Raw genomic sequence first — 111,959 nt, forward strand, 5'->3', positions numbered from 1 at the left:
GGCGTGCAGCGCCTTGGCGCCGTCGAGCAGGACACGGGCATGGGCCTCGAAGTGATCGAAGAACCCGTCTTCCTTGGGCATGATCGCCCGGAACCAGGACAGCATGGATTTGATCCGCGGTCGTTTCGTCGCGCGGAATTAATGACATTTCCGTGACGAAGGCGAGTCCGAAGTGCTGCCGATCCCCCGAGAAACGCGCCGAAGCGCGCCATGCGCGTCGTGAAGGGCACGCGCCCGCCCTGCGACGCTTGACCGCGGCGGAGCTTCGTGGTCGATCGCGGTCGCCCGCGACGGCGGGCGAAGGAGCGCGCGGATGACGGGTCCGAAGAGCATCAACGGTCTGGCCGGCTGGGCGATCCTGGCGGCGGCCTCGCTCGTCGTGGCGCTCGGCTTCGAGGAGGCGCGGCTGCCGGCCTCCTTCCTGATCGGACCGCTGATCGCCGCCATCGGCGTGCGCCTCGCCGGAATCGAGCTCGCCGTGCCGCGGCGGGTCTTCCTCGCCTCCCAGGCGGTGGTCGGCGCCATGCTCGGCACCGCGCTGACGCCGTCGATCGTCGCGACCTTCCGCCACGAATGGCCGATCCTGCTCGGCTCGGTCGGGGTGATCGTGGCGACGGCGACCCTTCTCGGCTGGGCGCTGTCGCGCTTCGGCATCGTGCCGGGGACGACCGGCGTCTGGGGCTCCTCGCCGGGTGCGGCCTCGGCCATGGTGGTGCAGGCCGCCCACTACGGCGCCGACGTCCAGCTCGTCGCCTTCATGCAATATGTCCGCGTGCTCTTCGTCGCCTCGACGGCGTCCGTGGCGGCGCGGCTGTTCATCGGCGTCGAGGCGATGCCCGCCCCGCCGGTGTTGTTTCCGCCGATCCATCCCGGCCCCTTCGCCCTGACGATCGCGCTGATCGTGGTCATGGGCGTGCTCGGCGTGCTGTCGCGGGTGCCTTCGGGGGCGATGATCGGACCGCTGGTCGTCGGCGCGGCGCTGCACGGCTCGGACACGTTCGCGATGGAACTGCCGACCTGGCTGCTGGTCGCCGCCTATACCGGCCTCGGCTGGACGATCGGCCTCGGCTTCACTCGCGCCTCGGTCGTCCATGCGGCGCGCGCGCTGCCGTGGATCGCCGCGTCGATCGTCGTGCTGATGGCGGTCTCGGCGGTGGTGGCGCTGGAGCTGCACGAGCGGCTCGGCATCGATCCCCTGACCGCGTGGCTCGCCACCTCGCCGGGCGGCATGGACACGATCGCCGTCATCGCCGCCTCGACGCCGGTCGACGTCTCCTTCGTGCTGGCGCTGCAGGCGGTGCGGTTCTTCGTCCTGGTGGCGATCGGGCCGGCCCTGTCGCGCATGGTCGCACGTACGCTCGAGCGGGGCTGAGGCGCGGCCTCGACCTTTCGTCCGTCGCGAACGGCTGATAGGGTCCGCCTTCCTTTTTCTCGGAGACGACGATGAGCGGACGCGTGCGCGACGAGGCGGCGATTTCGGCAGCGGTGACGGCCTTGCAGGCCCGGTTCGGCGAGCGGGTTTCGACCTCGGCGTCGATGCGCGAGCAACACGGTCACACGCTGACCTGGATCCCCAACCAGCCGCCGGACGCGGTGGTCTTCGCCCGTTCCGAGGCCGAGGTGGTCGAGATCGTGAAGATCTGTGCCGCCCATCGCTGCCCGATCGTGCCCTTCGGCGCCGGCACCTCGCTCGAGGGCCATCTCAACGCGGCCTACGGCGGCGTCTCGGTCGACGTCTCGGCGATGGACCGCATCGTCGCGGTCCACCCGGAAGATCTCGACGTGGTGGTCGAGCCCGGCATCCGCCGCAAGGCGCTGAACGAACAGCTGCGCGACACCGGCCTGTTCTTCCCGATCGACCCCGGCGCCGACGCGACGCTCGGCGGCATGGCGGCGACGCGGGCGTCCGGCACCAACGCGGTGCGCTACGGCACGATGAAGGACACGGTGATCGCCATGCGCGTCGTCACCGCTTCCGGCGAGGTGGTCGTCACCTCGCGCCGTGCCAAGAAGTCGGCGACGGGCTACGACCTCACCCGCCTCTTCGTCGGCTCGGAAGGCACGCTCGGCATCATCACCGAGCTGACGCTGCGCCTCTCCGGCATCCCGGAGGCGATCTCGGGCGGCATCTGCCCGTTCCCGAACGTCGCGGCGGCGGCGGACGCGGTGATCGCGACGATCCAGTCGGGCATCCCGGTCGCCCGCATCGAGATCCTCGACGAGGCGCAGGTGAAGGCCTGCAACGCCTATTCGAAGCTGACGCTGCCCGAGACGCCGCTGCTGCTGCTCGAGTTCCACGGCACCGAGGCGGGCGTCGCCGAACAGTCGACCCGCTTCGGCGAGATCGCCGCGGACCTCGGCGGCGGACCCTTCACCTGGGCGACGGTGGCGGAGGAGCGTACGAAGCTCTGGACCGCGCGCCACGACGCCTATTGGGCGGGCATGGCGATGCGTCCGGGATGCCAGACCTTCTCGACCGACGTCTGCGTGCCGATCTCGCGGCTGGCGGAGTGCATCGCCGAGACCAAGCGCGACATCGAGGCCTCCGGCCTCTTCGCGCCGATCGTCGGCCATGTCGGCGACGGCAACTTCCACGTCCTGCCGCTGTTCGACCCGAACGACGCCGCCGAGATCGGCACGGTCAAGGCCTTCGTCGGACGCCTCGTCGAGCGGGCACTGGCGATGGAGGGGACGGCGTCGGGCGAACACGGCGTCGGCACCGGCAAGATGAAGTATCTCGAGGCCGAGCACGGTCGTCCCGCCCTCGACGCCATGGCGGCGATCAAGCAGGCGCTCGACCCGCAGGGCATCATGAACCCCGGAAAGATCGTCACGATCTGACGCGGAACGGGCGGAGGGCGCGGTGAACTCGGCCTATATCGGCATCGGGGTCGCCATCATCCTGGCGCTGGTGGCGGCGCTGGTCGGGCCGCTCTTCGTCGACTGGAGCGCGCATCGGGCCGTCTTCGAGCGCGAGGCGAGCCGCATCGTCGGCGCCCCCGTCACCGTGCTCGGCGACGTCGACGCGCGTCTGCTGCCGAGCCCCCGCGTCCGTTTCGGCGACGTGGTGGTGGGCGACGTCGCCCGCCCGCTCGCCCGCGTCGGCCGTTTCGAACTCGATCTCGACGTCGCGGCGCTGACCCATGGCGACGTGCGCGTCGCCGAACTCGTCCTCGAACGCCCCGGGCTCGATCTGGCGATCGACGCGGACGGCCGCGTCATCGGCCTTCCCGCAGGCGGCGGCGATCTCGCCGGCATCGGCATCGAGACGGCGCGGATCGTCGACGGCACGCTACGCCTCGCCGACCGCCGTTCCGGCCGGCAGGAGAGCGTGGCGGCGATCGCCGGCCGCGGCCGGGTCGAGGGCAACGGCGGGCAGTGGCGGCTCGACGTCGAGGGTGATCACGGCGGCAGACATCTGCGTTTCGAAGTCGCGGCGCGTCCCGACGGGGCGACGACACGGCTGCGCGCGCTGCTCGCCTCGCCGGCGGACGGCGTGAGCGCTCTCCTCCAGGGCACGATCGAGGGGGGCGACCGGCCGACCTTCGCCGGTACCGTGTCGCTCGAGCGTCGCGACGGCAGTGTTCCGGTCGCGTCGGCGACCGGGCGGCTCGAGGCCGACGTCTCGGGGGCGCGGGTCGAGGATCTGGCGCTGACGCTCGGGGCGGCCGGCGACGAGACCAAGTTCACCGGGCGGTTGGCGGCGACCTTCGGCAAGAGCGCTGCCTTCGAGGCGGTGCTGGCGACGCCGCGGATCGATCTCGACCGTGGCGAGACGACGAGCGGCGCGCGGGCGCGCGTCGCGGCTCTCGCCGAACGGCTGGGCGGTTCGCAGGGTGCGGCCGTGCTGCCGGCGGGCCTGCGGCTGACGCTCGGGGTCGACGCGCTGACGCTCGGCGGGCGGGTGCTCTCCGACGTTTCCGTCGAGGCGCGCGGGCGGCCGGGCGGGGTGGCGATCGATCGGCTGGCGGCGCGCCTGCCCGGCGGCGGCAGGCTCGAGGTCTCGGGCCGGGTCGATCCGGCGGCGCCGAGCTTCGACGGCACCGGCACGCTCGCGGTCGCCGAGCCGGAAGACCTCGCCGCCTGGTGGGCGGGCGAGGCGGCGGGGACGCGGCGGATCGGGGCGATCGAGGTGTCCGGTCCCTTCCTGCTGTCGCGCGACGGTTTCTTCGGCCGCGATCTCGAGATCGCGGCGGGACCCGAGCGGGCGCGCGGGCGGGTCGAACGACGGGCGGACGGGCTGACGCGGCTGGGTCTCGTCGCCGAACGGCTCGACGGGCGTCGCCTCTTCGGCCTCGCGGCGGCGGCGACCGCGGCGACCGCGGCGGGCGGGGCGCCGAATGCCGAGCGGTCGATCGACGTCGATCTCGACGTCGCGTCGGTGACGCTCGGCGGAGCGACGGCCCGCGGGGTACGCGCCGGCCTGCGCATCGCGCCGGGCGAATGGGCGATCGACCGGCTGGCGGTCGCCGACCTTCTGGGGGCGAAGCTGGAAGCGGGTGGGCGGATCGCCGACCCCTTCGCCGCGCCGCGCGGGCGGATCGAGGCAAAACTCTCGGCGACCGACGCGGCCCGCACCGCGCGGGCACTCGCCGCCGCCTTCGCACCGGAGGCCGCCGATCCGTGGGAGGCGGCGGGTGCCGCCGCCGGGTCGTTCGATCTCAATCTCGTCGTCGAAGCCGCCGCCGCGGACGTCGGGAGCCGGGTGAAGGCGACGCTCGCGGGCCGTGCCGCCGGCGGGCGGCTCTCCGGCGACATCGACTTCGAAGGCCGCCCCGACGACGTCGCGAGCGGCCGCATCGACGGACGGCTGACGCTCGCCGACGCGCGTCTGGGCCGCGAGGCGACGAAGCGCTTCGGCCTCTCCGAGAGCGACGGCATCCGTCTTTCGGGAACGATCGCCGGGCGGCCGTCGGAGGGCCTGCGCTTCTCGCTCGACGCCGGCTTCGGCGATCGTCGGTTGACGCTCGAGGGGCACGACGGGCGCGATGCCTCGGGCGCACGCGAATGGGTGGCGACGGGGCGGCTCGCCTCGCCGGATCTCGCCGCACTCGGCGCGCTCGTCGGCCGACCGGGCCTCGCCTTCGAACGGCGGTTGCCCGTGGATGTCTCGGCCTCGATCCGTGGGCGCGGCGGGCAGTGGCGGGTGGAGCAGGCCGAGGGCACGGTCGTCGGCATCCGCGCCACGGCGCGCGGGCTCGTCGACACGACCGGCGTACGACCGAAGTTTTCCGGCGAGATCGGCATCGATCGCGGCAAAGCGGCGACGCTTCTCTTCGGGCTTTCCGGGCTTCCCTTCGATCTCGAGGCGACGACGCGGGCGGCGACGCTCGACGTCGGCGAGGCCTTCGCGCTGACCGCGCTCTCGGGCCGGGTGTCGAGCGCGGACGGGTCGGTGCGGCTCGCCGATCTCGCCGCGACCTACGGCGCTCTTGCGCTCTCCGGCGGCCTCGAGGCGCGGCGGGCGGGCGCCGGGTTGGCGCTGTCGGGGCGGATCGCGGGGGAGGGGGTGTCTCTCGTCGCGGGGCCGGCTCGGCCGGCGCTCGAGGGCCGGCTCTCGGGCGAGGTCGCCTTCGAGACCCATGGCGCGAGCGGACGCGACTTCGTGGCGCGGGCCGGCGGCAGCGGGCGGATGACGCTTTCGGCCGCTCGGCTCCTCGGCGTCGATCCGGCGGCGACGGCGCATCGGCCGGCGGGGCCGACGCTCGAGCCCGCCGAGGCGCTGGCGGCGATGAAGGGGCGGGCCACCGCCTTCGAGGCGACGGACGTGCCGCTTCTCCTAGACGGCGGACAGCTGCGTCTGCCGCGGGTCGATCTCGCGGCCGGGGCGGTCCGGATCGGCGCGCGCGCCGGGCTCGACGTGGCGACGGGGAAGCTCGACGGGTCGATCACGGTGGAGCCGGCGGGCGAGGCGGCGGTGCGGCTGGCGACGCCGATCTCACGGGCGGTGCCGGCGGTCGACGTGGTGCTCGGCGGGAGCGTCCTTTCGCCGCTGCTCTCCATCGACGAGGCGCCGCTCGCGGCGCATCTGCTGCTCGAGCGCACCGAACGCGAGATCGAGGCGAGCGACGTCGAACGTCAGGGACGGATCGAACGGCTGCGTGCGCGCGCGATTCTCGAGCGCATCGAGGCGCGTCGTCGGGCCCGCGAGGCGGCCGAGGCGGCGAAGATCGCGCCGCCTGCGGGGCTTCCCGAGGCGAAGGTACCGGTCAGGCCGGTGGTCGGTGCACCGTGACGTCGAAGGCGGTCGGCGACGCGTGACGTCGCCGCGCCCTCAGGCGGCGCGCTGCATCCAGTGGGCCAGCACGGCGACGCGAATGGCGGAGGCGAGGTTGCGGGTCGGGGTGCGCGTGCCGTCGATCTCGGCGACGAGCGCGGAGAGCGAGGAACCGCGCGCCGCGGCGATGGCTTCGAGTGCCGCCCAGAATTCGGGTTCCAGTGCGACCGAGGTGCGATGGCCGGCAATGGTCATGGAGCGTTTGTCCATGGCAGCCTCCTCGGGATCAGCCACGAGAGGCGTCGTCCTCCGATCGAGGCGGCGCAGGGAGCTCTTCGCGGCGGTGGGAGTCGAGGCGGCGCTGGTCGATCCGGTCGATCATCGTGACGGTCTCGCGTTCGGAGCGCGTCCGGCCGAACTTGGCACGGTTCTCCTCGGCGCGGCGTTTGTCTTCCGCGCGGGCGCGCTCCTTGCGAGCCTTCGAGAGCGACAGGATTTCGGTCATGACCGCCTCACGCTCTCGAGCTGATCACTTCTTGCGGAACTTGTCGAGTGAGACAACCGTCGCTCCGGTATCAGACGGAGGCGCGGCCGGCTCGGTGGCCGTCGCGGCGGGGGCGGCGGGCTTGTCCTCGACCTTGACGACGACCGGCTCGGGCGCCGGCGGGGTCGGGATGACCGAGGGCTCGACCGGCACCAGACGGGCGCCGTCGGCGGCCTCCTCGCCGGCTTCCGAGATCACCTCGAACTGCAGGCCGAACTCGACCGAGGGGTCGACGAAGCCCTTCACCGAGTTGAACGGCACGTGCAGCCGCTCCGGGATGCCGGAGAAGGACAGGCCGACCTCGAAATACTGGTCGTTGACCTCGAGGTCCCAATACTGGTGCTGGAGCACCACCGTCATCTCGGTCGGATAGCGCTGGCGCAGGCGGCCCGAGAGCCGCACGCCGGGGTGGCGCGTGTCGAAGGAGACGTAGAAGTGGTGGTCGCCCGGCAGGCCGGTCTTGGCGATCTCGCCCATCACCTTGCGGACGACACCGCGCAGGGCTTCCTGCACGAGAACGTCGTAACGGATGAGATCCTGGGTCATGGCGGTTCGCTTTCGGCTCTGCTCGTGCGGTGTCCGTCCTCTCTTCTAGCGCAAGACGCGCGGATTCGCCACGCGGGCGATCGGAGGGGGCGGGAAAGGGAAGTGAGGGCTTCTGTTGCCAGGTGCCCCCGAACCCCGCCTAGACGCTGCTACACGTCAGGACTTGTTGACCGGAGTCAGAGACCGCTCACGCGGCCACTGCAACCGGAGCATAGTTGTCGTTGGCAACTATAATTTTGACCCGATGACGGCGGTATCATGCCGAGCGAAAGACCGGATTTTAGACCCTCGTCGATCCTGGTTCGCCCCCGCCGGAGCCCACCGCGGCTGATCGCGATGGGCTCGGGTGGAGGCGCCGGGTACTGCCCCCGGGTCCGATAGGCTTATTGCGCCGTTCGTTTATCGCCATAGCCGCCTTGCGACGGCACGACGAATATAGGTGACGGCGGGCTCCGCGAAAAGACCCCGCCGTCGTTTCTCCCGAAGATCGGCTCACAGCGTCGGGCTCGCCCAGCGATCGGCGTGGTCGGCGCGGCGGGCGCGGGCCCGCGCGGCGAGGGCGCGGGTCGCCGCGCGCGGGTCGTCGTCGAGGCCGACGAGATCGTGCGGGGCGAGGCCGATGTCGGCGAGGTGGGGCGCGCTCAGGGTGCGCAGCACCGCGAGGTCGGCCGCGGCACGGCGGCGGCCGAGGAGGGCGGTGGCGATGCCGGCGAGGGCATCGGCGAGGCGGCGGCCGAGCGAGGGGGCCCAGTCGTCGCGACCGCGGGCGATTTCGAACGCGGCGTTGCGCATGGTCGTGTTCTCCCGTTCGCGAAGGCGGTCGCCTTCGACGTTGCAGTGGTCCCGTGGGTCGGGGATCGACCGCTCTCCGGCCGACGATGACAGGATGCGCGCGTCCAATTGATCAGACAAACGAAAAGGTCTAATCTCCCTCATCAGAGAGATTGAACATTCGAGGTGTCGTCATGGACATGCTGCGGGATGGCGCGGGAGCGAACGTGGGCGGTGCCGCCTTCGGCGGTTCGGCGATGCTGGAGATCGACCTCCTGAAGACCTTCGCGGCGATCGCCCGCACCGGCTCGTTCAGCCGGGCGGCGCAGGCGGTGCATCGCACGCCCTCGGCGGTCTCGATGCAGATGAAGCGGCTCGAGGAGATCGTCGGCCGGCCGCTCTTCGCCAAGGACGGACGCTCGGTGGTCTTCACCGAGGCCGGCGACGACCTGCTCGGCTATGCCCGCCGGATCCTGCGCCTCAACGAAGAGGCGCTGATGCGCTTCCGCTGCGCCGACACCGCCGGCATGGTGCGGCTGGGCACGCCCGACGACTATGCGACGCGCTTCCTGCCGCGCATTCTGGCTCGTTTCGCGGCGTCGCATCCGCTGGTGCAGGTCGACGTCGACTGCCGGCCGAGCACCGAACTCGCCGCCCGGCTCGACGCCGGCCTGGTCGACATCGCGCTGGTCTCGGCGGGGATGGGCTGCACCATTCCGTTCACCGGGACGATCGTCCATCGCGAGAAACTGGTCTGGGCGGGCGTGCGCCACGGCGAGGCGCATCAGCGCCGGCCGCTGCCGCTCGCCGTCTCCGGCACGACCTGTTGCTGGCGGATGCGGGCGACCGACGCGCTCGACCAGATGGGCGTGCCCTACCGGGTCGCCTATTCGAGCCAGCACTACGTCGGGCAGATGGCGGCGGTGCTCGCCGATCTCGCCGTGGCGCCGCTGCCGCGCAGCGTCATCGACGGCGAGTTGGTGCCGATCGACGAGCGCGACCTGCCGCCGATCGGGCACTACGAGGTGCAGATGATGCGCAGTCCGCGGGCGAACGGCGCCGCGGTCGATGCGCTCGCCGGTCACATCGTCCAGAGCTTCCACGAGGAAGAGATCGAGCGGCTGGCGGCCGAGTGAGGCCGCGCGGCGTTCGACCGAATTCTCAGGCGAGGATCTCGACCAGCGCGCCCTCGGGCGAGCGGGCGACAGCCTCGAAATAGCCGTCGCCGGTGGTGCGCGGCGGCGAGATCAGCGCGTTCTCGGAGGCGAGCCGTTCGGCGGCGCTGCGCACCGCGGCTTCCGAGCCGAGGGCGACGGCGACGTGGGCCCAGCCGACGCGTTCGCCGGGATCGGCCTTCTCGCCTTCGACCCAGGGGCCGGTCATCAGTTCGAGCGCCGCGCCGGAGGCGAAGCGGACGAAGCGCGAGCGGAAGCCCGGGCGGTTGCGGCTGACGTATTCCTCCCCGACGGTCGCGCCGAAGTGGCGGGACCAGAAGTCGGCCGAGGCGTCGAGATCGTGCGTCCAGAGGGCGACGTGGGCGATGCGCATGGCGGGCTCCCCGATTCGTTTCGTCCGCGCGCTCCATCGCCCGGCATCGCGGCACGAACGTGGCGAGACCGGACGGCTCGGAAAGTGGTGGATCGCTGGTATCATCGGCGAGTCGATCGCCCCACATGTGGTAGTCGTCGATCGGCCCCCCGAGGCGTCATACGGGATCCGGCGGATCGCTTCGCGATGCCGGATCCAATGCGCCGAAAATGCCCTTGTCCGGACAGGGCATTTTCGGCGAACGGAATACGGAGTTCGGATCGATCGTCCGAACTTCGTATCAGACCGGCGGCAGAGCGAGGATCGCGTCCGATGCAGCAATATCTCGACCTCATGCGGAAGATCCGCGACGAGGGCGCCACCAAGACCGATCGCACCGGCACCGGTACGCGCTCGATCTTCGGCCATCAGATGCGCTTCGATCTCGCGGCCGGCTTTCCGGCGCTGACCACCAAGAAGCTGCATCTGAAGTCGATCGTCCACGAGCTGCTGTGGTTCCTCAAGGGCGACACCAACATCGCCTACCTGAAGGAGAACGGCGTCTCCATCTGGGACGAATGGGCGGACGAGAAGGGCGATCTCGGCCCGGTCTACGGCCATCAGTGGCGCTCGTGGCCGAAGGCCGACGGCGGCACCATCGATCAGATCGCGCAGGTGCAGGAGATGATCCGGCGCTCGCCCGACAGCCGGCGGCTGATCGTCTCGGCCTGGAACCCGGCCGACGTCGAGCGCATGGCGCTGCCGCCGTGCCACTGCCTGTTCCAGTTCTATGTCGCCGACGGAAAGCTCTCCTGCCAGCTCTACCAGCGCTCGGCCGACGTCTTCCTCGGCGTGCCCTTCAACATCGCCTCCTATGCGCTCCTCACCATGATGATGGCGCAGGCGACGGGGCTGAAGGCGGGCGACTTCGTCCATTCCTTCGGCGACACGCACCTCTATCTGAACCACCTCGACCAGGTGGAGACGCAGCTCTCGCGCACGCCGCGGGCCTTGCCGACGATGAGGATCGACCCGAGCGTGAAGGACGTCTTCGATTTCCGTTTCGAGCATTTCGAACTCGTCGACTACGATCCCCATCCCCACATCAAGGCACCGGTGGCGGTATGACCGAGATCTCCATCCGTCCCGCCCGTCCGGGCGAAGCCGGCCTCGTCTTCTCCTTCGTGATGAAGCTCGCGGCCTACGAGAAGCTCGAGCACGCGGTGCGCGCCACCGAGGCGATGCTCGACGCGGCGCTCTTCGGCGAGAACCCGAAGGCCTTCTGCGACTTCGTCGAGGAGGACGGGGTGCCGGTCGGCATGGCGCTGTGGTTCTACAACTTCTCGACCTTCGAGGGCCGCCACGGGATCTATCTCGAGGACCTCTTCGTCGACGTCGACCGGCGCGGCAAGGGATACGGCAAGGCACTGCTGGTGCATCTCGCCAAGCGCTGCGTGACGGAAGGGCTCGGCCGCTTCGAATGGTGGGTGCTCGACTGGAACGCCCCGTCGATCGCCTTCTACGAGTCGCTCGGCGCGCGGCCGATGGAGGAATGGACGGTGATGCGGGTCGACGGCGAGGCGCTCGTCCGGCTGGCGGCGGTCGGGGAGGGGGCATGACCATCGAGATCGTGGCGATCGTCGCGGCGGGGGCGAACGGGGTGATCGGTCGCGACGGCGACCTGCCGTGGCGCATTCCCTCCGACCTGAAGCACTTCAAGGCACTGACGTTGGGCCGACCGATGATCATGGGCCGGCGCACCTGGGCCTCGATCGGCAAGGCGCTGCCGGGGCGCACGACCATCGTCGTCACCCGCGATTCCGATTTCCATGCCGAAGGCGCCGAGGTGACGGCGAGCCTCGAGGCGGCGATCGAACGGGGCCGCGCGATCGCGGAGCGCGACGGCGTCGACACGGTCGCGATCGTCGGCGGCGGCGAGATCTATGCCCAGGCGCTGCCTCTGTGCGACCGGGTCGAGCTGACGGAGGTGAAGCTCTCGCCCGATCCCGCCGGTGCCGTCGCCTTCCCCCGACTCGATCCGGCGGTGTGGGTCGAGACCGCCCGGGTCGCCGGCGAACGGGGGCCGCGCGACGAGGCGGATTTCGATTTTGTTTCCCTCACCCGTCGGAAGACGGTGGTTCCGGGCTGATCGCGGCCAAATCGTCGCTCTGCGACGGGGCCGCGCGTTGAAACCGCCCGGTGCGATACCTATACAACGGGAAGTGCCATGGCGCGGCGTGGACGGAGAGGCCCCGGGGGCTTTCCGTCCGCGCGCGCATCAGACGAGGAAACCAGATGCCTTGGAGCAACCAGAACGGCGGTGGCGGATGGAAGGGCGGCGGCAACGGCGGCCCTTGGGGTCAGCCGCCGCGCGGCCCCTCCGGCGGCGGCAACCAGCCGCCCGATCTCGAGGAACTGCTCCGGCGCAGTCAGGAACAACTCAAGAGCTGGCTGCCGGGTGGCGGCGGTGGTGACGGTTCCGGCTCGGGCTTCGGCGCCAAGGGCATTGCGCTCGGCGTCGCCGCCGCCGCGGCGCTGTGGCTGGCGACCGGCTTCTACCGGGTCGAGCCCGACGAACTCGGCGTCGAGCTGGTGCTCGGCCGGGTGATGTCGCAGACGACGCCGGGCCTCAACTACAATCTGCCCTATCCGATCGGCCAGGTGTTCACGCCGAAGGTCCTCGCGGTGCGCGAAGTCTCGGTCGGCATGCGCGAGAGCGAGTTCGCGCGCGGCTCCGCGGGTCGCGATCAGGCCGAAGAGAGCCTGATGCTGACCGGCGACGAGAACATGATCGACGTCGCCTTCCGCGTTCAGTGGAACGTCAAGGACGCCAGGGCCTATCTCTTCAACATCCAGAACCCGGAAGCGACCGTGAAGGCGGTGGCCGAGAGCGCCATGCGCGAAGTGGTCGGCCGCAACACGATCGAATACATCCTGACCGAGAACCAGCGCCGCATCGAGACCGACGTGCGCCAACTGATGCAGAAGACGCTCGACAGTTACAACGCCGGCGTCGAGATCCGTCTGGTCAACATGAACCGCGTCAACCCGCCGGCGCAGGTCATCGACGCCTTCCGCGACGTGCAGGCCGCCCGCATCGACGCCGAGCGCCTGCAGAACGAGGCGCAGGCCTACGCCAACCGGGTGGTGCCCGAAGCGCGCGGTCAGGCCGCCTCGGTCACGGCGCAGGCCAACGCCTACAAGCGCCGCATCGTCGAAGAGGCGCGCGGCCAGGCCGACCGCTTCAACTCGGTGCTGACGGAATACCGGCTCGCCCCGGACGTGACGCGCGAACGGCTCTATCTCGAGACGATGGAACGCGTCTACTCGGGCGTCGACAAGGTCCTCGTCGACCAGGGCAAGGGCGGGGAGGGGGCGATCCAGCCCTATCTGCCGCTCGACCAGCTCGGCCGTCGGCCGGCTGCCAAGACTCAGGCGGGAGGCCAGTGATGAAGAACGGATTCCTCGGCCTCGCCGGCATCGCGGTGGTGATCGTCATCGCCTTCGTCTCGGGCGTCGCCTTCGTCGTGACCCCCACCACCCAGGCGCTCGTGCTGCAGTTCGGTCAGGTCAAGCGGCCGATCGTCGAGCCGGGCCTCTATTTCAAGGTGCCCTTCGTCCAGAACGTCGAATATCTCGACAAGCGCATCCTCGACATCGACCTCGAGCCGCAGGAGCTCATCGCCTCCGACAAGAAGCGGCTCGTGGCGGACGCCTTCGCGCGCTATCGGATCGTCGATCCGGTGCAGTTCTACCAGTCGGTCCGCACCGTGGCGGGCGGCAACCAGCGTCTCAGCACCTTCGTGTCGTCGGCGGTGCGCGCCGTGCTCGCCGATGCGACCTTCTTCGACGTGGTCCGCGACGACCGCGCCGGCCTGATGGAGAAGATCCGCAAGCAGGTCGACGAGGAGGCCAAGGGCATCGGCGTGCAGGTGGTCGACGTCAAGCTGCGTCGCGCCGACCTGCCGCAGAAGAACTCGGAAGCCGTGTTCCAGCGGATGCAGACCGAGCGCCAGCGCGAGGCGACCGAGCTGCGCGCCAAGGGCGGCGAAGAGGCGAGCCGCATCCGTGCCAAGGCCGATGCCGAGAAGGAGATCGTGCTGGCGGAAGCCGCGCGCGATGCCGATCGGTCGCGCGGCGACGGCGATGCCGCCCGCATCAAGATCCTCGCCGAGGCCTACAACAAGGACGCGTCGTTCTTCGCCTTCTACCGCTCCATGCAGGCCTACGAAGCCTCGATGAAGGGCACCGACACCCGCGTCCTGGTGGCGCCGTCGTCGTCGGAGTTCTTCCGCTTCCTCGCCGACCCCAAGGGCGGCGCCGTGGCGGGAGCCAAGTGAGATGTCGCTCGCGCCGGGCGCGAGCGACTTCGTCACCGCGATCGGGCTCGTCCTCGTCATCGAGGGCGGGCTCTACGCGCTCGCGCCGGGCGCGATGAAGCGGATGTTCGAGGCGGCACGCGACTGGGACGAGGGCGCCTTCCGCAAGATCGGCCTCGGTGCCGCGGTCCTCGGGCTCGCCGTCGTCTGGATGGTCCGCGGCTGAGCGCGCGACGGCGCTTTCGCACCCCGACATTCTTCCGCCGTGATCGATTGCACGATCCTGGACGGCAATGAACCGAAGAACGGCCTGGTGCCGGACAAGGGAAGGACACTCTCCGCGATGATCATCCGCGCCTCCTCCGTGCTCTCTTCCACGACGACCCGTCTGGCGCTGGCTCTGGTGCTCGCCGGTGGGGTCGCCGTCTCGACCGCCGAGGCCCAGCAGGCCCAGCCGCAGGCGAACGGCCAGACGACGACGCGGCCGACCCGCACGGGTCCTGCCTCGGTCGCCGACCTCGCCGAACGGCTGCAGGATGCGGTGGTCAACATCTCGACCTCGCAGACGCTGCCGGCCGAGCGCAACATCCAGATGCCCAAGGCACCGGACGGCTCGCCGCTGCAGGAGTTCTTCGACGAGTTCTTCAAGAAGCAGCAGGGGCTCGGCGGCGGTCAGCCGCGCAAGGTCCAGTCGCTCGGCTCGGGCTTCGTGATCGACGCCTCCGGCCTCGTCGTCACCAACAACCACGTCATCGAAGGCGCCGACGAGGTGACGGTGATCCTCACCGACAACACCCGGCTCAAGGCCGAGGTGGTCGGTCGCGACAAGAAGACCGACGTGGCGCTGCTCAGGGTGAAGCCGGCGAAGCCGCTCAAGTTCGTCGAGTTCGGCGACAGCGATCAGGCCCGCGTCGGCGACTGGGTGATGGCGATCGGCAATCCACTGGGTCTCGGCGGCTCGGTGACGATCGGCATCGTCTCGGCGCGCAACCGAGACATCCACGCCGGCCCCTACGACAACTTCATCCAGACCGACGCGGCCATCAACAAGGGCAACTCGGGCGGCCCGCTGTTCGACATGGACGGCAAGGTCGTCGGCATCAACACGGCGATCGCCTCGCCCAACGGCGGCTCGATCGGCATCGGCTTCGCCCTGCCGTCGAAGACCGCGGTGGCGGTGGTCGAACAGCTGAAGCAGTTCGGCGAGACCCGCCGCGGCTGGCTCGGCGTGCGCATCCAGGCGGTCACCGACGACATCGCCGAGGGCCTCGGCCTGAAGGAGGCCAAGGGCGCGCTGGTCGCCGGCATCTCCGAGGGCGGCCCCTCCGCCAAGGCCGGCATCCAGGCGGGCGACGTCATCATCAGGTTCGACGGCAAGGACGTGCCCAACGTCCGCGAGCTGCCGCGCATGGTCGCCGACACGGCGATCGACAAGAAGGTGCCGGTGACGGTGCTGCGCAAGGGCAAGGAAGTGACCGTCGAGGTCCAGCTCGGTCGCCTCGAGGAGGGCGAGAAGAAGGAGGCCGACAAGACCGGCAAGGGCGGCTCGACCGTCGCCCCGACCGCCAAGTCGGTCGCCGGCATGACGCTCGGCGCGCTCGACGCCGAGGCCCGCGCCAAGTTCAAGATCAAGGATCAGGTGGCCAAGGGCGTCGTCGTCGCCGCGGTCGATCCGGGCTCCGTCGCGGCGGAGAAGAAGATCGAGCCGGGCAACGTCATCCTCGAAGTGGCGCAGGAGGAGGTCGCCTCCGCCGACGACGTCGCCAAGAAGATCGAGGCGGCCAAGAAGGACGGCCGCAAGCGCGTGCTGCTGCTGGTCCAGTCGGCCGAGGGCGAGATGCGCTTCGTGACGATCGACGCCAACTGAGGCGGACGAGGCGGCTTCGGCCCGCCTTGCCCCTGTTCGACTTCATCCTGAGGTGCCCGGCGAAAGCCGGGCCTCGAAGGGCGAAGTCGTCGACGGGAGATGCCACTCGGCCCTTCGCACTTCGAGGCCCGACCTGTGGTCGGGCACCTCAGTGTGAAGGTCCTCTGCGAGAGGTCCGACAGGTCGAGATTTCGTGCTTCCGACGGAAGGTGCGACCACGATCCCAGACTGCGGGCGGCGCCGGAGCGATCCGGCGCCGTTCGTCGTTTCAGCCGACGGCGTGGCGGAAGCGCTTGGCCACCGCACGGGCGGCGTCGCCCACCGCCTTGCGGCAGCGCGGCGCGTAGAGCACCACGGCGCCGAGCAGGCCGAGGATCGAGCCCAGGCAGATGTCGACGAAGCGGGCGGCCAGCAGCGCCGTCGGCATGCCGTGGCCGAGCGCGGTCGCGTCGGCGAGCAGGATGGTCAGCGGCGTGATGAAGACCGCGGCGAAGGCGTAGTGGCGCACGATCGCGGTCTCGATGACGAAGGCGAGCGTCATCATCGTCACGGCGATCGTCCACGGCCCGAGCGGCAGCGACAGGATCGCCACCGCGACGATCATGCCGAGCGCGGTGCCGAGGATGCGGTGGAGATGCCGCGTCCACACCGCGCGCAGCGAGGCGCCCTGGATGACGGCGAGGCAGCTGGTCGGCACCCAGTAGGCGCGGTCCATCTGCAGGATCTGGGCGACCGCCATGGCGACGCCGACGCTGGCGCCGATGATCAGCGGCTCGAGCACGACGTCGTCGAAGTCGTCGTTGGGCGCCGGGATCGGCTGGGCGGGCCGAAGGCGCAGCGCGAAGAGGCTGTAGAAGAAGGCGATGACGGCGGCGAGGATCGTGCCCATCGCCAAGAGGCCGACCATCAGCGGGATCTCGGGAACCGGCGTCGGCGCGTAGAGCGCGATCGATGCCGCCATGACGAAGAACAGCGGGCCGGGCGGCGCCACGCGGTAGAAGCGGCAGAGCATGGTCACCAGCGTCGTCAGCGCCGTCACCACCGGGATGGCGAGGGCGGGGACGTGGTGGCTCATGGCGCCGAGCGCGTAGCAGGCGGTCATGGTGAAGGCGAGCGCCATCAGCGCCGCCATGCGGTGGTGGAGCGCCGTCGCCGGCAGGTAGAGGAAGACCTGTCCGCCGAGTGCCGAGACGAGACCGTAGTCGAGATGCCCGAACCAAGCGCCGACGAAGAGCGGCAGGCCGGAGGAGAGCGCCGCGGCGAAGGGCATCTGCCAGGGGCGGTCGGAGGCCCGCACGGTGACGAGGAGCCGCCACTCCTCCTTCAGGAAGGCGGCGGCTCGTTCGAAGATCGGCATCGGCATTCCTCGGTGGCGCGGCCCGCCCTCAGCGGCTGACGAACTCGCTGCGGCGATAGCCCTGGATGTAGAGCAGCGCCGTCAGGTCGCCGTTGTCGATGCGGGCATGGGCCTCCGCCGCGACCTTGGGCTTGGCGTGGAAGGCGACGCCGAGACCGGCTTCGCGGATCATGGCGAGATCGTTGGCGCCGTCGCCGACGGCGAGCGTCAGCGCCTGCGGCACCTTCTTCGCCGCCGCGAGTTCGCGCAAGCTGGCGAGCTTCGCCTCCTGGCCGAGGATCGGCTCGCCGACTTCGCCGGTGAGCAGGCCGTCCTTCTCGATCAGCGTGTTGGAGCGGTGTTCGTGGAAGCCGATGGTCTGCGAGATCGGGCCGGTGAAGACGGTGAAGCCGCCGGAGACGAGGGCGGCATAGGCGCCGTTCGCCCGCATGGTGCGGACGAGCTCGATCGCACCGGGGGTGAGGCGGATGCGTTCGGCGATGACCTTGGAGACGACGTTGGCGGGCAGGCCCTTCAACAGCCCGACGCGTTCGCGCAGCGCGGACTCGAACTCGATCTCGCCGCGCATGGCGCGTTCGGTGATCGCGGCGATCTTCTCCTTCAGGCCGAGTTCGGCGGCGAGCTCGTCGATGCATTCCTGGCCGATCATGGTGGAATCCATGTCGGCGACGAGCAGGCCCTTGGCGCGGCCGTCGGCCTTCTGCACCACGACGTCGACGGGTGCGTCGAGGGCGATGCGCAGCTCCTCGGCGATCGCCTTCTCGTGGCCGGGGTCGGCGGCGAAGCGGATGTCGGCGGCGACCCCGGTCGCCAGCCAGTCGATCGTCGAGCCGGAGAGCCGGTCGCGCGCCGCCTCGGCGAGCTTGTCGGTCAGGGCCGGCGCGGTCGGAGACGAGATCAGGGTTGCAACATGGGTCATGACGGAGGACAAGCTCCCGATCGGGGACATCCGGAAGAGGTCGAGACGATGAGCGGATCGCCCGCGCGCGCGGTGCTTATCGCAGGACCGACGGCCAGCGGCAAGTCGGCGCTGGCGCTGCGTCTCGCCGAGCGGCTCGGCGGCGTGGTGATCAATGCCGACAGCATGCAGATCTACGACGGGCTGCGGATCCTGACGGCGCGGCCGACGGCCGAGGAAGAGGCGCGCGCGCCCCACCGGCTCTATGGCCACGTCGATCCCGCACGCCCCTTCTCGGTCGCCGACTGGCTCGCCGACGTGAAGATTCAACTGGAGGCACTTCGTCTTTACGAAGAGAGTCCGCCGGCGATCTTCGTCGGCGGCACCGGTCTCTATTTCGAGAGTCTCCTCAAGGGGCTGGCCCCGGTTCCTCCGGTTCATGCGGAGATTCGGGCGCACTGGCGGGCACGCGCCGAGGCGGTCGGAGCGGCCGAACTTCATCGTGAACTGCAGCTCCGAGACCCCGTGATGGCGGAGCGTCTCGGGCCGACCGACACGCAGCGGCTGACGCGGGCGCTGGAGGTGATCGAGGCGACCGGCCGTTCGCTCGCCGACTGGCAGAACGATCCCCATTCGCCGCCGCTGGTCGACGCCGGCGCGGCCGTCCGCATCGTGCTGGAGCCGGAGCGATCGGTGCTGCACGAGCGGATCGAACGGCGCTTCCACCTCATGGTCGAGGCGGGGGCGATCGCGGAGGCGCTCGCCTTCTCTGCCCGTGGGCTTTCCGCCGACATGCCGGCGACGCGGGCGATCGGGGTGGCGGCGATGGTGGCGGTCGGTCGCGGCGAGATCGCGCTCGAAGAGGGCATCCGCCAGGGCATCGTCGAGAGCCGGCAATATGCCAAGCGTCAGTCGACCTGGTTCCGCGGCCGCATGGGAGACTGGCTGCGCGGTGACGCCGACGCGCTCGAGGCGACGGCGGTCACGGCTCTCGGCTGAGGGGACGGGCGGCGCAGCGCCGTCACGACACCACGGCGCGCCTGAGCGAGACGGGGACGTGCAGCGCGGGCTCGGACGCGGTCGAGGGCAGATCGTGCGGCATGCAGCGGCGCAGGATCTCGTCGGCGAGCCGGGCGAAGTCGCCGACCGCCCGCGCCCTGGGGCGCCACGCGCGCAGCGGTCGGTCGAGACCGAAGGCCTCGGCGACGGCGACGTCGACGCGCACGCCGCCGGCGATCTGGCCGAGGCCGTGACGCCGCGCCAGCTGGGCGAGAACCGCCTTCTGCATCGACGAGCGGAGATCGACCCGACTGGGCACGATCAGGGCTTCGGCGATGCCGGCCCGGAACTCGGCGACGACGCCGTGATAGGCGCGCAGGAACTGGCCGACGCCGTCGAGGGAGAGATGGTCGAGGAGCGTCGGCACCAGCACCGTGTCGGCCGCCATCAGGCCGGCGATGATGATGCGCGGCGAGGACGGTGGCGTGTCGATCAGGATCAGGTCGTAGCCTCGGGCGACGGGTGCCAGCGCCTTGGCCAGCCGGCGCGGATCGGAGACGCGGACGTCGCCGTCGAACTGGCGGTCGGCGGGTGCCAGATCGATGCCGGTGTGGTCGGTGGCGACGATCGCCGCGGCGAGGACCGCCGAACCGGAACGCAGGACGTCGTGGGCGGTGGCCGTCCGGGGCGCCGCGACCCGGCCGAGGCCGAGGCCGGCATGGCCCTGGGCATCGAGATCGACGACGAGGACGCGGCGGCCGCGCGCGGCGAACTCGGCGGCGAGGTTGACGACGGTGGTCGACTTGGCGGTGCCGCCCTTCTTGTTGGCGACGACCAGGACACGCGCGCGGTCGGCGCGCTCGCACGCGTCCTCCACGGTCGTGAAGTCTCCTGCCGTCTCCTCGTACATCGCGGTCGAACTCTCCGGAAACGAATCGTCCGGCGGCCCGCAGACCACCGAAGATCCGTCGACGATAGCATCGAAACGTCGACATCGATGCGGCAATCGCTGCGACGAGACGCTGCATCCTTTGGAATCCATGGAGGAATTCCGGTACCGTAACGGCAGGTGGAGACGGTCCCCGATCGCGTGCCGGTGCGGCGCGTGGTCACGGTTTCGCGGCCGCCGCCGGACGTCCCTCTTGACCTGCCGAGCGGGCACGTCTAGGTTTCGCGAGACTTCATCCGAAAGGACTCGTGCCGCCATGTCGCGCACCAGCATTCTCGTACTCGTATCGCGCGCCGCTGCCGGAGCCTGACAGGCTTCGACAATCGACAGCGAGCGCGCGCACAGGCCCCCTACCGGGGCCTTTTTTATTGCCCGGAATCCCAACGACGTACCCCGACAACCCGAGAAGATCGCGCGTCGAGAGTGACGCCAGAAGCGGAGAAGACCGATGTCACGGCAGATGACCGGAGCGGAAATGGTGATCGCGGCCCTGCAGGATCAGGGTGTCGACGTGCTCTTCGGCTATCCGGGCGGATCGGTGCTGCCGATCTACGACGAGATCTTCAAGCAGGAGAAGATCCGCCACGTGCTCGTCCGCCACGAGCAGGGCGCGGTCCATGCCGCCGAGGGCTATGCGCGGTCGACCGGCAAGGTCGGCGCCGTCCTCGTCACCTCCGGTCCGGGTGCCACCAACGCCGTCACCGGCCTCGCCGATGCGCTGCTGGACAGCATTCCGCTGGTCTGCATCACCGGTCAGGTCCCGACCCATCTGATCGGCAACGACGCCTTCCAGGAGTGCGACACCGTCGGCATCACCCGTCCCTGCACCAAGCACAACTGGCTGGTGAAGCGGATCGAGGACCTGCCGCGCATCCTGCACGAGGCCTTCCACGTCGCGAAGTCGGGCCGTCCCGGCCCGGTCGTCGTCGACATCCCGAAGGACGTCCAGTTCGCCACCGGCACCTACGTCGGCCCGAAGAACATCGCCCACAAGACCTATCGTCCGAAGATCAAGGGCGACATGGGGGCGATCCGTCAGGCCGTCGAGATGATCGGCAAGGCCAAGCGCCCGGTGTTCTATTCCGGCGGCGGCGTCATCAACTCGGGGCCCGCGGCGACGCAGCTGCTGCGTGAGATCGTCCGTTCGACCGGCCATCCGATCACGTCGACGCTGATGGGTCTCGGCGCCTATCCGGCCGACGATCAGCAGTTCCTCGGCATGCTCGGCATGCACGGGACCTACGAGGCCAACATGGCGATGCACGAGGCGGACCTGATCGTCTGCGTCGGCGCCCGCTTCGACGACCGCATCACCGGCCGTCTCGACGCCTTCGCGCCGCTGGCCAAGAAGATCCACATCGACATCGATCCCTCGTCGATCAACAAGATCGTCAAGGTCGACTGCGCCATCGTCGGCGACGTCGCGCACGTGCTCGAGGACATGATCCGCGTGCTGCGCGAGACCCAGCCGGCGATGGACAAGCCGGCGCTGGAGAAGTGGTGGAAGCGGATCGAGACCTGGCGGGCGCGCAAGTGCCTCGCCTACAAGGCCTCGGACGAGATCATCAAGCCGCAGTACGCCATCCAGCGTCTCTACGAGCTGACCCGCGGCCACGACACCTACATCACGACCGAGGTCGGTCAGCACCAGATGTGGGCGGCGCAGTTCTTCAAGTTCGACGAGCCGAACCGCTGGATGACCTCGGGCGGCCTCGGCACCATGGGCTACGGCATCCCGGCGGCGGTCGGCGTGCAGATGGCCCACCCGAAGAGCCTCGTCATCGACATCGCCGGCGAGGCCTCGGTGATGATGACGATGCAGGAGATCTCGACGGCGGTTCAGTATCGCCTGCCGATCAAGATCTTCATCCTGAACAACCACTACATGGGCATGGTCCGGCAGTGGCAGGAGCTGCTGCACGGCGGTCGCTATTCGGAGAGCTATTCGGAGGCGCTGCCCGACTTCGTCAAGCTCGCCGAGGCGATGGGCGGCGTCGGCATCCGCTGCGAGAAGCCGGCGGACCTCGACGCGGCGATCAAGCAGATGATCGACACACCGAAGCCGGTGATCTTCGACTGCATCGTCGATCCGGCCGAGAACTGCTTCCCGATGATCCCGTCGGGCAAGGCCCACAACGAGATGCTCTTCGGCGAAGCGGTCGAGGACATCGGCAACGTCATCGACGAGAAGGGCAAGATGCTGGTGTGACGCGAGGATCGAGCCGGTCGCCTGCTGGCCGCCGGCTCTCTTCGTGCCTTTCGATCACGCATCCAACACGACGGGTCTCCCCATGAACACCTCGCACTATCCCTCGCAGCACATCTTCCAGTCGGCCGAGACGCACACGCTTTCGGTGATCGTCGACAACGAACCGGGCGTTCTCGCCCGCGTCGTCGGCCTCTTCTCCGGCCGCGGCTACAACATCGAGAGCCTGACGGTCTCGGAGACCGAACACGAGGCGCACCTTTCGCGCATCACCATCGTGACGACCGGCACGCCGATGGTCATCGAGCAGATCAAGAACCAGCTCGCCCGTCTGGTGCCGGTGCACCGGGTCGTCGACCTCACCGTCAACGGTCGGGTGCTCGCCCGCGAGCTGGCGCTGATCAAGGTGAAGGGCAAGGGCGAGGCCCGCGTCGAGGCGCTGCGCCTCGCCGATGCCTTCCGCGCCCGCGTCGTCGACGCCAACACCGAGAGCTTCGTCTTCGAGCTCACCGGCAAGGGCGACAAGATCGACGAGTTCGTCGGCCTGATGCGGCCGCTCGGTCTCGTGGAATATTCCCGCACCGGCGTGGCCGCGATCGCGCGCGGTCCCGACGCCATGTGACGATCGGCTCGCCCGCTCGAGGCGATGCGTCGCGCTCGGGAGGCGGCATGATCGATTGGATGATCCGAGGCCTCGGCCTCTTCTGGTTCGTCGGCGGCGCCGTGGCCATCCGGGCCGCCGCCGAGGACCGCTTCTTCGATGCGGCGGGCGCCGCCCTCGGCGAAGGCTGGGGGCGGCGTCGGCGTGTCCGGGCCGGCGTCCGGGCGCTCGGTGCGCTGCTGACGACGGCGAGCGGGGCGGCCCTGCTGCTGCTCGATCGCGCCGCGCCCTGGCTGATGATCGCCAATCTGGTCGTCCAGACGGCGTGGCACATGGCGGCGCCGCGGTTCTTTCCGATCGACGACGAGAGCCTCCCGGGCCGGACACGCGAACGCAACGCGCTCGTCGTCTGGGGAGCGGCGACGGTGCTCCTCGTCGCGATGGTCCTCGACGGCGTCGTCGTGCTCGCGGGCAATCCGGTGGCGGAGGCGGCGATCATGCTGGCCATCGTCGCGGGGATGGCGTGGCAGGGGCGGGAGATCCTCCACGGGGCGTCGGGCTGGCGCGCGGCGGAGCCCGCGGACTTCACGAGCGAGAGCGGGGAGGCCTTGCCGGACGAGCCGGTCGACGCGATCGACGCGGGCGACGGCATCGGGCCGCGGCGCTGGCTGATCGCGCCGACGATCGACGGGCTCTTCCTCGTCGACCTCGACGGCGAGGACAAATGGCTCGTCGACGCGGTCGATCTGCCGGCGGATCTGAAGGCGCGGTTCGCGGACTTCGCGGACGACGTCCGGGCCGCACTCCGGCCGCATGGTTCGATCGAGGGCCTATGGGTGCTGCCGCGGGCGACGATCGCCGACTTCGAGCGGCGGGCGAGGGAGCTCGCGACCGCGCTCGAGCCGCATGCGCTCGCGGGCGAGGCGATGTGGCGGCTGCCGCCGGCCGACGACGTCGCGGCGGAGGACCTCGAGCCGCCGCCCCATCCGGCACTCTGATCCGCGCCGACGGCCGTTCGGCCGCCGCGGTGTCGCCATCGTCTCGGGATTGTATCGCCGCGAGCCATGCCGAATCACGGCGCCGCCAACTGCCCGAGTGTTCCCCGTCCATGACCGAAGACCGTCCCGCCGCCGAGGGAGCGACGCCGTCGCCCCTCACCCGCGTCCTCGACTTCCTGCTGGAACACGAGTTCGCCGTCGCCTTCTGGCTGATGGCGGTGCTCGTCATGACGCCGGTCTTCATGGTCGACGTGCCGCCGCTCGCCGACTACGTCAACCACTTGGCGCGGATGCGGGTGATCGCGGTCGAGGGCGTCGATCCACATCTGACCGCCTTCTACGAGATCCAGTGGCAGCTCATCCCCAATCTGGCGATGGATCTGATCGTGCCGGTCTTGAACCGGGTGCTCGACATCTATCGTTCGGGGCAGGTCTTCACCGCGCTCACCATCCTCGCCATGGTGACCGGGCCGATGATCGTGCAGAAGGCGCTGTTCGGGCGGATGAACGCCTTCTCGCTGGTCGCCTTCGTGGTCGTCTACAACGGCCTCTTCCTCTTCGGCATGATGAACTTCCTGCTCGGCGTCGGTCTCGCCATGTGGGGCCTCGCCGCCTGGATCGCGCTCTCAGAGCGCCCGCTCGTGCTGCGCATGGCGGTGTCGGCGATCTTCTGCTTCGTGCTCTACGTCTGCCATCTCTACGCCGTCGGCCTCTACGGGCTGGCGATCGGCTCGTTCGAGCTGTGGGCCTGGGCGAAGCGCGGCTTCCGGCTCGATCGCGGCTTCGCGGGCTCGCTCGCGGTGCTGATCGTGCCGGTGCTGCCGGTGGTGCCGCTGCTGCTGGCCTCCTCGACCTGGGGGCTCGCCGGCGAATACGCCTGGGTGCCGCAGTCGAAGATGGACGGGCTGTCGCTGGTGTTCCGCACCTATTCCGACGTCCACGATCTGGCGCTGATGATGGCGGGCGGCGCGGCGCTCGGTTTCGCACTGCATCGCCGGCTCCTGTCGTTCCACGGCGCCATCGTGCCGCTGGTGGTGTTCGGCATGGCCGTCTTCCTCGCCATGCCCTACACGCTGTTCGGCTCGGAGATGGCCGACCAGCGCATGCCGATCGCCATGTTGTTCCTGGTGCTCGGCTTCGTCCGTTTCGATCCGGAAAACCGTTGGACCAAGGCGAGCTTCATGGCGCTGGTGGTCGGTTTCGCGGTGCTCCGGGTCACCGACGTCGCCGTCGAGTGGAGGAAGATCGACGCGATCTATGCCGACATGCGCAAGGCGCTCGCCACCGTGCCGCGCGGCGCCAAGATTCTGGTCGCCGTCGCCGACGAGCCCAAGGGACCGGAAACCGAGCAGGACGCGATCAGCCATGCGCCCTGCATCGCCATGATCGAGCGTTCGGCGCTGGTCTCCACCGCCTTCGCGGTCAAGGGCAAGCAGATCATGTCGGTGAGGCCGGCCTATCACGCCCAGGTCGACACCGAGGACGGCAACCCGCCGACCATCTCGCGTCTCGTCGCCTCGGCCTATGTCCACGACGACGCGCTGCCGCGCGACAATTTCTGGGACAAGTGGACGACCGAGGACGACTACGTCGTGGTGCTCCACACCTATCGCGACGACGACAATCCGGACGTCGACGACCTCGAACTGGTCCACGACGGCCACGGCTTCCAGCTCTATCGGGTGAAGAAGGAGGCTCAGCAGGGTCAGCGCACACCGATCGAACCGCGTCGTCCGCCGGCATGAGTCAGTCGACGAGCGTGGCCACCCAGCCGAGCAGGGCGGTCGACATGTCGAGCATCACCAGACGCAACACGGCGGCGACGAGCGCGCCGCGCTCGGTGGGGTCGGCGATGTCGGCCCCGGCCAGGTCGGCGGCCAGACGCGCGACGATCCAGCCGTAGCCCTGAACGTAGACCTGCGGGTAGATCTTCCGTTCGCGATGGACGATGCCGATGCGGGTGACACGGCGGACGTAGTCGTCGTCGACGCCTTCGGCGAAGAGGCGGCGCCAGTGCTCCTTCTGGGCGCGGCGCAGGCGCTCGACGTCGATGCCGGCGAGGCGCTCGGCGCTCGGCCCGGCGAGGAGGTGGACGTAGAAATCGTCGATCGACGCGTCGAGCAGGGCGGAGAGCCGATCGGAGTGGGCGCGCACGCGTGCGACGTCGGCATCGGTCAGTCCGACCGCGATCATGTTTCTGGCGACTTCGGTCTTCATCGGAACGCAGGCCTCGCTCTGTCACGGAAACTGCGGAGCGTTCATGTCTGCGACGGAGCCCGCCATGGCGAGGAGGGTTCGTCGGATTCTCGTGTATATCGAAGAAACACAATGAATGGTTGATTTGCTCTACGGAATGTACAGCTTTTCGCGATCCGTGGACGATGCGGCCGCCGGGCCGGTCTGCGGTCCACGACCGTCTTTCGTTTCATGCGATGCGCGCGCCCTTGACCCGGTCGGGCGGCGGCGGTAGGACAGCGATCGTGAGCCGTACCGTACAGTACGGTACGCTGCGCCGCGGCATGACGGCGGATCGCGCGGGCGGTTCGTGGGGTGCGCCGCGGCAGGGCACATCACCGGCCGATCGCGGCCCGGCACCAGGAGACGACAGGCGTGACGTCGCAATCCCACCCGGAAGAGTTCGCACCGACGGAGCGCCAGATCGGCGTTCTCGACGCGGTGCTGCGTCTTCTGGTGGACGAGGGCGACCGCGTCACCACGACCGCGGTGGCGCGGGCGGCGTCGTGCTCCAAGGAGACGCTCTACAAGTGGTTCGGCGACCGCGACGGTCTCCTCGCCGCCACCGTGCGCTGGCAGGCGGCGCGGGTGCGCGTCGGGCCGATCGACCGCTCGCGGCTCGATCGCGACAGCCTCGCCGAACGGCTCGAGGAGTTCGCGGTCAACTGGCTGACGGTGATCGGCTCCGACACCTCGGTCGCGCTCAACCGCGTGGCGATCGGCGCCGCCGCCAAGGCCTCGGCCAAGGGCGGGCGGGGCGGCCGGCCGCTCGATCCGGCGTCGCTCGGGGCGATCGTGCTGGAAAACGGCCGCTTCGCCATGGGGCGGCGGCTGAAGCCGGTGCTGGAGGCGGGCCGGGCCGCGGGGCTCCTCGCCTTCGACGACACGGAAGAGGCCTTCCGCACCTTCTTCGGGCTCGTCGCCCGCGACGTCCAGATCCGCCTGCTCCTCGGCGATCGGATCGATCTTTCGCCCGACACGATCCGGCGCGACGCCGGCCGTGCGGTCGCACAGTTCCTCGCCCTTCACGGGGCGGAACGGGCGGGGTCCACCGCCTGACTTCGAGACCGGCGGGTTCGCCCGCCATGAGCCAGCCCAGCAGGGAAGGAAAAGGGAAATGCGCGTCTATTACGACTCCGATGCCGACATCAATCTGATCAAGGGCAAGAAGGTCGCCATCGTCGGCTACGGCTCCCAGGGCCGCGCCCATGCGTTGAACCTCAAGGACTCCGGCGTCAAGGAGATCCGCATCGCGCTGAAGGCCGGTTCCACCACCGCCGCCAAGGTGCAGGCCGACGGCCTCCAGGTCCTGACCGTGGCGGAAGCCGCCGCCTGGGCCGACCTCATCATGATGGCGACCCCGGACGAGCTGCAGGCCGACATCTACAAGGACGAGATCGCCGGCAACATCCGCGACGGCGCCGCCATCGCCTTCGCCCACGGCCTCAACGTCCACTTCGGCCTGATCGAGCCGAAGAAGACCCTCGACGTCGTCATGATCGCGCCGAAGGGCCCGGGCCACACCGTGCGCGGCGAGTACCAGAAGGGCGGCGGCGTGCCGTGCCTGATCGCCGTCCATCAGGACGCCTCGGGCAACGCCCACGATCTGGCGCTGTCCTACGCCTGCGGCGTCGGCGGCGGCCGTTCGGGCGTCATCGAGACCAACTTCCGCGAAGAGTGCGAGACCGACCTGTTCGGCGAGCAGGTCGTGCTGTGCGGCGGCCTCGTCGAGCTGATCCGCGCCGGCTTCGAGACCCTCGTGGAGGCCGGTTATGCCCCCGAGATGGCCTATTTCGAGTGCCTTCACGAAGTGAAGCTGATCGTCGACCTCATCTACGAGGGCGGCATCGCCAACATGAACTACTCGATCTCGAACACCGCCGAGTGGGGCGAGTACGTCACCGGCCCGCGCATCATCACGTCCGAGACCAAGGCCGAGATGGCCCGCGTCCTCAAGGACATCCAGACCGGCAAGTTCACCTCGGAGTGGATGCAGGAGTATCGCGCCGGCCTCGCCCGCTTCAAGGGCATCCGCCGCGTCAACGACGAGCACCAGATCGAGGCGGTCGGCGGCAAGCTGCGCGCCATGATGCCGTGGATCGGCAAGAACAAGCTCGTCGACAAGGCGAAGAACTGAGCCTCCCCCTGCGAGAGACGAAGAGGAAAGGCCGGGCGAGAGCCCGGCCTTTTTCCGTTTCGGGGTGAGGCGTGCGTGTGGCCCGGGTGCTCTCGGCTCGTCGCGAAGGCCCTTCATCCTGAGGTGCGAGCGAAGCGAGCCTCGAAGGGCGAAGGGCCGAGTGGCACAGCCCGTCGTGGCTTCGCCCTTCGAGGCCCGGCCTTTGGCCGGGCACCTCAGGGTGAAGCCGAACAGTGAGGAAGACATGGGTGGCTCCGTTGTTCGGGATCATCTCACCCGTGGCGGAGATCGTCCCAGATGCGGTCGACGAGGCGGGCGGCGAGGTAGTCGACGCGGCCGCCGCGTTCCTCGTGGAAACGGTCGCCGGCGTCGACGTCGAGGACGCGCTCGACCTGGGTGCGGCGCAGCGGTCCCCGACCACCGGCGGCGGGGGCGAAGCGCCATTCGGCGACGGCGACGTCCTTCGCCGGCTCGGGGCGGAAGGGGCCGGAGACGACCGTCGCCGGGCGCTCGGCGAGATGGAGCGCGACGAGCGCGATCTCGAGGCGGGGGAGGGCGGGATTGCCGGCCTCGACCGCGCGGGCGAAGACGTCGTCGACGACCAGACGCGCGGTCGCGGCGAAGCGACGGCGGTCGGCCTCTTCGAAGGTGCCGGCGAGGCCGTCGGCGTCGATCGCCACCTCGCGGAAGCGATCGGCGATCATCGGCCGGAGGCCGCCGACCATGCAGCCGGCGAGCGGGAGGGTGAGGAGGCCGGCGAGGACGCCGCGGCGGTGCGTCACGGCTCGAATTCTCGGCGGGCCCAGCCGGCGGCGAGGCGGAGGAGGTCGGCGAGACGGCGATCCTCGTAGTCCGGCGCGTTCCACGGGCCGGAACTCGGTGGGCGCGAGACGTCGAAGCGGCGGGTCTCGCGCCGGCCGCCGACCGCGATCGAGATGCGGCCGACGAACTGGTCTTCGGACCCGCCGGGGAAGAGGCTGTTGCCCTGCGACGTGTCGGAGGTCAGCAGGATCTCGTCGATGAAGAGGACGAGGTCGGCGGCGGCCGGGTCGCGCGGCGCCATGCGGTCGGCGAAGGCGTCGGCGAGGGCGCGCTTCGTCATCGCCTCGACCTTGACCGCGTAGTTCGGCAGGCCGCGTCGGACGAGGCCGGAGACGTCGGCGCGCACCGAGCGCCAGCGCGTCGCGGTGATCGGGCCCCCCTGGGCGCGGGCGACGCCGGCGAAGGGCAGCGCGGCGGCGGCGAGGAGCAGGGCGCGGCGGGAAAGCGTCGTCATGGATCACTCCGAATGAACCGGCCGCCGTCGCGGCGACGGGCGGCCGGGCGTTCTCGTGGACGAGGTCAGGCGCCGAATTCGCGCCGCGCCCAGCCGACGAAGGCCTTGGCGACGGCGTCGATGCGGCGCTGGTCGGCGTCGGGCAGGTTGCGACCGCCGATGGCATCGGCCTTGGTGAGCGCCGAGACGCGGCGGCTGACCGAACCGTAGACGAGACGCCCCTCGATCCAGTCCTCGGCGTCGTCGGCGCCGAAGGTGCCGAAGGGGATCGTGCGCCAGCGACCGGCGAGATAGACCGGGAAGTTGCAGGCGTCGATCCGGATGGTCAGCACCGGCGCCTTGCGGTCGCGCGGATCGACGAGATCGGCGAAGGCGGGGCCGGCGGCGCGGCGCACCGCCTCGCCGACGCGGGCCGCCCAATGGGGCACGCCGGCGGCGGCCATCGGCGAGGTGTCGACCTTCACCGCGCGGAAGCGGCGGGTCGGCAGACGCGGCTCGGTGCCGAGCGCCTCGTCGACGGTCAGCCGTTCGGCGCAGCCGCCGAGCGGGGCGAGGGCGAGGGCCGCGATCAGGGCGCGGCGGGTGAGGGTCTTCGACGTGTCCGTCATCGTTTCGTCCTTCGTGTCATGACCGGTCTCGTCGCGACGCCTCCCCGCGTCGCGTCAGTCTTCGGCGCGCAGCATCTGGAAATGGTCGATCAGGCCCAGCGTCGAGCCGTCGCGACCGCCGGCAGGGATCTCGCCCTTCACCATCGGCAGCAGTTCGGTCGCCAGTTGCTTGCCGAGCTCGACGCCCCACTGGTCGAAGGAATTGACGTCGAAGATCACACCCTGGACGAAGACCTTGTGTTCGTAGAGCGCGAGCAGACGTCCGAGCGTGAAGGGATCGAGCCGGCGATAGAGCAGGGTGTTCGACGGCCGGTTGCCGGGGAACACCTTGTGCGGCGTCAGCGCGTCGATCTCGGCCTTGGAAAGGCCGGCGGCGGCGAGTTCGGCGCGCACCACGCGTTCCTTCTTGCCCTTCATCAGCGCTTCGGCCTGGGCGAGGCAGTTGGCGACGAGCTTGGCGTGATGGTCGCCCATCGCCTCGTTGGGCTCGGCCGCCAGCAGGAAGTCGACGGGAATGACGTCGGTGCCCTGGTGGATCAGCTGGAAGAAGGCGTGCTGGCCGTTGGTGCCGGGCTCGCCCCACACCACCGGGCCGGTCGGTCCTTCGACCGGGCGGCCGTCGCGGCGCGTCGTCTTGCCGTTCGATTCCATGTCCAACTGCTGGAGATGGGCGGCGAAGCGCGACAGGCGTTGATCGTAGGGGATGACGGCCTGGGTCGGCATGCCCATCAGCGAACGATACCAGACGCCGATCAGCGCCAGCAGGACCGGCAGGTTGCGGTCGAGCGGGGCCTCGAGGAAGTGGTCGTCCATCGCCGCGCCGCCGGCGAGGAAGGCGCGGAAGTTCTGCGGCCCCACGGCCAGCATCACCGGCAGGCCGATCGCCGACCACACCGAATAGCGGCCGCCGACCCAGTCCCAGAAGCCGAAGATGCGGTCCTCGGCGATGCCGAAGGCCTTGACCTTGGGGATGGCGGTGGAGATGGCGGCGAAATGGTCGCCGATCGCCTTCTCGCCGAGCGCCGCGACCAGCCAGTCGCGGGCGGATGCCGCGTTGGTCATGGTCTCGAGCGTGGTGAAGGTCTTCGAGGCGATCAGGAACAGCGTCGTCGCGGGGTCGAGGCCCTTCAGCGTGTCGTGCAGATGGGCGCCGTCGACGTTGGAGACGTAGTGGACGCGGGGGCCGTCGTGCCAGGGGGCGAGCGCCAGCGTCACCATCGCCGGGCCGAGGTCGGAGCCGCCGATGCCGAGATTGACGACGTCGGTGAAGGCCTTGCCGGTGGCGCCGCGGATGGTCCCGCCGCGCACCGCGTTCGAGAAGGCCGTCATGGCGACGAGCACGGCCTCGACGTCGGCGGTGACGTCGCGGCCGTCGACCGCGAAGGGACGGCGGCGATCGGGGTTGCGCAGCGCGACGTGGAGGACGGCGCGGCCCTCGGTGGCGTTGATCTTCTCGCCCGCGAACATCGCGGCGCGGCGTTCGACCAGCTTGGAGGCGCGGGCGAGCGCCAGCAGCAGCTGCATCGTCTCGTCGTTGACGCGATTCTTGGAATAGTCGAGCAGGAGATCGTCGTGGCGGGCCGAGAAACGGGCGAATCGGTCGGCGTCGGCGGCGAAGAGATCGACGATCCGGGCCGCGCGCATGGTATCGGCGTGGGCGCGGAGAGCCTGGAAGGCGACGTTGCGCTTTTCGGTCATGGGGGTGACCTCGTTCGAGGGCTCGCCGCAAGGGTGGGCGACGACGGGCGCCGGCGAGCGGACGCCCGTCCGGGACGTCAGAATGCCTTGAAGGTGATGACGGTCTTGGTGTCGACGATCCCCGGCACGGTCTGGACCTTCTGGTTGACGAAATGGCCGATGTCGGCCTCGTCCTCGACGTAGAACTTCGCGATCAGGTCGTGGTCGCCGGCGGTCGAATAGATCTCCGAGGCGATCTCGGCGTCGGCGATGGCGGTGGCCACCTCGTAGGATCGACCGAGCGCGCACTTGATGAGGACGAAGAAGGGTTTCATCTGTTTTTTCCGTTCCTTCGGATGTGGCGCCAGTCGACCAGATGCGGCCGGCGAGGGCAAGAGCGGAGCGCTGCGGATCGACGTCGCCGTGCCCTTCGTCCCCCGTCGCGGCCGGGAATGCCGTCGGCGCGATCATCGGTGGCGACATGGGCGAAGGCGTGGCGACGATGGTCGAACGGTAGTCGGCGCCGGGCTTTTTCACACCCCCTTGCCATCGCTCGATCGCCGGCTTAACTCTGCGCTACAAATCTCATCGGGGTGCCCGGCGCGTTCGGGCTGAGAGGCTCAGGCCAACCCATAGAACCTGATCCGGGTCGTGCCGGCGGAGGGACTTGAGATGTCGATGACGGATACCCATACCCTCTCGCCGGTCGGCAAGGCCAAGACGCTCGCTCCGCGGCGCGTCGCCGAGATTCTCGCGCGTCTGCGCGAGCGTCGGCCGCGAATCCACGTTCTCACCTCGCCGGTCGCCCAGACCTTCACCGCCAACATGCTGCTGGCGGTCGGGGCCGAGCCGTCGATGACCTTCTCGCCCGAGGAGGTGCCGGCCTTCGTCGCGGCCTCCGACGCGCTGCTGATCAATCTCGGCATGCTCGATCGGATGCGGCGCGACGCCTCGCTGACGGCGGTCGAGGTCGCCAAGGATTCGGGCGTGCCGTGGATGCTCGACCCGGTGAAGATCCAGATCTCGCCGTCGCGGCTCGAGTTCGCCCGTCGGCTGATCGAGCTCGAGCCCGATCTCGTCCACGTCAATCACGCCGAATTCGCCGGCCTCTCCGGCCTCGAGACCACCGACGAGAACGTCCGCGACTTCGCCGTCCACTTCGTCTCGACGCTGGCCGTCACCGGCGAGGTCGACATCGTCACCGACGGGACGCGGACGATCCGCGTCGCCAACGGCCATCCGCTGATGGACCGTGTCACCGCGATCGGCTGCGCCGGCTTCGCGGTGGCCACCGCCTTCCGGGCGGTCGAACCCGATCCGGTCGTCGCCGGGGCGGCGGCGCTGGTGGCCCTGGGCGTCGCCGGCGAGACGGCGGCCGCCGCGGCGCACGGGCCGGGCTCCTTCGCCGTCGAGATCCTCGACGCGCTGCACGGGCTCGACGAGGAAACCATCATCGCACGAGCCAAGATCCGATGACCGTCGACATCCGTTGTCATGCCATCCTCGACCCCGAACACGTGCGCGGGCGCGATCTCGCCGATCTGGCGCGCGCCGCGGCGGCGGGCGGGGCGACCATCGTCCAGCTGCGCGACAAGCACGGCACGACGCGGGAGATGGTGGCGCGCGCTCGCGCCGTCGTCGCCGCGCTCGAAGGCACCGGCGTGCCCCTCATCGTCAACGATCGCGTCGACGTGGCGCTGGCCGCGGGCGCGGCGGGCGTCCACGTCGGCCAGGACGACATGGCGGCGGAGGATGCGCGGCGGCTGCTCGGGCCTTCCGCGATCGTCGGCCTGACGGTCAAGAACGAGCGCCATGCCGAGACGGTGCCGGTCGCGGCGGTCGACTACGTCTGCATCGGCGGCGTCTTCGCCACCGTCTCCAAGCACAATCCGGATGCGCCGGTCGGGCTCGACGGGCTTTCGCATCTCGCTTCGATCGTGCGGCGGATGCGGCGCGATCTTCCGGTCGGGGCGATCGCCGGCATCCGGGTGGACAACGCCGGCGAGGTGATCGCGGCGGGCGCCGACGGCGTCGCGGTGATCTCGGAAATCTTCATGGCCGACGACCCGCAGGCGGCGACGGCACGACTGGCGGAGGAAGTGGCGGCGGCCCTGGCCGTGCGCCACCGGTGAAGGATGGAGACCGCGGCCGATGCCGCGGTGGGGAGGACGTGAATTGACGGCCAAGGCACTCACCATCGCCGGCTCGGATTCGGGCGGCGGTGCCGGCATCCAGGCGGACCTGAAGACCTTTTCGGCACTCGGCGTCTACGGCGCCAGCGTGATCACCGCGCTGACGGCGCAGAACACCCGCGGCGTCACCGGTGTGCACGACGTGCCGGTCGACTTCGTCACGGCGCAGATCGACGCGGTCTTCTCCGACATCGGCTTCGATGCGGTGAAGATCGGCATGCTGTCGCAAGGTGCGGTGATCCGTGCCGTGCGCGCCGGGCTCGACCGCTGGCGGGCGTCGAACGTGGTGCTCGATCCGGTGATGGTGGCGACCTCGGGCGATCTGTTGCTCGCCGAGGACGCGGTCTCGACGCTGCGCGAGGTGCTCCTGCCGCGCGCCACGGTGGTCACCCCCAATCTCGCCGAGGCCGCCGTGCTGACCGGCCGGCCGCGGGCGACGAGCCGCGACGAGATGGTCGAGCAGGGCCGGGTGCTGGTCGCCATGGGGGCGCAGGCCGTCCTGGTGAAGGGCGGCCATTTCGAGGGCGAGGCGGCCGACGACGTGCTGGTCGACGCGCGCGGCGAACAGTGGTTCTCGGCGCAGCGCCATCACACCCGCAACACCCACGGCACCGGCTGCACGCTCTCCTCGGCCATCGCCGCGGGGCTGGCGCTGGGGCTCGACCTCGGCCAGTCGGTGCGGGCGGCCAAGGCCTATCTCACGGCGGCGATCCGCACCTCGGATCGTCTCGGCGTCGGCCAGGGTCACGGCCCGGTCGACCATTTTCACGCCTGGTGGTCGGAGCGCGCCTGAGGCGGCCGACGAGACGGAGCCTTCGATGACCGGATCTTCTCCCACCCGCCGCGCGGCGCTCGGCGCGCTGGCGCTCTCCGCCGGTGCCGGCCTCGCCCGCCCGGCGATCGCCCGCGGCCTCGTCGAATGGCGGATGGTCACCTCCTGGCCGAAGAACCTGCCCGGGCCGGGCGTCTCGGCCGAACGGCTGGCGCGGTCGATCGAGCGGCTCTCCGACGGGCGGCTGACGGTCAAGGTGCTGGCGGCGGGTGAACTGGTTCCGGCACTCGAGGTCTTCGACGCGGTCGCCGGCGGCACCGCCGAGATCGGCCACACGGCGGCGATCTACTGGGCCGGCAAGATGCCGGCGGCGCCGATCTTCACCTCGCTGCCCTTCGGCCTGACGCCGCTCGAGCATCTCTCCTGGCTGGAGCAGGGCGGCGGGCAGGCGCTGTGGGACGAGCTCTACGCCCCCTTCGGGGTGAAGCCCTTCGTCGCCGGCAACACCGGCGTGTCGATGGCGGGCTGGTTCCGGCGCGAACTGGCGACGCCCGACGACGTGCGCGGTCTCAAGATCCGCATCGTCGGGCTCGGCGCCGAGATCTGGCGGCGGATGGGGGCGACGCCGGTGGCGCTGCCGCCGGGCGAGGTCTTCTCGGCTTTCCAGTCGGGCGTGGTCGACGCGGCCGAACTGCTGGCGCCGGCCTCCGACCTCGCCGTCGGCCTGCATCGGCTGACGCCGCACTACTACGGTCCGGGCTTCGACAAGCCGAACGGGGCGGGCGAGGCGATCGTCTCGATCCGGGCGCTCGAGGCGCTCGATCCCGATCTCCGGGCGATCGTCGCGGCGGCGGCGCGCGAGGAACACGCCGCCGCCCTCGCCCAGGCCGAATGGGCGAATGCCGTGGCGCTCGAGGCGATGATCGCGCAACACCGGGTCGCGGTGCGCTCGGTGCCGGAGGCGATCGTCTCGGCGGCGCGCGGCCACTCCGAGGCGATCGTCGCCGAGATCGGCGCCAAGGACGCGCTGTCGGGCCGGATCGTGGCGTCGTACGGCGCGGCCAAGGTGCGGGCGCGGCTGTGGGCGCGGGCCAACTGGGCCCCCTTCATCGAAGCGCGGGCCTGACGCGCCGATCCCGAATGCGACGGACCGTCATGAAACCGTGACGGGACTCTGGTTCTTCGAAGTCGAACGCGACGAAGACCGGAGCCGAGCCATGACGGCAGGGGCAGAACCACGGCGCTCGAAGGCGCTGTTTCTTTCGGACATCCATCTCGGTACCCGCGGGTGCCGGGCGGATCTGCTGCTCGACTTTCTCAAGCATCACGAAGCCGACACGATCTATCTGGTCGGCGACATCGTCGACGGCTGGCGCCTGAAGCGCGGCTGGTACTGGCCGCAGGCCCACAACGACGTCGTCCAGAAGCTGCTGCGCAAGGGCCGCAAGGGCGCCCGCATCGTCTATGTGCCGGGCAATCACGACGAGTTCCTGCGCGACTATCTCGGCGTCCACTTCGGCGTCGTCGAGGTGATGGACCACGCCATCCACGTCGGTGTCGACGGGCGGCGCCATCTCGTCATGCACGGCGACCAGTTCGACGTGGTGGTGCGCAACGCCAAGTGGCTCGCCCATCTCGGCGACGGCGCCTACACGCTGGCGCTCGGCATCAACACCGCGCTCGACGCCGTGCGGCGTCGCCTCGGTTTTCCCTACTGGTCGCTGTCGGCCTGGGCCAAGCTCAAGGTCAAGAACGCGGTCGACTTCATCGGCCGCTTCGAGGACACGCTGGCGGCGGAGGCCCGTCGGGTCGGCGCCGACGGCGTGGTCTGCGGCCACATCCATCATGCCACGATCGGCGAACGAGGCGGCGTCTCCTACATGAACACCGGTGACTGGGTGGAGAGCTGCACGGCGCTCCTCGAGAACGACGACGGCTCCTTCGAGATCGTCACCTGGCGCCAGCGCGGCACCGACATCGCCGACGACGCGTCGGACGAGGCCTCCGAGGAGGCACTCGAGGCGGCATGAGCAGAATTCTCGTGGTGACGGATGCCTGGCGTCCGCAGATCAACGGCGTGGTGCGCACGCTCGAACGGCTGGCCGACGAACTGGCGGCGCTCGGTCACGAGGTGGTCTTCCTGACGCCGCTCGACTGGCGCACGCTGCCGTGCCCGTCCTATCCCGAAATCCGGCTGTCGCTGACGACGCCCGGCGCGGTCCGGCGCAAGATCGCGGCGCTGGCGCCCGATCACGTCCACATCGCGACCGAGGGGCCGCTCGGCGTCCTGGCGCGGCGGGCGGTCAGGGCCGGGGCGGCGGACGGGTTCACCACGAGCTATCACACCCGCTTCCCCGAATACGTCGGTTCGCGCTGGCCCTTCGTGCCGATCGGACCGATCCGGCGCTGGCTGCGCCGGTTCCACGAGGCGGCGGACGCCTGCATGGTGGCGACCGAGAGCCTGAAGCGGGAGCTGACCGAGCAGGGCCACACCAATCTGGTGATCTGGTCGCGCGGCGTCGACACCGCGATCTATCATCCGCGCGACGACGTCGACGACGTCTATGCCGGACTGCCGCGGCCGATCTTCCTCAACGTCGGCCGCGTCGCGGTCGAGAAGAACCTCGAGGCCTTCCTGGCGCTCGACCTGCCGGGCACCAAGGTGGTGATCGGCGACGGTCCGGCGCTCGACGGGCTCAAGGCGAAGTTCCCGGCGGCCCGCTTCCTCGGCGCCAAGGTCGGCGAGGATCTGGCGCGCCACTATGCGGCGGCCGACGTCTTCGTCTTCCCCTCGCTCACCGACACGTTCGGCAACGTCGTGGTCGAGGCGCTCGCCTCCGGCCTGCCGGTCGCCGCCTATCCGGTGACCGGGCCGATCGACATCCTCGGCGGCACCACCGGCGGCGTCCTCCACGAGGACCTGCGCGAGGCGGCGCTCGCGGCGCTGACGATCGACCGGACCGAAGCCGTGGCGCTCGCCCGTCGCTTCGACTGGGCGACCTCGGCGCATCAGTTCGTCGAGGCGATCGAGGCCAAGGAACGACGCGCGCGCGAACTCGCGGCCGAGTGATCGGCCTCGTCTCGGGCAGGGCCGAACGAGTCGGGCGACCGAACGGAAAAACCATCGGCCGATCGCTCGGCCGATGGTTTCGTCTCTGGGAAGGTGCGATCAGCCGAAGGTGATCAGCCGGTGAGCGGTGGAGAACTCGGCGACCGGGTCGACCGACGGCACCACGGCGAGGGCGACCTCGGCTTCCTCGGCGGCCAGTTCGACGGCGCCGGTCTCGACCACCATCATCGTGTTGCCGACCGCGACCGTCGTCGTCTCGGCGAAGACCACGTCGTCGGCGAGTGCGATCTCGCCCATCGGGGCGGCCCGCTCGGCGCCGCGCGGCGTCGGGGCGAAGACGTTGGCGGCGACGCGTTCGACCGCGTCGGAGGCGAAGACGTCGGCTCCGGCGAAGACGTCGGCGCCGTCGGTGATCGCCTCGTCCGACGGTTCGTCCGCCGCGAGGTCGAACATGTCCGCCTCGATCGCATCGGCCGGCGCTTCGTCCTGCACCGTATCGCCCATCAACTCGTCGACACCGCCCTGATCGACGCCGCGGCCGTGGAGCTGCGGGCCGTTGAGGAGGTGAGCGTCGGGCCGCTCGTCCATCGGGTCGAAACCCTGCTCGGCGCGTGCGCCGTCCGTCACGACGTCGGCCATCGCCTCGCCGAGACCCCAGATGTCCATCATCGCGTTGATGCGGCTCTCGAGGTAGCGCAGCACGGTGACGACCTTGCGGGTCCGCTGGCCGGTGAGGTCCTGGAAGGAACAGGCGGTGTAGATGTCGGTGGCGTGGACGTCGAGCTTCTCGCAGAGCTCGTCGGCGGCGCCGGCCTCGCGCAGGGTCCAGGCGGCTTCCTGGATGCCCTCGGCGGCGAGGAGGATCTCGTTGGTGGCGGTTTCGGTCTGATCGACGATGGCGTCGAGCTCGTGGCTGGCGTCGGCGAAGCGGCCGCCGTGCTCGGTGTCGAGCTTCATCTGGGCGATTTCCTGCTTGGTGCGGGAAATCGCCTCGGCCATGTCGGCGAGGTCGAGACGGATACGGTCGATGTCGGGGGCGGCGCGTTCGCGACGGATCGTCTTCTCGATGCGATCGAGCGAGGCGAGGACGATCTCGGTGTCGCAGTTGCGATTGCGACGGGCATGTTCGGCGAGGAACCAGCGACCGCGCTGGGTTTCCATCACCGCGTCTTCGATCGCGTCGTAGTCTTCGATGGCGAGAGGAGTGACCGGCGCGGGCGTCGACATGGTGGCGTGCTCTCGGGGGCTTGCGCGTCGTCGAGGGGGCGATCCGCCGGGAGGGCAGACCGGGCGAGACCATCCCCCCGTCTTAGCTCGCGAATCTCTCGGGATCAGTTTATGGGTTCGTGAAAATCTGAGCAATCGTGATGAAATCGTCTTCCACTCCGTTCCTGATCTCGACGTTCTACGCGGCATCCTTCGTGCCCATCGGCGTGCATCTGCCGTTCTATCCCGTGTTGCTGGCAGCGCATGGGCAGGACGCGGCGGCGATCGCCGTGATCACGACGCTGCCGATCGTGCTGCGCGTCACCACCGCCTCGGCGCTCGGCGCCTTCGCCGACCGGCTCGGCGACCGCCGGCTGGCGCTGATCGCCTATTGCGCGGTGGCGCTGGCGGGGGCGTTGCTGGTCGGCGCGGTCGGCGGGTTCTGGGGCCTGCTGGTCGCGACCCTCGTCATGAGCGCCCCGTGGAACGGCATCCTGCCGGTTTCCGACGCGCTGGCGACCGGCGCGGTCCGGCGCGGCGAGGCGGTCTACGGGCGGATGCGGGTGTGGGGCTCGATCTCCTTCGTCGTCGTCAATCTGGCGGCCGGCTGGGTGGCGACGCGCCACGGCGCCCACGGCATCTGGGTCTTCCTCGTCGGCGGCATGGGTCTCCAGTTCGCCGCCGCCTTCTTCCTGCCGCGCGACCGGGCGGAGAAGGGCGAGGCGAGGCCGGCCGGGCCGAGCATGCTCGGCGCCATGCGGGAGCTCGCCGGCGACCGGGTGTTGATGGCGGTGCTGATCGGCGTCGCGCTGATGCAGGGCAGCCACGCCATGCTCTACGGCTTCTCGTCGATCCACTGGGCCTCGCTCGGCTTCTCCGGCGACGAGATCGGCGCGCTGTGGGCGCTCGGGGTGATCGGCGAGATCGCGCTCTTCGCCGCCTCGGGCAAGGTGCTCACCCATGTCTCGCCGCGTCTGCTGGTGGCGATCGGCGGCATCGGCGGAACGGTGCGCTGGACGCTCTTCCCGCTGCTCGACGGCACGTTCTGGCCGTGGATCTTCCTGCAGACGCTGCATGCGGCGAGCTTCGCCGCCGTCCACCTCGGCGTCATGACGGTGATCGCCCGCCGCGTCGAGGACGGTCGCGCCGCCACCGTGCAGGGCATGATGGTGTCGGGGAACGGGTTCACGATGGCGCTGGCGACACTGGCGAGCGGGCCGCTCTACCAGCATTTCGGCGGCGGCGGCTTCGCCGCCATGTCGGTGCTGGCCGCGGTCGGCGGCGTCGTGCTGGTCCGCGCGACGGGGGCGGCGCGGCGGGGCCAGCCCCACCGTGCGTGACGCGTCCGTCTCGGCCTCGCGGCGTGTCCGCGCCGGGCGTCAGCCCCAGAGCGCGGGGACGGGCGGGTAGACCAGCGAGCCTTCGTAGGTCAGGCCGCCGTCGCGGTCGCGGGCGAGCAGCAGAGGCCCGTCGAGATCGACGACGTCCGCCCCTTGCGCCAGCAGCACGGCCGGGGCCATCGCCAGCGACGAGCCGACCATGCAGCCGACCATCAGGCGGAACTTCCGCTCGCGCGCCGCCCGCACCAGCCGCAGCGCCTCGGTGAGGCCGCCGGTCTTGTCGAGCTTGACGTTGATCGCGGCGTAGCGCCTGGCCAGCGCGTCGAGGTCCTCGACGGTGTGGAGGCTCTCGTCGGCGCAGATCGGGATCGGGCTCGAAAGCCCTTCGAGCGCATCGTCGGCACCGGCCGGCAGCGGCTGTTCGATCAGCTCGACGCCGGCCTTCACCGCGGCTTCGAGATTGGCGAGAAGCGTCTCCTCGCGCCAGGCCTCGTTGGCGTCGACCACGAGGCGGGCCTTCGGCGCGCCCTCGCGGACGGCGGCGATGCGCTCGGGATCGCCCTCGCCGCCGAGCTTGACCTTGAGCAGGGGGCGGGCGGCGGCGGCCTGCGCGGCGGCGAGCATGCTCTCCGGCGTGCCGAGGCTCAGCGTGTAGCAGGTGACGAGCGGGCCGGGCTCGGGCAGCCCCGCCGCGACGCGGACGGGGATGCCGGAGCGCTTGGCCTCGTAATCCCACAGCGCGCAGTCGAGCGCGTTGCGGGCGGCACCGGCGGGGAGAGCCGCCTGCGCCTGTGCCCGGTCGAAACCGGGGGCCGCGACCGCGGCGGCGCATGTCTCCAGCTCGGCGACGACGCCCTCGACGGTCTCGTCGTAGCGGGCGTAGGGCACGCATTCGGCGCGGCCGGTCGCGGTGCCGTCGCTCACCGTGGCGGTGACGACGACGGCCTCGGTGCGGCTGCCGCGCGAGATGGTGAAGGCGCCGGCGATCGGGAAGCGTTCGACGGCGACCGTGAGAGCGAGCGCCATGGTCAGCCCGCGGGGAAGAGTTCGAGGAGGCGATCGACGATCGGGCCGACGCCGAAGCGCACCGGGTCGGAGGCCGGCAGCGCATGGAGCCGGGCGGCCGATTCGCAGACGCTGCGGGCGTCGGTGTCCGACAGGTGCTCGGTGTTGATGGCGATGCCGACCGGGCGGATGCCGGGGTTGGTCAGCTTGCCCATGGCGATGGTCGCCTCGATCACTTCCGAGATCGTCGGCAGGGCGTGCTCGACGCCGCGCATCTTCGAGCGGGTCGGCTCGTGGCAGATGACGAAGGCATCGGGCTGGGCGCCGTGCAGCAGGCCGAGCGACACGCCGGCGAAGCTCGGGTGGAAGAGCGAGCCCTGGCCCTCGACGACGTCCCAATGGGAGGGCGCCGCGGCCGGGGCGATCCACTCGACCGCGCCGGAGATGAAGTCGGCGACGACGGCGTCGATCGCGGCGCCGCGGCCGGAGATGAAGACGCCGGTCTGGCCGGTGGCGCGGAAGTCGGCATCGAGGCCGCGGGCGCGCATCTCGCGCTCGAGCGCGAGGGCGGTGTACTTCTTGCCGACCGAACAGTCGGTGCCGACGGTGAGGAGCCGCAGGCCGGGGCGCTTGGTGCCCTTGCCGGTGGCGAAGCGCTCGGAGGTGTGGCGGACGTCGTGCAGCTTGCGGCCGGTCTTCGCCGCGGCCTCGGCGATCGCCGGGATCGAGGCGAGGCGCACGTGCAGGCCGGTCGCGACGTCGAGGCCGGCCTCGAGGGCGGCGACGATGGTCGAGATCCAGTGCTCGGGCAGCACGCCGCCGGCGTTGACGACGCCGACCACCATGGTCTTCACGCCCGCCGCGACGGCCTGCGCCACGGTCATGTCGGGGATCTTGGCATCGGCGGCGCAGCCGGGCAGGCGCAACTGGCCGAGGCACCACTCGGGGCGCCAGTCGACGATGCCGAGCGCCGTCTTGGCGGCGAGCGCGTCGTGGACGTCACCGAGGAAGAGGAGATAGGGACGGGCGATTTCCATGGACGATCTCCTCGCGGTCGGCGTCGCATCCCGGTCACTCTACGGTGACAAATGCTTCGCCGTGCTTGCGGACCCCGGTGTCGGGGCGGCACACTTCGACGTCGATTCATAAGTGGCCTCGACGCCGCCCGACAAGTCTCCTCGACGGGGGCGGGCCATGCGTCAGACGCCGAGGAGAGGGCCGGTCGCCGACATGGGTCGCGATCCGCCGGGAGCGGGAATGAACGAGGCCTCGGCCGCCGAAAGCTGGACGGGAACGCCGCCGACGCTCGCCCTCGAGCCCGGTGCGGGGCGGCTCGTCGTGCGCCCGGCGGGCGACTGGACGATCCGTTCGGTCGGTGCGATCGAGGCGGACGTCGACGAAGCGGCGGCCCGCCTCGCGGCCGGGAGCGATGCGTTGCTGCTCGATCTCTCCGCCGTCGGACGGCTCGACACCGCCGGTGCGCTGTTCTTCCACCGCATCGCCGAGGCGGTGCCGGACGAGCGGCGGACGGTCGAGGGGCTCGATGCCACGCGGCGGGTGCTCTGCGACGAGGTGGCGCAGGCCGATCGCAAACCGCCGCCGCCGGCGCTCGGGCCGGGGCCGGTGATCTGCGCGCTGATCGATCTCGGTCGGCTCGGCTTCTCCTTCTGGCGCGAGCTGCGCGAGGGGCTGACGCTGCTCGGCGGCATCGCAACGGTGATCGGGAGGACCTTCGTCGAGCCGCGGCGGATGCGCTTCATCCCCTTCGTGCATCAGGTCCAGCGCACGACGATCGACGCGCTGCCGATCATCGCGCTGATGAGCTTCCTGATCGGCTGCATCATCGCCCAGCAGGGCGCCTTCTATTTTCGCCGCTTCGGCGCCGACATCTACGTCGTCGACATGGTCGGGGTGCTGACGCTGCGCGAGATCGCGGTGATCCTGACCGCGGTCATGGTGGCGGGCCGCTCCGGCTCGGCCTTCACCGCCGAACTCGGCTCGATGAAGATGCGCGAGGAGATCGACGCGCTGAAGGTCACCGGTCTCGATCCGGTCGAGGTCCTGGTGGTGCCGCGGGTGCTGGCGCTGATGCTGGCCCTGCCGATCCTGGTCTTCGTCGCCGATCTCGCGGCGATCTTCGGGGCGGCGATCGTCTGCAACGCCTATGCGGACATCCCGACCGCCACCTTCCTCAACCGGCTGCACGGCGCGGTCGGCTTCAAGACCTTCTTCGTCGGCGTCACCAAGGCGCCGTTCATGGCGATGATCATCGCCATGGTCAGCTGCCTCGAGGGGCTGCAGGTCGCCGGCAGCGCCGAATCGCTCGGCCGTCACACGACGATGGCGGTGGTGAAGTCGATCTTCATCGTCATTCTGGTCGATGGCATCTTCGCCATGTTCTACGCCGCGGTGGGGGTGTGACCATGGCAGGAACCGGGCGCGACCGACCGATCATCCGCTGCCGCGGCGTGACCGTGGGCTTCGGCGAGAAACTGATCCTCGAGAACCTCGATCTCGACGTGAAGGCGGGCGAGATCCTCGGTTTCGTCGGCGGGTCGGGCACCGGCAAGTCGGTGCTGATGCGCACCATTCTCGGCCTCAACCGGCGCCGTGCCGGCACGATCGAGGTGATGGGCCACGACCTCGACCGGGTCGAACCGTCGGTCAAGATGCAGGTCGAACGCTCCTGGGGCGTCCTCTTCCAGCACGGCGCGCTGTTCTCCTCGCTCAACGTGCTGCAGAACGTCCAGGTGCCGATGCGCGAGCACATGAAGCTGTCGCAGCGGACGATGGACGAGCTGGCGCGGCTGAAACTCGCGATGGTCGGCCTGCCGCCGGACGCGGCGGACAAACATCCGTCGGAATTGTCGGGCGGCATGATCAAGCGCGCGTCGCTCGCCCGCGCGCTGGCGCTCGATCCCGCGATCGTCTTCCTCGACGAGCCGACCTCGGGTCTCGACCCGATCGGCGCCGGCGATTTCGACGATCTGATCGCCAAACTGCGCGATACGCTGGGATTGACGGTCTTCATGGTGACCCACGACCTCGACAGTCTGCGGTCGGTGTGCGACCGAATAGCGGTGCTCGGGAATCGGCGCGTTCTCGTGGAGGGGCCGCTCTCGACGATGCTGGCCTTCGACCATCCGTGGGTGAAGGCCTATTTCCGCGGAGCGCGGGCGCGCGGGATCGTCGACGCGCAGGACGAGCGGGCGCACGGCACGGCCGGTGCGCGGGAAGAGTTGGCGCACGGCACGGCCGAAGCGCCGGGGAGAACCGAGTGAGATGGAGACCAGGGCCAATCTCGTCGCCGTCGGCCTCTTCGTGCTCGCGTTGATCGCGGCGGGCTTCGGCTCGGCCTTCTGGCTGCTCAAGGGCTCGGATTCGACCGGGCGGGCCGGGATCACCGTGGTCTTCCCCGGTTCGGTCTCCGGCCTCGTCACCGGCGCCAACGTCACCTTCAACGGCATCAAGGTCGGCGAAGTGTCGCGGCTCTCCTTCTCGCCCGACGATCCGGAGCGGGTGGTGGCGCGCGTCACCGTCGACACGACGACGCCGATCAAGGTCGACAGCCACGTCTCGCTCGGCTACCAGGGCCTGACGGGTGCCTCCTTCGTGCAGATCTGGGGCGGTTCGGCGGCGGCCAAGGCGCTGCTGGCGATGCCCGACAACGACCGGGTGATGCTGGCCGAGCGCTCCTCGGTGCAGGACATCATGGAAGGCGCCCAGCGCGTTCTGGCGCGCGTCGACAGCGCGGTCGGCACCATCGACCAGCTGGTCAAGGACAACGCCAAGTCGGTCGAGACGACCACCCGCAACATCGAGGCCTTCTCCAACGTGCTCGCCGAGAACAAGGACGGCGTCCGCGACTTCATGGCCTCGGTCGGCAAGGCGGCGGACGTTCTGACGAAGATCTCCGCCCGCGCCGAGACGCTGGTCGGCCATGTCGACGAACTCGTGGTGTCGGTCGACAGGAAGAAGGTCACATCGATCGTCGACCACGCCGACGCCACCATGGCGCGGCTCGACGAGGCCTCCAAGCGGGTCGACGGCATCCTCGCCAAGCTCGACGGGCTGGCGGGCTCCGACGAGGGCAAGGGGCTGGCGGTCAAGGCGACGGACTTCCTCACCGAGGCCAAGGACGCCGCCAAGGCGATCCGCGAGGCGGCGACCGCCTTCCAGGGCAAGGCCGGCGACATCGGCGCCGGCGTGCGCGACCTGCGCGATCTCGTCTCCGACGGCCGCCGCGCCATCGGCACGATCGACCGGGCGGTGGGCAATCTCGATCGCGATCCCAAGCGGTTGATCTTCGGCGGTCCGGGGGGCAACGTGCCGGAGTATTCGGGGAATCGTCGATGAGCGTCGTGTCGGGGAACGAGGGGGTGGTGAAGGTCGCGCGGGGGCTCCTCGGCGTGGCGCTGGCGTCCCTGCTGCTCGCCGGCTGCTCGGCGTTCGGCTCCTCGGCGCTCGACACCTACGATCTCACCGCGCCGACCGTCGCGGCCCGCGCCAAGGGCCGGACGCTGCAGGTGCTGGTGCCCGAGCCGGTGGTCGACCGCGCCTACGACACCGAAAGGCTGCTCGTCCGCTCGAGCCCGACCGAGATCGCCTATTTCTCCGGCATCCAGTGGTCCGACCGCCTGCCGCGGCTGGTCCAGTCGCGCCTCGTCCAGACGCTCGAGCGTTCGGGCCGCTTCCGCGCAGCAGGAAGACCGGGGCAGGGGCTCGCCATCGATCGCCAACTGGTCGTCGACATCCGCGCCTTCGACTATCGCCCGGCCGAGGGCAAGGTCGTGGTGGCGCTCGGGGTCAAGACGATGGACGACCGCAGCGGCCGGGTCCTCTCCACCGTCGAACACGCGGCCGAGGAGGCGACCGGCGACGGTGCCAAGGCGGTCACCGCGGCCTTCGACGCGGCGCTCGCCCGGGTCCTGACGGCGATCGTCACCGGCGTGGACGGTTGATGCGATCACGTCAATTCGATCGATCGTGATCGAGTAAATTGCAACGAATATGCGTCAATCTCCGTAGGACGTCGCGTGGGGGCGACATCCCGAGGAGAACGACATGCGCTTCCTGAAGCGACCGTGGGAACTGGGCGAGAACGACGTGACGCCGGAGACGCTCTTCGTCGAGCGGCGGAAACTGCTCGGCGGTGCGGCGGGCGCGCTGGCGGCGGGCCTCGTCGGGTTGCCGAAGACGGCGACGGCGGCCGTGTCGGCGATCGAGAAGCTGCTGCCGGCCAAGGCCAACGCCGACTTCCCGGCGACCGAGCAGATCACGCCGGAATTCGACGCGACCAACTACAACAACTTCTACGAGTTCGGCTTCGACAAGGCGATCCAGCCGGAAGCCTCGAAGCTCAAGGTGTCGCCCTGGGCGATCGTCGTCGACGGGTTGGTCGACAAGCCCTTCAAGATCGACATCGACGATCTCCTGAAGAAGGTGACGCTCGAGGAGCGGATCTATCGCCATCGCTGCGTCGAGACCTGGTCGGCGGTGGTGCCGTGGACCGGCTTCCCGCTCGCCGAGCTCGTCGCCATGGCCTCGCCCAGGGCGGAGGCGAAGTTCCTCCAGATGGAGAGCTTCTCGGCCCCCGACGTCGCCCGCCAGCAGCGCGCGGCGCGCTATCCCTGGCCCTATACCGAGGGCCTGTCGATCGCCGAGGCGAAGAACGACATGGCCTTCCTGGCGGTCGGCATGTACGGCAAGCCGATGCCCAACCAGAACGGCGCACCGATCCGGCTGGCGGTGCCGTGGAAGTACGGCTTCAAGTCGGTGAAGTCGATCGTCCGCTTCTCCTTCGTCGCCAAGCGGCCGCGCACCTTCTGGGAAGATCTCGGGCCGCAGGAATACGGCTTCTGGGCCAACATCAATCCCAAGGTCGCCCATCCGCGCTGGAGCCAGGCGACGGAACGCCGTCTCGGCACCAACGAGACGGTGCCGACGCTGCTCTACAACGGCTACGAGGCGCAGGTCGCCGAGCTCTATCGGGGCATGGAGAAGGAACGGATCTTCTACTGAAGCGAAGGGCCGCGGCGATGATCGCCGCGGCCCTCGCTCAGAACGTCCAGCGTTCCGCCTTGGAGATCAGGAAGTCGCGGAAGACCTTGACGCGGGCGGTGTTCCGCATCTCCTCCGGATAGACGAAGTAGCAGTCGAAGGCCGGGACGTCGGCTTCCGGGATCAGCTGCACCAGGTCCGAATTGGCGTCGATCAGATAGTCGGGCAGGAGCGCGATGCCGACGCCGCGCTGCACCGCGCGCTTGATCGCCAGCACCGAATTGATCTTCAGGCACGGCCGGCGCGGCGCGTTGAGTGGACGACCGGCGGTCTCCAGCCAGTTCATGTCGCGCAGGTACACCGGGGCGGACGAGCCGAAGGTGATGATGCGGTGGTTGTCGAGCTCCTCGATCGTCTCGGGGCTGCCGTGGCGCTTGAGATAGGCCGACGACGCGTAGAGATGATAGTGGATGGCGAAGAGCTTGCGCTGGATCAGGTCCGGCTGCACCGGCTGGCGCACGCGCAGCGCCACGTCGGCCTCGCGCATGGCGAGGTCGAGTTCCTGATCGTCGAGGATCAGCTCGAGTTCCACCTCCGGGTAGAGCTCGACGAACTCGTGGATGCGCGAGGTCAGCCACGAGGTGCCCAGCCCGACGGTCGTGGTGACGCGCAGCGTGCCGGTCGGCTTCTCGCGGGTCTCGACGAGGCGGGAGCGCGCCTGCTCGAGCTTCAGCATCACCTCGCGGGCGGTGCGGAAGAGCAGTTCGCCCTGTTCGGTCAGGATCAGACCACGGGCGTGGCGATGGAACAGCGGCACGCCGAGGTCGGTCTCGAGCGCCGAGACCTGACGGCTGACCGCCGACTGACTCATCTCGAGGAACTCGCCCGCATGGGTGAAGGAACCCGCGTCGGCGGCGGCGTGAAAGATCCTCAGCTTGTCCCAATCCACGGCACTTCCCCCCAATTCTCGTCCCGCCCGGTCGGGCGTCTTCGACGCCTCCTCAGGCGCCGTGACCGGACAGGTACTTCTCCGCCTCGAGAGCGGCCATGCAGCCCATGCCGGCGGCGGTGACCGCCTGGCGATAGACGTCGTCGCAGACGTCGCCGGCGGCGAAGACGCCGGGGATCGAGGTCCGCGACGTGCCCGGTTCCACCCAGAGATAGCCCGAGGGCTTCAGCTTCAGCTGCCCCTCGAAGAGTTCGACCGCCGGCTTGTGGCCGATCGCCACGAAGAAGCCGTCGCAAGCGACGTCGCGCTTCGCGCCGGTCTTCACGTCCTCGATGCGGACGCCGGTGACCGACGGCGGAATGCCGGGGGTGCCCAGAACCTCGTCGACCGCGGCGTTCCAGATCACCTCGATCTTGGGATGCGCGAAGAGGCGCTGCTGCAGCACCTTCTCGGCGCGGAACGAATCGCGGCGATGGATGATCGTCACCTTCGAGGCGTGGTTGGTGAGGTAGAGCGCCTCCTCGACGGCCGAATTGCCGCCGCCGACGACCACCACTTCCTTGCCGCGGTAGAAGAAGCCGTCGCAGGTGGCGCAGGCCGAGACGCCGAAGCCGCGGAACTTCTCCTCCGACGGGATGCCGAGCCACTTGGCCTGGGCGCCGGTGGCGATGATCAGCACGTCGCAGGTCCAGGCGGTACCGCTGTCGGTCTCGAGCCGGAAGGGGCGGGCGGAGAGGTCGGCCGCGGTCACCGTGTCGGTGACGAATTCGGTGCCGCAGTGCTCGGCCTGGAGCCGCATCTGCTCGACCAGCCAGGGGCCCTGGATCGGTTCGGCGAAGCCCGGATAGTTCTCGACGTCGGTGGTGACGGTCAGCTGGCCGCCGATCTGGATGCCGGCGATCAGCACCGGTTCCAGCATGGCGCGGGCGGCATAGATGGCAGCGGTATAACCGGCCGGGCCGGAACCGATCACGAGAACGCGAGCATGACGAGAGGACATCGAATCTCCACCGGGAGCGAAGAAGGCGGGCATCCCGTCACATATAGTCCGAAAGGATGAGAAACCCAAACCCCCGGACGAAAAAAGCTCTATGTTCCCCACCATTTGCGGTGCGCCCACATCCATTGGGCGGGGTATTCGCGAATCCAGCGCTCGTAGACGTCGTGGATCGCCTGAGTCGTCGCCTGGATGTCGGCCTTCTGGTCGTCGCTGCGCGTGACGTCGATCTCGACCGCGTCGATCTCGAAACGGGCGCCGTCGCGGCGGATGGTGCGGGCGACGACGATCGGCAGGCCGAGCTTGCGGGCGAGCATCGCCGGGAAGGGATTGGCGTGGGCGTCGCGGCCGAAGAAGGAGACGGTGATGCGGGTGTCGTCGCGCAGGTCGCCGAGGACGGCGAGGGTGGCGCCCGACTTGGCGGCGCTCATCATCTTCAGCGCGACGGTGCGATCGAGCGGCATCAGCCCGTTGCCGTAGAGGGCGCGGCGGCGTTCGACCAGCCAGCGCTCGACCGCCGGATTGCGCAACGGCTTGTAGACGGCGCGCAGGTCGACGCCGGCCCGGGCGAGCGGCACCGAGACGACCTCCCAGTTGCCGGTGTGCAGCGACACGAAGAAGGCGCCGTGGAGGGCCTTGTCGATGATGCCGTCGTGATCGGTCCAGGCGACCCGGTCGGGCTCGGCGAGGAGCTGCGGCAGCAGGATGGTCTCGGCGGCGGTGCGACCGAGGTTCTCCCACATGTCGCCGAGGACTTCGCGGCGCTTCTCGGCGCTCCATTCGGGGAAGGCCATCGCCAGATGGCGGTCGGCGCGGGCGTGGCGGGAATTGAGCGGCGCGAGGAGGCGCCAGGCGCGACCCATCAGCGCGGAGGCGCGGTCGACCCCGATCCGGGCGAGGGTCCAGGCGATCGCCACCAGCGCGCCGTGCTGCAGCGCGTGGGAGAGACGGCGGCGACCGTCGCGGTCGAAGAGGTCGGCGAAGACGTTCGTCGTCATGGCACTCGCGGGTGTCGGGCGCGGGCGCGCCGCGGATGGCGGAATACTCCAGGAACGACGCGCCGACAAGGCGAGGGGTCTTCCGGCTCTCGCGCGCCGTGGTGGACCTCGTGACCGGGCTCGTCTAGAGAGGGAGCGAAACGCGAGGGCGCGATGCCCCTTCCCGGAGAGGTCCGATGATCGTGGTGACGGGCGGAGCCGGAATGATCGGCTCCAATCTGGTGATGGCCTTGAACGCGGAAGGCCGCGACGACATCCTCGTCGTCGACGACCTGACCGACGGCACCAAGTTCGTCAATCTCGTCGAAGCCGACATCGCCGACTATCAGGACAAGGACACGTTCCTCGCCCGCATCCTCGCCGACGAGGAGATGGGGATCGAGGTGATCTTCCATCAGGGCGCCTGCTCGGCCACCACCGAGTGGAACGGCAAGTTCGTGATGGAGGTCAACTACGCCTATTCCCAGGCGCTGTTCCTCTACTGCCAGAAGCGGAAGATCCCCTTCCTCTACGCCTCCTCGGCCGCGACCTACGGCGGCGGATCGGTGTTCCGCGAGGAGCGCGAGTTCGAGGCGCCGCTCAACGTCTACGGCTGGTCGAAGAAGCTCTTCGACGACTGGGTCCGCCGGCGCTGGGATACGCTCACGGCCCCCGTCGTGGGCCTGCGCTACTTCAACGTCTACGGGCCGCGCGAGGGCCACAAGGGCGCGATGGCCTCGGTCGCCTTCCACCTCTTCAACCAGGTGAAGCGCGGCGAGAACCCCAAGCTCTTCGGCGCCTGGGAAGGCTACGGTCCGGGCGAGCAGAGCCGCGACTTCGTCCATGTCGAGGACGTGGCGGCCGTCAACCTTTGGGCCTGGCATGCCGGCGCCTCCGGCATCTTCAACTGCGGCACCGGCCGGTCGCAGCCCTTCCGCACGGTGGCCGAGGGCGTCATCGAGGGACTGGGGAAGGGCGCGATCGAATACATCGACTTCCCCGACCATCTGAAGGGGCGCTACCAGAGCTTCACGGAAGCCGACATCTCGAAGCTCAGAGGGGCCGGCTACAACGGCGCGTTCCGCGACGTGGAGACCGGCGTTCGGGAGTATGTTGCATGGCTCGCCGCCAGATCCTCGTGATCGGCCCGCGCTGGGTCGGCGACATGGTCATGGCTCAGTGCCTGTTCACGGCACTGAAGCGGCGTGATCCGGACTGCGACATCGACGTCGTGGCGCCGACCTGGGCGACGCCGCTGCTCGACCGGATGCCGGAGGTGCGCACCCGCATCGATGCGCCGTTTCGCCCCAAGGAGTTCGGCCTCGGCGTGCGCTGGCGGCTGGGGCGCAGCCTCTCGGGGCTCTACGACGAGGCCTATGTGCTGCCCGGCTCGTGGAAGTCGGCGCTGGTGCCGTTCTTCGCGCGCATCCGTTACCGGGTCGGCTATCGCAAGGAGATGCGCTTCGGCCTGCTCAACTGCATGCCGGACCTGCCCGAGGCGATCAAACGCAAGACGGCGGAGACCTATTTCCGCCTCTCCGGCGTCGACGGGCCGCGCCCGGTGCCGAAGCTGACGGTGGACGAGGCCAATCGAGACCGGCTCTTCGCCGAGTACGGGCTCGCGGCGGGGGGCTACGTCGCCTTCATGCCCGGCGCCGAATACGGGCCGGCCAAGCGCTGGCCGTCGCGCCACTATGCGGCGCTCGCCCGCGAGCGGATGGAGAAGGGCGACCGCGTCGTCCTGCTCGGCAGCCCGAAGGACGCCGAGGTCAGCGCCGAGATCGTCGGCCTCGCCCCCGGCGTGATCGACCTCACCGGCAAGACCCGGCTCGAGGACGCGATCGACCTCCTGTCGGCGGCGCGTTTCGCGGTCTGCAACGACAGTGGCCTGATGCATGTCGCCGCCGCGGTCGGGACGCCGGTCGTCGCGGTCTATGGTTCGACCTCGGCGGAGAACACGCCGCCCCTGTCGGAGCGCGCCGAGATCGTGTCGTTGAAGCTCCCCTGCTCGCCCTGCCACGAGAAGATCTGCCCGCTCGGCCATCTCGACTGTCTCGAAAAGCTCGAGCCGCCGGCGGTCGCGGCCGCGGCCGAACGGGTGTCGGGGGCGGGCGCATGAAGGTGCTGCTGGTCAAGACCTCGTCGATGGGCGACGTCATCCACACCTTCGCGGCGGTGACGGACGCGCTCGCGGCGCTGCCGGATCTGACGATCGACTGGCTGGTCGAAGAGGGCTTCGCCGACATCGCGCGGCTGCATCCGGGCGTGCGTCGGGTGGTGCCGGTGGCGGTCCGGCGCTGGCGCAAGGCGCTGCTCGCCGCGCAGACGCGGGCCGAGATCGGCGCGGTGAAGAACCTGCTGCGGCACGAGACCTACGACGTCGTCCTCGACGCGCAGGGGCTGGTGAAGAGCGCCTGGCTCGCCCGTTTCGCCCGGCGGCCGATCGAGGGTTTCGACGGCAGTTCGGCGCGCGAATGGCCGGCGAGCCTGGTCTATGCCCGCGCCCACCCGGTCGCCCGCGAGGCGCATGCGGTGGAGCGCACGCGGCGGCTCTTCGGCGCGGTGCTCGGCTATGAGCCCGACCTGACGCGTTTCGCCTCCGGCCTCGAGCGGGCGGGAGAGGGCAGTGCGGAAGTCTTCCTGCTGCACGGCACGACCTGGGCGACCAAGCGTTGGCCGACGGTGCATTGGATCGAGCTCGCCCGTCTCCTCGTCGCCCGCGGCCTGACGCCGGTCGTCACCCAGGCGGACGCGGCGGAGGAAGTTGTCGCGACCGCGATCGCGGCTGCGGTCCCGGGTGTCGTGCATCTGGCGAAGACCAAGCTCGGCGTGCTCGCCGAACGCATCGCCACGGCGCGGGCGGTGGTCGGCGTCGACACCGGGCTGACGCATCTCTCCGCCGCCTTCGGTGTGCCGACGGTGGCGCTGTTCTCCTCGACGGTGCCGGGGCTGACCGGTCCGGTCGGGCAGGCGGCGGACGTGGTCGCCAGCACAGCCGACTGCGCGCCCTGCCGGGCGCGCACCTGCCGCATCACGCCGGGCGCCGCGGTGCTGCCCTGCCACGACAGCATGCGGCCGGCCCGCGTCGTCGAAACGCTCGACCGGTTGATCGCCGCGAGAAAGGTCGCCCCATGAGCGCGCCGCCGCGGCTTTCCGCCATCCTCATCACCAAGAACGAGGCTTCGGATCTGTCCGATTGCCTCGCCTCGCTCGCCTTCTGCGACGAGATCGTGGTGGTCGACAGCGGTTCGACCGATGCGACGGTGGCGATCGCGAAGGCCGCCGGGGCGGTGGTGGTCGAGACCGCGGACTGGCCGGGCTTCGGGCCGCAGAAGCAGCGGGCGCTCGATCGGGCGACCGGCGACTTCGTCCTCTCCGTCGATGCCGACGAACGCATTCCGGCGGACCTCGCGCGCGAGATCCGCGCGGCGATCGGCAGCGGCAGCGTCCATGGCTGGCGGGTCAACCGCCGTTCGAGCTTCCTCGGGCGGTTCCTCGCCCACGGCGGCTGGTATCCCGACCGGATCCTGCGGCTCGCCCGGCGCGACGTCGCCCGCTTCACGCCCGACCGGGTGCACGAGCGGATGGAGGTCGCGGGCGCGGTCGGCGATCTTTCCGCCGACATGATCCACCATTCCTACCGCTCGATCGACGAGGTGCTCGACAAGGGCCGGCGCTATGCGCTGGCGTCCGCCGCCGAGCGGCGGGCGCGGGGGAAGACGGGCGGGCTCGCCTCGGCGATCGGCCGCGGACTATGGGCCTTCGTCCGGCACTATGTCCTGAAGCAGGGCTTCCGCGACGGGGCGCACGGCTTCGTCGCCGCGCTCGCCAAGGCGCAGGAGACCTTCTGGCGCTGGCTGGCGGTCGGCTGGGAACGCTGAGGCGATCTCGGGGTTCGAGTCGGCGACCGTGCGCGATGCTTCGAGACGCGCCTTCGGCGCTCCTCAGCATGAGGCGTATGTGTTCGTATCGAATATGAAAAACGCCTCATGCTGAGGAGCGGGTCGAAGACCCGCGTCTCGAAGCATCGCGCACCAGGCACGGCCCCACGCGCCCCGCCGCCTCACAGCAGCACGAGGGCCCAGACCGCGGCGGCGAGGACGAAGGACATCAGCACGGCGAGCGAGCCGAGGTCCTTGGCCATGCGGACGTTATGGTTCTCTTCCGCCGTGACGGCGTCGCAGGCGCGTTCGATCGCGGTGTTGGCGATCTCGACCACCAGGATCAGCACGAGGACGCCGACCAGCAGGGCGCGTTCGACGCGGCCGTGGCCGAGCCACAGGGCGAGCGGCGTCGCCGCGACGACGAGAGCCAGTTCCTGGACGAAGGCGGGTTCGGCGAGCGCCCAGCGCAGGCCGGCCATCGAGTTGCGGGCCGCCGCGAAGATGCGACTCGGGCCGAGACTGCGGTCGGGCTCGTGAAAGGCCATGAAGAAGCGTCCGGCGGGCAGGGAGGGCGCGGGCGGCAGGGCCGGGCGCGCGGGAAGCGCGCCCGAGAGACGGGATCAGGCGAAGCGGACGCCGATGATCTCGTAGGAGCGGGCGCCGCCGGGGGCCATGACCTCGACGGTGTCGCCGACGTCCTTGCCGATCAGCGCGCGGGCGATCGGCGAGGAGATCGAGATCTTGCCCTGCTTCACGTCGGCCTCCATGTCGCCGACGATCTGGTACTTCTTCTCTTCCTCGGTGTCCTCGTCGACGAGGGTGACCGTGGCGCCGAACTTGACCTTGGTGCCGGTGAGCTTGGCGACGTCGATGATCTCGGCGCGGCCGAGCTTGTCCTCGAGCTCCGCGATGCGGCCCTCGTTGAGGCTCTGCTGCTCCTTGGCGGAGTGATACTCGGCGTTCTCCGAAAGGTCGCCGTGGGCGCGCGCTTCCGAAATCGCCTGGATGATGCGCGGGCGCTCGACCTGCTGACGGTGCTTCAGCTCGGTCTCGAGAGCGGCATGGCCGCCCGCGGTCATCGGGATCTTCTCCATCGTCTCGGACTTCCTCGTTCGCGTTTCTCGGGCGTTCACGATACGGAGCAGCCGGCCTCGGGCTCGGGCGCTCACAAAAGAAAAGCGCGAGCCCCTCGCGGAGCCCGCAACTTCAAACGAAAACGCGGCACGATCATAACCGCGCGAACGTCTCGCTTCAAGCACCGCACCGGCGGCCGGCGGTCGGGTTCCCCGCGACTTTTCGGCTAGGCGCGGGCTTCGTGGTCGGACATCGGGCATTCAATGGAAACGCCCGCCGGGAGGTCCCGACGGGCGCATCGCGTGTCGGAAGGATCGGCCGATCAGGCGGGTTCCTTGAAGTAGTCCTGCAGCGGGCGGACCGTCAGCTCGCCGGCGGCATAGGCGACGATCGCCTCCGCCGCGGCCATGGCGCCGGCCAGCGTCGTGTAATAGGGCACCTTGTGCAGCAGCGCGGCGCGACGCAGCGAGCGGCTGTCGGCCAGCGCCTGGGCGCCCTCGGTGGTGTTGATCACCAGCTGCACGCCGCCGTTCTTGATGACGTCGACGATGTGCGGGCGACCTTCCAGCACCTTGTTGATCTTCGCCGCCGGCACGCCGTGGTCGTTGAGGTGACGCTGGGTGCCGGAGGTGGCGATGATCTTGAAGCCGGCGTCGACGAGGGCGCGCATCGAGGCGACGATGCGGTCCTTGTCGTCCTCGCGGACGGAGACGAAGACCGTGCCGGCGGTCGGCACGCGGGTGCCGGAGCCGAGCTGCGACTTGGCGAAGGCGGTGGCGAAGTCGGTGTCGAGGCCCATGACCTCGCCGGTCGACTTCATCTCCGGACCGAGCACCGTGTCGACGCCGGGGAAGCGGGCGAAGGGGAAGACCGCCTCCTTCACCGCGATGTGCTTCAGGTTCTTCTTCTTCAGGCCGAAGGAGGCGAGCGCCTCGCCGGCCATGACGCGGGAGGCGATCTTGGCGACCGGCTCGCCGATGGTCTTGGCGACGAAGGGCACCGTGCGGGAAGCGCGCGGGTTGACCTCGAGGATGTAGACCACGCCGTCCTTGACCGCGTACTGCACGTTCATCAGGCCGCCGACGTCGAGCGCGAGCGCGAGTTCGCGGGTCTGACGCTCGATCTCGGCGACCACGTCGGCCGGCAGCGTGTGGGTCGGGAGCGAGCAGGCACTATCGCCCGAATGGATGCCCGCCTCCTCGATGTGCTCCATGATGCCGGCGATGTAGACGTCCTTGCCGTCGGCGAGGGCGTCGACGTCGACCTCGATCGCACCCGACAGGTAGCGGTCGAAGAGCAGCGGCGACTTGCCGAGCACCATGTTGATCTGGCCGGTCTTGTCGTTGGGGTAGCGCGCCTTGACGTCGGCGGGGACCATGCCGGGGAGCGTGCCGTTGAGATAGGCGTCGAAGCCGACCTCGTCGCGGACGATCTCCATGGCGCGGCCGCCGAGCACGTAGGACGGGCGGACCACCAGCGGGAAGCCGAGCTTCTCGGCGACGAGACGCGACTGCTCGATCGAATAGGCGATGCCGTTCTCGGGCTGACGCAGGTCGAGCTTGTCGAGCAGGCGCTTGAAGCGGTCGCGGTCCTCGGCGAGGTCGATGGCGTCGGGCGAGGTGCCGAGGATCGGGATCCCGGCCTTCTCCAGCGCCTCGGCGAGCTTCAGCGGCGTCTGGCCGCCGAACTGGACGATGACGCCCTTCAGCGTGCCGTTCTGCTTCTCCGTCTCGAGGATCTCGAGCACGTCTTCCGAGGTCAGCGGCTCGAAATAGAGGCGGTCGGAGGTGTCGTAGTCGGTCGACACGGTCTCCGGGTTGCAGTTGACCATGATGGTCTCGTAGCCGGCGTCACGCAGCGCGAAGGAGGCGTGGCAGCAGCAGTAGTCGAACTCGATGCCCTGACCGATGCGGTTGGGGCCGCCGCCGAGGATGACGATCTTGGTCTTGTCGGACGGACGCGCCTCGTCGGCCGGGGTGCCCGCGAAGGGCATCTCGTAGGTCGAGTACATGTAGGCGGTCGGCGCGGCGAACTCGGCGGCGCAGGTGTCGATGCGCTTGAAGACCGGACGCACGCCGAGGCCGCGACGCAGCGCCTTCACTTCCGGCTCGGTCTTGCCGGCGAGCTCGGCGAGACGGGCGTCGGAGAAGCCCATGGCCTTGAGGCTGCGGAAGGCACCGGCGGTCTTGGGCAGGCCGTGGGCACGGACCTTCGCCTCGGTGTCGACGATGCCGCGGATCTGCTCGAGGAACCAGGGATCGATCTTGCACGAGGCGTGGATCTGCTCGTCGGAGACGCCGAGGCGCATGGCCTGGGCGACGTGGCGCAGACGGTCGGGCGTCGGCGTGCCGAGGGCGGCGCGCACGGCGTTCTTGTCGTCGCCCTGGCCGAGGCCGGGGATCTCGATCTCGTTGAGGCCCGAGAGGCCGGTCTCGAGACCGCGCAGCGCCTTCTGGAGAGACTCCTGGAAGGTGCGGCCGATCGCCATGACCTCGCCGACCGACTTCATCGCGGTGGTCAGCGTCGGCTCGGCGCCGGGGAACTTCTCGAAGGCGAAGCGCGGGATCTTCGTCACGACGTAGTCGATCGTCGGCTCGAAGGAGGCCGGGGTCGCGCCGCCGGTGATGTCGTTGGCCAGCTCGTCGAGCGTGTAGCCGACGGCGAGGCGGGCGGCGACCTTGGCGATCGGGAAGCCGGTGGCCTTGGAGGCCAGCGCCGAGGACCGCGACACGCGCGGGTTCATCTCGATGACGATCATGCGTCCGGTCTCGGGGTCGATGGCGAACTGCACGTTCGAACCGCCGGTCTCGACGCCGATCTCGCGGAGAACCGCGATCGAGGCGTCGCGCATGATCTGGTATTCCTTGTCGGTCAGCGTCAGCGCCGGGGCGATGGTGATCGAATCGCCGGTGTGGACGCCCATCGGATCGACGTTCTCGATCGAGCAGATGATGATGCAGTTGTCCGCGCGGTCGCGGACCACCTCCATCTCGTATTCCTTCCAGCCCAGCACCGATTCCTCGACCAGCACCTCGTTGGTCGGCGAGGCCTCGACGCCCGACATGACGCAGTCGTAGAGCTCTTCGAGCGTGTAGGCGATGCCGCCACCGGTGCCGCCCATGGTGAAGGACGGGCGGATGATCGCCGGCAGGCCGGTGACCTTGAAGGCCTCGAGCGCCTGAAGGCGGGCGGTCAGATTGTACTCCTCGCGACGCGCCTGCTCGCCGGCGGCCCACTGACCCTCGAAGGTCGCGAGCGCCTTGGCGCGGGCGTCCGGATCGGCGACCGCGGCGGCGGCCGAGCGGCCGGCCTCGTGTTCGGCGCGGAACTTCTGCTTCAGGGCGGAGGTGTTGACGAAGGCGGCGCGCGGCGTGTCGAGGCCGATCTTGGTCATCGCCTCGCGGAACAGCTCGCGGTCCTCGGCCTTGTCGATGGCCTCGGCCGTGGCGCCGATCATCTCGACGCCGTACTTCTCGAGCACGCCCATCTTGCGCAGGCTGAGCGCGCAGTTCAGCGCCGTCTGGCCGCCCATGGTCGGCAGCAGCGCGTCGGGGCGCTCCTTCTCGATGATCTTGGCCACCACTTCCGGGGTGATCGGCTCGACATAGGTCGCGTCCGCCAGCTCCGGGTCGGTCATGATCGTCGCCGGATTGGAGTTGACCAGGATGATCCGATAGCCCTCGCTCTTCAGCGCCTTGCAGGCTTGCGTGCCCGAATAGTCGAACTCGCAGGCCTGTCCGATGACGATCGGGCCGGCGCCGATGATGAGGATGCTCTTGATGTCGGTTCTCTTGGGCATGCGTGCTCGCGACCATGCCGACGCGATCGCAGCGGCTGCGGCTCGCGTCGGTTCGTTGTGACGGGTCAAGTCGGAAGTGCGTCCAGACCGGGCCGGTATATAGGGGAAAGCACGTCGCGAGGGAAGGGGCGAGGCGCGCGGATCGGGGTTCTCCCATGGAAACCCTGCCATTCGCCCCCGCGAACCGCCATGACGGCGCCTCCGAGGTATTCGGCTACGTTACGTCAGGACGATCCTTTGTCCGGTCGCTGGTTCTGTGGTGAATCTATTGACGCAATGCATATCGCCGGGCGCTCATTAATCGGCGATTTACCGACTTCGTTCATTTGTTTCTCGAGCGCTTTCGCTTCGGCGGACGCGCAACGACATCGACTGCACGGGACACGTGTCTAGGGGCCATCGCCGCGGGGCGGCGCGATCGCCGGACGACCGGTTCGTCACGACGACTGCATCGGAGAAACGCATGTCGAAGCTCCATTCCATTTCTTCCAAGATCTATTTTCTCGTCGCCCTGGCCATGGTGGCGATCGGTGGCATCGGTTACGCCGCCCACGCCAATCTCTCGGCCTCGCTCTACGGCCAGAAGGAACTCGAGCTCAGGCACGAGGTCGAGACGGTCGCGGCGATGATCAACGGCTTCCGGGCGCGCGCCGACAAGGGCGAGATGACGCAGGACGCCGCCCGCGCGGCCGCCCGAGAGGCGATCCGGCCGATCCGTTTCGGCGAGGACGCCAACTACTTCTTCCTTTACGAGCTCGACGGCACCAACATCCTGCTGCCCGGCAAGCCGGAACTCGAGGGCAAGAACCTCATCGGCATGAAGGATCCGAGCGGGCGGGCGATCATCGTCGGCCTGATCGAGACGGCCAAGCGGGGTGGCGGCGTCTTCGTCTACGACTGGGTGAAGCCCGGCGACAAGGAATCGACGCCCAAGTTCGCCTATTCGACCAAGATCGACGGCTGGAACTGGATGCTCGGCACCGGCTTCCACGTCGCCGACGTCGAGGCGAAGCTCGCCTCCGATTCGCGCATGCTGACGCTGGCGATCGTCGCCGGCATCGTCCTGATCGCGCTCACCGCCTTCGTGGTGACGCGGGGGGTGACGAAGCCGCTGGCGGCGCTGACCGACTCGATGAATCGTCTGACCGGCGGTGATGTCGACGCCGAGGTGGCGGGCGCGGAGCGGCGTGACGAGATCGGCCTGATCGCCCGGGCGGTCGTCGCCTTCCGCGATCTGCTCGAGCGGCGGCTCGCCGACGACGCGGCCACCGAGGCGCGGTCGCGGGCGGAGGCCGAGCGGATGCGTCGCGAGGCGCTGTCGGGCCTCGCGAACGATCTCGAAGGTACCGTCAAGCAGACCGCCGGCGGCATCGAGACGGCGGCGAACGGCTTCGAAGTGGCGGCCGGCGATCTGTCGCGGGTGTCGGATCTCACTCGTCGTCAGGCCGAGGCCAGCGCGTCCGCCGGCCGGGTGGCGCGCGACAACGTCCAGGCGGTGTCGAGCGCGGCGGAGGAACTCTCCGCCTCGATCGCCGAGATCGTGGCGCAGGTCGACCATGCGGCCGCGCTGTCGAGCGGTGCGGTGCGCCACACCGCGCATGCGACCGAGGTCATCCACGGGCTCGACTCGGCCTCCGCCGAGATCGGCCAGGTGGTGGCGCTGATCGAGGAGATCGCGTCGCAGACCAATCTCCTCGCCCTCAACGCGACCATCGAGGCGGCACGCGCCGGCGAGGCCGGCCGCGGCTTCGCCGTCGTCGCCTCCGAGGTCAAGGCGCTGGCGGGGCAGACCTCCGAGGCGACCGAGGAGATCTCGCGCCGCATCGGCGTCATCCAGCAGGCGACGCGCGAGGCGGTCGAGGCGACCGGGTCGGTCGGCGACAGCATCGGCCAGGTCAGCGTCATCTCGACCTCGATCGCCGGCACGCTGGAACAGCAGAACGCCGCCGTCTCCGAGATCACCCGCGCCATCTCCGGCACGCTCGCCGCCGTCGGCAATCTCGCCGAGGACATGGAGCGGCTGATGAGCGACGCGGCCACCGGCGACGGCAAGTCGCGCGAGGTGGCGGACGCGGCGCGGCGGATGCGCGGCGACACCGAGACCCTGCAGGGTCAGGTCGACCGCCTGATGCGCGAGCTGCGCGCCGCCTGAACGGCCGCGATCATCGCGAGACGACGTTTCACCCGAGGGGCCATCCGGCCCCTCGGGTTTTTTGTCCTTGCCCGAGACGACATGTCGCAACGTTTCCTGTCATGTCGCAATAAAAGACATCATTGCGTATGTCGAATTTCGCGACACATGCGTGGTGTCTGAAAATATGACTTTGGTATTGCATCTGGAATTTCGATAAAATCTGCGATGTCATCGAAAATTCATTTTCAAGCGATTTGAATTTAACGTCCGATTAGGGTGATGCCTGAGACTTTCGTCGTGCTCGAATACATCGAAGGAGATGGAGTGCGATGCGGATCGGACTGTCGGCCAAGCTCGTCGTCACGGCGTCGTTGACGGGCATCGTGGCGATCGCCGTGGCGGCCTTCGCCGTGGTGCGGATCGACGCGGAAGTGCTGCGCTCCCGCGAGATCGAGGCGGAGTGGGCGCGGGCGCTCGCCGCCGAGACCATCGGGCGCGAGATCGAGCACGTGGCGGCGATCGGGGCTTCGGCCTTCACCGCGAGCGAGCCGGCGGCGGGGCGTCGGGCGCTGGATGCGACGGGGGCGGCGGTCGACGCCCTGGCGCGTCGGCGCGGCGATCTCGTCGCGGCACTCGGCGGCGAGGCCGATCCGCGCATCCGCAAGGTGGCGATGCGTTTCGACGACTTCGTCGCCTTCCAGAAGGACACGGTCGACCTGGGGCGGACCCTGTCGCTGAAGGCGGCGGCACTGCAGGCGGCCGACCCGGCGACCCAGGCCAACCGCGAGGCGATCCTCGTCGAGATCGGCGACGTCGTCGGCCGCCTCGGCCGCGAGGCGCAGGTGCGGACGCAGGCGGCGGCGGTGGTGCGCGAGGAGACCCGCGAGATCCTGATCGTCGGCCCGGCGCTCGCCATCGCGCTCTCCTCGGCGATCTGCTGGTATCTGATCTTCGGCCAGGTCCGCCTGCCGCTCGAACGGCTGCGGCGGTCGATGGCGGCGATGGCCGGCGGCGATCTCGACGTGGCGTTGCCGGGGCTCGGCCGTCGCGACGAGATCGGCGAGATGGCGAGCGCGCTCGCCGGCTTCCGCGACGGGCTCAAGGCGGTCGAGGAGATGCGTGTGGTCGAGCGCGAACGTATCGACGGCGAGTTGGCGCGCCGCGCCGCCTTCGAACGCGAGACCGCGGCCTTCGAGGCCGGCGTGCGCGGCGTGGTCGAGGAGGTCTCGGCGGCGGCCGCGCGGCTCGAGGCGGTCGCCACCGAGATGGCGGCGGCGGCGGAGACGACGCGAGAGCGGTCGCACGACGTGTCGGCGGCGGCCGACGAGGCCTCGCGCGAGGTCACCAGCGTCGCCGCGACGACCGATCGGCTCGCCGTCTCGATCGCGACGATCGGCGAGCGGGCGGCGGACTCGGCGGCGATGGCGCGGCGGGCGGCCGATCAGGTCGAGCGTTCGGTCGAGGCGACGCGATCGCTCTCGACGGAGGCCGAGCGGATCGGCGAGATCGTCGACTTCATCGGAACCATCGCCAAGCAGACCAATCTCCTCGCTCTCAACGCGACGATCGAGGCGGCCCGCGCGGGGCAGGCCGGCGTCGGCTTCGCCGTGGTCGCCAACGAGGTCAAGCAGCTAGCCAACCAGACGGCCGACGCGACGGCGCGCATCGCCGCGCAGGTCGGCGCCATCCGGTCGTCGACCGAAGGATCGGCGGCGGCGGTGGGCGACGTGCTGGCGACGATACGCTCGCTCGACGGCGCGGCGGAGGGCATCGCCGGTGCGGTCGAGACCCAGGGCGGGGCGACCCGCGACATCGCGCAGGCGGTCTCGCGCGCCGCGGCGGGGGCACGGGCGGTCGGCGACGGCCTGACCGTGGTCGAGGCGGCGGGCGAACGCAGTGCCGCCGCGGTCGCCGACGTGCTCGATGCCTCGCGGGCGCTCGCCGGCAGCGCCGAGCGCATGTCGCTGGAGATCGGCGCCTTCCTCGGACGCGTGCGCCGCGCCTGAGCGCTTTCGCCGGGCGCGCGGCCTGCGATATAAGGAGGGGCGGCGCGTCGCACCCTGCGGCCCGCACCATCGGGAGACGGCGATGCGCTGGGACGGGCACCGCGAGAGTGGCAACATCGAGGATCGGCGCGACGACGGCGGTTTCGGCGGCGACGACACCGGGTCGGGCGGCGGCGGCTATTCCGGCGGCGGCTTCGGCGGTCTGCCGATCAACATCGGCGGCGGCGGCATCGGCACCATCGTGATCATGCTGATCGTCGCCTGGGTGCTCGGCATCAATCCGCTGACGCTGCTCTCGGGCATGCCGGTCGGGCCGGGGACGTCGTCCTCCCAGTCCTATCGGCCGGCGCCGCAGCCGCGTCAGCCGTCGACCGCGCGCAAGGACGAGCTCACCCGCTTCGTCGCCGTGGTGCTCGGCGACACCGAGGACCGCTGGAAGGAGATCCTGCCGGCGCAGGCGGGCGATCTCAACCCGCGCGCCGCCGGCATGCGCTACGAGGAGCCGAAGCTGGTGCTCTTCTCCGGCGCCACGCGCTCGCCCTGCGGCCAGGCGGACGCCTCGTCCGGGCCGTTCTATTGCCCGGCCGACCGCAAGGTCTACATCGACCTCGCCTTCTACGACGAGCTCAAGACGCGGTTCCGCGCGCCGGGCGACTTCGCCCAGGCCTATGTGATCGCCCACGAGATCGGCCACCACATCCAGAACCAGCTCGGCATCCTGCCGGCCTTCAACCAGGCCCGCGCCCGGATGAGCGAGCGCGAGCAGAACCGCGCCTCGGTGAAGGTCGAGCTGCAGGCCGACTGTTTCGCCGGCGTCTGGGCGCACTACGCCCAGAAGGAGCGCGACTTCATCGAGCCGGGCGACATCGACGAGGCGCTGAACGCCGCCAGCCGCATCGGCGACGATTCGATCCAGAAGACCATGACCGGCCGCGTCGTGCCCGACAGCTTCACCCACGGCTCCTCGGCCCAACGTCAGCGCTGGTTCAAGGCCGGTTTCGAGGGCGGTCGCCTCGGCGCCTGCGACACGTTCAAGGCGCCGAGCCTGTGAGAGCGGCGGGCGCCGGCTTCGGTCGCGCCGCGGCCATGCGGGCGCCGACGATGCAGCCGACGACGGCGACGGTGGCGGCGATCAGGCCGAGGCCGATGGTCTCGCCGAGCAGGAGCCCCGCCAGGATCAGTCCGAGGAAGGGCTGGAGCAGCTGGAGCTGCGACACCGCCGCGACGCCGCCGCGCTCGAGGCCGCGATACCAGAAGACGAAGCCGAGCCACTGGCTGATCGCCGCGGTATAGGCGAGGCCGCCGATCGACGAGGTCGGAACGAGGCTCCAGTCGGGCCACGCGCGCAGCGTGCCGACGAGCGCCCAGGGCAGGGCGAGGATCACCGCCCAGGAGATCACCCGCCAGCCGCCGAGCCGGGTCGAGAGGCGCGCGCCCTCGGCATAGCCGAGACCGGCCGAGACGACTGCCGCCATGATGAAGCCGTCGCCGCGCAGCGTGCCCGACAGCGAGCCGGAGAGCGCGTAGGTCGCGACCACGGCGCTGCCGGCGGCGGCGAAGAGCCAGAAGGTCGGACGAGGTGCCGTGGCGCCACGGGCGATGGCGAAGGCGGCGGTGAAGAGCGGCAGCAGGCCGATGAAGAGGGTGGCGCGGCCGGCGCCGATCTCGCGCAGTGCCAGCGCCGAGAACAGCGGGAAGCCGACCACCACCGTCGCCGCGACGATCGCCAGCGCCACGAACTCGCGCGGGCGCGGCAGCGGCTTCGGCGCGACGGCCAGCGCGATGCCGGCGAGGACCGCGGCGCCGGTGGCGCGGGCGTGGGTGGAGAACAGCGGATCGAGCCCGATCACCGCGAAACGGGTCGCCACCAGCGATCCGGAAAACATCGTCACGCCGATCAGTCCGTCGATCAGCCCGGCCCTGCGTCCGTCCATCATGCCTCTCCATGCCTGCCGCGCGCGCCCACGCGCGGTCGGTCTCAGAATGGCGTGACGGGCGCGAGTGATCGAGGTACGATCACGGTACGGTTTGCCAAACCGTACCGGTACATTCGGCAGGACGGTTCATGGACATGGACATCGGCATCGACAGGGACGCGCATCCGACGCTGGTGGCGGCCGTGGTGGCGGCGGTCGAACGGGCGATCGACGAGCGGCGGCTGACGCCCGGCGCGCGGTTGCCGTCGATCCGGCGCTTCGCGGAGGCGCAGGGCCTGTCGAAATCGACGGTGGTCGAGGCCTACGACCGGCTGGTGGCGGCGGGGCGCGCGGTGTCGCGGCCGGGCTCGGGCTTCACCGTGGCGGCGGCGTCGCGGGCGATGGTCGAGCCGGGGCCGATCGTCGATCGCGACATCGACCCGTCCTGGGTGATGCGGCAGTCGCTGGAACTCGACCCGTCGGTGCCGAAACCCGGCTGCGGCTGGCTGCCGAGCGAGTGGCTGGAGGAGGCGGGCATCCGCCGGGCGCTCCGGGCGGTGGCGCGCGATCCCGCCGCGCGGCTGGTCGACTACGGCCATCCGCTCGGCCATCCGGGCTTGCGCCGTCAGATCGCCATCCGCCTCGGCGAACGGGGAATCGCGGTCGAGCCGTCGCAGCTGCTGCTGACCGCTGGCGCCTCGGCGGCCGTCGATCTGGTGCTCCGGCGGCTCGTCGAGCCGGGCGACACGGTCTTCGTCGACGACCCCTGCTACTACAACTTCCGCGCCAAGCTGAAGCTGCATCGGGCGCGCGTCGTCGGCATTCCCTTCCATGCCGACGGACCGGATCTCGAGGCCTTCGCCCGCGCGGCGGCGGTCGAGCGGCCGAAGGTCTATCTGACCAACTCCGGCCCGCACAATCCGACCGGCGGGCGGATCGGCCCGGCGACGGCGCATCGGCTGTTGAACCTCGCGGCGACCCACGACTTCGCGGTGATCGAGGACGACGTCTTCTCCGATTTCGAGGGCCGGCCGTCGCCACGCATGGCGGCGCTCGACGGGTTGGAGCGGGTGGTCCACGTCGGCTCCTTCTCCAAGACGCTGTCGTCGGCGATCCGCATGGGCTGGATCGCGGCGCGGCCGGGGTTGATCGACGAGTTGACGGAGATGAAGCTCGCCACGTCCTTCACCAACGACGATCTGGCGGCGCAGGTGATCCACCGCCTCCTCGCCGACGGCAGCTATCGCCGCCATGTCGAGGGACTGCGCCGCCGCATCGCCGAGGCGCGCGGACGGGTGGTGCGGTCGCTCGAGCGGGTGGGGCTTCGCCCGCGTGGCGGGGCGGAGGAGGGGATCTTCGTCTGGGTCGAGTTGCCGGAGGGCGTCGAGGCGGCGGAGATCTCGAAACGGGCGGCGGCGGCCGGCATCGTCTTCGCGCCGGGCAACGTCTTCTCGCCGTCGCTCTCGGCCGGGCGCTTCCTGCGCTTCAACGTCGCCCAGTCGAGCGACCCGCGCATCTGGGCGTTTCTGCGCGGGGCGCTGGAGGGGGCTCCCTGATGCGAAACGGCCGGATCTCGGGGAGATCCGGCCGTCGAAAGTCGTCGTTGCGCGCCGTCTCGGCCCGTCAGACCCGCTCGGGCTGCTGGTTCTGGCCCTTCTTCGCCCGGATCAGGTTCATGAAGCGGGTGAAGAGATAGTGGCTGTCGCGCGGGCCGGGCGAGGCTTCCGGGTGGTACTGCACCGAGAAGATCGGCTTGCCCTCGACCGCGATGCCGCAGTTGGAACCGTCGAAGAGCGAGACGTGGGTCTCCTTCACACCGGCCGGCAGCGTGTCGCGATCGACCGCGAAGCCGTGGTTCATCGAGGTGATCTCGACCTTGTCGGTGGTGAAGTCCTTCACCGGGTGGTTGGCGCCGTGGTGGCCCTGATGCATCTTCATGGTCTCGGCGCCGAGCGCCAGGGCCAGCATCTGGTGGCCGAGGCAGATGCCGAAGGTCGGCACGCCCGCCTCGATCACCGCCTTGATGGTCGGCACGGCATATTTGCCGGTCTCGGCCGGGTCGCCCGGGCCGTTCGACAGGAAGACGCCGTCGGGCTTCAGCGCCAGGACCTCGTCGGCCGAGGCGGTCGCCGGCAGCACCGTCACCTTGGCACCGGCATCGGCGAGCAGACGCAGGATGTTGCGCTTGACGCCGAAGTCGAGGGCGACGACGTGGTGGAGCGGGGCGTCCTGCTTGCCGTGACCCTTGCCGAGCGACCAGGTGGTCTCGTCCCAGGTGAAGGCGTCCTTGGAGCCGACCATCGGCACGAGGTCCATGCCGAGCAGACCCGGCCAGGCGGCCGCTTCCTTCTTCAGCGCCTCGAGGTCGAAGACGCCGTCGGGGGCGTGGGCGATCACCGCGTTGGGCATGCCCTTCTCGCGGATGAGCGCGGTCAGCGCGCGGGTGTCGACGCCGGCGATGCCGACGATGCCGCGGGCCTTCAGCCAGGCGTCGAGATGCTTCTGCGACCGCCAGTTGGACGGCTCGGTGATCGAGGCCTTGAGGACGACGCCGCAGGCGCCACGCACCCGGTCCATCTCGACCGTCTCGATGTCCTCGCCGTTGACGCCGACGTTGCCGACGTGCGGGAAGGTGAAGGTGACGATCTGGCCGGCGTAGGAGGGGTCCGTCAGGATCTCCTGATAGCCGGTGATGGCGGTGTTGAAGCAGACCTCGCCGACCGCGTGGCCGACCGCGCCGAGGCCGACGCCTTCGATCACGGTCCCGTCGGCCAGCACCAGGAGTGCGGTCGGCTTGGCTTCCGCCCAGACGTCGTCGGTCATGTCGTTCGTCCCGAAATGGGGTCCGGTCGGAGGGCGAGCTTGCGCGGGCCGCAGGCTCGTCCGGGCGCGCGACGTCCGACCCCGCGAAGGTCGCCGCTCGCTCGTTCCGGCGGGATATAGGGGGAAGGCGGAAGCCGGTCAACCGAGAAGGGGCGCGGTGCAGCCGGTCGGGCGTCGCCGCTTCCGCCTCGCCGAGGGCGCGCCGTTCGCGAAGGGCGTGCCATCGTCGCGCGGAATGCGCTAGAGAGAGGCGACGACGCGCCCGCAGGCGCGGTTTCGATTTCGGTGAATGCAGGAGAAGACGATGCGCGAGGAGATCAACGCGGCGGTCAAGGCCGCCATGAAGGCCGGCGAGAAGGCGCGCCTGACCACCCTGCGCATGATGGGCGCCGCCATCAAGGACAAGGACATCGCGGTGCGCGCGGACGGCCGCGCCGACGGCATCACGGACGGCGAGATCGCCGAGCTCTTCGCCAAGCTGGTCAAGAGCCGCGAGGATTCGGCCAAGCTCTACGACGACGGCGGCCGGCCGGAACTCGCCGCCAAGGAGCGCGAGGAGATTGCCGTCATCCGCGAGTTCATGCCGCGTCAGATGGACGAGGCGGAGGCCAAGGCCGCGATCACCGCACTGGTCGCCGAGCTCGGCGCGGCCGGGCCGAAGGACATGGGCCGCGTCATGGCGGCGCTCAAGGAGCGGTTCTCCGGCAAGATGGACTTCTCCAAGGCCTCGGGTCTGGTGAAGGCGGCGCTCGTCGGCTGATCTGTCCCCCGTCGCGGGGCTGCCCCCGCGATCGTTCGACGCCGGCCGTCGTCCGCACGGCCGGCGATCCACGCCTCCATCCCCCCGCATCGACCGTTCACCGTCGGGTGCGTCGCGGCTTCGCGACGCTCGGCGAAGGCGCGTGCGCGCCGCCCTGTCCGCGGCGACGTTTCTCGTTGAAACAACTCCGCTTTCCCCACTCTGCGGCAGAGTGACACGCGCGGCACAAATGTCGCAGACATCTTTGATCTGGAGCAAGTCTTAGATCGCGTCCAAATGGCATCACGCGTCCAGATCGGACCGACGCGTCGGCTTCTCTGGACGGAGAGGGCAGGCACAAGAACGTCGGACGATCCCGGGAGGAGGGGCCGCCGGAGCTTTCCGGCCATCCGATGGAGTTCGTCTCATGACGCGCCCGATGTCTCTGATTCTCGCATCCCTCGCCGCTCTCGCGACGTCGACCGTCGTCGCGCGCGCCGAAGAACCGATCCAGCCGATCCCTCCGGCCAAGATCACCAATGCCGCTCTCGTCGAGCTCGGCAAGAAGCTCTATTTCGACCCCCGCCTGTCGAAGTCGGGCTTCATCTCCTGCAACTCGTGCCACAACCTGTCGATGGGCGGCACGGACAACCTGCCGACCTCGATCGGCGACCACTGGCAGCAGGGGCCGATCAACGCCCCGACGGTGCTCAATTCGAAGATGAACCTGGCGCAGTTCTGGGACGGCCGCGCCAAGGATCTCAAGGCGCAGGCCGGCGGGCCGATCGCCAACCCCGGCGAGATGGCCTTCACCCATGCACTGGCGATCGAGGTGCTGGAGTCGATCCCGGCCTACGGCGCCGAGTTCGAGAAGGCCTTCGGCAAGCCGGGCATCGACATCGACAGGGTGACGACCGCCATCGCCGCCTTCGAGGACACGCTGGTCACGCCGAACTCGCGGTTCGACAAGTGGCTCGGGGGCGACAAGACGGCGCTCTCCAAGCTGGAACTCGCCGGCTACGAGCTGTTCAAGGACAGTGGCTGCGTCGCCTGCCACAACGGCCCGGCGGTCGGTGGTGCCTCGTTCCAGAAGATGGGCGTGGTCGCGCCCTACCAGACCAAGAGCAAGGCCGAGGGCCTCTCCGCGGTCACCGGCAAGGATGCCGACCGCTTCAACTTCAAGGTCCCGACACTCCGGAACGTCGAGATGACCTATCCCTACTTCCACGACGGCGCCTATTGGACGCTGACCGAAGTCGTCGACCTGATGGGTCGCCTGCAGCTCGGCAAGACGTTCACGGCGGAAGAGAACGCCTCGATCGTCGCCTTCCTCAAGACGCTGACCGGCGATCAGCCGGACTTCAGACTGCCGGTCCTGCCGCCCTCGACCGACAAGACGCCTCACCCGAAGCCCTTCGGCTGAGGACGGAACGACAAGACCTCCACGGCCGAAGGGCCGCGGACGACAGTGGTCCCGGCGCGTGCGACGTGCCGGGATCCGAACGAGACGGCCGGCGCGCACGCCCCCCTCTTTCCGCGCGTCGGCCGGCTCCTTCCGCCGGACGGCGGGCTCTCGCTCGGACGGGGAGCGGGGTCGGCGCCGACGGGATCTTCCGGGCCGGTGTCGGACGGAAGAACGCGATGGGACGGGACTTCGACACTCGTTCTAAGGGGTTGAACGCATCTACCGGCGGGAACTTCGACGTGCCATCCTGAAATTCTTCACCGCCGCAATCGGGACTTCGAGATCATGGGACGTGCTTCCTTCCTTTCGCCGCTGCTGACCGAGATCATGCTTCCCGAGACGCAGCGCAACGGCGAAGTGGGCGACGAACTGCTCGCCGATCGGCTGCGCCACGCCGGCATCGCGCTGACGCTGCAGCGTCTCGTCATCGCGCGCGTGCTGCTCGCCCATCCGATCCACCTGACGGCGGATCAGGTCTGGGGCCGGGCCAAGGAACTGATGCCGGAGATCAGCCGGGCGACGGTCTACAACACGCTCGATCTCTTCGAGCGCTCGGGCCTGCTGCGCCGCCTGATCATCGACGCCGACAAGGTGGTCTTCGATTCGAACACCCAGCCGCACCACCATCTCTACGACAGCTCGACCGGCGAGGTGATCGACATCGCCCCCGGCGAGATCAAGGTGATCGGCATGCCGACCCTGCCGGCCGGCGTCGAGCTGGAAGACGTCGACGTGGTGGTGCGCGTGCGCCGACGGTGACGTCGACGAGGGCAGGGCGCCGAGCGCTCGCCTACCGCGTCACATCATTCCGCCGCGTCGGGCTTGCGCTTGGCGCGGCGTTTCTGCGTGTGCGCCATGTAGGAGCGCAGCACGGCGTTGATCCGCTTCTGATAGCCGGGGCCGGCCTCCTTGAAGAAGGCGAGCACGTCGTCGTCGAGGCGGATCGAGATCGGCGTCTTGGACGGTGGCACGACGAGGACGGCGTTGTCCCAGTCGGGGTCCATGATGTCGGCGTCGGGATCGGACGCGATGGCGCGTTCGAGATCCTCCTCGGTCATCGCATCGACGCGTGCCCAGTCGGTCTCGTCCTTCAATTCACCCGTCGCCAGTTTGCGGAGGATTTCCTCCGCCGTATAACGCACGATACGCTCTTCGCTCATCGTCCCTCGCGATCCTCGCCGAGATGATGCGGATCTTCTCGCCCCGCATCGTGTAGACCACCGTCACGAATTTCGAGCCCACGAGAGCCGTGGTCTTTCGCCTTTCTTCGGTCGGGTGTCGGCTGGGTACGTCGACGTTCGAACCGAGAAACGCCAGCATTGCACGGGTGAAGTCGATGCCGTGCTTGGCGATGTTGGATTTCCGCTTGCTCTCGTCCCATTCGAAGGAGAGGGGTGCCGTTTCTTCGGTCATGGCGGTTCTCAAGACGTGACGGCGACGATCGTACTACAACTTCTGCGGGTTTTGACGTGCAGAGTGTATGGATCACGCCTCTCGAGCGGCCATCGGCGGTCGAAGATGGGGAGTTCTCTCGGCTTGTATATACAAAAATATATATTTCGGCAAGGGGGAGGCGTACAGCGGGCATCGCTTCCCGCCGCTCCATCCCCTATACTCCCCCCATGAAATACCCGCCGCACGTCCTCGACGAGATCCGGGCGCGGCTTCCGGTTTCGGAAGTCGTGGGGAGGCGCGTGCGCCTGAAGAAGCAGGGGCGGGAATTCGCCGGTCTGTCGCCCTTCAATCCGGAGAAGACGCCGTCCTTCTTCGTCAATGATCAGAAGGGCTTCTACCACTGCTTCTCGTCCGGCAAGCACGGCGACGTGTTCCGTTTCCTGATGGAGACGGAGGGCCTGACCTTTCCCGAGGCGGTCGAGCGGCTGGCGGGGGAGGCAGGGGTCAGCCTGCCCAAGCCCGACGTGCGCGAGGAGCGGCGCGAGCGTCATCGCGCCAGCCTCGCCGACGTCTGCGAGATGGCGGCGCGCTTCTTCGAGGAGAACCTGCGGCTCGGTCCCGGCGCCAACGCGCGGGCCTATGTCGAGAAGCGGCGGCTCGAGGCGCGCACGGTGCGCGAGTTCCGCATCGGCCATGCGCCGGCCGAACGCGAGGCGCTGAAGCGGCATCTGCTGGCCAAGGGCGTCGACGAGCCGTCGATGGTCGACGCCGGCCTCCTCATCAAGCCGGACGACGGACGGCCGACCTACGACCGTTTCCGCAACCGGCTGATGATCCCGATCCAGGACGAACGCGGCCGGGTGGTCGCCTTCGGCGGCCGCGCGCTCACCAGCGAGGACAATCCGAAGTATCTCAACTCGCCGGAGACCGAACTCTTCCACAAGGGCTTCATGCTGTTCAACGGCCACCGCGCGCGGGCGGCGGCCTACGATCAGGGTTCGGTCATCGTGGTCGAGGGTTATCTCGACGCCATCGCGGTGTGGCAGGCCGGCATTCCGGCGGTGGTGGCGACGCTCGGCACCGCCTTCACCGAGGATCAGATCCAGCGCATGTGGCGGTTCGCCGCCGAGCCGCTCGTCTGTTTCGACGGCGACCGCGCCGGCATCAAGGCGGCGCATCGGGCGATCGACCGCATCCTGCCGCATCTGAAGTCGGGCTTCTCCTTCAACTTCGTCTTCCTGCCGGACGGCAAGGACCCCGACGAGCTCGTCCAGCTGGGCGGGGCGGAGGCCTTCCGCGCCGAGATGGCGCGCGCCGTGCCGCTCGCCGACGTGCTGTGGGACCGCGAGACGCAAGGCGCCGCCATCGACACGCCGGAGCGCAAGGCGGCGCTGGAGAAGCGGCTGGAAGACCTCGTCCACGAGATCAAGGACCCCCGCGTCCAGCGCGCCTATCAGCTGCGCTTCCGGCTGAAGCTCTCCAACCTCTTCTGGTCGAGCGAGCGCGGTGAGAGCCGGGGCGGCGGCGGCTGGCAGGGCAAGGGCGGCCGTGCGCCGCAGGCCCAGCAGACGATGCCGCCGATGACCGGCGGCGATCTCGTCGGCATCGAACGGGTGGTGCTCGGCCTCTGTGTCGCCTTCCCCGACCTCTTCGAGGTAGCAGCGGAGCGCGTGCTGGCGCTCGACTTCGGGCTCGAGCCGCACGAAGCCTTCAAGCGCGAGCTGCACCGGATGGCGACGGAGGTCTCGGAGCTCTCGGTCTCCTCCTTCTACGAGGGCATCGACCCGCGCTTCTTCTTCCTGCTCGAGGAGCTGCACGGCGCGGAAGTGGTCGACGCCGAGGGGCGGGTGATCGAGCCGAGCGGCGGACGGCTCCGGTCGCGCTTCAAGGTGCTCGCCCATCACCCGCCGGAGACCTGGGTCGAGGGCTGCCTCTGGCACTTCCTCGATCGGCTGGAGCTTCGGCAGATGGAACGCGACCTCGACCGCGAGGTGGCGATGATCGGCGTCGATGCCGACGAGACGGTGGAGGCGCGCATCCTCGGCATGTCGCGCGACATCGCCCGCCGCAAGGAGGAATACGCCCGCCGCGAGCAGGAGCTGGCGGAAGAGGCCAAGGAGATCCGCCGATCGCACGGCGAACTGGTGCCGGCCGGTGGCATCTCGGCCGGAGGTGCTCCGCGCGGACGGTGAGGGCGGGTCCGGGAAGGCCCTCGGTGGCGGTTTTCGGCGGAGCTCGCATGCGCACGATTCGCATCGATCGGCGAATCGTGCGACGAATCACCCTTGCACAAAGTGATTCGCCCGTTACATATCCCCGTGGATTTCTCTCGCATCGGCGCCGCAATGGATGTGCGCGGGCGGACGGGATCCGGAATTGCGGGCGTTTCCCGTGACTTGCCTCTCTTGCTGTCGGGTTCCGGCGGCCGGTGGGGCCGGGTGCGTCGGTCGAACAGTGTCAATCGGAGCTTAACCCGAGCACCGTAATCCAACCCTTCGGCGCGTCGAACGCGATCGCTCCCCTCCGGTGTCGTCGATGACGGGGCCGTCGAGGGCGGGGCATCCGTCGGCGGGCAACGGCAATTCCAGGAGACCATCGATGGCAACCAAGGCAGGCGAGACGGAAGAGACCGAGGTCCAGGCGCCCGAGACCCAGGACGGTCCGCTTCTCGATCTCTCGGATGCCGCCGTCAAACGGATGATCAAGCTCGCCAAGAAGCGCGGCTTCGTCACCTATGACGAGCTCAACGAGGTGCTGCCCTCCGAGCAGGTCGCCTCCGAGCAGATCGAAGACATTCTCGCGATGCTCAACGAGATGGGCATCAACGTCGTCGAGACCGAAGAGGCCGAGGCGGAAGAGGGCGAGGGCAAGGCCGAGGACGAGGAGGCCGAGGGCGGCGATCTCGTCGAATCGACCGGTGCCTCGGTGCCGGCGCGTGCCGCCGCGCGCGAGCCGGCCGACCGCACCGACGATCCGGTCCGCATGTATCTGCGCGAGATGGGCTCGGTCGAGCTGCTCTCCCGCGAGGGCGAAATCGCCATCGCCAAGCGCATCGAGGCCGGTCGCGAGGCGATGATCGCCGGCCTCTGCGAGAGCCCGCTGACGCTGCAGGCCGTCATCTTCTGGCGCGACGAGCTCAACGACGGCAAGATCCTGCTGCGCGACATCATCGACCTCGAGGCGACCTACGCCGGTCCCGACGGCAAGAACGCCGGCGGCCCGCCGATGGTGCCCGTCGACGGCGAAGAGGCCGAACCGGAAGAGGAGGCCGCCGCCGCCGAAGGCGAGCTGGCCGAGGATTCCGAAGACGACATGGAGGGCAACGTCTCCCTGTCGGCGATGGAAGCGGAACTGAAGCCGAAGGTGCTGGAGATCTTCGATCTCATCGCCGACGACTACAAGAAGCTCGCCCGTCTGCAGGAGCAGCTGGTCGAGGGCCGTCTCAAGAGCGAGACGCTGTCGCCCTCCCAGGAGCGCCGCTACAAGAAGCTCAAGGAAGACCTGATCCTCCAGGTCAAGAGCCTGTCGCTCAATCAGGCCCGCATCGACAGCCTGGTCGAGCAGCTCTACGACATCAACAAGAAGCTGATGGGCTTCGAGGGTCGTCTGCTGCGTCTCGCCGAGAGCTATCGCGTCGGTCGCGACGACTTCCTCAAGAACTATCAGGGTTCCGAGCTCGATCCGCATTGGCTGCGTCGCGTCGCCAATCTCGGCACCCGCGGCTGGCGCGAGTTCGTGAAGTCGGAAGGCGACACGATCAAGGAATTCCGCACCGCGATCCAGAACCTCGCCTCCGAGACCGGGCTCGAGATCGTCGAGTTCCGCCGCATCGTCCACATGGTGCAGAAGGGCGAGCGCGAGGCGCGGCAGGCGAAGAAGGAAATGGTCGAGGCGAACCTGCGTCTCGTCATCTCGATCGCCAAGAAGTACACCAACCGCGGCCTGCAGTTTCTGGATCTGATCCAGGAGGGCAACATCGGTCTGATGAAGGCGGTCGACAAGTTCGAGTACCGCCGCGGCTACAAGTTCTCGACCTATGCCACCTGGTGGATCCGGCAGGCGATCACCCGTTCGATCGCCGACCAGGCCCGCACCATCCGTATCCCGGTGCACATGATCGAGACGATCAACAAGATCGTCCGCACGAGCCGCCAGATGCTGCACGAGATCGGCCGCGAGCCGACCCCGGAGGAGCTGGCCGAGAAGCTCGCCATGCCGCTGGAGAAGGTGCGCAAGGTCCTCAAGATCGCCAAGGAGCCGATCTCGCTCGAGACCCCGATCGGTGACGAGGAGGATTCGCACCTCGGCGACTTCATCGAGGACAAGAACGCCATCCTGCCGATCGACGCGGCGATCCAGTCGAACCTGCGCGAGACGACGACCCGGGTTTTGGCCTCGCTCACCCCGCGCGAAGAGCGTGTGCTGCGCATGCGCTTCGGCATCGGCATGAACACCGATCACACGCTGGAAGAAGTCGGCCAGCAGTTCTCGGTGACGCGCGAACGCATCCGCCAGATCGAGGCGAAGGCGCTGAGGAAGCTCAAGCACCCGTCGCGGTCGCGGAAGCTGCGGTCGTTCCTCGACAACTGATCGAACCCGCGATCGGCCCCGGCAAGTCCGGGGCCGATCCGTTTCCGCCCGCGAACAGGCGGCGAGGTCTTTCCGATGTCCTTCCTCAAGCGTCTCTTCGGTCTCGGCGGCGGCGAGGCTTCGCCCAAGGGCGAAGCGGAAGCGCCGGCGGTCGAATGCGCCGGCCACGTCATCCGCGCCACGCCCTACAAGGACGGCGGTCAGTGGCAGCTCTGCGGCGTCGTGTCGAAGACGATCGACGGGGTGGCGAGGGAGCACCGCTTCGTCCGGGCCGATCGTTTCGTCGACCGCGACACGGCGATCGAGATGGCCTTCGTCAAGGGCCGCCTCCTCGTCGAACAGCTCGGCGATCGCCTCTACGACTGAGAAACGGGGCGGAAAACCGCCATTGTCGGACGGTCGTCCGAGAGACTTTCGCGCTGGCCATCGCGGCCGCGAAGGTTTAGAAGCCCAATCCCCGGAGACGCCTCGACGGCGTCGCGACCGACCGAAGGGCCTCTCCCATGCTTCTCACGATGATGCGCGCGAAACTCCACCGCGCCACGGTGACCCGCGCCGATCTCCATTACGAAGGCTCGATCTCGATCGATCGCGATCTGATGGATGCGGTCGGGTTCCTCGCCAACGAGCAGGTCGACGTGCTCGACATCGACAACGGCGCCCGCTTCACGACCTATGTCATCGAGGCGCCGCGCGGCTCCAAGGTGATCGGCGTCAACGGCGCGGCGGCGCGCCTCGTCCAGACCGGCGACAAGGTGATCGTGCTCTCCTACGCCCAGATGACGCGCGACGAGGCGGAGGCCCATGTCCCCACCGTCGCGCTGATGGACGAGGGCAACGTGATCAAGGGGTGAGGCCTCACACCAGCCCGGCGAGGCCGAGGGCGGCGACGCCCGCAAACAGCGTCCACTGCGGGAATTCGCCGAAGCCGAGGCGGTGGCGGACGACCATGACGATGTTCCAGGCGGCCGAGGCCAGGGCGATCGCCGTCGCCGCGACCGCGAGCTCCGGCCCGCGTCCGGTCACGGCCGGCCAGAGATAGAACGCCGCCAGTGCCACCAGCTCGATGGTGACGAGGTGCCAGCACAGGTGGGCGCCGTATTTGATCTGACGATCGTCGATCGCCAGCGCCATCAGCGGCCGATCGATGTCGCGCCCGCCGAAGACGACGTGCACGGCGGCGGTGAAGGCGGCCGCGAGGCCGGCGGCGATCCACCAGAGGTTCATGCGCTCTCCCCGTCTTCCATTCGAAGGTGTGGCCATCATGGCGAGGGCGAGGGGCCCGCGCGAGCCGGGTGCCTGAGGCCCGGTGTCGCAGCTCCGACGTTCGCCATGGTGACGGCGCGACGGTTTCGTCCCGGCGGCGACTTGCTCTAACCTGTCGGCGAGAGAGGAGCCCGTCGCGCATGACCGAAGAGACCGAGATCGAGAACCCCCGCGGCGAACTCACCGTCCGCGTCATCGCCATGCCGTCGGACACCAACGCCAACGGCGACATCTTCGGCGGCTGGGTGCTGTCGCAGATGGACGCCGCCGGCGGCATCCGCGGCGTCGAGCGGGCGCAGGGCCGCGTCGTCACCATCAAGGTCGACACGCTGACCTTCATCCGCCCCGTGAAGGTCGGCGACGTCCTCTGCGTCTACACCGACGTCGAGAGCATCGGCCGCACCTCGATGAAGATCCACATCGAGGCCTGGGCGCGCCGCTTCCTCACCGCCACCCGCGAGAAGGTGACGGACGCGACCTTCACCTTCGTGGCGGTCGACGACGACGGCCGGCCGCGGCCGATCCCGGTATCGTGATTTCGAAGGCGTCGTCGCGGCGTGGCAGTCTGCCGGCTCATCGACCGGAGACCTCGCCATGTTCGGATGGGAATTTCTCCTCACCACGCTGATCGTCGTCGCCTCGCCCGGCACCGGCGTCGTCTACACGCTCGCGGTGGCGCTGGGCGCGGGGCGGCGGGCGAGCATCGTCGCCGCCTTCGGCTGCACGCTCGGCATCGTGCCCCATCTCTTCGCCGCCCTCGTCGGGCTCGCGGCGCTGCTGCATGCGTCTGCCGTGGCCTTCGCCGCGGTGAAGTGGGCGGGCGTCGGCTATCTCCTCTACATGGCGTGGCGGACGGTGCGCGACGGCGGCATGCTGCGGGTCGAGGCCTCCGGCCCGGTGCGGTCGGACCGGGCGATCGTGCGCGACGGCATCGTGCTCAATCTCCTGAACCCCAAGCTCTCGATCTTCTTCGTCGCCTTCCTGCCGCAGTTCATGACGGCGGACGATCCGACGCCGATCCTCACCATGCTGGGGCTGGGCGGGGTCTTCATGGCGCTGACCTTCGCGGTCTTCGCCGTCTACGGCGTCTTCGCCGCGGCGATGCGCGACCGGGTCGTCTCCAAGCCGTCGGTGATGCGGGCGCTGCGCGGTTCCTTCGCCGCCGCCTTCGTCGGTCTCGGCGCCAAGCTCGCGCTGACCGAACGTTGAGAAAAGCGAAAAGGCCCCGGACGATGCCGAGGCCTTTCGATCTTCGTCGGTCGCGATCGCGTCAGTTGGCGGCGCGGTTGCGGTTCATGACGTAGGCGTCGCGCTCCTCGAGCGCGACCTTGACCTCGTCGCTCTGGGCGGCCGTCGCTTCGGCCGGCTTCGCGGCGTGGCGGTCCTTGCGGCCGGCGGGGACGGAGCCGGTGGTCTCCGGCTCCTCGGTGGCGGCGACGCGGGTCGAAGTGGTCGCCTCGCCGGCGGTGACGGTCTCGAGCGAGACGCGGGTCAGGCCGGCGCCGACGAAGCCGAGTTCGCCGGCGGCGGCCTGCGACAGGTCGATGATGCGACCGCGGATGAAGGGGCCGCGATCGTTGATGCGAACGACCACCGAGCGGCCGTTCTTCAGATTGGTGACGCGCATGTGGGAGCCCAGCGGAGCGGTCCGGTGGGCGGCCGTCATGGCATGCATGTTGAATCGCTCGCCCGAGGCGGTGGGGCCGCCGTGTTCGGAGCGACCGTAGAACGAGGCGACACCTTCGGCCGCACCGGCCGGCAGCGACGCCGCGAAGAAGAGAGCGCCGCCGAGGAACGCCGAACGCACGACTCCACGCTGCCGCGAAGCGGCATCGTCACGGGTGATGATCATTCCCATTTCTCCAAGTCACGGAGCGGACCGGGCGCTTCGCCTTCTCGTCCTGCTCGCGGCGACGGCGGGAACCGGGGACGCGCCCTGTCGTTCCATCAGACCGTCTGTCATGACCGGCACCGACCCTCATTCGTCGACGGGTGGTACATGCCGGCTCGCGGGACGCCGGACGACGTATCGGACGTCGGCCGGTGCCGTGATTCCCGGCGCGGCGCCTCTCGCTGCCGCGATCCGGGCGTTCCCCCGGCGTCTCGCACGGACGCCCTCGGGGGGAATTCCAATGTCTATTTCGTCTCGCGCGGTGCCAGTTCCCACGTGATGGTCACGGTCGCGGAGATCGACCGGCTGCCGGCCTCGACGGGCACGGCGCGGTCGGAAGCCATGGCGGCCTTGGCGAAGACGCGCGGCATCGGTCGGTCGGTCGACTGCTCGCCGATCGACAGGACGCGCACCAGGCGCTCGCCGGCGGCGCCGGCCAGAAGCTCGGCACGCGCCCGCGCGGCGGCCACGGCGGCGAGCCGGGCCTCGTCGCGACGCTTGTCGGCGTCGGAGACGTCGAAGGCGATGCCGGAGACGGAATTGGCGCCGCGAGCGACGAGGCGCTCGAGCAGCGGGCCGAGGTCGGCGAGGCGGCGGACCTTCAGCGAGAACTGGTTGGTGACGGTGTAGCCGGTGATGCGGGCGGAACCGGACGAGGCGGTCGACGACGCCCAGACGGGCTGCACGGAGAAGTCGACGGTGGCGACGTCGGCCTTGTCGAGACCGGCGGCGCGGGCCTCGGCGACGAGCGCACTCGCGGCCTCGTCGGCCTTCTTCATCGCCTCGGCGGTGGTGCGGCCTTCCGAGACGACGCCGACCGAGACGTCGGCGATGTCGGGCGTGGCGGAAACCTCGCCGGTGGCGGTGACGACGAGCGTGGGGACGACCGGTTCGGCGGCGATCGCGGGGCGAGCCAAGGCGAGCGCGGAGAGAAGTGCGATGGTGCCGGCCCGCATCCCGTGGACGCGTCCCGTCTTCATGCCCGTCTCGCGGCTGGATCGTTCGACCTTCGCGCTCTTCAAACCGTGCGACCTCTCGGTTCCGAAACAAAAGCCGCTCGCATGAATCCCTCCACGCAAACGGCCCGACGAGAGGAGATTGCTCAGAAAAAAATGTTCACAAAGTGGCAAACCGTCTTGCGCGGTCGGCGACGCCCTCCGCGAGGGGCGAGTCGCCGCCGTCTCGGTGCCATTCGGGGGCCATCGGCGCGACGACGCGCCACCGCCGGAGCGTGCGCCTCGGCGCCGATGCATCTTGTCAGTCCGCAGGCGATCTGCGAAGACGGCGGCACCCTCGAGGGCGACCGCGCGACGGTCGTCCGCGAGGCCGGCGACCCGGTCGTCGGGCCCGTAGCTCAACGGTCAGAGCTGGCCGCTCATAACGGCTAGGTTGGGGGTTCGAATCCCTCCGGGCCCACCATTTCCGCCGAGACCGCCACCGGCTCTCGCTCAGCCGCCGCTGCCCTCCGGGTCGGTCAGATCGATGATCCACTGATCGAGTGCGGGATGGGCCTTGGCCAGCGTGGCGAGTTCGCGCACCGTCGACTTGTCGACGGTGACGCGCAGCTTGCCCGATGCGGCGGCGTCCCGAAGGGCCTTCTCGACATCGGGATTACCGTGGACGTTGCGGAAGAAGGTCGAGAAGCGATCGAGCGTGACCTTCGGGTTCGGCGTTGTCTTCTTCGCCATGGGACGTGCTCCTTCAACGAACGAGCTGGAAACGGATCTCGCGGCCGAGATAGCTGGAGAGGCCGAAGCGTGCGGCGGCTTCGGCGTCGATCCTCGTCGGGCGGACCGGCGGAACGATCAGTGCCGAACGGTTCCAGGATTCGAAGACCAGTTGCTGCAGAACCGCCGGGTCGTCGGCCGCGGTCAGGTTGACGGTGAGCTTGTGGATGTCGGTCCGCGTGTTGGCGGCGGTCAGCTTGCCGGTCGTCAGCGTCACCGGCGCGGAGACCGGCGTGTAGGTGATCGAAGGCGCGGCGGTGAGGGCCACTTCGGTCGTGAACACCAGCCTCTCGGTCATGGTGGACGGCGTGCTCGACCGCTTGCGCACCGGCGCGTCGGTCAGGACGAGGTCGAAGAAGGCGCGCACCGTGCGGTCGAGACCGACGTTTCCGGCCATCGGATAGATCTTGTCGTCGATCGTCGTGTCGAGGCCGTCGCAATAACGCGGTTGCAGATCCCAGAGCTTCTCGAACGTGTCGGACGTATCGAACGTCCGAACGTTCTGCCGGCTGCGGTCGGCGTGGCCGCTCAGGCCCAGCACGCCGGTCGCGCTCGCCAGAGCGCGCGTCAGTCCGATCTCTGCCGAGAGATTGTTCGATTCCGTGATGTCGAATTCGAAGTTGTACGCGATGCCGGTCTTCATGGCCGTCTCGAAGACGGCCGAGAAGCTCGCCAGTCGTTTCTCGCGTTCGAGTTCGGCGCGAACCTCGGGAAGCGAGCGCGGATCTTCCTTCAATCGTCGACCGAAGTCGTGGAGCATCGCGACACCCTGAGCCGAGTTCGGATCGGCCGAGTGGCGGGCGAGCATCCAGTTCCCCAAGACCTCGGCGATCGCGTCGCGGGCCTCGCAACGCACGCGGCGGACGATGTTGTGGGTACTGACGCCGGTGAAGTCGATCGGGTCGGGATGTGTGGTGCAGCCGGACAGAACGATGACGGAAGCCGACGCGAGCAGGACGGACGATCTCATGGCTCTTCCCCCCGGAAAGTCTGGAATTCCCCCGGATCGGATTGAACCACCGACGCCCTCTGCGAGCAATGAAAAGGTTAAACAACCGTAGTTCTTCTCGTCATGCGGGAAGTGCTGCCTGCCGGACCGGCGATCGCGGAGGGGGGATGCGTCGACCGAGCGTCGACAGGCGTTCCCGATCCGGCGATGATCGCGCGATCGGCCCTCGGAGATTCCCCATGCCTGCGCTCGATCCCGCCTTCGCGTCCTTCCTCGTCGGCCTGCCCAAGGCCGAACTCCATGTCCACATCGAGGGGACGCTGGAACCCGAGACGATCTTCGCGCTCGCGGAACGCAACGGCGTCGCGCTCGCATACCCGAGCGTCGAGGCGCTCCGGGCGGCCTATGCGTTTCATGATCTCCAGTCGTTCCTCGACATCTACTATGCCGGGGCGAGCGTGCTTCTGACCGAGGACGACTTCCACGACATGGCGAAGGCCTATCTCGACCGGGCGCTCGCCGACGGGGTGGCGCGGGCCGAGATCTTCTTCGATCCGCAGACCCACACGGCGCGCGGCGTCGCCATGGGCACGGTGATCGCCGGGCTGACGCGGGCGCTCGAGGGCGCGCGGGCGAAGGGGCTCTCCTGCGATCTCATCCTCTGTTTTCTGCGACATCTCTCGGAGGAAGACGCGATCGCGACGCTCGAAGCGGCGTTGCCCTATCGCGAGGCCTTCATCGGCGTCGGGCTCGACAGTTCCGAGGTCGGCCATCCGCCGGAGAAGTTCGCCCGCGTCTTCGCCGAGGCGCGGCGGCAGGGGCTGCGCATCGTGGCGCATGCCGGCGAGGAGGGGCCGCCGGCCTACATCCGCTCGGCGCTCGACGTGCTCGGCGCGGAGCGGATCGACCACGGGGTGCGCTGCCTCGAAGACGCGGAACTCGTCGCGCGGCTCGCGGCGGAACGGGTGGCGCTGACCGTCTGTCCGTTCTCCAACGTGCGGCTGAAGGTCTGCGAGCGGCTCGAGGACCATCCGCTGCGGCGGATGCTCGAGGCGGGGCTCGCGGTCACCATCAACTCCGACGATCCGGCCTATTTCGGCGGCTACGTCGCGGCGAACTGGCTCGACACCTTCGCCGCTCTCGGCCTCGACCGCGCGGCGGCGATCACCATCGCCCGCAACGGCTTCGACGCCGCCTTCGTCGACGACGCGGAACGGGCGCGGCTGAACGGCCTGCTCGACGCCTACGTCGCGGCGGGGTGATCTCGCCCAGGTCGTAGGTCCCCTGGGCCCGTAGCGGAGGTCCTTCATCCTGAGGTGCCCGGCAGAGCCGGGCCTCGAAGGGCGAAGGGCCGAGAGGCACGGCCCGTCGTGGCTTCGTGTTTCGAGGCTCGGCTACGCCGAGCACCTCAACATGAAGCCGAACAGGGGAGGGGCGTTCGAGCGCTCCCTGTTCGACATGACGCTCGGCACCCGAGCGCGGCGGGGTGAGCCTCAGCGGCCGAGCACTTCGGTGCGGCCGAAGCGGCGGAGCGCGCGGCCGATGCGCATCTCCTCGTCCTGGAGGCGTTGGAGCGTCTCGGCGGTGAAGCGGATGTGTTCGGTGGCGTGATGTTCCGCCGCCGCGACGTCGCCGGCGATCACGGCCTCGCCGATCGCCAGATGCTGGGCGAGCAGCACGTCTCGGGCGCCGGGCGCGATGTAGAGCTTGCGGCGGCTGTAGAAGACGTCCGAGCGCAGCAGCTCGGAGAAGGCCCGCATGACGTGGAGCACCACGAGATTGTGCGAGGCCTCGTAGATCAGCATGTGCAGATCGGCGTCGCTCTCGGTCTCGGCCGAGGGGTCCTCGAGCTCGTGGTTTCGCTTCAGCGCCTCGAGACAGTCGCGGATCGCCTGACGGTCGAGCTCCGTCGCGCGCTCGGCGGCGTGGCGGGCGGCCGGACCCTCGACGATGGTGCGATACTCGAAATAGTCGGTGACGACGCGGGCGTTCGACTGCAACAGCGTGGCGAGCGGGCTGGTCAGCGGCGTCATGAACTGGGCGACGTGGGTGCCGGCGTGGCTGGTCACCAAGAGGCCGCGCGTCGCCAGGCGGTCGATCGCCTCGCGCAGCGACGGGCGCGACACCTCCAGCCGTTCGGCCAATTCGCGCTCCGGCGCCAGCCGTTCGCCGGGCCTGAGCGCACCCTCGAGAATCAACTGCTCGATGTGATCGGCGATCACGTCGGCAAGTTTCTGATTTCGCACAGGTTCCAAATTCGCCTCCCGACGCGGCCCGTTTCTTTCGATCGAACCGGTTCGACCCTACACGGGCGCTCGGTGCGATGCAGCCTTGCAAATCGTATGAAAAACCACTAAGGCGGCGTGGACAAGTTTTTTGTCCACAAATCGAAGTCGGTCAAACCGACCGTGGGGATCGGAGACCGACAGGGAGGGAAATCGCCATGGTGTGGAATCAGATCTATGACCCGCTCGGCAGCGCGGTGCTGTCGACGCTCGCCGCCGCCCTGCCGGTGGTGGTGATGTTGATCGGCCTCGGCCTCCTGCACATGAAGGCGCACACCGCCGCCATCGCCGGCCTCGTGGCGGCGCTCGGCGTGGCGGTCTTCGCCTTCGGCATGCCGGTGCAGAAGGCGAGCCTCGCCGCCGGCATGGGCGCGGCCTACGGCCTGCTGCCGATCGGCTGGATCGTGCTCAACATCATCTTCCTGCATCGCCTGACCGAGGAGAACGGTCTCTTCGCGGTGCTGCAGCGCTCGATCGCCGGCATCACCGACGACCGCCGGCTGCAGCTGCTCCTCATCGCCTTCTCCTTCGGCGCCTTCTTCGAGGGCGCGGCGGGCTTCGGCACGCCGGTGGCGGTGACCGGTGCCATCCTGATCGGCCTCGGCTTCTCGCCGCTCGCCGCCTCGGGTCTGGCGCTCATCGCCAACACCGCGCCGGTCGCCTACGGCGCGCTCGGCACGCCGGTGATCGCGCTCGCGGCCGTCACCGGGCTCGATCTGATGGACCTGTCGGGCATGATCGGTCGCCAGCTGCCGTTCTTCTCGATCATCGTGCCGTTCTGGCTGATCTGGGCCTTCGCCGGCTTCCGCGGCATGATCGCGATCTGGCCGGCCATTCTGGTCGCCGGCGCCACCTTCGCGGTGCCGCAGTATCTGATCTCGAACTTCCACGGCCCCTGGCTGGTCGACGTCGTCGCCGCCATCGTGTCGATGGTGTCGCTGATCCTCTTCCTCAAGGTCTGGTCGCCGGCGCAGATCTGGACCTCGACCAAGCTCCAGGGCCACGACGAGGACGCCTCCGTCGCCGCCGTCGCCAAGCCGCACGGCGCCATCGTCGGCATCGACTACGAGACGATCGACGCCGACACCGGCACGGTCTCGGCCAAGGAACTGGCGAGCCGCCCCGACCGCGCCCTGCTGGTCAGGGCGTGGCTGCCCTGGGCCATCCTGACGGTCTTCGTGTTCCTGTGGGGCATTCCGGCGGTCAAGGGTTGGCTCGACGGCCTGTCGGTCCTCAAGTTCCCGCTCGCCGGTCTCCACAACGAGATCGCCAAGGTGCCGCCGGTCGTCGCCAAGGTGTCGCTCGAGCCCGCCGTCTACACGCTCAACTGGCTGTCGGCCACCGGCTCGGGCATCCTCGCCGCGGCGGTCATCGGCGGCCTGCTGATGGGCTACGGTCCGCTGGCGCTGGTGAAGGCCTATGGCCGCACCATCTGGCGGGTGCGCTGGTCGCTCCTGACCATCGCCGTCATGCTGGCGCTCGGCACGCTCACCAAGTACTCCGGCATCGACGCGACGCTCGGTCTCGCCTTCGCGCACACCGGCTGGGCCTACCCGCTGTTCGGCACGCTGCTCGGCTGGCTCGGCGTGGCGCTGACCGGTTCGGACACGGCCTCCAACGTGCTGTTCGGCGGCCTGCAGAAGACGACCGCCACCCAGCTCGGCCTCAACCCGGTGCTGATGGCGGCGGCCAACTCGTCGGGCGGCGTCATGGGCAAGATGATCGACGCCCAGTCGATCGTCGTCGCCTCGACCGCGACCGGTTGGCAGAACGGCGAAGGCCCGATCCTGCGCTACGTCTTCTTCCACTCGATCGCGCTGGCCGTGCTCGTCGGCATCCTGGTGATGCTCCAGGCCTACGTCCATCCGTTCACCCTGCTGGTGTACTGATCGAACCCGAAGGGCCGGGGGATTTTCCTCCCCCGGCTCTTCGTCCATCATCCGCCTTCAGGCTCTTCGACAGAAAAGGGTATTCGCGATGATCATCTCGTCGGCGTCCGACTATCGCGAGGCGGCGCGCCGCAGGCTGCCGCGCTTCCTGTTCGACTACATCGACGGCGGCGCCTATGCCGAACACACGCTCAGGGCCAACGTCGCCGATCTCGAGGGCGTCGAACTGCGCCAGCGGGTGCTGAAGAACGTCGAGAGCCTCGACCTGACCACGGAACTCTTCGGCGAGAAGCTCGCCATGCCGGTGATGTTGAGCCCGGTCGGGCTCACCGGCATGTTCGCCCGGCGCGGCGAGGTGCAGGCGGCGCGGGCGTGCGCGGCGCGCGGCGTGCCCTTCATCCAGTCGACCGTCTCGGTCTGCTCGATCGGGGAGGTCTCGGCGGCGGTGGCGAAGCCGATCTGGTTCCAGCTCTACGTGCTGAAGGACCGCGGCTTCATGAAGAACGCGCTCGAGCGCGCCATGGCCGCCGGCATCACCAAGCTGATCTTCACCGTCGACATGCCGACGCCCGGCGCGCGCTATCGCGACGCCCATTCCGGCATGTCCGGCCCCTTCGCCGCCCAGCGCCGCGTCCTGCAGGCGATGACGCATCCGTTCTGGGCCTTCGACGTCGGCGTCATGGGCAAGCCGCACGATCTCGGCAACGTCTCGAAATATCTCGGCAAGTCGACCGGCCTCGCCGACTACGTCGGTTGGCTCGGGACGAATTTCGATCCCTCGATCGGCTGGGCCGACCTCGAATGGATCCGCGACTTCTGGAAGGGCGACATCGTCATCAAGGGCATCCTCGACGTCGAGGACGCGCGCGAGGCGGTGAAGTTCGGCGCGAGCGGCATCGTCGTCTCCAACCACGGCGGCCGCCAGCTCGACGGCGTGCCGTCGTCGGCGCGCGCCCTGCCGAAGATCGCCGACGCGGTCGGCTCGGACCTGACGGTGCTGGTCGACGGCGGCGTGCGCTCCGGTCTCGACGTGGTGCGCATGCTGGCGCTCGGCGCCAGGGGCGTGCTGCTCGGCCGTGCGCCGACCTATGCACTCGCCGCCGACGGGCAGCGCGGGGTGGAGAACCTCCTCGACATCTTCGCCAAGGAGATGCGCGTCGCCATGACGCTGACCGGCACCACCAAGATCGCCGATCTGGATCGCTCGATCCTGGTGTGAATCGGGGCGCGTTCCGCGACATTCTCCCGATCTCGGCAAGGGTTTCTCGAGAGTTCGCGGCGCAGGGTCGGGGCGGAGGTTTCCCGCTCTTGTCCCTTTCCGTCTCCTCGATCGCCCTCTCGGGCATGAACGCCGCGTCGCGCCGCATGGAAGCGGCGAGCGTCTCGATCGCCGACATGACGACGTCGATGTCGTCGGGGTCGACCGCCACGACGGTCGCCGCGTCGTCGGGCGGGGCGAGCGTGCCGGGCCTGTTCTCGACCTCGGTCGAGGATCCCGCCGCGGCGCTCTCCGACATGCTCGGCGCCAAGCTCGTCTATGCGGTGGCGGCGAAGACGATGCAGGTCGACCGCGAGAACATGCAGGTTCTGCTCGACGCCATGGCGTGATCCGCCCGGCGACGTCGAAATGAAGACGGCGGCCCTTCGGCCGCCGTTTCCGCTTGCGCCGCCGGGTGGGTCAGACCACGGCGGCGGGCGATGAGAGTTCGTGCGCGGCCGATCAGGTCACCGGCGCCGGGTTGAACAGGGCGAGCGAATTGCGCAGCCCCCAGCGGTCCGACCACGGCTTCTTGCCGCTCGCGACGTCGAGGATCTCGCGGAAGATCCGCCAGCCGACTTCCTCGACGCTCTCGTGGCCGGTGGCGATGGTGCCGGCGTCGATGTCCATCAGGTCGTGCCAGCGCTTGGCGAGGTCGGTGCGGGTGGCGACCTTGATCACCGGGGCGGCGGCGAGGCCGTAGGGCGTGCCGCGGCCGGTGGTGAAGACCTGAACCGTCATGCCCGAGGCGAGCTGCAGCGTGCCGCAGACGAAGTCGGAGGCCGGGGTCGCGGCGTAGATCAGGCCCTTGGTCACGGCGCGTTCGCCGGGGGCGAGGACGGCGCCGATCTGCGAGGAGCCCGACTTGATGATCGAGCCGAGCGCCTTCTCGACGACGTTGGCGAGGCCGCCCTTCTTGTTGCCGGGCGACGGGTTGGCGGCGCGATCGGTCTCGCCCGAGGCGAGGTAGCGATCGTACCAGGCCATCTCGCGCAGCATGGCGCGGCCCACTTCTTCCGTCGCGCAGCGCGGGGTCAGCAGGTGGACGGCGTCGCGCACCTCGGTCACTTCCGAGAACATCACCGTGCCGCCGGCGCGCACGATCAGGTCGGCGGCGAAGCCGACCGCCGGGTTGGCGGTGACGCCGGAGAAGGCGTCGGAGCCGCCGCACTGGACGCCGACCACCAGGGCGGAGGCGGGGCAGGGCTCGCGGCGGCGCTGGTCCAGCACCTTCAGGCGGGCTTCCGCCATCTCGAGGATGCCGTCGACCATCGCCTGGAAGCCGACGAAGCGCTCGTCCTGCAAGGACAGGATGTTGGCGGCGGCGTCTTCCTTCGAGAGGTTGGGCATCAGCCGTTCGGGCTGGAGCTTCTCGCAGCCGAGACCGACGACCAGCACCTCGCCGCCGAAGTTCGGGTTCTGCGCGAGATTCTGCAGGGTGCGGATCGGCACGATCGCGGCGGGGGCGTTGATCGCCACGCCGCAGCCGTAGACGTGGCCGAGGCCGACGACGTCGTCGACGTTCGGGTACTTCGGCAGGAGCTTCTCGCGGATGATCGCGACGACGTGGTCGACCACGCCGGCGACGCACTGGACGCTCTCGGAAATGGCGAGGACGTTGCGCGAGCCGACCGAGCCGTCGGCGTTGCGGTAGCCCATGAAGGTGTAGCCTTCGAGCGGCTCGTGCTGCGGCGCCGGGCGGGTGGCGAGCGGCAGCGTCTCGAGCGCCGGGGCCTCCGGCAGTTCGATGGCGAACTCGTCGACCCACGAGCCCTTCGGCAGCGGGCGCACGGCGTGGCCGAGGATCTCGCCGTAGCGGATCACCGCCTCGCCGACGGCGACGTCCGAGAGCGTCACCTTGTGGCCCTGCGGCACGTCGTCGACCAGCGTCAGGCCGTCGTCGAAGACGGTGCCCTTCTTCAGACCGCCGGAGTTGACGACGATGGCGACGTTGTCGCGGGCGTCGAGGCAGATCCTGCGGGGGCGGTCGGTGGTTGCGGGGGTGGTCATTTCGTGGTCCTCCCGGCGCGTTTCATCGCGCCTCGTGAATTCACAGCATTTCCAGCGGCGTCGCCCGGTGGGGCGGCGGGAAGGCGCGATCGAGAGCGGCGCGCAGATCGGGCGTCAGCCGGATGTCGAGCGCGCCGAGGTTCTCGGCAAGACGCTTGCGACTGGACGCCTTGGGAATGGCGATGACGTTGCAGGCGTCGATCACCCAGGCGAGTGCCAGCTGCGCGGCGGTGACGCCGTGGCTCTCGGCGATCGCCTTGAGTTCGGCATCGAACAGCAGACGGGCCTGTTCGAGCGGCGAATAGGCCATGATCGGCAGATTGATCGATCGCGCCCAGGGCAGCAGATCCCATTCGACGCCGCGGCGCGACAGATTGTAGAGGATCTGGTCGGTGGCGCAGGCGGCGCCGCCGGAAACCGACATCAGCTCGTCCATGTCGGCGAGGTCGAGATTGGAGACGCCCCAGCGGCGGATCTTGCCGGCCTTCCTCAGCGCCTCGAAGCCTGCGACGGTCTCGGCGAGCGGGTGTTCGCCGCGCCAGTGCAGCAGGTAGAGGTCGAGCCGATCGGTGCGGAGCCGCTTCAGCGAGGCCTCGCAAGCGGCGATGGTGCCGGTCTTCGAGGCGTTCCAGGGATAGACCTTGGAGACGAGGAAGACCTCGTCGCGGCGGCCGGCGATCGCCTCGCCGACCAGTTCCTCGGAGGCGCCGTCGCCGTACATCTCGGCGGTGTCGATCAGCGTCGCGCCGCGATCGATGCCCTCCTGGAGGGTGGCGATCTCCTCGGCGCGGCGGCGCCGATCCTCACCGATCATCCACGTGCCCTGACCGATGGCGGGCACGACGGTGGCATCGAGCAGGCGGACGGTTCTCATCGGACGTCTCACGAGTGGCCCGACGGCGGGCGGAGGATCGTGCGGTGCATTCCCGTGAAGGGGCCCCGGCGACCGTGGAGCGGTCGCCGGGGTGGTCGAACCGGCGGGGCGAGCCGGTTCAGGCCACGTCGTGGTTGGCCAGGAGCTCGAGCGCCTTGACCATGGCGGAGTGATCCCAGCCCGAACCGCCGCGGGCGGCGCAGGCGTTGAACAGCTCCTGGCAGGTCGCGGTGTTCGGCAGGGCGACACCCATGGCCTTGGCCGCACCGAGGGCGAGGTTGAGGTCCTTCTGGTGCAGCGCGATGCGGAAGCCCGGATCGAAGGTGCGCTTGACCATGCGGTCGCCGTGGATCTCGAGGATCTTCGACGAGGCGAAGCCGCCCATCAGCGCCTCGCGCACGCGCGCCGGATCGGCGCCCGCCTTGGAGGCGAAGAGGAGGGCTTCGGCGACCGCTTCGATGTTCATGGCGACGATCATCTGGTTCGCCACCTTGGCGGTCTGGCCGGCGCCGACACCGCCCACCAGGGTGATGTTCTTGCCCATCAGCTCGAACAGCGGGCGGACCGTGGCGAAGACCTCGTCCTTGCCGCCGACCATGATCGACAGGGTGGCGTTCTTGGCGCCGACCTCGCCGCCGGAGACCGGGGCATCGAGATAGTCGCAGCCGAGCGCCTCGATCTTCGCGGCATACTGCTTGGTCTCGATCGGCGAGATCGACGACATGTCGACGACGATCGAGCCCTTCTTCAGGCCTTCGGCCGCGCCGTTCTCGCCGAACAGCACCGCGCCGACGTGCGGGGTGTCGGGGACCATGACGAAGAAGATGTCGCAGGAGGCGGCGACGTCCTTGGACGAGGCACAGGCCTTCAGGCCCTTGGCGACCAGCTCTTCCGGCAGCGGCTTCTGGTCATAGGCGTAGACGGTGTGGCCGGCGGCGAGGAGATGGCCCGCCATGGGGGTGCCCATGATGCCGAGACCGACGAAACCCAACGTGGACATGTGCTTGCTCCGATTTCCGCGGATGCCGCCCGAGGCCGTGCATCCGTCGCGTGAGGAAGGGGAAAGGGGGGCGGGTGCCCGGATTCAGCGGTATTTCTCGCGCAGGCCCAGCGTCGCGGCGCGGAAGGCGCCGAGGTCGGAGCCGACGGCGACCATGGTCGCGCCCTGGTCCATGTAACGGCGGGCATCGGCTTCGACGGGGGCGAGGATGCCGGCCGCCTTGCCGGCCTTGTCGGCGGCGGTGAAGACCTTGGCCATGGCGGCCTGCACGTCGGGGTGCGCCGGATTGCCGAGGTGGCCCATGGCGGCGGCGAGGTCGGACGGTCCGATGAACAGGCCGTCGACACCGTCGACCGCGGCGATCTCGGCGGCGGCTTCGACACCGGCGCCGTTCTCGATCTGCACCACCACGGCGATGTTGGCGTTCACGGTGCGGAAGTAGTCCGCCACCGTGCCGTATTTGTTGGAGCGCTGGGCGACCGACACGCCGCGCACGCCCTCGGGCGGATAGCGGGTGGCGGCGACGGCGGCCTTCGCCTCTTCGGCCGACTGGACGAAGGGGATCAGGAAATTGTGGAAGCCGGCGTCGAGCAGGCGCTTGATCAGCACCGTGTCGTTCCAGGCCGGGCGGACGACCGGGGCCGAGGGGCTGTCCTTCAGCGCCATCAGCTGCGGGATCAGCGACAGCACGTCGTTGGGCGCATGCTCGCCGTCGAGCAGGATCCAGTCGAAGCCGGCGAGGCCGAGCACTTCGGTGGAGATCGGATTGCCGAGCGAGCACCAGACGCCGATCAGGCGCTCGCGCTTCTTCAGCGCTTCCCGGAAGCTGTTGGGAAAGGCCGTGTAGGGTCGATCGTGGGTCATCGCTGCGAAACCTTCGGTGGGGCGCGGTCGCGCCGTCCTCGCATCGGCGAGGGTGGCATCCGGCTCGCCTTGTCGTTAGTCATCATATGACATGGCCGGACTATAGCCGACTCTTATGATGACACAAGGTGGATTCGTCGCTGCGGCGCATCACGGGTTTCGACGGATGATCTTACGCAACACATTGAAACGACGTGATGTTGCACCGCAAATCGATGAGACCTGCGCGGATCTCCGTACTTGCCCCGATGTGGTATGATGTCATACTTTGTGGAGAGTGAAGGTCGCCGCATCGTGGACGAGTCGTCCGTGGCGCGACGAATGCCTTCGCCGTCATCGTTCGTCGATCGCGCGCGGTTCCCCGCGTGCTCGGGCGAACCGAACAGAGGCCGTCATGCCGCCAGCCCGGACGTCGCCGCGTCGCCGCTCGCTCGCCGAGGGGATCGTGGACATTCTCTCCGCCCGCATTCGTTCCGGCGATCTCGCGCCGGGCACGCGTCTTCCCACCGAACCGGAGATGACCGCCGAACACGGCGTCAGCCGCACCGTGGTGCGCGAGGCGATCTCGCGGCTTCAGGCCGCCGGGCTCGTCGAGACGCGGCACGGCATCGGCACCTTCGTGCTCGAACCGCCGCCGCGCTCGCGACTCGATGCCGGCGTGGTTCTGACCATCCGCGACGTGCTCGCCATGCTGGAGCTGCGCATCAGCCTCGAGACCGAGGCGGCGGCGCTCGCCGCCCGGCGGCGCGACGTCGACGATCTCCTGGCGATGCGGACGGCGCTCGACGACTTCGCCGCCGACGCGGGCGCCGGGCAGAGCGGCGTCGAGGCCGACTTCCGCTTCCACATGAGCATCGCCAAGGCGACGCGGAACCGCTGGTTCGAGACCATCTTCCACGACCTCGGCACGACGACGCTGCCGCGCACGCGGCTCGATCTACGGGCGCTTCCGGGCGAGTTCGGCCCGGACTACCTGCGGCGGACCAATCTCGAGCACGAGGCGGTGCTGGCGGCGATCGAGCGCGGCGACGGGGAGGCGGCGCGGGCCGCCATGCGCATGCATCTCACCAACAGCCGCGAGCGGCTGAAGCGCATCGACGAGGCGGTCTCGGCGGAGCTGGCCGGGCCGGTGTGATCGGGACGTCGATCGTGCGGGCCCCCCGCGCGGTCAGGTCGTCTCGCGTTCGATGATCTCGAAGCCGACGTCGACGACCGGCTCGGCGACCGGCCTGCCGGCGAGCCGGGCGAGCAGCATGTCGGCGGCGATGTTCGCGACCTTGCGGCGGTCGACCAACACCGAGGACAGCCGCGGCGAGGTGTTGGCGGCATAGTCGAAATCGCCGAAGCCGATGACGGCGACGTCGTCCGGCACCGAGAGCCCGCGCTCGCGCACTTCCGTCACGATGCCGAGCGCCAGCGCGTCGGACGAGCAGAAGACCGCGCCGCGGAAGCCGCGGTCGAGCATGGAGCCGATCGTCTCGCGGCCCATCTGGACGTTGGTCGGGGCCGGTGTGACGTGGTTCTCGGGCACCTGGCCGCAGAGTTCGGTGATCGTGGTGACGAAGGCGTCGCGGCGCAGCAGGGCGCGCTCGTCGCCGGCCGAGATGGTGGCGAAGCGATGATGGCCCTTGGCGACCAGCAAGCGGGCGACCGCCTCGCCGACCGCGGCGTGGGAGAAGCCCACCGCCATGTCGATCGGCCTGCGCGACAGGTCCCAGGTCTCGACGATGGGGATGCGGGCGGCACGCAGCTGGCGGCGGGTGGCGGCGGAATGGAACGTGCCGGTCAGGTAGAGCGCGTCCGGCCGGCGCGACAACACGGCGCGGACGAGTTCCTCCTCGCCGACCGTCTCGGGATAGCCGGAGAGCCCCAACAGCACCTGATAGCCCTCGACCGCCAGCCGGTCGGCGGCGAACTGCACCGTGGTGGCGAACATCATGTGGGCGAGCGTCGGCACGATCGCGGCGATCAGCTTGGTACGCGACGAGGCGAGACCGCCGGCCAGCATGTCGGGGACGTAGCCGAGTTCGTCGACCGCGGCGCGGACGCGTTCGCGCACGTCGGGCGACACCGTGTCGGGCTGGTTGAGGACGCGACTCACCGTCATCGCCGAGACGCCGACCCGCTTGGCGACGTCCGACAGCGTCACCCGGCCGGAGCCGGCGCGCGTTCCGCGGCGACCGCGCGTCGCCGGATCGGTGGCGTCGTCGGCATCGTCGGGGGCTTTCGGGGGCGTCTGGTGGTTCACGATCGGCCTCGATCGGTCATGCCGTCTTGGGTGTCGGGGGGCGGCGGGCGGAATCGGCCGTCGCCGCGACGCATCATTGCGGAAGATTGGCCGATCGCGTCGGCCGTGAAAAGAGCGACGGCGGCGGGACGCTCGCCCCGCCGCCGTCGCATCGTCGTCGTCGCTCGGATCACGCGGCCTGGATCAGGGCCTGGGTGTAACCGAGACAGAAGGCGAAGAAGCGCTCGCGGCCGGGGTCGACGTCGGAGAGCGGCACGTGGTCGGGGCACAGCACGCCGTCGTAGCCGACCTCGCGATAGGCCCGGATCGCCGCCGCCATGTCGACGCTGCCCTCGTCGGGCATCGCCTCGCGGAAATCCAGATAGCCGCCCTTGATGTTGCGGAAGTGGACCATGAAGATCTTCTTCTCCCGGCCCAGCTCGCGGATCGCCTCGAGGACGACCGCGGTCGGGTCCTTCGACATCTCGGCGATCGTGCCCTGGCAGAAGTTGAAGCCGTGGTACGGGTTGCCGGGGGCGAGGGCGAGGAAGCGGCGCAGGCCGTCGAGCGAACCCAGCACGTGGTGGACGCCGTTGAGCCCACCCGGCGGATAGGCCGGATCGTGGGGATGGCAGGCGAGCCTGACCTTCGCCTCCGTCGCCGTCGGCAGGATGGCGTTCACCAGATACTCGATCGCCGCCCAGCCTTCGGCCTCGGAGATGCCGCCGGCTTCCGACGCCATGATCTGGCCGCCGGCTTCCGCCGTCTTCATCAGCGCCTTCGGGGTGTGGGCGGTGCCGTGACCGTCCTCGGGCAGCACCGTGCCCCAGTAGGAGAAGGCGGCATCGGCTTCCGGTGCATATTCCTCGGCCTTGAAGGTCGAGCACTTCATTCCGCCGCGACCGTCGGTGACGCCGGTGCGGGTGATGCCGACCATGGCGACGGTGTATTTCACCATCGGAATGCCGGCGTCGCCCGCGGCACGGATGTTCTGGCGCAGGCGTTCGGCGGTCTTCTCCGCCTTCGGCCGGTCGCGAAGACTGTCGAGCAGGATCGAGCCGACGTCGAGGGCGAGGCCCTCGAGCTTCATGCCGAAGCTCTCGATGCGCGCCTTCTGCGCCTTCAACCGCTCCACGTCCCAGGTGCCGTCGTCGTTCGCGACGTCGCGGTTGGGGCGGGTGTCGACGACGATGCCCTTGGCACCGAGCTGGGCTGCGAGCCGCAGACGATCGTCGGTCGGGGCGATCAGTTGTTCGCCGATGTACATGGGGATGTCCTCGGTCGGAAGAGATCGGTCGGAAGAGACGAGCCGGGCGGGGGCGAACCCCCGCCCGGGAGCGGTCACTTCTTCAGTTCCATGCGTTCGATCTTGCCGACGAGGAACAGGTAGCTCGCCGCCGCGATCAGGCCGTTGGCCGCCACGAAGACCAGGGCGCCGTTGAAGGAGCCGGTGTTCTGGACGATGTAGCCGATGATGATCGGGGTGGTGATCGACGAGATGTTGCCGCACATGTTGAACACGCCGCCGGCGAGGCCGGTGATCTCCTTCGGAGCGGCGTCCGACATGACGGCCCAGCCGAGCGCGCCGATGCCCTTGCCGAAGAAGGCGAGCGACATGAAGAACACCACGAGCGGGATCTGGTCGGTGTAGTTGCAGAAGACCATCGACATCGACAGCAGCATGCCCATGACGATCGGGGTCTTGCGGGCGAGCGACAGCGAACCGCCGCGACGCAGGATCCAGTCGGAGATCACGCCGCCGAGGATGCCGCCGACGAAGCCGCAGATCGCGGGGACGGAGGCGATCATGCCGGCGTTGAGGATCGACAGGCCGCGTTCCTTCACCAGGTACACGGGGAACCAGGTGATGAAGAAGTAGGTCAGCGCGTTGATGCAGAACTGGCCGAGGAAGATGCCGCTCATCATGCGCGAAGCGAACATCTGACGGATGTAGTCCCACTTGGCGCCGCCTTCGTCCGACTTGGCGGCCGCGACGGGGCTGTCCATGTTCACCAGACCGCCGCCTTCGGCGATGTAGGCGCGTTCGGCGTCGTTGACCGACGGATGGACGGCCGGAGCCTTGATGACCTTCAGCCAGATCGCCGAGACGATGATGCCGAGGGCGCCCATGAAGCCGAAGGCCCAGGGCCAGCCGGCGGCGTGGGTGATCCAGCCCATGATCGGGGCGAAGATGACGGTGGCGAAATACTGGGCCGAGTTGAAGATCGCGGCCGCGGTGGCGCGTTCCTGCCGCGGGAACCAGGCGGCGACGACGCGGCTGTTGCCGGGGAAGGACGGGCTCTCGGCGATGCCGACCGCGAAGCGCAGGGCGAAGAGCACCATCACGGCGGTGGCACCGGCGAAGAAGCCGACGAAGCCCTGCAGGATCGTCACCAGCGACCAGGTGAAGATCGAGAGCGCGTAGACGACGCGGCTGCCGAAGCGGTCGAGCAGCCAGCCGCCCGGCAGCTGTGCCAGCACGTAGGCCCAGCCGAAGGCGGAGAAGATGAAGCCCATCTGGGCCGAATTGATGCCGAGCTCCTTGGAGAGCACGGGGCCGGTGATCGCGAGGACCGCACGGTCGGCGTAGTTGATCGACGTGACGACGAACAACATCACGACGATCCACCAGCGGAAGTTCGTCCTCTTCACCGCGCCGACGGCGGCGGATGCCGTTTCGTTGATTGAGATGCTGGACATGCGGGCTCCTCCTTCGAATGTCGCGGGAGCGGGGGCCGGCGTCACGCAATTTCTGCGACCGGGCGCTCCGATGTTTTGATAGCGCTCACATCCGGCATCTCTGTTAGCGCTAACTATCGATTCACGCAAGAGTGCGCGCGGCGAATTCTTCTGCGTGCCAACGCGTATCTGCGGGAAAACTGGTGACGGTGGCCGGTTCGATGACAATCGGTCGCGGTAGAAATACAGATCGCAGAAAATGCAATACTGAATTACTGAGCATTCCGAATTTGCATGTCATGGGCGCCGAGCGAATACGTTCGCGGACTTGCCGCGTGTGCGAATGATCGTTTTGCAGTGCAAACAACGGGTGAGGGCGGCGAGGCGCGACGAAGCGTGTCGCGGCCGGCGGCGCGGGCGACCGGCCTTCGTGGGGCCGCGCCGAACGACGAACGCCCGGCGCGGGGGCGCCGGGCGTCGGATCGGTCGTTCGAGAGGGGCGGCGCCGTCGTGTCGCCGGCGCCGCGGCTGCGTCAGCGCACCAGACAGGGCTTCTTGTTGTCGAAGGTCCAGCCGGGGATCAGGTACTGCATCGCCATGGCGTCGTCGCGGGCGCCGAGGCAGTGCGCGACATAGAGCTCGTTGGCCTTGGCGACCTGATCGAGGTCGATCTCGATGCCGAGACCGCCCTTCTTCGGCAGGGCGAGCTTGCCGCCGCGGATCTGGAACGGCGCCTTGGTGAGGCGCTGGCCGTCCTGCCAGATCCAGTGGGTGTCGATCGCGGTGACGTTGCCCGGCACCGCCGCCGCCACGTGGGTGAACATGGCGAGCGAGACGTCGAAGTGGTTGTTGGAATGCGAGCCCCAGGTCAGGCCGAAGGCGTCGCACATCTGACCGACGCGGACCGAGCCCTGCATCGTCCAGAAATGCGGGTCGGCGAGCGGAATGGTCACAGACTGCAGCATGATCGAATGGGCCATCTGGCGCCAGTCGGTGGCGATCATGTTGGTGGCGGTCGGCAGGCCCGTCGCGCGGCGGAACTCGGCCATCACCTCGCGGCCGGAGAAGCCGCCCTCGGCGCCGCAGGGATCCTCGGCATAGGCGAGGATGCCGTGCTTGTCGCGGCAGAGGCGGATCGCGTCCTTGAGCAGCCAGCCGCCGTTCGGGTCGAGGGTGATGCGGGCGTTGGGGAAGCGCTCGTGGAGGGCGACGATCGCCTCCATCTCCTCGTCGCCGGAGAGCACGCCGCCCTTCAGCTTGAAGTCTTCGAAGCCGTAGAGCTCGTGGGTCGCCTCGGCGAGACGGACGATCGATTCCGGCGTCAGTGCCTCTTCGTGGCGCAGGCGGAACCAGTCGTTCTCGGCGTCGGGCTCGGAGCGATAGGCGAGGTCGGTCTTGTTGCGGTCGCCGACGTAGAAGAGATAGCCGAGGACCGGCACTTCCTCGCGCTGGATGCCTTCGCCGAGAAGGGCGGCGACCGGCACGCCGAAGAACTGGCCGACGAGGTCGAGCAGAGCGGCCTCGACCGCGGTCACCGCATGGATGGCGATGCGCAGGTCGAAGGTCTGCAGGCCGCGGCCGCCGGAATCACGGTCGGCGAAGGAGGTCCGCATCTTGTTGAGGATGGTGTTCCAGGTGCCGATCGAGGCGCCGACCACCAGCGGGATGGCGTCTTCGAGCGTCTGGCGGATCTTCTCGCCGCCGGGAACCTCGCCGACGCCGGTGTTGCCGGACGAGTCGGTCAGGATCACCAGGTTGCGGGTGAAGTAGGGGGCATGCGCGCCCGAGAGATTGAGCAGCATGCCGTCGTGGCCGGCGACGGGGACGACGCGCATTTCGGTGACGATCGGCGTCGAGCCGGCGAACTGCTGGGCGATCTGGTTCATCGAGGTCTCCTCCGGCGGGATCGCGTGGGGTCGTCCCGGCCGTGTGATCGTTGGATAGAGCGGCCGGATGGATCCGGCGCGAAACTGGAGAACATGATCGACGGCGGTGGATGAGGCCGCGCTTGCGATCGAACACCGTATGTTAGCGCTATCACGATCGGTGTAGCGCGAGTTGCCGGGAATTTCCAGCGTGGAATCGCGCATCCGTGTCTCTGCGCATCGTTTGCGGGCGACATCGGGCGGCCGCGGGGCCGTGGGCGCGGGGGGCGCCGGTCGAGACGCGGGCGGCGAGTGGGCCGCAGCGTTCCGCTCAGCGCGCCGGTGCGTCGGCGGTGGGCATCGGCGGTTCGATGCGGCGGGCGTTCTCGTCGGCGAGACCGACGAGCAGGTGACGGCCGTCGGGGGCGACGCGGAAGATGCCGTATTTCGCCTTGGCGAAGGCGTCGGCGGTGCCCTCCTGGAAGAGGAACGAGTGCGGCTCGATCGCGAGGCCGCCGCCGCGGGCGCGGGCGACGCGGAAGGCGATCTCGCCGGGGCCGGGCGCGCCTTCGCTCGCGTGGCGGACGAAACGGCCGATGCGTCGGTCGTCGAGGGCGAGGACGACGGTGCCGCTGCCGGTGACGTCGGTCGAGGTCCGCTCGATGTCCCAGCGCAGGCGCATGTAGTCGCCCTGCATCAGCGAGCGCGGATCGACCGGGGCGAGCGCCAGCAGCACGTCGTCGCCGGAGGCGATCAACGCCTCGGCGCGCCAGACGTTCCAGCCGAGGGCGGCGAAGACGAGGGCGGCGAGGAGGGCGTGGAGGGTCCGTCTCATGGCGTCGTCTCCCGATCCAAACCGGTGCGGTGCATGACCCAGCGCGCGGCGAGCAGCAGCAGGCCGGCGGCGATCAGCGCGGCGGACTTCTCCATCAGCGTCATGTCGCGGCCGTAGTACCAGAGCGCCAGGAAGGCGGGCAGTGCGAGGATGCCGGCGACGCGGGTCGGCGTGTCGTGGCGGGCATGGCCGAGGACCAGCAGGCCGAGGGAGAAGACGAGGCCGGGGGCGCCGGCGAGGCCGAGTGCCGCGATGCCGAGGCAGGCGGCGGCGAGCGGCGGCCGGGCGAGGCGGTCGAGCCCGCCCGCCGCCCAGGCGACGAGGCCGGCGAGCGACAGCGCCAGCAGGGCCTCGATCGGGCGCGGATCGAAGGCGCGGGGCGACGCGCGGAAGCCGAGATCGTGGCCGGCGGCGATGATCGCGACGACGGTGCCCATCGCCCCGAGCGCGGCGAGGCCGATCGGCCGCAGCACCGTCGGCACCCGGTGCGACAGCAGCAGCGATCCGCCGACCACGGTCGCGGCGAGATGGTAGAGCGTCAGCCCGGCGGTGCCGGCGGCCTCGGCATGGAAGAGCTCGAAGAGCGCGGCGGCGGCGACCGCGTAGGGCGACAGCAACCGGTCGAGCGAGGAGCCGGAGACCGGATAGGTCACGACGGTGACGACGAAGAGCGCCGCGGTGGCGACGCCGGTCGTCCGTTCGCCCCAGATCGTCAGGGCGCCGCCGACGAAGAGCACCTTGCCGAGCGCCATGGCGACGAAACTCGTCTGGGCGAGGAGATCGCGGCCGATGCCGACCTCGGCGCGCCGCGTCGCGAAGGCGAGCGCGATGCCGATGGCGAGGAAGACGGTCCCCGAGACCATCATGTTCGCCCCGTCGTCGAAGGAGATGATCCGCGCCACGCCGAGGAAGGCGAGGAAGAAGGCGGTGGCGATGGCGGTGCCGATCGCCGTCAGGATCTTGAGGTGGAGCGGCGGCTCGCCGTCGCGCGCCTCGGCGCGGATCGCCGCGGCGAGGGCAGGGGTCTCGGCTTCGCTCACCAGACCGGCGTCGCGCCAGTGGGCGAGGAGGGTGTTCGCGTCGATCCTCGAGGTCTCGCTCATCGGCCGGCCTCCAGGGTACGGGCGACGCCGCGCAGCCAGGCGACGGCACCGGCGAAGAGGCCGAGCGTCGCGAGACCGAGCAGGAAGAAGGTGCCGATGTCGTCGTTGTGCCGGCCTGCGGTCAGCAGGTTGAACAGCACGGTGTCGACGACGCAGCAGGCGGCGATCGCCGTCGCCGAGAGCACCGCGAGATCGGGCAGGCGGCGGCGATAGACGAGGAGGAAGGCGACGAGCGTCGCCGGGGCGACGACGACGGTCGTCCGGTCGAAGAGGTCGTAGCCGTAGCGGGCGCCGATCAGCTCGAGCATCGCCATGACGATCGCGACGAGGATCGGCAGGGCGAGGTAGAAGCGCGTCCAGCGCGCCGCCGGCCAACGGTGACCGCGGGCGACGAGGACCTCGCGCAGCGCCAGCAGGGCGCCGTCGAGGATGATCACCGCGAGATGGAGCACGGACGCCCGGGTGCCGTCGGGCCGCGCCTCGTCCCACCAGGTGACGAGCGCGACGTTGGCGACGGCGATCCACAAGGCCCAGGCGGCGGCGGAGCGCAGGGTCAGCGCCCAACCGAGCGTCAGCACCGCCCAGCCGGCGAAGAGCTGCCAGGCATCGGCGCCGGTCTGGTGGATCTGGCCGTCGACCGCCATGAAGACGCCGACCAGCAGCACCGAGGCGGTGCCGGCGACGTCGGCCGAGAGCCGATCGAAGCCGCCGACCAGCACCACGGCGACGGCGGCGGCCAGCAGCGTCGCGATGCCGGCGAGCTTGGCCAGCGGCGGGATGGCGTTCCAGTTGAAGGCGAAGAACCAGACGATGCCGGCGAGCAACATGGCTGCGCCGAGCACGGTCATCAGGCGGGCCGCCCACAGGCCCCAGCGGCGCGGCGGCTCGATCAGCTCGAGGCCGGCGTCGCGTGCCGCGGCCGAGATCAGGCCGAGGCCGGCGAGCCGGTCGAGCAGGCGGCGGTCGACGACGATCGCCTCCGCGCCCCCTCGGGCGTCGATTCCATCTTCCGTCATCGCGCCTTCCTCGTCTCGCCCGCCCCCTCGCGTCGCGTCAGCATCGCACGAAACGACCGAAGGGTGCAGACCCGTTGCCGCTTCGCCCGAATGCCGCTCCGCCGGGGCGCTGCTCCTCGGCCTCGCCGCTCGACGCCGAGTCGGTGAGCGGCTGCCCGGCGGACGCCCGCCTTCACAGCCATCGGCGGATCGCCTATCAAGACGTGTGTCGTCGGCCGGTGTCGACGACACATCGTCGGGTATCCGGGGTGACGGAATGAGCGTGACGACCGAACCCGATCTCGTGCCGCCGGCCGCCGCGGAGCGGAGTTGGGCACGGCGGATCGGGTTCATTCTCCTCGTGTTCGTGCTGTCGCGCGGCATGCTCGTGCTGTGCGGCGTGATCGCCATCGACGCGATCGCACGCAAGGGCGTGGGATTGGCCGAATTGGCCGATCTGTTCGTGCGCTGGGACAGCCTCTGGTATCTGCGCATCGTCGAGAACGGCTATTCGACCGTCTGGCCGGCGAGCGAGGCCGGGATGACGTCCTATGCCTTCTTCCCCTTCTATCCGATGCTGGTCCGCGCGGCCGTCTGGCTCACCGGCCTGCCGGCGGCGGCGGCCGGGCTGATCGTCGCCAATCTCGCCTTCGTCGCCGCCCTCTGTCTCGTCATGCGCTATTGCGAGGAGAGCGGGCTCTCGGCCCGGGCGGAGCGCGCCGTCGTCGTGCTGCTCTGTTTCGTGCCCGGCGCCTATGCCTTCTCGGCGGTCTATACCGAGAGCACCTTCCTGCTGCTCCTGGCGGCGACCATGCTGGCGGTCAGGCGCGGCGCCTTCTGGGTGGCGGCGGTGACGGCGGCCTGCCTGTCGGCGACGCGCTCGGTCGGCATCTGCGTCGCGGTCTTCGCCTTCGCCGCGATCGTCGAGCGGCACGGCCGCGACTCGCTCGGCGCTGCCTTGCGCGATCCGCGGGTGCTGCTGCCGATCGCCTTCGCGCCGGTCGGGCTCGTCTGCTTCTGGTGGTACTGCTGGGCGACGTCGGGCGACGCCTTCGCCCAGATGAACGCGGCGCGCCACGGCTGGGGCTGGATCGCCGTGCCGCCGGGGACGGGCCTGTGGTACGGCATGGCCTCGGGCAGCCTCGTCGGCATCTTCTTCTCGGTGGCGAGCGTCGTCGCCGCGACGATGATCGTCGCCCTCCTGTGCCGACGGATGTGGGCCGAGGCGGCGCTGTGCATCGCCTGTTTCGCGCTCTACTGGTCGGGCCTCACCGTCAACGCGCTGCTGCGCTACGCCATCGTCCTCTTCCCGCTCGGCATGCCGGTCGCGCGGATGGTCGACGATCGCCCGGTGCTCTTCGCCGGCATCGTCGGCGCGCTGGCGACGCTCGAGGGCGCGCTGATGATCGCCTGGACGCTCGAGAGGTTCATCGCGATATGACGCCCTCGCTCGCCGCCTCGTTCCGCCTGCTCTTCACCGGTCGCCGCAACCTGCTGGTTCTCGGCGTCCTCGTCCTCGTCACGGTCTTCGTGCTCGGATCGTGGCTCCGCCTGAAGCAGGTCAGCACGGATTTCGTCGCCGCCCGACGCGCGGCGCTGGCGGCGGAGACGATCACCACGGCGCCGGCCTATCGCTGGGGGCAGGTGCTGAAGCTGCGGCTGCGGGAGGATCTTCTCGCCGACGACGCGTTCTGGCGCGCGCGCCGGGCGCAGGGTCAGGCGTCGTCGCCGCACCGCTTCTTCCGCGACGGCTGGTCGTGGCACGAGCCCTGGGGCGTGTGGAGCGACGGCGCGCGGGCGCGGCTCGCCTTCGCGCCGGTGGTGCCGCCGGTCGGCGACGTGCGGCTGTCGATGCGGGCGCGCGGCGCGGTGCGGGCGGCGGATCGGCCCCAGTCGGTCGAGGTCCGGGTCGGCGATCGGCCGGTGGGCGTCGTCGAATTCGACCGCAACAACGCCACGGTGCCGCGCGAGGTGGTCGTTCCGGGCGATCTCGTCCGCGCCGCGCCGATCCTCGAGATCGTCTTCGTCGTCGCCGATCCGGTCGTGCCCCACGCGCTCGGTCGTTCGGCCGATCTGCGCCGCCTCGGCATCGGCATCGCCGAGCTGACGCTCCACGACACGGCCGGCGACGATCCCGCCGTCGCGAGGGATCAGGACGTCGCCGAATAGTCGCCCTCGAGGGCGGTCCAGAAGCGCTCGACCAGCGGTCGGCTCTTCTGCGGCGAGCGGAAGAGGCGGATGTCCATCGTCGCCTCGGGCAGATCGGGCAGCGCCACCAGCGTGCCGTGGGCGAGTTCGGCGGCGATCGATCCCGCCGGCAGCCAGGCGATGCCGTGGCCGAGCAGCGCCATGGCCTTGAGCGCGTCGGCCATCGGGTTCTCGAACACCGGCGTCAGCCGTTCGCGGTCGGCAAAGCCCGCGAGCGTCACCTCGGTCAGGCGGCCGAGGAAGGATTCCGGCGTGTAGGCGAGGAAGGGGATGTCGCCGTCGCCCGTCCGCGGGTCGATCAGCGGGCGCCCGTCGGGGTCGGGGGCGGCGACCGCCACCAGCCGGTCGGTGCCGAGCGCCAGCGACGGGTAGCGCAGCGGATCGAGCAGCACCGGCACCTTCGGGTGCGTCATGGTCAGCATGAAGTCGACGGCGCCGTCGACCAGCGCCTGGATGGCGTCGTGGAAGTTCTCGACCCGAAGGCGCGGCCAGACCGCGCCGTGGCGGGCGATGACGCCCTTGAGCCAGCCGGGGAAGAAGCTCGTCGTCAGCACGTGCAGCGAGACGATCGAGATCGATCCCTCGCCGCGGGCGCGTCTGGCGCGCAAGAGGGCGCGTTGCTGGCGCAGCGCCCTCACCACCTCGTCGGCGGTCTCGCGGAATTCGCCGCCGGCGGCCGTCAGCGTCGTCGGATAGACCGAGCGGTCGACGAGGTCGACGCCGAGCCATTGCTCGAGCTGGCGGATGCGGCGGGAAAAGGCGGACTGGGTGACGTTGCGCTCCTCCGCCGCGCGCGAGAAGGAGCGCGTCTCGGCGAGCACCAGGAAGTCCTCGAGCCACTTCAGTTCCATGCCGATCCCCTTCGTCGCGAGCGAAACTCCAGGAGGCGCGCCCGCTGCCTCCGAGGCGGTGGGTGACGTTATTCCGAAATTGCATAACCCATTCCGTCTTTGGTGTTGGGTCGGGGCGGGAAAAATGTCAAGTCTATAGGCGTCGGACACGATCTCCCGAATACCGGGAGGGTCCGGGAGGCGAAAGTTCTCCGCGGATCGAGGTGCCGACGAATACGTGATCGATACGAAGGCCGAGCATCGGATTCGGTGAGCGCATCGGGCGAATACGCTCGCGGCGACGCCATACCCATGTCCTCGGCCGTTGGAGGAACGTCGACATCATGAATACCGCGTTTCGCATGCCGGTTTCGCTGCCCGTCGCCACCACGCTGATCAACCCCGATGTGGCGCCCTGGGCGATGTTCCTCGAACAGATCGATCGCATCGAGCCGCATCTGGGGCCGCTGGCGCGCTGGACGGAGACGCTGCGGCGGCCGCGCCGGATGCTGACCGTCGACGTGCCCGTCCGTCTCGACGACGGCCGCGTCGCCCATTTCGAGGGCTGGCGGGTCCATCACAACACCTCGCGCGGACCGGCCAAGGGCGGCGTGCGCTATCACCCCGACGCCTCGCTGGCGGAAGTCGCCGCGCTCGCCGGCTGGATGACGCTGAAGAACGCGCTGGTGAACCTGCCCTTCGGCGGCGGCAAGGGTGCGGTCCGGGTCGATCCGGCGCAGCTCTCGCTCGGTGAACTGGAACGGCTGACGCGGCGCTACACCAGCGAGATCGCCATCCTGCTCGGCCCCGACAAGGACATTCCGGCGCCGGACGTGAACACCAATCCGCAGGTCATGGCCTGGATGATGGACACCTATTCGGCGACCGTCGGCCACATGACGACCGGCGTCGTCACCGGCAAGCCGGAATCGCTCGGCGGTTCGCTCGGCCGGAGCGACGCGACCGGCCACGGCGTCTTCATCGTGGCTGCGCGGGCGGCGGCGAAGCTCGGTCTGGCGATCGAGGGCGCGGCGGTGGCGGTGCAGGGCTTCGGCAACGTCGGCGGAGCCGCGGCGCGGTTCTTCCATGCGGCGGGCGCCCGGATCGTCGCGGTGCAGGACGTCCAGGGCACGCTGATTTCGCAGGCCGGCATCGATCCGGTGGCGCTGACGGCGCATCTGGCGAAGGGCGGCACCTTCGGCGAGTTCGCCGGCGCCGAGCATGCGACCCGCGAGGCCTTCTGGCGGGTGCGTTCCGACATCCTGGTGCCGGCGGCGCTCGAGAACCAGATCACCGAGGAGATCGCGGCGACGGTTCCGACCCGTCTGATCGTCGAGGGCGCCAACGGCCCGACGACGCCGGCCGCCGACGACGTGCTCGCCGATCGCGGCATCGTCGTGGTGCCGGACATTCTCGCCAATTCCGGCGGCGTGGTCGTGTCCTACTTCGAGTGGGTGCAGGACTTCTCGTCGTTCTTCTGGGGGCTGGACGAGATCGACGGGCGGCTGCGCACCATCCTCGACCATGCCTTCGAGGCGACCTGGGCCGCCCACGAGGAAACCGGCCTGCCGCTGCGCTCGGCGGCGCAGCTGCTGGCCTGCCGCCGCGTTCTGGCGGCGCGCGAACAGCGCGGCATCTATCCGTGAGGATGGGACGGGCGGCGCCCTCGGGAACGCGAGGCGTCGTCACCTCTCACCCTCCCATCAGGGGAGGGTGCCGAGCATCGCGAGGCGGGTGGGGTTCGGCGGTTCGGGATTCGAGGGCGCCGGCGGGTTCGTTGCCGAGTTTCGGCGGAGCCTCCGACATGCCTCGTGCCCGCAGAGATCTCTAGCTTCGGCCCGAAAGGGATCGGATCGACGTTCGTGCGCGATGCTTCGAGACGGCGCCCTTCGGGCGCCTCCTCAGCATGAGGCGTTTGCATTTCCTCGGCAATCGCCGGCGCCTCATCCTGAGGAGCGCCGCAGGCGCGTCTCGAAGGATCGCGCACGGCGGCGCTGTCACCCCACCCCCTGCCCCTCCCCTGATGGGAGGGGGGATTTGTGCCGCAGTGTCTGTAGCAGTCGGACCTCCTCCGTCCGGCGCTGCCAGCCCCCTCAGCCCGTGTTCCTGAGCCCCGCGGCGATGCCGTTGATGGTGATCAGGATGCCGCGCTGGGTCTTCTCCTCGCGCGAGCCGGCGCGCCAGCGGCGCAGCAGTTCGACCTGGAGATGGTTGAGCGGCGCGATGTAGGCGAAGCGGTGGGCGATCGAGCGGGCGAGCGTCCGGTTGTCGGCGAGCCGCTCCGCCGTCCCGGTGATCAGCGTCAGTGCGTCGACCGTGCGGGTCCACTCGGCGCGGATCTCGGCGAAGACCTTTTCCGCCAGCGCCCGGTCGGGCACCAGTTCGGCGTAGCGCTGGGCGACCCGCAGGTCGGCCTTGGCCAGCACCATGTCCATGTTGGAGACGAGGGTGCGGAAGAACGGCCACTCGACGTACATCCGCTTCAGGAGCGCGCCGTTGGTCTCGGGGTCTTCCGCGAGGATCGCGGCGATCGCCGAACCGAAGCCGTACCAGCCCGGCAGCGTCACGCGGCTCTGACCCCAGGAGAAGCCCCAGGGAATGGCGCGCAGATCCTCGATCGCCCGCGTCGCCTTGCGCGAGGCGGGGCGCGAACCGATGTTCAGCTGGGCGATCTCGGCGATGGGCGTCGCGGCGAAGAAATAGTCGACGAAGCCCTCGGTCTCGTAGACCAGCGCGCGATAGGCGGCGCGGCTGGCATCCGACAGGCGCGCCGCGAGGTCGAAGAACTCGCTCGGCGCGGTCTCCTTGCGCTGGAGGAGCGACGCCTCGAGGGCGGCGGCCATCAGCGTCTCGAGATTGCGACGGCCGATTTCCGGGTTGGCGTATTTGGCGTTGATCACCTCGCCCTGTTCGGTGAGGCGGATCTGACCCTTCACCGTGCCGGGCGGCTGGGCGACGATCGCCTCGTAGGACGGGCCACCGCCGCGACCGACGGCGCCGCCGCGGCCGTGGAACAGGCGCATCGCGATGCCGGGCTTGCCCTCGAAGACGCGGGCGAGCGCGGTCGAGGCGCGGTAGAGCTCCCAGGTCGAGGTGAAGTAGCCGCCGTCCTTGTTGCTGTCGGAGTAGCCGAGCATGATGTCCTGCTCGGCGCCCGACGAGCGCACCATCGCCTCGATGCCGGGCAGATCATAGAAGGCGCGCATGATCGGTTCGGCGGCGCGCAGGTCGTCGATGGTCTCGAACAGCGGCGCGACGATCAGCTCGACCACGGCGCCGGCCCCGACCGTGCCGCGCATCAGGCCGCATTCCTTCTGCAGCAGCAGCACTTCGAGGAGGTCGGAGACGGTCTCGGTATGGCTGATGATGTAGTGGCGGATGGCGTCCGGGCCGAAGTCGGCGCGCAGGCGCCGCGCCGTCTCGAAGATCTCGAGTTCGCCGGTGGTCAGCGCCGAATAGGTCGTGTTGGGTACGCGAAGCGGGCGCGGGTCGGCGAGGAGCTTCATCAGCAGCGTCTGGCGTGCCGCCTCGTCGAGGGCGAGATAGTCGGCCTCGACCTTCGCGGTCGCCAGCAGCTCGGCCACCACCTGCTCGTGCTGGTCGGAACTCTGGCGCAGGTCGGTCGTCGCCAGATGGAAGCCGAAGACCTCGACGGCGCGCACCAGCGGCGACAGCCGGATCGGCAGCAGCAGCGCGCCGTGATGGCGGCGCAGCGAATCCTCGACGACCTTGAGATCGGCGAGGAAGGCGGCGGCGCTCGGATATGGTTCGACGGCGGCGATGACGCCGCGCGGCGCCTTCTTGCCGGTGAGCTTCTCGCAGGTCGCGGCGAGGCGCGAGTAGATGCCGACCAGGGCGCGGCGATAGGGCTCGTCGCTGCGCTGGGCGTTCTTGTCGGGCGAGGCCTCGGCGAGCGTGTGCAGCTCTGCCGAATGGGGCACCAGGATGCCGGAGACCGAGAGCTCGCGGCCCAGGTGGTGCAGCTCCTCGAGATAGTGCTCGAAGGCGACTTCCGCCTGGCTCGTCAGGGCCTTGACCAGGGTGGGGGCGGTGACGTTGGGGTTGCCGTCGCGGTCGCCGCCGATCCAGTTGCCCATCCGGAAAAAGGGGGCGACCGGCTTGCCGAGCAGGTCCTCGAGATCGGCGTAGAGCTTGGGGATCTCGGTCAGGAAGGTCGAACGGTAGTAGCCGAGCGCGTTCTCGATCTCGTCCTCGACCGTCAGCTTGACGAAGCGCAGGATGCGGGTCTGCCACAGCTGGGCGATGCGGGCGCGGATCTTGGTGCCGTTGGCGGCGAGATCGCGCGGGTTCTTCAGCCGGTCGCGCTCGGCCAGAAGGGCCGCGATGGCGCGCTCGGCGTCGAGGATCGACTGGCGCTGCACCTCGGTCGGGTGGGCGGTCAGCACCGGCGACACCCAGGCGCGCTGGAGGGCGCGGGAGACCGCGGCGGCGTCGATGCCGGCCTCCTGGAAACGATCGAAGGCCTTGGCGAGACTGCCGTTGCGCTTCTCGTCGCGCTCGTGGTGGACGGCGCGGCGGCGCAGGTGGTGGCAGTCCTCGGCGAGGTTGGCGAGGTGCGAGAAATAGGTGAAGGCGCGGATCACCGACACGGTCTCGGACGGCGACAGGCGCTGCAGCAGCGCGTCGAGATTGCCGGCCGCCACCGGATCGGCGTCGCGCTGCCAGGCGACCGAGAGGCGGCGGATCGCCTCGACCACCTCGAAGGCGGCCTCGCCGTCCTGTTCGCGCACGATGTCGCCGAGGAACTGGCCGAGCATGCGGATGTCCTCGAAGAGAGGCGCGTCCTTCTCCTGTTCGGCGATGGCGTCGGGCGTGGTCATGGGCGGGGTCTCTCGGGGCTCGGTCTCGGCGTCGGGGCGTGCCGTACGAACCGATGTGAACACGAATTGCGGGCAGCTGGCAATGATGCCGCAGCCTCAAGAAATTGCATTTTCGCCATGCATCTCGAAGACTTGTCCGCGCCGGCGGCGGGCGTCGCGGCGGATCGCGGCCTCGGGGAAGGTGAGGGCCCGTTCGGCCGCGCTCGCGTCGCGGCGGTCGAGCAGGCGGTCGACGGCGTCGGGCGCCGCGCCGGCCTCGAGCAGCAGGCGGCAGGGGAAGTGCGTCGCGGCGTAGAGCAGCGCCGCGTCCGTCGGGTCGTGGGCGGAGACGTCGGCGGCGAAGGCGGCGAGCGCCGGGCGGATGTCGTCGAGGCGACGGGCGAGGGCATCGACGTCGAGCCCGTGGAGGCCCGAGAGCCGCGAGCGGACGAAGGCGGCGCTGCGCCGAAAGGCTGCGAGATCGGTGACGGATGCCATGGCGGCGTCTCCCTCGTCGAGCCGTCGCGACCGGCCGACGGGCGGAGGTCCCGTCGCGATCGGTCGCAAGACATATGACGTCATATGTGTAATCGATTTCAACCGTTTCGTCCACCGCTGCCAAAAATGCGGACGCCCGGCCCGCGGGGAGCGGGTCGGGCGTGACGCTGAAGAGTGATACCGGTGGGGGCGCGCGCCGCTCAGGCGTGGGCGGTTTCGTCGACGCCGCGGACCGAGCTCATGATCAGCTTCTGCATCAGGATGAAGACGAAGAGCAGGGCGCCGACGACGATGCGGATCCACCAGCTGTCGAGCGAGCCGTCGAAGACGATCAGCGTCTGGATCAGCCCCTGGATCAGCCCGCCGAAGACCGTGCCGGCGACGAGGCCGACGCCTCCGGTGAGCAGGGTTCCGCCGATCACCACCGAGGCGATGGCGTCGAGTTCGACACCGGTCGCGGCCAAGGGATAGCCGGAGGCGGTGTAGAGCGCGTAGGTCGCCCCGGCGAGGGCGCCGAAGACGCCGTTCAGCGCGTAGACGCCGACGATGGTGCGCCGCACCGGCACGCCGAGGAGGAGCGCCGAGGTGGCGTCGCCGCCGACGGCGTAGATGTCGGCGCCGAAGCGGGTGCGATGGGCGATGACCAGTGCCACGGCGAGGGCGGCGAGCATCATCAGCGCCGGGCCGGAGATCCAGCCGTCGCCGGGCAGCGGGATCTGGAACTCGGAGAAGGCATCGACGAAGGGGTGTTTGATCGGGATCGAGTCGAGGCTGATGACGAAGCACAGGCCGCGCAGCATGAACATGGCGGTCAGCGTCATGATGAAGGGTTGGATCTGGAAGGTGGCGATGGCCCAGCCCATCGCCGCGCCGAGCACCAGACCGAAGACCAGCATCGCCGCGATCGCCGCCAGCGGATGCCAGCCGTGGGCGATCAGCGTCGCCATCGCCAGACCGACGAAGCCGATCATCGAGCCGACCGACAGGTCGATGCCGCCCGACAGGATGACGAAGGTCATGCCGAGGCCGGCGATGATGACGAAGGCGTTGTCGGTCAACAGGTTGCCGAAGACGCGGGACGACAGGAAGTGGTCGAACCACAGCCCGCCCGCGCCGTAGAGCAGGACGAAGACCACGATCGTCGCGAAGATCGGGAGCCGGCGTTCTCTCATGGCGTGACCTTTCGACGGGCGACGAGGCGGCGCAGCTCGGCGCGCAGCGCCGGGGCCTGGAGCAGCAGGACGGCGAGGATGACCACGGCCTTGACGACGAGGTTGTATTCCGGCGGCAGGCCGCTCATCAGGATCGAGGTGGTCAACGACTGGATGATCAGCACGCCGACCAGCGTGGTGGCGAGGAAGATGCGCCCGCCGTTGAGCGAGGCACCGCCCAGCACCACGGCGAGGATGGCGTCGAGTTCCGACCACAGGCCGGCGGTGACGGCGTCGGAGGCGCGCACGTCGCCGGTGATGACGACGCCGGCCAGCGCCGCGGTGACGCCGCAGATGGCATAGGCCCCGAGCGTCACGGCGCGGGTGCCGACGCCGGCGAGCCGGGCGGCCGAGGCATTGGCGCCGACCGCCTCGACGAAGAGACCGTAGGCGGTGCGCCTGAGCAGCAGCCACAGCACGAAGACGACGCCGGCGACCAGGAACAGCCGCGACGGGATCACCCAGACGCGGCCGGTCGCCAGCGCCGAGAAGAACTCGGAGCGGAAGGTCGGGATCCGGCCGCCGTTGATCATCTGGGCGATGCCGCGGCCGGCGACCATCAGGATCAGCGTGGCGATGATCGGCTGGATGCCGAGGACGGCGACGAGGA

At 69.5% G+C, this 111,959-nt stretch carries 105 protein-coding genes, 1 tRNA gene, 1 other RNA gene and 1 riboswitch (2 of these 108 running past the window's edge); of the genes, 56 read left to right on the forward strand and 51 right to left on the reverse strand.

The window, feature by feature from the left end:
* Window positions 1–105 carry the 5' end (the start) of a DUF47 domain-containing protein gene (locus ACT541_RS14440; protein WP_476137784.1) on the reverse strand. It extends 540 nt beyond the left edge of the window, so only the first 105 of its 645 coding nucleotides appear in the window; it begins with the start codon at window positions 103–105; the stop codon falls past the left edge of the window.
* A gap of 208 nt (window positions 106–313) precedes the next feature.
* Here ACT541_RS14440 and ACT541_RS14445 point away from each other — a divergent pair, with 208 nt between their 5' ends.
* The 3 genes from ACT541_RS14445 to ACT541_RS14455 all read left to right on the forward strand — a co-directional run bounded on the left by ACT541_RS14445 (window position 314) and on the right by ACT541_RS14455 (window position 6,235).
* Entirely contained in the window at window positions 314–1,372 is a 1,059-nt protein-coding gene (locus tag ACT541_RS14445) for an AbrB family transcriptional regulator (protein WP_476137785.1), read from the forward strand.
* 71 nt (window positions 1,373–1,443) lie between these two features.
* Window positions 1,444–2,841, forward strand: a complete 1,398-nt coding sequence (locus ACT541_RS14450) for an FAD-binding oxidoreductase (RefSeq protein ID WP_476137786.1) — start codon at window positions 1,444–1,446, stop codon at window positions 2,839–2,841.
* A 22-nt stretch (window positions 2,842–2,863) separates the two neighbouring features.
* A complete protein-coding gene (locus tag ACT541_RS14455; protein ID WP_476137787.1) occupies window positions 2,864–6,235 on the forward strand; it encodes an AsmA family protein in 3,372 nt (1,123 codons plus the stop codon).
* Between the two features lie 39 nt (window positions 6,236–6,274).
* On the opposite strand, the gene ACT541_RS14460 is transcribed toward ACT541_RS14455, so the two are convergent.
* The 5 genes from ACT541_RS14460 to ACT541_RS14480 form a co-directional block, all read right to left on the reverse strand.
* Entirely contained in the window at window positions 6,275–6,487 is a 213-nt protein-coding gene (locus tag ACT541_RS14460) for a ribbon-helix-helix domain-containing protein (protein ID WP_476137788.1), read from the reverse strand.
* Between the two features lie 16 nt (window positions 6,488–6,503).
* Entirely contained in the window at window positions 6,504–6,722 is a 219-nt protein-coding gene (locus ACT541_RS14465; RefSeq protein ID WP_476137789.1) for a DUF4169 family protein, read from the reverse strand.
* 24 nt (window positions 6,723–6,746) lie between these two features.
* On the reverse strand, window positions 6,747–7,307 hold the full coding sequence (locus ACT541_RS14470; RefSeq protein WP_476137790.1) for an SspB family protein: 561 nt from the start codon (window positions 7,305–7,307) through the stop codon (window positions 6,747–6,749).
* A 101-nt stretch (window positions 7,308–7,408) separates the two neighbouring features.
* Window positions 7,409–7,772: a transfer-messenger RNA gene (ssrA, locus tag ACT541_RS14475) on the reverse strand.
* 27 nt (window positions 7,773–7,799) lie between these two features.
* Window positions 7,800–8,099, reverse strand: a complete 300-nt coding sequence (locus ACT541_RS14480; protein ID WP_476137791.1) for a hypothetical protein — start codon at window positions 8,097–8,099, stop codon at window positions 7,800–7,802.
* 173 nt (window positions 8,100–8,272) lie between these two features.
* Between ACT541_RS14480 and ACT541_RS14485 the strand changes: the two genes are divergently transcribed.
* Entirely contained in the window at window positions 8,273–9,214 is a 942-nt protein-coding gene (locus tag ACT541_RS14485) for a LysR substrate-binding domain-containing protein (protein WP_476137792.1), read from the forward strand.
* Window positions 9,215–9,239: 25 nt separating this feature from the next.
* Here ACT541_RS14485 and ACT541_RS14490 read toward each other — a convergent pair whose 3' ends face one another.
* On the reverse strand, window positions 9,240–9,626 hold the full coding sequence (locus ACT541_RS14490) for a VOC family protein (RefSeq protein ID WP_476137793.1): 387 nt from the start codon (window positions 9,624–9,626) through the stop codon (window positions 9,240–9,242).
* A gap of 312 nt (window positions 9,627–9,938) precedes the next feature.
* Between ACT541_RS14490 and ACT541_RS14495 the strand changes: the two genes are divergently transcribed.
* The 7 genes from ACT541_RS14495 (at window position 9,939) to ACT541_RS14525 (ending at window position 15,791) form a co-directional block, all read left to right on the forward strand.
* Window positions 9,939–10,733 carry a thymidylate synthase gene (locus ACT541_RS14495; protein WP_476137794.1) on the forward strand — a complete coding sequence of 265 codons (795 nt, stop codon included), beginning with the start codon at window positions 9,939–9,941 and terminating at the stop codon, window positions 10,731–10,733.
* On the forward strand, window positions 10,730–11,224 hold the full coding sequence (locus ACT541_RS14500; protein ID WP_476137795.1) for an N-acetyltransferase family protein: 495 nt from the start codon (window positions 10,730–10,732) through the stop codon (window positions 11,222–11,224). The genes ACT541_RS14495 and ACT541_RS14500 overlap by 4 nt, the downstream gene beginning before the upstream one ends.
* Window positions 11,221–11,754, forward strand: a complete 534-nt coding sequence (locus ACT541_RS14505) for a dihydrofolate reductase (RefSeq protein WP_476137796.1) — start codon at window positions 11,221–11,223, stop codon at window positions 11,752–11,754. Before ACT541_RS14500 ends, ACT541_RS14505 begins: the two co-directional genes overlap by 4 nt.
* Before the next feature lie 146 nt (window positions 11,755–11,900).
* Window positions 11,901–13,055, forward strand: coding sequence for an FtsH protease activity modulator HflK (hflK, locus tag ACT541_RS14510; protein ID WP_476137797.1), 1,155 nt, complete (start codon window positions 11,901–11,903; stop codon window positions 13,053–13,055).
* A complete protein-coding gene (gene hflC / locus ACT541_RS14515; RefSeq protein WP_476137798.1) occupies window positions 13,055–13,945 on the forward strand; it encodes a protease modulator HflC in 891 nt (296 codons plus the stop codon). Before hflK ends, hflC begins: the two co-directional genes overlap by 1 nt.
* A gap of 1 nt (window position 13,946) precedes the next feature.
* Window positions 13,947–14,150, forward strand: coding sequence for a DUF2065 domain-containing protein (locus ACT541_RS14520; RefSeq protein ID WP_476137799.1), 204 nt, complete (start codon window positions 13,947–13,949; stop codon window positions 14,148–14,150).
* A gap of 117 nt (window positions 14,151–14,267) precedes the next feature.
* The gene (locus tag ACT541_RS14525) at window positions 14,268–15,791 is read left to right on the forward strand and encodes a Do family serine endopeptidase (protein ID WP_476137994.1); all 1,524 of its coding nucleotides are present in this window, start codon (window positions 14,268–14,270) and stop codon (window positions 15,789–15,791) included.
* A 268-nt stretch (window positions 15,792–16,059) separates the two neighbouring features.
* On the opposite strand, the gene ACT541_RS14530 is transcribed toward ACT541_RS14525, so the two are convergent.
* Window positions 16,060–17,148, reverse strand: coding sequence for an FUSC family protein (locus tag ACT541_RS14530; protein WP_476137800.1), 1,089 nt, complete (start codon window positions 17,146–17,148; stop codon window positions 16,060–16,062).
* Between the two features lie 28 nt (window positions 17,149–17,176).
* Complete coding sequence (serB, locus tag ACT541_RS14535; protein ID WP_476137801.1) at window positions 17,177–18,067, reverse strand: phosphoserine phosphatase SerB; 891 nt, start codon at window positions 18,065–18,067, stop codon at window positions 17,177–17,179.
* A 48-nt stretch (window positions 18,068–18,115) separates the two neighbouring features.
* On the opposite strand from serB, the gene miaA reads away from it, so the two are divergent.
* Window positions 18,116–19,045: a tRNA (adenosine(37)-N6)-dimethylallyltransferase MiaA gene (gene miaA, locus ACT541_RS14540; protein ID WP_476137802.1), complete on the forward strand. Its 930-nt coding sequence runs from the start codon at window positions 18,116–18,118 to the stop codon at window positions 19,043–19,045.
* 22 nt (window positions 19,046–19,067) lie between these two features.
* Here miaA and ACT541_RS14545 read toward each other — a convergent pair whose 3' ends face one another.
* Complete coding sequence (locus tag ACT541_RS14545; RefSeq protein WP_476137803.1) at window positions 19,068–19,922, reverse strand: ParA family protein; 855 nt, start codon at window positions 19,920–19,922, stop codon at window positions 19,068–19,070.
* A 520-nt stretch (window positions 19,923–20,442) separates the two neighbouring features.
* Here ACT541_RS14545 and ACT541_RS14550 point away from each other — a divergent pair.
* The 4 genes from ACT541_RS14550 to ACT541_RS14565 all read left to right on the forward strand — a co-directional run bounded on the left by ACT541_RS14550 (window position 20,443) and on the right by ACT541_RS14565 (window position 25,544).
* Window positions 20,443–22,203: an acetolactate synthase 3 large subunit gene (locus ACT541_RS14550; protein WP_476137804.1), complete on the forward strand. Its 1,761-nt coding sequence runs from the start codon at window positions 20,443–20,445 to the stop codon at window positions 22,201–22,203.
* Between the two features lie 82 nt (window positions 22,204–22,285).
* Complete coding sequence (ilvN, locus tag ACT541_RS14555; RefSeq protein ID WP_476137805.1) at window positions 22,286–22,822, forward strand: acetolactate synthase small subunit; 537 nt, start codon at window positions 22,286–22,288, stop codon at window positions 22,820–22,822.
* A gap of 47 nt (window positions 22,823–22,869) precedes the next feature.
* Entirely contained in the window at window positions 22,870–23,799 is a 930-nt protein-coding gene (locus tag ACT541_RS14560) for a hypothetical protein (RefSeq protein ID WP_476137806.1), read from the forward strand.
* A 110-nt stretch (window positions 23,800–23,909) separates the two neighbouring features.
* On the forward strand, window positions 23,910–25,544 hold the full coding sequence (locus ACT541_RS14565; RefSeq protein ID WP_476137807.1) for a hypothetical protein: 1,635 nt from the start codon (window positions 23,910–23,912) through the stop codon (window positions 25,542–25,544).
* 1 nt (window position 25,545) lies between these two features.
* Here ACT541_RS14565 and ACT541_RS14570 read toward each other — a convergent pair whose 3' ends face one another.
* Window positions 25,546–26,016, reverse strand: a complete 471-nt coding sequence (locus tag ACT541_RS14570; protein WP_476137808.1) for a protoglobin domain-containing protein — start codon at window positions 26,014–26,016, stop codon at window positions 25,546–25,548.
* A gap of 393 nt (window positions 26,017–26,409) precedes the next feature.
* On the opposite strand from ACT541_RS14570, the gene ACT541_RS14575 reads away from it, so the two are divergent.
* Together ACT541_RS14575 and ilvC are read left to right on the forward strand one after the other, a co-directional pair.
* Window positions 26,410–27,093, forward strand: a complete 684-nt coding sequence (locus tag ACT541_RS14575) for a TetR/AcrR family transcriptional regulator (protein WP_476137809.1) — start codon at window positions 26,410–26,412, stop codon at window positions 27,091–27,093.
* Between the two features lie 58 nt (window positions 27,094–27,151).
* Entirely contained in the window at window positions 27,152–28,171 is a 1,020-nt protein-coding gene (gene ilvC / locus ACT541_RS14580) for a ketol-acid reductoisomerase (protein WP_476137810.1), read from the forward strand.
* A 272-nt stretch (window positions 28,172–28,443) separates the two neighbouring features.
* Here the strand turns inward: ilvC and ACT541_RS14585 are convergent, their stop codons facing one another.
* The 5 genes from ACT541_RS14585 to ACT541_RS14605 all read right to left on the reverse strand — a co-directional run bounded on the left by ACT541_RS14585 (window position 28,444) and on the right by ACT541_RS14605 (window position 32,067).
* Window positions 28,444–28,953, reverse strand: coding sequence for a hypothetical protein (locus ACT541_RS14585; RefSeq protein ID WP_476137811.1), 510 nt, complete (start codon window positions 28,951–28,953; stop codon window positions 28,444–28,446).
* On the reverse strand, window positions 28,950–29,447 hold the full coding sequence (locus ACT541_RS14590) for a hypothetical protein (RefSeq protein ID WP_476137812.1): 498 nt from the start codon (window positions 29,445–29,447) through the stop codon (window positions 28,950–28,952). Before ACT541_RS14590 ends, ACT541_RS14585 begins: the two co-directional genes overlap by 4 nt.
* Before the next feature lie 65 nt (window positions 29,448–29,512).
* A complete protein-coding gene (locus ACT541_RS14595; RefSeq protein ID WP_476137813.1) occupies window positions 29,513–30,055 on the reverse strand; it encodes a hypothetical protein in 543 nt (180 codons plus the stop codon).
* A 54-nt stretch (window positions 30,056–30,109) separates the two neighbouring features.
* Window positions 30,110–31,753 carry a glucose-6-phosphate isomerase gene (gene pgi, locus ACT541_RS14600; protein ID WP_476137814.1) on the reverse strand — a complete coding sequence of 548 codons (1,644 nt, stop codon included), beginning with the start codon at window positions 31,751–31,753 and terminating at the stop codon, window positions 30,110–30,112.
* A 77-nt stretch (window positions 31,754–31,830) separates the two neighbouring features.
* Window positions 31,831–32,067, reverse strand: a complete 237-nt coding sequence (locus tag ACT541_RS14605) for an Lrp/AsnC ligand binding domain-containing protein (protein ID WP_476137815.1) — start codon at window positions 32,065–32,067, stop codon at window positions 31,831–31,833.
* 244 nt (window positions 32,068–32,311) lie between these two features.
* Window positions 32,312–32,416, forward strand: a riboswitch (TPP riboswitch).
* On the opposite strand from ACT541_RS14605, the gene thiM reads away from it, so the two are divergent.
* The 6 genes from thiM to ACT541_RS14635 all read left to right on the forward strand — a co-directional run bounded on the left by thiM (window position 32,405) and on the right by ACT541_RS14635 (window position 37,766).
* Window positions 32,405–33,208 carry a hydroxyethylthiazole kinase gene (gene thiM / locus ACT541_RS14610; protein ID WP_476137816.1) on the forward strand — a complete coding sequence of 268 codons (804 nt, stop codon included), beginning with the start codon at window positions 32,405–32,407 and terminating at the stop codon, window positions 33,206–33,208. (Overlaps the previous riboswitch by 12 nt.)
* Window positions 33,205–33,864, forward strand: coding sequence for a thiamine phosphate synthase (thiE, locus tag ACT541_RS14615; RefSeq protein ID WP_476137817.1), 660 nt, complete (start codon window positions 33,205–33,207; stop codon window positions 33,862–33,864). The genes thiM and thiE overlap by 4 nt, the downstream gene beginning before the upstream one ends.
* Window positions 33,865–33,907: 43 nt before the next feature.
* The gene (thiD, locus tag ACT541_RS14620; RefSeq protein WP_476137818.1) at window positions 33,908–34,717 is read left to right on the forward strand and encodes a bifunctional hydroxymethylpyrimidine kinase/phosphomethylpyrimidine kinase; all 810 of its coding nucleotides are present in this window, start codon (window positions 33,908–33,910) and stop codon (window positions 34,715–34,717) included.
* Window positions 34,718–34,742: 25 nt separating this feature from the next.
* Window positions 34,743–35,822, forward strand: a complete 1,080-nt coding sequence (locus ACT541_RS14625) for a TRAP transporter substrate-binding protein (RefSeq protein WP_476137819.1) — start codon at window positions 34,743–34,745, stop codon at window positions 35,820–35,822.
* A gap of 91 nt (window positions 35,823–35,913) precedes the next feature.
* Window positions 35,914–36,726: a UDP-2,3-diacylglucosamine diphosphatase gene (locus tag ACT541_RS14630; protein ID WP_476137820.1), complete on the forward strand. Its 813-nt coding sequence runs from the start codon at window positions 35,914–35,916 to the stop codon at window positions 36,724–36,726.
* Window positions 36,723–37,766, forward strand: coding sequence for a glycosyltransferase family 4 protein (locus ACT541_RS14635; protein ID WP_476137821.1), 1,044 nt, complete (start codon window positions 36,723–36,725; stop codon window positions 37,764–37,766). Before ACT541_RS14630 ends, ACT541_RS14635 begins: the two co-directional genes overlap by 4 nt.
* Before the next feature lie 99 nt (window positions 37,767–37,865).
* On the opposite strand, the gene ACT541_RS14640 is transcribed toward ACT541_RS14635, so the two are convergent.
* Window positions 37,866–38,993 carry a protein phosphatase CheZ gene (locus ACT541_RS14640; RefSeq protein WP_476137822.1) on the reverse strand — a complete coding sequence of 376 codons (1,128 nt, stop codon included), beginning with the start codon at window positions 38,991–38,993 and terminating at the stop codon, window positions 37,866–37,868.
* Window positions 38,994–39,133: 140 nt separating this feature from the next.
* Between ACT541_RS14640 and ACT541_RS14645 the strand changes: the two genes are divergently transcribed.
* Entirely contained in the window at window positions 39,134–40,312 is a 1,179-nt protein-coding gene (locus tag ACT541_RS14645; protein WP_476137823.1) for an MFS transporter, read from the forward strand.
* A 39-nt stretch (window positions 40,313–40,351) separates the two neighbouring features.
* Here ACT541_RS14645 and dgcA read toward each other — a convergent pair whose 3' ends face one another.
* A complete protein-coding gene (gene dgcA / locus ACT541_RS14650; protein ID WP_476137824.1) occupies window positions 40,352–41,338 on the reverse strand; it encodes an N-acetyl-D-Glu racemase DgcA in 987 nt (328 codons plus the stop codon).
* A gap of 2 nt (window positions 41,339–41,340) precedes the next feature.
* A complete protein-coding gene (gene dgcN / locus ACT541_RS14655) occupies window positions 41,341–42,354 on the reverse strand; it encodes an N-acetyltransferase DgcN (protein ID WP_476137825.1) in 1,014 nt (337 codons plus the stop codon).
* Window positions 42,355–42,574: 220 nt separating this feature from the next.
* Between dgcN and ACT541_RS14660 the strand changes: the two genes are divergently transcribed.
* The 5 genes from ACT541_RS14660 (at window position 42,575) to msrP (ending at window position 47,338) form a co-directional block, all read left to right on the forward strand.
* Entirely contained in the window at window positions 42,575–43,738 is a 1,164-nt protein-coding gene (locus ACT541_RS14660; RefSeq protein ID WP_476137826.1) for an ABC transporter permease, read from the forward strand.
* A 2-nt stretch (window positions 43,739–43,740) separates the two neighbouring features.
* On the forward strand, window positions 43,741–44,598 hold the full coding sequence (locus tag ACT541_RS14665; protein ID WP_476137827.1) for an ABC transporter ATP-binding protein: 858 nt from the start codon (window positions 43,741–43,743) through the stop codon (window positions 44,596–44,598).
* A 1-nt stretch (window position 44,599) separates the two neighbouring features.
* On the forward strand, window positions 44,600–45,673 hold the full coding sequence (locus ACT541_RS14670) for an MlaD family protein (protein ID WP_476137828.1): 1,074 nt from the start codon (window positions 44,600–44,602) through the stop codon (window positions 45,671–45,673).
* Window positions 45,670–46,278, forward strand: coding sequence for an ABC-type transport auxiliary lipoprotein family protein (locus ACT541_RS14675; RefSeq protein ID WP_476137829.1), 609 nt, complete (start codon window positions 45,670–45,672; stop codon window positions 46,276–46,278). The genes ACT541_RS14670 and ACT541_RS14675 overlap by 4 nt, the downstream gene beginning before the upstream one ends.
* A 103-nt stretch (window positions 46,279–46,381) precedes the next feature.
* Complete coding sequence (gene msrP / locus ACT541_RS14680; RefSeq protein WP_476137830.1) at window positions 46,382–47,338, forward strand: protein-methionine-sulfoxide reductase catalytic subunit MsrP; 957 nt, start codon at window positions 46,382–46,384, stop codon at window positions 47,336–47,338.
* 37 nt (window positions 47,339–47,375) lie between these two features.
* Here the strand turns inward: msrP and ACT541_RS14685 are convergent, their stop codons facing one another.
* From ACT541_RS14685 to ACT541_RS14695, 3 genes are all read right to left on the reverse strand, one after another.
* Window positions 47,376–48,266, reverse strand: coding sequence for a LysR family transcriptional regulator (locus ACT541_RS14685; RefSeq protein ID WP_476137831.1), 891 nt, complete (start codon window positions 48,264–48,266; stop codon window positions 47,376–47,378).
* Between the two features lie 52 nt (window positions 48,267–48,318).
* The gene (gene trxB, locus ACT541_RS14690) at window positions 48,319–49,266 is read right to left on the reverse strand and encodes a thioredoxin-disulfide reductase (protein WP_476137832.1); all 948 of its coding nucleotides are present in this window, start codon (window positions 49,264–49,266) and stop codon (window positions 48,319–48,321) included.
* A gap of 89 nt (window positions 49,267–49,355) precedes the next feature.
* On the reverse strand, window positions 49,356–50,261 hold the full coding sequence (locus tag ACT541_RS14695) for a lysophospholipid acyltransferase family protein (RefSeq protein ID WP_476137833.1): 906 nt from the start codon (window positions 50,259–50,261) through the stop codon (window positions 49,356–49,358).
* Between the two features lie 176 nt (window positions 50,262–50,437).
* On the opposite strand from ACT541_RS14695, the gene rfaD reads away from it, so the two are divergent.
* Genes rfaD through ACT541_RS14715 form a run of 4 tightly spaced genes read left to right on the forward strand, consistent with a single transcriptional unit; the run spans window position 50,438 to window position 54,121 of the window.
* Window positions 50,438–51,382, forward strand: coding sequence for an ADP-glyceromanno-heptose 6-epimerase (gene rfaD / locus ACT541_RS14700; RefSeq protein WP_476137834.1), 945 nt, complete (start codon window positions 50,438–50,440; stop codon window positions 51,380–51,382).
* Entirely contained in the window at window positions 51,358–52,359 is a 1,002-nt protein-coding gene (gene waaF / locus ACT541_RS14705) for a lipopolysaccharide heptosyltransferase II (RefSeq protein WP_476137835.1), read from the forward strand. The genes rfaD and waaF overlap by 25 nt, the downstream gene beginning before the upstream one ends.
* A complete protein-coding gene (waaC, locus tag ACT541_RS14710; protein WP_476137836.1) occupies window positions 52,356–53,375 on the forward strand; it encodes a lipopolysaccharide heptosyltransferase I in 1,020 nt (339 codons plus the stop codon). Before waaF ends, waaC begins: the two co-directional genes overlap by 4 nt.
* Window positions 53,372–54,121: a glycosyltransferase family 2 protein gene (locus ACT541_RS14715; protein ID WP_476137837.1), complete on the forward strand. Its 750-nt coding sequence runs from the start codon at window positions 53,372–53,374 to the stop codon at window positions 54,119–54,121. The genes waaC and ACT541_RS14715 overlap by 4 nt, the downstream gene beginning before the upstream one ends.
* Window positions 54,122–54,303: 182 nt before the next feature.
* Here the strand turns inward: ACT541_RS14715 and ACT541_RS14720 are convergent, their stop codons facing one another.
* The 3 genes from ACT541_RS14720 to carB form a co-directional block, all read right to left on the reverse strand.
* Window positions 54,304–54,669: a diacylglycerol kinase gene (locus tag ACT541_RS14720; RefSeq protein ID WP_476137838.1), complete on the reverse strand. Its 366-nt coding sequence runs from the start codon at window positions 54,667–54,669 to the stop codon at window positions 54,304–54,306.
* Between the two features lie 75 nt (window positions 54,670–54,744).
* Window positions 54,745–55,218 (reverse strand): transcription elongation factor GreA, encoded by a 474-nt coding sequence (greA, locus tag ACT541_RS14725; RefSeq protein ID WP_476137839.1) that lies wholly within the window; start codon window positions 55,216–55,218, stop codon window positions 54,745–54,747.
* A gap of 302 nt (window positions 55,219–55,520) precedes the next feature.
* Window positions 55,521–58,997 carry a carbamoyl-phosphate synthase large subunit gene (gene carB, locus ACT541_RS14730; protein ID WP_476137840.1) on the reverse strand — a complete coding sequence of 1,159 codons (3,477 nt, stop codon included), beginning with the start codon at window positions 58,995–58,997 and terminating at the stop codon, window positions 55,521–55,523.
* Window positions 58,998–59,460: 463 nt separating this feature from the next.
* Between carB and ACT541_RS14735 the strand changes: the two genes are divergently transcribed.
* From ACT541_RS14735 to ypfJ, 3 genes are all read left to right on the forward strand, one after another.
* Window positions 59,461–61,149: a methyl-accepting chemotaxis protein gene (locus tag ACT541_RS14735; protein ID WP_476137841.1), complete on the forward strand. Its 1,689-nt coding sequence runs from the start codon at window positions 59,461–59,463 to the stop codon at window positions 61,147–61,149.
* Between the two features lie 311 nt (window positions 61,150–61,460).
* The gene (locus ACT541_RS14740) at window positions 61,461–63,137 is read left to right on the forward strand and encodes a methyl-accepting chemotaxis protein (protein ID WP_476137842.1); all 1,677 of its coding nucleotides are present in this window, start codon (window positions 61,461–61,463) and stop codon (window positions 63,135–63,137) included.
* An 82-nt stretch (window positions 63,138–63,219) separates the two neighbouring features.
* Window positions 63,220–64,188, forward strand: coding sequence for a KPN_02809 family neutral zinc metallopeptidase (ypfJ, locus tag ACT541_RS14745; RefSeq protein WP_476137843.1), 969 nt, complete (start codon window positions 63,220–63,222; stop codon window positions 64,186–64,188).
* On the opposite strand, the gene ACT541_RS14750 is transcribed toward ypfJ, so the two are convergent.
* Window positions 64,169–65,071, reverse strand: coding sequence for a DMT family transporter (locus tag ACT541_RS14750; RefSeq protein ID WP_476137844.1), 903 nt, complete (start codon window positions 65,069–65,071; stop codon window positions 64,169–64,171). The two genes, ypfJ and ACT541_RS14750, sit on opposite strands and share 20 nt — an antisense overlap.
* Before the next feature lie 137 nt (window positions 65,072–65,208).
* Between ACT541_RS14750 and ACT541_RS14755 the strand changes: the two genes are divergently transcribed.
* Complete coding sequence (locus ACT541_RS14755) at window positions 65,209–66,609, forward strand: aminotransferase-like domain-containing protein (protein ID WP_476137995.1); 1,401 nt, start codon at window positions 65,209–65,211, stop codon at window positions 66,607–66,609.
* A gap of 67 nt (window positions 66,610–66,676) precedes the next feature.
* Here the strand turns inward: ACT541_RS14755 and carA are convergent, their stop codons facing one another.
* Complete coding sequence (gene carA / locus ACT541_RS14760) at window positions 66,677–67,876, reverse strand: glutamine-hydrolyzing carbamoyl-phosphate synthase small subunit (RefSeq protein ID WP_476137845.1); 1,200 nt, start codon at window positions 67,874–67,876, stop codon at window positions 66,677–66,679.
* A gap of 289 nt (window positions 67,877–68,165) precedes the next feature.
* Between carA and ACT541_RS14765 the strand changes: the two genes are divergently transcribed.
* From ACT541_RS14765 to ACT541_RS14775, 3 genes are all read left to right on the forward strand, one after another.
* A complete protein-coding gene (locus tag ACT541_RS14765; RefSeq protein WP_476137846.1) occupies window positions 68,166–68,636 on the forward strand; it encodes a GatB/YqeY domain-containing protein in 471 nt (156 codons plus the stop codon).
* A gap of 418 nt (window positions 68,637–69,054) precedes the next feature.
* The gene (locus tag ACT541_RS14770; RefSeq protein WP_476137847.1) at window positions 69,055–70,038 is read left to right on the forward strand and encodes a cytochrome-c peroxidase; all 984 of its coding nucleotides are present in this window, start codon (window positions 69,055–69,057) and stop codon (window positions 70,036–70,038) included.
* Window positions 70,039–70,365: 327 nt separating this feature from the next.
* Window positions 70,366–70,839 carry a Fur family transcriptional regulator gene (locus ACT541_RS14775; protein ID WP_476137848.1) on the forward strand — a complete coding sequence of 158 codons (474 nt, stop codon included), beginning with the start codon at window positions 70,366–70,368 and terminating at the stop codon, window positions 70,837–70,839.
* A 44-nt stretch (window positions 70,840–70,883) separates the two neighbouring features.
* Here the strand turns inward: ACT541_RS14775 and ACT541_RS14780 are convergent, their stop codons facing one another.
* A complete protein-coding gene (locus ACT541_RS14780) occupies window positions 70,884–71,240 on the reverse strand; it encodes a BrnA antitoxin family protein (protein WP_476137849.1) in 357 nt (118 codons plus the stop codon).
* Entirely contained in the window at window positions 71,176–71,493 is a 318-nt protein-coding gene (locus ACT541_RS14785; RefSeq protein WP_476137850.1) for a BrnT family toxin, read from the reverse strand. The genes ACT541_RS14780 and ACT541_RS14785 overlap by 65 nt, the downstream gene beginning before the upstream one ends.
* Before the next feature lie 209 nt (window positions 71,494–71,702).
* On the opposite strand from ACT541_RS14785, the gene dnaG reads away from it, so the two are divergent.
* The 4 genes from dnaG (at window position 71,703) to panD (ending at window position 76,919) form a co-directional block, all read left to right on the forward strand.
* Window positions 71,703–73,667, forward strand: a complete 1,965-nt coding sequence (dnaG, locus tag ACT541_RS14790) for a DNA primase (protein ID WP_476137851.1) — start codon at window positions 71,703–71,705, stop codon at window positions 73,665–73,667.
* Window positions 73,668–74,073: 406 nt separating this feature from the next.
* On the forward strand, window positions 74,074–76,065 hold the full coding sequence (rpoD, locus tag ACT541_RS14795) for an RNA polymerase sigma factor RpoD (RefSeq protein ID WP_476137852.1): 1,992 nt from the start codon (window positions 74,074–74,076) through the stop codon (window positions 76,063–76,065).
* A 75-nt stretch (window positions 76,066–76,140) separates the two neighbouring features.
* Entirely contained in the window at window positions 76,141–76,431 is a 291-nt protein-coding gene (locus ACT541_RS14800; RefSeq protein ID WP_476137853.1) for an HlyU family transcriptional regulator, read from the forward strand.
* Window positions 76,432–76,568: 137 nt separating this feature from the next.
* Window positions 76,569–76,919 (forward strand): aspartate 1-decarboxylase, encoded by a 351-nt coding sequence (panD, locus tag ACT541_RS14805; protein ID WP_476137854.1) that lies wholly within the window; start codon window positions 76,569–76,571, stop codon window positions 76,917–76,919.
* A gap of 4 nt (window positions 76,920–76,923) precedes the next feature.
* On the opposite strand, the gene ACT541_RS14810 is transcribed toward panD, so the two are convergent.
* The gene (locus tag ACT541_RS14810) at window positions 76,924–77,292 is read right to left on the reverse strand and encodes a hypothetical protein (protein WP_476137855.1); all 369 of its coding nucleotides are present in this window, start codon (window positions 77,290–77,292) and stop codon (window positions 76,924–76,926) included.
* 179 nt (window positions 77,293–77,471) lie between these two features.
* Between ACT541_RS14810 and ACT541_RS14815 the strand changes: the two genes are divergently transcribed.
* Both ACT541_RS14815 and ACT541_RS14820 read left to right on the forward strand, forming a co-directional pair.
* Complete coding sequence (locus ACT541_RS14815; RefSeq protein WP_476137856.1) at window positions 77,472–77,867, forward strand: acyl-CoA thioesterase; 396 nt, start codon at window positions 77,472–77,474, stop codon at window positions 77,865–77,867.
* A 58-nt stretch (window positions 77,868–77,925) separates the two neighbouring features.
* The gene (locus ACT541_RS14820; RefSeq protein ID WP_476137857.1) at window positions 77,926–78,540 is read left to right on the forward strand and encodes a LysE family translocator; all 615 of its coding nucleotides are present in this window, start codon (window positions 77,926–77,928) and stop codon (window positions 78,538–78,540) included.
* A 61-nt stretch (window positions 78,541–78,601) separates the two neighbouring features.
* Here ACT541_RS14820 and ACT541_RS14825 read toward each other — a convergent pair whose 3' ends face one another.
* Both ACT541_RS14825 and ACT541_RS14830 read right to left on the reverse strand, forming a co-directional pair.
* Complete coding sequence (locus ACT541_RS14825) at window positions 78,602–79,183, reverse strand: septal ring lytic transglycosylase RlpA family protein (protein ID WP_476137858.1); 582 nt, start codon at window positions 79,181–79,183, stop codon at window positions 78,602–78,604.
* A gap of 284 nt (window positions 79,184–79,467) precedes the next feature.
* Window positions 79,468–80,202: an SIMPL domain-containing protein gene (locus ACT541_RS14830; RefSeq protein ID WP_476137859.1), complete on the reverse strand. Its 735-nt coding sequence runs from the start codon at window positions 80,200–80,202 to the stop codon at window positions 79,468–79,470.
* A 363-nt stretch (window positions 80,203–80,565) separates the two neighbouring features.
* On the opposite strand from ACT541_RS14830, the gene ACT541_RS14835 reads away from it, so the two are divergent.
* A tRNA-Ile gene (locus ACT541_RS14835) sits at window positions 80,566–80,641 on the forward strand.
* Window positions 80,642–80,670: 29 nt separating this feature from the next.
* Here the strand turns inward: ACT541_RS14835 and ACT541_RS14840 are convergent.
* Both ACT541_RS14840 and ACT541_RS14845 read right to left on the reverse strand, forming a co-directional pair.
* Entirely contained in the window at window positions 80,671–80,910 is a 240-nt protein-coding gene (locus ACT541_RS14840) for a hypothetical protein (RefSeq protein ID WP_476137860.1), read from the reverse strand.
* A gap of 13 nt (window positions 80,911–80,923) precedes the next feature.
* Window positions 80,924–81,919: a hypothetical protein gene (locus ACT541_RS14845; RefSeq protein WP_476137861.1), complete on the reverse strand. Its 996-nt coding sequence runs from the start codon at window positions 81,917–81,919 to the stop codon at window positions 80,924–80,926.
* Window positions 81,920–82,137: 218 nt separating this feature from the next.
* Here ACT541_RS14845 and ACT541_RS14850 point away from each other — a divergent pair, with 218 nt between their 5' ends.
* Window positions 82,138–83,160 carry an adenosine deaminase gene (locus ACT541_RS14850; protein ID WP_476137862.1) on the forward strand — a complete coding sequence of 341 codons (1,023 nt, stop codon included), beginning with the start codon at window positions 82,138–82,140 and terminating at the stop codon, window positions 83,158–83,160.
* A 231-nt stretch (window positions 83,161–83,391) separates the two neighbouring features.
* On the opposite strand, the gene ACT541_RS14855 is transcribed toward ACT541_RS14850, so the two are convergent.
* Complete coding sequence (locus tag ACT541_RS14855) at window positions 83,392–84,120, reverse strand: FadR/GntR family transcriptional regulator (RefSeq protein WP_476137863.1); 729 nt, start codon at window positions 84,118–84,120, stop codon at window positions 83,392–83,394.
* Between the two features lie 221 nt (window positions 84,121–84,341).
* Here ACT541_RS14855 and ACT541_RS14860 point away from each other — a divergent pair, with 221 nt between their 5' ends.
* The 3 genes from ACT541_RS14860 to ACT541_RS14870 all read left to right on the forward strand — a co-directional run bounded on the left by ACT541_RS14860 (window position 84,342) and on the right by ACT541_RS14870 (window position 87,680).
* The gene (locus ACT541_RS14860) at window positions 84,342–86,072 is read left to right on the forward strand and encodes an L-lactate permease (protein WP_476137864.1); all 1,731 of its coding nucleotides are present in this window, start codon (window positions 84,342–84,344) and stop codon (window positions 86,070–86,072) included.
* Window positions 86,073–86,160: 88 nt separating this feature from the next.
* Window positions 86,161–87,291 (forward strand): FMN-dependent L-lactate dehydrogenase LldD, encoded by a 1,131-nt coding sequence (gene lldD / locus ACT541_RS14865; protein WP_476137865.1) that lies wholly within the window; start codon window positions 86,161–86,163, stop codon window positions 87,289–87,291.
* Between the two features lie 89 nt (window positions 87,292–87,380).
* Entirely contained in the window at window positions 87,381–87,680 is a 300-nt protein-coding gene (locus ACT541_RS14870) for a hypothetical protein (RefSeq protein WP_476137866.1), read from the forward strand.
* Between the two features lie 112 nt (window positions 87,681–87,792).
* On the opposite strand, the gene garD is transcribed toward ACT541_RS14870, so the two are convergent.
* From garD to garL, 4 genes are all read right to left on the reverse strand, one after another.
* Window positions 87,793–89,340 carry a galactarate dehydratase gene (gene garD, locus ACT541_RS14875; RefSeq protein WP_476137867.1) on the reverse strand — a complete coding sequence of 516 codons (1,548 nt, stop codon included), beginning with the start codon at window positions 89,338–89,340 and terminating at the stop codon, window positions 87,793–87,795.
* Between the two features lie 40 nt (window positions 89,341–89,380).
* Window positions 89,381–90,226: an aldo/keto reductase gene (locus ACT541_RS14880; protein ID WP_476137868.1), complete on the reverse strand. Its 846-nt coding sequence runs from the start codon at window positions 90,224–90,226 to the stop codon at window positions 89,381–89,383.
* 106 nt (window positions 90,227–90,332) lie between these two features.
* Window positions 90,333–91,214, reverse strand: coding sequence for a 2-hydroxy-3-oxopropionate reductase (gene glxR / locus ACT541_RS14885; protein ID WP_476137869.1), 882 nt, complete (start codon window positions 91,212–91,214; stop codon window positions 90,333–90,335).
* An 84-nt stretch (window positions 91,215–91,298) separates the two neighbouring features.
* Window positions 91,299–92,078, reverse strand: coding sequence for a 2-dehydro-3-deoxyglucarate aldolase (gene garL / locus ACT541_RS14890; RefSeq protein ID WP_476137870.1), 780 nt, complete (start codon window positions 92,076–92,078; stop codon window positions 91,299–91,301).
* Window positions 92,079–92,472: 394 nt separating this feature from the next.
* Between garL and ACT541_RS14895 the strand changes: the two genes are divergently transcribed.
* On the forward strand, window positions 92,473–93,213 hold the full coding sequence (locus ACT541_RS14895; RefSeq protein WP_476137871.1) for a FadR/GntR family transcriptional regulator: 741 nt from the start codon (window positions 92,473–92,475) through the stop codon (window positions 93,211–93,213).
* A gap of 33 nt (window positions 93,214–93,246) precedes the next feature.
* On the opposite strand, the gene ACT541_RS14900 is transcribed toward ACT541_RS14895, so the two are convergent.
* From ACT541_RS14900 to ACT541_RS14930, 7 genes are all read right to left on the reverse strand, one after another.
* Entirely contained in the window at window positions 93,247–94,326 is a 1,080-nt protein-coding gene (locus tag ACT541_RS14900) for a LacI family DNA-binding transcriptional regulator (RefSeq protein ID WP_476137872.1), read from the reverse strand.
* A gap of 169 nt (window positions 94,327–94,495) precedes the next feature.
* Window positions 94,496–95,572, reverse strand: a complete 1,077-nt coding sequence (locus ACT541_RS14905) for a mannonate dehydratase (protein WP_476137873.1) — start codon at window positions 95,570–95,572, stop codon at window positions 94,496–94,498.
* 74 nt (window positions 95,573–95,646) lie between these two features.
* Window positions 95,647–97,005 carry an MFS transporter gene (locus ACT541_RS14910; RefSeq protein ID WP_476137874.1) on the reverse strand — a complete coding sequence of 453 codons (1,359 nt, stop codon included), beginning with the start codon at window positions 97,003–97,005 and terminating at the stop codon, window positions 95,647–95,649.
* Between the two features lie 512 nt (window positions 97,006–97,517).
* Window positions 97,518–98,870, reverse strand: a complete 1,353-nt coding sequence (gene gudD, locus ACT541_RS14915) for a glucarate dehydratase (RefSeq protein ID WP_476137875.1) — start codon at window positions 98,868–98,870, stop codon at window positions 97,518–97,520.
* 310 nt (window positions 98,871–99,180) lie between these two features.
* Window positions 99,181–99,684 (reverse strand): GDYXXLXY domain-containing protein, encoded by a 504-nt coding sequence (locus ACT541_RS14920; protein WP_476137876.1) that lies wholly within the window; start codon window positions 99,682–99,684, stop codon window positions 99,181–99,183.
* Window positions 99,681–100,787, reverse strand: a complete 1,107-nt coding sequence (locus tag ACT541_RS14925; RefSeq protein ID WP_476137877.1) for a DUF4401 domain-containing protein — start codon at window positions 100,785–100,787, stop codon at window positions 99,681–99,683. Before ACT541_RS14925 ends, ACT541_RS14920 begins: the two co-directional genes overlap by 4 nt.
* Window positions 100,784–101,803, reverse strand: coding sequence for a DUF2157 domain-containing protein (locus ACT541_RS14930; protein WP_476137878.1), 1,020 nt, complete (start codon window positions 101,801–101,803; stop codon window positions 100,784–100,786). Before ACT541_RS14930 ends, ACT541_RS14925 begins: the two co-directional genes overlap by 4 nt.
* A 256-nt stretch (window positions 101,804–102,059) precedes the next feature.
* On the opposite strand from ACT541_RS14930, the gene ACT541_RS14935 reads away from it, so the two are divergent.
* Both ACT541_RS14935 and ACT541_RS14940 read left to right on the forward strand, forming a co-directional pair.
* Entirely contained in the window at window positions 102,060–103,223 is a 1,164-nt protein-coding gene (locus ACT541_RS14935) for a mannosyltransferase family protein (RefSeq protein WP_476137879.1), read from the forward strand.
* A complete protein-coding gene (locus ACT541_RS14940) occupies window positions 103,220–103,951 on the forward strand; it encodes a DUF7024 domain-containing protein (protein ID WP_476137880.1) in 732 nt (243 codons plus the stop codon). Before ACT541_RS14935 ends, ACT541_RS14940 begins: the two co-directional genes overlap by 4 nt.
* Here the strand turns inward: ACT541_RS14940 and ACT541_RS14945 are convergent.
* Window positions 103,933–104,841, reverse strand: coding sequence for a LysR family transcriptional regulator (locus ACT541_RS14945; RefSeq protein ID WP_476137881.1), 909 nt, complete (start codon window positions 104,839–104,841; stop codon window positions 103,933–103,935). The genes ACT541_RS14940 and ACT541_RS14945 overlap by 19 nt on opposite strands.
* 323 nt (window positions 104,842–105,164) lie before the next feature.
* Here ACT541_RS14945 and ACT541_RS14950 point away from each other — a divergent pair, with 323 nt between their 5' ends.
* Entirely contained in the window at window positions 105,165–106,466 is a 1,302-nt protein-coding gene (locus ACT541_RS14950) for a Glu/Leu/Phe/Val family dehydrogenase (RefSeq protein ID WP_476137882.1), read from the forward strand.
* A 447-nt stretch (window positions 106,467–106,913) separates the two neighbouring features.
* On the opposite strand, the gene ppc is transcribed toward ACT541_RS14950, so the two are convergent.
* From ppc to ACT541_RS14970, 4 genes are all read right to left on the reverse strand, one after another.
* Window positions 106,914–109,661, reverse strand: a complete 2,748-nt coding sequence (gene ppc / locus ACT541_RS14955) for a phosphoenolpyruvate carboxylase (RefSeq protein ID WP_476137883.1) — start codon at window positions 109,659–109,661, stop codon at window positions 106,914–106,916.
* Window positions 109,662–109,757: 96 nt separating this feature from the next.
* Window positions 109,758–110,138 carry a hypothetical protein gene (locus tag ACT541_RS14960; protein ID WP_476137884.1) on the reverse strand — a complete coding sequence of 127 codons (381 nt, stop codon included), beginning with the start codon at window positions 110,136–110,138 and terminating at the stop codon, window positions 109,758–109,760.
* 200 nt (window positions 110,139–110,338) lie between these two features.
* Window positions 110,339–111,310: a galactofuranose ABC transporter, permease protein YjfF gene (gene yjfF / locus ACT541_RS14965; protein WP_476137885.1), complete on the reverse strand. Its 972-nt coding sequence runs from the start codon at window positions 111,308–111,310 to the stop codon at window positions 110,339–110,341.
* On the reverse strand, window positions 111,307–111,959 hold the 3' portion of the coding sequence (locus ACT541_RS14970; RefSeq protein WP_476137886.1) for an ABC transporter permease. It continues 427 nt past the right edge of the window; the window shows 653 of its 1,080 coding nt (coding positions 428–1,080); the start codon falls outside the window, past its right edge; its stop codon occupies window positions 111,307–111,309. Before ACT541_RS14970 ends, yjfF begins: the two co-directional genes overlap by 4 nt.

The organism is Pinisolibacter sp. DMC100 (assembly GCF_056313705.1).

Bases quoted from the DNA above. Each gene is read 5' to 3' on its own strand.
- ACT541_RS14825 (WP_476137858.1), bottom strand. From the start codon at position 79,183: ATGATCATCACCCGTGACGATGCCGCTTCGCGGCAGCGTGGAGTCGTG.
- ACT541_RS14665 (WP_476137827.1), top strand. From the start codon at position 43,741: ATGGCAGGAACCGGGCGCGACCGACCGATCATCCGCTGCCGCGGCGTG.
- ACT541_RS14625 (WP_476137819.1), top strand. From the start codon at position 34,743: ATGACCGGATCTTCTCCCACCCGCCGCGCGGCGCTCGGCGCGCTGGCG.
- ACT541_RS14860 (WP_476137864.1), top strand. From the start codon at position 84,342: ATGGTGTGGAATCAGATCTATGACCCGCTCGGCAGCGCGGTGCTGTCG.
- ACT541_RS14750 (WP_476137844.1), bottom strand. From the start codon at position 65,071: ATGGACGGACGCAGGGCCGGGCTGATCGACGGACTGATCGGCGTGACG.
- waaF (WP_476137835.1), top strand. From the start codon at position 51,358: ATGGCTCGCCGCCAGATCCTCGTGATCGGCCCGCGCTGGGTCGGCGAC.
- thiE (WP_476137817.1), top strand. From the start codon at position 33,205: ATGACCGTCGACATCCGTTGTCATGCCATCCTCGACCCCGAACACGTG.
- ACT541_RS14740 (WP_476137842.1), top strand. From the start codon at position 61,461: ATGCGGATCGGACTGTCGGCCAAGCTCGTCGTCACGGCGTCGTTGACG.
- greA (WP_476137839.1), bottom strand. From the start codon at position 55,218: ATGGAGAAGATCCCGATGACCGCGGGCGGCCATGCCGCTCTCGAGACC.
- ACT541_RS14605 (WP_476137815.1), bottom strand. From the start codon at position 32,067: ATGAAACCCTTCTTCGTCCTCATCAAGTGCGCGCTCGGTCGATCCTAC.
- yjfF (WP_476137885.1), bottom strand. From the start codon at position 111,310: ATGAGAGAACGCCGGCTCCCGATCTTCGCGACGATCGTGGTCTTCGTC.
- hflC (WP_476137798.1), top strand. From the start codon at position 13,055: ATGAAGAACGGATTCCTCGGCCTCGCCGGCATCGCGGTGGTGATCGTC.
- panD (WP_476137854.1), top strand. From the start codon at position 76,569: ATGCTTCTCACGATGATGCGCGCGAAACTCCACCGCGCCACGGTGACC.
- ACT541_RS14490 (WP_476137793.1), bottom strand. From the start codon at position 9,626: ATGCGCATCGCCCACGTCGCCCTCTGGACGCACGATCTCGACGCCTCG.
- serB (WP_476137801.1), bottom strand. From the start codon at position 18,067: ATGACCCATGTTGCAACCCTGATCTCGTCTCCGACCGCGCCGGCCCTG.
- ACT541_RS14840 (WP_476137860.1), bottom strand. From the start codon at position 80,910: ATGGCGAAGAAGACAACGCCGAACCCGAAGGTCACGCTCGATCGCTTC.
- ACT541_RS14845 (WP_476137861.1), bottom strand. From the start codon at position 81,919: ATGAGATCGTCCGTCCTGCTCGCGTCGGCTTCCGTCATCGTTCTGTCC.
- ACT541_RS14810 (WP_476137855.1), bottom strand. From the start codon at position 77,292: ATGAACCTCTGGTGGATCGCCGCCGGCCTCGCGGCCGCCTTCACCGCC.
- dnaG (WP_476137851.1), top strand. From the start codon at position 71,703: ATGAAATACCCGCCGCACGTCCTCGACGAGATCCGGGCGCGGCTTCCG.
- rpoD (WP_476137852.1), top strand. From the start codon at position 74,074: ATGGCAACCAAGGCAGGCGAGACGGAAGAGACCGAGGTCCAGGCGCCC.
- ACT541_RS14660 (WP_476137826.1), top strand. From the start codon at position 42,575: ATGAACGAGGCCTCGGCCGCCGAAAGCTGGACGGGAACGCCGCCGACG.
- ACT541_RS14910 (WP_476137874.1), bottom strand. From the start codon at position 97,005: ATGTCCAGCATCTCAATCAACGAAACGGCATCCGCCGCCGTCGGCGCG.
- ACT541_RS14920 (WP_476137876.1), bottom strand. From the start codon at position 99,684: ATGAGACGGACCCTCCACGCCCTCCTCGCCGCCCTCGTCTTCGCCGCC.
- hflK (WP_476137797.1), top strand. From the start codon at position 11,901: ATGCCTTGGAGCAACCAGAACGGCGGTGGCGGATGGAAGGGCGGCGGC.
- ACT541_RS14450 (WP_476137786.1), top strand. From the start codon at position 1,444: ATGAGCGGACGCGTGCGCGACGAGGCGGCGATTTCGGCAGCGGTGACG.
- ACT541_RS14630 (WP_476137820.1), top strand. From the start codon at position 35,914: ATGACGGCAGGGGCAGAACCACGGCGCTCGAAGGCGCTGTTTCTTTCG.
- ACT541_RS14525 (WP_476137994.1), top strand. From the start codon at position 14,268: ATGATCATCCGCGCCTCCTCCGTGCTCTCTTCCACGACGACCCGTCTG.
- rfaD (WP_476137834.1), top strand. From the start codon at position 50,438: ATGATCGTGGTGACGGGCGGAGCCGGAATGATCGGCTCCAATCTGGTG.
- ACT541_RS14780 (WP_476137849.1), bottom strand. From the start codon at position 71,240: ATGAGCGAAGAGCGTATCGTGCGTTATACGGCGGAGGAAATCCTCCGC.
- ACT541_RS14550 (WP_476137804.1), top strand. From the start codon at position 20,443: ATGTCACGGCAGATGACCGGAGCGGAAATGGTGATCGCGGCCCTGCAG.
- ypfJ (WP_476137843.1), top strand. From the start codon at position 63,220: ATGCGCTGGGACGGGCACCGCGAGAGTGGCAACATCGAGGATCGGCGC.
- pgi (WP_476137814.1), bottom strand. From the start codon at position 31,753: ATGACCGAAAAGCGCAACGTCGCCTTCCAGGCTCTCCGCGCCCACGCC.
- thiM (WP_476137816.1), top strand. From the start codon at position 32,405: ATGTCGATGACGGATACCCATACCCTCTCGCCGGTCGGCAAGGCCAAG.
- ilvN (WP_476137805.1), top strand. From the start codon at position 22,286: ATGAACACCTCGCACTATCCCTCGCAGCACATCTTCCAGTCGGCCGAG.
- ACT541_RS14445 (WP_476137785.1), top strand. From the start codon at position 314: ATGACGGGTCCGAAGAGCATCAACGGTCTGGCCGGCTGGGCGATCCTG.
- ACT541_RS14695 (WP_476137833.1), bottom strand. From the start codon at position 50,261: ATGACGACGAACGTCTTCGCCGACCTCTTCGACCGCGACGGTCGCCGC.
- ACT541_RS14945 (WP_476137881.1), bottom strand. From the start codon at position 104,841: ATGGAACTGAAGTGGCTCGAGGACTTCCTGGTGCTCGCCGAGACGCGC.
- carA (WP_476137845.1), bottom strand. From the start codon at position 67,876: ATGACCGACGACGTCTGGGCGGAAGCCAAGCCGACCGCACTCCTGGTG.
- ACT541_RS14925 (WP_476137877.1), bottom strand. From the start codon at position 100,787: ATGAGCGAGACCTCGAGGATCGACGCGAACACCCTCCTCGCCCACTGG.
- ACT541_RS14505 (WP_476137796.1), top strand. From the start codon at position 11,221: ATGACCATCGAGATCGTGGCGATCGTCGCGGCGGGGGCGAACGGGGTG.
- ACT541_RS14495 (WP_476137794.1), top strand. From the start codon at position 9,939: ATGCAGCAATATCTCGACCTCATGCGGAAGATCCGCGACGAGGGCGCC.
- ACT541_RS14470 (WP_476137790.1), bottom strand. From the start codon at position 7,307: ATGACCCAGGATCTCATCCGTTACGACGTTCTCGTGCAGGAAGCCCTG.
- ACT541_RS14520 (WP_476137799.1), top strand. From the start codon at position 13,947: ATGTCGCTCGCGCCGGGCGCGAGCGACTTCGTCACCGCGATCGGGCTC.
- ACT541_RS14765 (WP_476137846.1), top strand. From the start codon at position 68,166: ATGCAGGAGAAGACGATGCGCGAGGAGATCAACGCGGCGGTCAAGGCC.
- miaA (WP_476137802.1), top strand. From the start codon at position 18,116: ATGAGCGGATCGCCCGCGCGCGCGGTGCTTATCGCAGGACCGACGGCC.
- ACT541_RS14895 (WP_476137871.1), top strand. From the start codon at position 92,473: ATGCCGCCAGCCCGGACGTCGCCGCGTCGCCGCTCGCTCGCCGAGGGG.
- ACT541_RS14800 (WP_476137853.1), top strand. From the start codon at position 76,141: ATGTCCTTCCTCAAGCGTCTCTTCGGTCTCGGCGGCGGCGAGGCTTCG.
- gudD (WP_476137875.1), bottom strand. From the start codon at position 98,870: ATGAACCAGATCGCCCAGCAGTTCGCCGGCTCGACGCCGATCGTCACC.
- msrP (WP_476137830.1), top strand. From the start codon at position 46,382: ATGCGCTTCCTGAAGCGACCGTGGGAACTGGGCGAGAACGACGTGACG.
- ACT541_RS14675 (WP_476137829.1), top strand. From the start codon at position 45,670: ATGAGCGTCGTGTCGGGGAACGAGGGGGTGGTGAAGGTCGCGCGGGGG.
- ACT541_RS14950 (WP_476137882.1), top strand. From the start codon at position 105,165: ATGAATACCGCGTTTCGCATGCCGGTTTCGCTGCCCGTCGCCACCACG.
- ACT541_RS14930 (WP_476137878.1), bottom strand. From the start codon at position 101,803: ATGACGGAAGATGGAATCGACGCCCGAGGGGGCGCGGAGGCGATCGTC.
- ACT541_RS14640 (WP_476137822.1), bottom strand. From the start codon at position 38,993: ATGTCGACGCCCGCGCCGGTCACTCCTCTCGCCATCGAAGACTACGAC.
- carB (WP_476137840.1), bottom strand. From the start codon at position 58,997: ATGCCCAAGAGAACCGACATCAAGAGCATCCTCATCATCGGCGCCGGC.
- ACT541_RS14755 (WP_476137995.1), top strand. From the start codon at position 65,209: ATGGACATCGGCATCGACAGGGACGCGCATCCGACGCTGGTGGCGGCC.
- glxR (WP_476137869.1), bottom strand. From the start codon at position 91,214: ATGTCCACGTTGGGTTTCGTCGGTCTCGGCATCATGGGCACCCCCATG.
- ACT541_RS14770 (WP_476137847.1), top strand. From the start codon at position 69,055: ATGTCTCTGATTCTCGCATCCCTCGCCGCTCTCGCGACGTCGACCGTC.
- lldD (WP_476137865.1), top strand. From the start codon at position 86,161: ATGATCATCTCGTCGGCGTCCGACTATCGCGAGGCGGCGCGCCGCAGG.
- ACT541_RS14480 (WP_476137791.1), bottom strand. From the start codon at position 8,099: ATGCGCAACGCCGCGTTCGAAATCGCCCGCGGTCGCGACGACTGGGCC.
- ACT541_RS14720 (WP_476137838.1), bottom strand. From the start codon at position 54,669: ATGGCCTTTCACGAGCCCGACCGCAGTCTCGGCCCGAGTCGCATCTTC.
- garL (WP_476137870.1), bottom strand. From the start codon at position 92,078: ATGACCCACGATCGACCCTACACGGCCTTTCCCAACAGCTTCCGGGAA.
- ACT541_RS14820 (WP_476137857.1), top strand. From the start codon at position 77,926: ATGTTCGGATGGGAATTTCTCCTCACCACGCTGATCGTCGTCGCCTCG.
- ACT541_RS14735 (WP_476137841.1), top strand. From the start codon at position 59,461: ATGTCGAAGCTCCATTCCATTTCTTCCAAGATCTATTTTCTCGTCGCC.
- garD (WP_476137867.1), bottom strand. From the start codon at position 89,340: ATGACCACCCCCGCAACCACCGACCGCCCCCGCAGGATCTGCCTCGAC.
- ACT541_RS14960 (WP_476137884.1), bottom strand. From the start codon at position 110,138: ATGGCATCCGTCACCGATCTCGCAGCCTTTCGGCGCAGCGCCGCCTTC.
- ACT541_RS14560 (WP_476137806.1), top strand. From the start codon at position 22,870: ATGATCGATTGGATGATCCGAGGCCTCGGCCTCTTCTGGTTCGTCGGC.
- ACT541_RS14935 (WP_476137879.1), top strand. From the start codon at position 102,060: ATGAGCGTGACGACCGAACCCGATCTCGTGCCGCCGGCCGCCGCGGAG.
- ACT541_RS14570 (WP_476137808.1), bottom strand. From the start codon at position 26,016: ATGAAGACCGAAGTCGCCAGAAACATGATCGCGGTCGGACTGACCGAT.
- ACT541_RS14905 (WP_476137873.1), bottom strand. From the start codon at position 95,572: ATGTACATCGGCGAACAACTGATCGCCCCGACCGACGATCGTCTGCGG.
- ACT541_RS14595 (WP_476137813.1), bottom strand. From the start codon at position 30,055: ATGACGGACACGTCGAAGACCCTCACCCGCCGCGCCCTGATCGCGGCC.
- ACT541_RS14635 (WP_476137821.1), top strand. From the start codon at position 36,723: ATGAGCAGAATTCTCGTGGTGACGGATGCCTGGCGTCCGCAGATCAAC.
- ACT541_RS14815 (WP_476137856.1), top strand. From the start codon at position 77,472: ATGACCGAAGAGACCGAGATCGAGAACCCCCGCGGCGAACTCACCGTC.
- ACT541_RS14485 (WP_476137792.1), top strand. From the start codon at position 8,273: ATGGACATGCTGCGGGATGGCGCGGGAGCGAACGTGGGCGGTGCCGCC.
- ppc (WP_476137883.1), bottom strand. From the start codon at position 109,661: ATGACCACGCCCGACGCCATCGCCGAACAGGAGAAGGACGCGCCTCTC.
- ACT541_RS14850 (WP_476137862.1), top strand. From the start codon at position 82,138: ATGCCTGCGCTCGATCCCGCCTTCGCGTCCTTCCTCGTCGGCCTGCCC.
- ilvC (WP_476137810.1), top strand. From the start codon at position 27,152: ATGCGCGTCTATTACGACTCCGATGCCGACATCAATCTGATCAAGGGC.
- ACT541_RS14530 (WP_476137800.1), bottom strand. From the start codon at position 17,148: ATGCCGATCTTCGAACGAGCCGCCGCCTTCCTGAAGGAGGAGTGGCGG.
- ACT541_RS14775 (WP_476137848.1), top strand. From the start codon at position 70,366: ATGGGACGTGCTTCCTTCCTTTCGCCGCTGCTGACCGAGATCATGCTT.
- ACT541_RS14785 (WP_476137850.1), bottom strand. From the start codon at position 71,493: ATGACCGAAGAAACGGCACCCCTCTCCTTCGAATGGGACGAGAGCAAG.
- dgcA (WP_476137824.1), bottom strand. From the start codon at position 41,338: ATGGCGCTCGCTCTCACGGTCGCCGTCGAACGCTTCCCGATCGCCGGC.
- dgcN (WP_476137825.1), bottom strand. From the start codon at position 42,354: ATGGAAATCGCCCGTCCCTATCTCCTCTTCCTCGGTGACGTCCACGAC.
- ACT541_RS14465 (WP_476137789.1), bottom strand. From the start codon at position 6,722: ATGACCGAAATCCTGTCGCTCTCGAAGGCTCGCAAGGAGCGCGCCCGC.
- ACT541_RS14500 (WP_476137795.1), top strand. From the start codon at position 10,730: ATGACCGAGATCTCCATCCGTCCCGCCCGTCCGGGCGAAGCCGGCCTC.
- waaC (WP_476137836.1), top strand. From the start codon at position 52,356: ATGAAGGTGCTGCTGGTCAAGACCTCGTCGATGGGCGACGTCATCCAC.
- ACT541_RS14670 (WP_476137828.1), top strand. From the start codon at position 44,600: ATGGAGACCAGGGCCAATCTCGTCGCCGTCGGCCTCTTCGTGCTCGCG.
- ACT541_RS14715 (WP_476137837.1), top strand. From the start codon at position 53,372: ATGAGCGCGCCGCCGCGGCTTTCCGCCATCCTCATCACCAAGAACGAG.
- ACT541_RS14940 (WP_476137880.1), top strand. From the start codon at position 103,220: ATGACGCCCTCGCTCGCCGCCTCGTTCCGCCTGCTCTTCACCGGTCGC.
- ACT541_RS14645 (WP_476137823.1), top strand. From the start codon at position 39,134: ATGAAATCGTCTTCCACTCCGTTCCTGATCTCGACGTTCTACGCGGCA.
- trxB (WP_476137832.1), bottom strand. From the start codon at position 49,266: ATGTCCTCTCGTCATGCTCGCGTTCTCGTGATCGGTTCCGGCCCGGCC.
- ACT541_RS14460 (WP_476137788.1), bottom strand. From the start codon at position 6,487: ATGGACAAACGCTCCATGACCATTGCCGGCCATCGCACCTCGGTCGCA.
- ACT541_RS14830 (WP_476137859.1), bottom strand. From the start codon at position 80,202: ATGAAGACGGGACGCGTCCACGGGATGCGGGCCGGCACCATCGCACTT.
- ACT541_RS14590 (WP_476137812.1), bottom strand. From the start codon at position 29,447: ATGACGACGCTTTCCCGCCGCGCCCTGCTCCTCGCCGCCGCCGCGCTG.
- ACT541_RS14565 (WP_476137807.1), top strand. From the start codon at position 23,910: ATGACCGAAGACCGTCCCGCCGCCGAGGGAGCGACGCCGTCGCCCCTC.